Origin of the sequence: Stenotrophomonas sp. TD3 (assembly GCF_001939825.1) — a bacterium.
Lineage (GTDB): Bacteria > Pseudomonadota > Gammaproteobacteria > Xanthomonadales > Xanthomonadaceae > Stenotrophomonas.
In genome coordinates, this window is record NZ_MOYM01000001.1 from 3,181,020 (window position 1) to 3,293,231 (window position 112,212).

Here is a 112,212-nt window from a genome sequence, read left to right on the forward strand (position 1 = left end):
GCGTGCGTCGCGTGCTGACCCGTCATGGCGGCCGTATCTGGGCCGAGGCCGAACCGGACGTCGGCGCCACCTTCCACTTCTACCTGCCTCCTGCGATCGACGCGGACAAACAAGGGCCTTCTGCATGACCACTCTGCGCACCATTCTTCTCGCCGAAGACAGCCCGGCTGATGCCGAAATGGCGATCGACGCCCTGGAAGAGGCGCGTCTGGCCAATCCCATCGTGCACGTCGAAGACGGCGTGGAAGTGATGGACTACCTGCTGCGCCGCGGCGCCTTCGCCAATCGCGAGGAAGGCCTGCCGGCGGTGCTGCTGCTGGACATCAAGATGCCGCGCATGGATGGCCTGGAAGTGCTGCGGCAGATCCGCGAGCACGAAGAACTCAAGCGCCTGCCGGTGGTGATCCTGTCGTCCTCGCGCGAGGAAAGCGATCTGGCCCGCAGCTGGGACATGGGCGTGAACGCCTACGTGGTCAAGCCGGTGGACGTGGACCAGTTCTTCGGCGCGGTGCAGACCCTGGGCAAGTTCTGGGCGTTGATCAACCAGGCACCGGAACTCGAGTGAGCCCATGCCCCTGACCGGTCCCGCCCTGGGGGCGCTGCGCATCCTGCTGGTGGAAGACTCACCGGAAGATGCCGAGCTGATGTCCGAACAGATGCTCGACGCGGGCCTGGAAGCCCGCTTCGAGCGTGTCGAGAGCGAGGCGGAACTGCGCCAGGCACTGGCTGCGTTCCAGCCGGACATCGTGCTGTCCGACCTGAGCATGCCGGGGTTCTCCGGTGATGACGCGCTGCGCATCGTGCGCGAGACCTCGCCGGAAGTGCCCTTCATCTTCGTCTCCGGCACCATGGGTGAGGAGAACGCGGTGGCGGCGCTGCAGAAGGGCGCCAATGACTACATCATCAAGCATCTGCCGGCGCGCCTGCCGTCGGCGGTGGCGCGTGCGATCCGCGATGCACGCAGCGCGGTGGAGCGTGCACGGGTGGAAACCGAACTGATGCGCGCGCAGCGCCTGGAAAGCCTGTCGCTGCTTGCCGCCGGCCTCAGCCACGACCTGCGCAACATCCTGCAGCCGTTGCTGATCATGCCGGACCTGCTGAAGGCGCGCACCGACGATCCGCAGCTGCACCACCTGGCCGACGTCATCGCCGAGTGCGGCCGCCGTGGCCACGAGATGGCCGAATCGATGCTGTCGTTCGTGCGCGGTTCGCGCAAGCCGAGCGAGCGCATCGAGATCGATGGCCTGTTCGATGCGGTGGCACTGCTGTTGCGCAGCAACGTGCCCGATGCCGTGCGCCTGGAACTGCAGGTGCAGGACGAAGGCCTGGTGGTCGATGCCAACTACACCGAGTTGCAGCAGGTGATGTTGAACCTGGCGCTCAACGCGATCCAGGCGATGCCCAACGGCGGCCGACTGAGCCTGACCGCCAGCCATGCCGGCGAGCGCGATGGCGTGGACTGGATGCAGATCTGTGTGGCCGATGAAGGCATCGGCATGGATGCGGACACGCTGTCGCACCTGTTCAATCCGTTCTTCACCACCAAGGCCGATGGCACCGGCCTGGGCCTGATTTCCTGCAAGCGCATCGTCGAAGGTGCCGGCGGCAGCATCCATGTCAGCAGCCAGCCGGGGCAGGGCACCTGCTTCGAACTGCGACTGCCGATGCATGAGGCCATTGATGGCAGCGAGCCGGTCGAGCAGCTGGTGGCCCTGGGCAGTGGCCAGTCGATCCTGGTGGTCGATGGCGAGGCCACGCGCCTGTCGCTGCTTGGCAATGCGCTGTCCAGCCAGGGGTATCAGCTGCAGCTGGCCTCCGATGGCCCGGCGGCGCTGCGCTGGATGCAGCAGGAGGCGTTGCCGGCACTGGTGATCGCCGATGCCGGTTCCAAGCTGCTGCCGGCCAGCCAACTGCTGGGCGAAATGGCCACGCTGGGCTATCGCGGCCCGGCGCTGGTGCTGGAGGACGCAACGGTGGATGTATCGGCCGATGCATTCCCCGCTGGCGTGGAAGTGCACGTGCTGCGCAAGCCGCTGCAGATGCAGCAGGTGTTCCGCGCAGTGGCTGAAGCGCTGGGCTGATGCCGCGGTAGTGCCGGCCGCTGGCCGGCATCCGCGTGCGGTGGGATCACTGCGGTTGCCGGCCAGCGGCCGGCACTACCGTTCGGTGGTTTCCCACGGGAAGCGCGGCAGGGCGTCCACCGCCTGTTCCAGCCGCCGTGACCAGTTCTGGTGGATGTCCGCATACAGCGCTGAATCCGCGCCCAGCCGCAGCTGCTGGCCGATGCGCAGTTCACCGTCGCGCAGCAGCGCGAGGTCGATCGGCAGGCCCACCGACAGGTTGGAACGGATGGTGGAGTCCAACGAGACGATGGCGGTGCGCGCCGCATCTTCCAGGTGCGTGGCCGGGCTGAGGATGCGGTCGAGGATCGGCTTGCCGTACTTGGACTCACCGATCTGCAGGTACGGCGTCTCCGGCGAGGCGGCGATGGCGTTGCCGAGCGGGTAGATCATGTACAGCCCGGGGCGCTCGCCGGCGATCTGGCCGCCGAAGATCAGCGTGGCCTGGGTATTGACCCCGTCATGGCCATGTTCGCTGTGGTTGTTGTGTACCTGGCTGTCCACCAGCAGCTGGCCGACGTACTCGGCGGCTTCGAACAGGTGGGTCATGTCGCGCAGGTTGGGCGCGCGCCGTTCGTCGGCATCGCGCCCCAGGCGCGACACCAGCAGCTGGGTGGTGGCCAGGTTGCCAGCCGCCATCAGCACGTAGGCTGCCTGGCCGGGATACTCGAACACGTGCAGCTTGCGGTGCACGCGCACATCGTCCAGCGAGGCATTGGTCCGGGTGTCGGCAGCGAAGACCAGGCCCTCGTCCACCTCGATTCCAACGCAATAGGTCATGTCGGTGCCCTATCATGTGCGCCCCGGATTGTAGGCAGGCCGCCGTGACGACGGCATGTCCACGCCCCCATCGCTGCCACCTGAACCGCATGACGACCGTGCTCCTGAGCCTGGGCAGCAATGTCCAGCCCCGCCGCTACCTCCACGCCGCGGTGGCGGCCCTGCGTGAGCGCTTCGGCGCGCTGCAGGTATCGCCGGCCTACCGTACCGCCGCGGTCGGCTTCGATGGCCCGGCCTTCCTCAACAATGCGGTGGCGATCGAGACCGACCTGCCGCTGCAGGAGCTGGACGACTGGCTGCATGCGCTGGAAGACGCGCACGGCCGCGACCGCAGCGGGCCTCGCTTCTCCGACCGGACCCTGGACATCGACGTGGTGTTCTACGGCGACCTGGTGGTGGAAGGCCCCGGCCACCTGCGCATTCCGCGCCCGGAGCTGAAGCATGCCTTCGTGCTGAAGCCGCTGGCCGACATCGCGCCGGGCTTCATCGACCCGGTCAGCGGGCTGGACCTGGCCACGCTGTGGCGCGCGCATAAGCAGTTTGGCGAGGCGTTCGAGGTGGTGGACCTCGGATGACGGAGGTTGCCGGCCAGCGGCCGGCACTACCGGTAGTGCCGGCCGCTGGCCGGCAACATTTCAGCTCACCGTACGCCCGCCATCCACGCGCAGGGTGTGGCCGGTGACGAAGCTGGCCTCGGCCACCAGCCAGTACACCGCCTCGGCGATTTCCTCCACGGTACCGATCCGCGCCAGCGGCGTGCGCGCCAGCAGCGCCTCGCGGGCGAAATCGTCCTTGCCCTGTTCCGGCCACAGGATCGCCCCCGGCGCTACTGCATTGACCCGCACCTTGGGCGCCAGCTCCAGCGCCAGCGAGCGTGTGGCCATTTCCAGCGCGGCCTTGGCCATGGTGTAGGCGATGTGGTCGCGCATCGGGTCGGTGCCGTGCAGGTCGGTCAGGTTGACGATGCAGCCCTGCTGGCGGCGCAGGTAGGGCGCCGCCGCCTGTGACAGCAGTAGCGGCGCACGTGCATTGACCGCATACAGCTCGTCCATCGCCTCGGCGGTGACCTGGCCGAGCGGGGTGGGGAAGAAGTTGGAGGCGTTGTTGACCAGCGCGTCCAGGCGGCCGAAGTGGGTGACGGCCTGTTCCACCAGGTCGGCGAGGGCGTCGGCGTCACGCAGGTCGGCCTGCAGGGCCAGCACGCTGCCGGGGCGTACGTTGTCGAAATCGAACGCGGCCTGCTGCAGCTCGGCGCTGGAGGTGTTGGCATGCAGCACCACCGACCAGCCACAGGCGTGGAACTGGCGGGCGATGGCCGCACCGATCCGGCGCGCGCTGCCGGTGATCAGGACCACGGGGTGGGTATCGCTCATCGAGGGTCCTCCAAGGCTCGGCTATCCTGTGCACCATTGTCACCGCATTCGAAGACGCCATGCAGCCCACCTTCCCCCTGCCCGAAGCCGATGCCCTGGCCCACAGCGACCAGCTGGCGGCCGCCCTGCGCGCCGAAATCCTTGCGCAGGGCGGGGCCATGCCGTTCTCCCGCTTCATGGAGCTGTGCCTGTATACCCCCGGCTGGGGCTATTACAGCGCCGGCGCCAGCAAGTTCGGTGGAAGCGGTGACTTCACCACCGCGCCCGAGCTCGGCAGCCTGTTCGCCGGCAGCGTGGCCAATGCGCTGGCGCCGGTGTTCGCCCAGCTGGGTGCGCAGGCGCGCATGCTGGAACTGGGCGGCGGTACCGGCGCCTTCGCCGAGGCGGTGCTGCTGCGCCTGGCCGAGCTGGACGCGCTGCCGTCGCGCTACGCGATCCTGGAACCCAGCGCCGACCTGCGCGAGCGCCAGCAGCAGCGCCTGCAGCAGAACCTGCCGGCGGAGCTGGCCGCGCGCGTGGACTGGGTCGACCGCCCGTTCGAAGAGGACTGGGAAGGTGTGGTGTTCGCCAACGAGGTGATCGACGCGCTGCCGACCCCGCGCTTCCTGATCCGGGACGGCGAGGTCTACGAGGAAACCGTCGAGCTGGACGCCGAGGGCAACTTCATCCGCGGCGCGCAGCCGGCCGACATCCTGCTCAACGGCGCAGTGCGGCATATCGAGCGCTACCTGGAAAAGCCCTTCGCCGAGGGCTACCGCTCCGAGGTGCTGCCGCAGCTGCCGTACTGGCTGCAGGCGGTGGCTGGCGGCCTGCTGCGCGGCGCGATGCTGTTCGTCGATTACGGCTACAACCGCGGCGAGTTCTACCAGCACGACCGCGACGATGGCACCGTACGTGCGTTCTACCGCCACCATGTGCACAACGACGTGCATCGCTGGCCGGGCCTGCAGGACATCACCGCATCGGTGGATTTCACCGCGATGGCCGAGGCCGGCGCGAACGGTGGTTTTGAACTGGCCGGCTACTGCAGCCAGGCCAGTTTTCTGCTTGGCAACGGCCTGGACCAGGTGCTGCTGCTGGCCGAGGAACGCACCGACGAGGTCGGTCGCATCCAGCTGCGCGACCAGGTGAAGAAGCTGACCCTGCCGACCGAGATGGGCGAGCGCTTCCAGGCGATCGGCCTGCAGCGTGGCGTCGATTTCGAACCGGCCTTCGAGCTGGGTGACCTGAGCTGGCGCCTGTGAGCCACGCGTTGCCGGTGATCAAGCCGCTGCGTCGGCCGCGGTTGTGGACCGTACTGTGGGCGACGGCGGTGCTGCTGGTGATCGTGGTCTGCCTGATCCCCCCGCCACCGATTCCGCTGCCGGAAAACAGCGACAAGGGCGAGCACTTCCTCGCTTACTTCATCCTGGCGGGCAGCGCGGTGCAGCTGTTCCGCCGCGGACGTCCGCTGCTGTGGGTAGGCGTGGGCCTGGTGCTGATGGGTATCGGCATCGAGTTCGCGCAGGGCGCGCTGACCAGCAACCGCACCGCCGACCCGATGGATGCGCTCGCCAACACGATCGGGGTGCTGGCCGGCATGGCCACGGCACTGACCCCGCTGCGCGACCTGCTGCTGCGCTGGCGCGGGTAAGGTATGCCAACCAAGGTTGGCACCTACCGGTAGATCCACGCCGCGCGTGGATGGAATCAGTAGATCCACGCCATGCGTGGATGAACTGCCCGAGGTGCCGACCAAGGTCGGCACCCACCAGGACAGACCTGCCGTCATTTCCCCAGCGTGACCTCATCCAGCACCCACATCGCCGGGCGCGTATCGCCGGTGAAGTTGATGCACAGGTCACTGGTGCCCTGGGTGCCCTTCGGCAGCGTCGCACGCAGGGTCACGAAGCCATCGGCATCCGGCTTGGCCGGCAGCGGCACTTCGGCCAGCACCTTGCCGCTGCAGTCGCCGCGCCGCACCAGCATCTCGCCATGCGCGCGCTTGGCCTTCTCGAAACGGCGCTTGGGTTCGTCGTGGGCCAGCTGGAAGTAGTACGGGATGCGACCTGCACGCACTTCCACGCTGCCGATGCCGTCCAGCTGCGCCTGCGGCCAGCGCCAGCACGGCTGGAAGATGTCCACGTTGAACACTGCACGGGCGCCTTCGCGCGGGCCATCGTCTTCCAGGCGCAGCACCAGCCCCTTCTTGCCCACGCAGCTGAGCAGTTCATCGCTACGGCGGCTGAGCAGCGATTGTGCGCTGAAGTCCGCGACCGTCGGCTTCGCGGCCAGCATCTGGCCCTGGTAGAACGCGGCGGCCTGCACGGCGGCGGGCAGCTGCGCCGTCAGCGGCTGCTGGTACAGCGCGGACTGCGCGGTCACCGGCTGGCCATCGGTGCTGTAGCGCACTTCATAGCCCAGCGGATTGGCCAGCGACACGGTCACGGTGTTCTTCGCGCGATCATCGGTGTAGTCCACGCCCACTTCGAACGGGGTCTGCGCATAGGCCAGGCCCCAGGCACGGTAGCGCTGCAGCTGTGCCGGCAGGCGTGCGAGGAAATCGCGGAAGTCGCGATGTTCCGGCGTGCTCCAACCGGTCTCGGCCACGGCGGCCAGGCGCGGAAACAGGTTGTGCTGCAGGCGTGCATAGCTGCGCGTGTGTTCGGTGAACATGTTGGCCTGCAGGCCGAGGATGTGCCCGCGCTTGTCGGCGGCCAGTTCGGCCGGCACCGGCTCGAAGTTGTAGAGCTTGCCGAGATTGACCTGGGTCGGACGGCCCGGCGGTTCGTTCGGTGAGGCCGTCTGCAGGTAGTCCAGGTACAGGTAGCCGACCGGCGACATGATCACGTCATGCCCGGCACTGGCCGCAGCGAGGCCACCTTCGGTGCCCTGCCACGACATCACCGTGGCCTGCGGCGGCAGACCGCCTTCGAGGATCTCATCCCAGCCGATCAGGCGCCGGTCGTGTTCCTCCAGGAACGTCTCCAGGCGCTTGATGATGTGGCTCTGCATGGCCATCTCATCCTTGATGCCCAGTGCACGCATGCGCTGCTGCACCTGCCTGGAGGCTTCCCACTGGTCCTTCACCGCCTCGTCGCCACCCACGTGCACGTACTTGGCCGGGAACAGTTCGATCACTTCCTCCAGCACGTTCTCGAGGAAGGTGACGGTGCTGTCTTCCACGTTGAACAGGTTCGGGAACACGCCCCATTCGCTGATCGGCTTCAGCGGGGTGTTGATCGAACCCAGTTCCGGATACGCGGCGATCGCTGCGGTCGCGTGCCCCGGCACATCGATTTCCGGAATCACCTGGATATGCAGCTTCGCGGCATAGGCGATCACTTCGCGGATCTGCTCCTGCGTGTAGAAGCCGCAGTACGGATGTTCCTGGCCGCTGGCCGGATCTATGCCACCGTCGCCGGCCGGCAGGCGGCAGCTGCCCACCTCGGTCAGCTTCGGGTAGCGCTTGATCTCCATGCGCCAGCCTTGGTCATCGGTGAGGTGCCAGTGGAAGGTGTTGAGCTTGTGCGCAGCCATTGCGTCGAGCACGCGCTTGATCTCGTCCAGGCTCTGGAAATGCCGTGCCGAGTCGAGCATGAAACCGCGCCAGCTGAAGCGCGGCGCATCCTGGATCTGCACCGCTGGCAGTACCCCGTTGCTGCCGCCGGTGGCGAGCTGGGCGAGCGTGGTCGCGCCATAGAACAGGCCGGTTTCGTTGCCGGCCTGCACCAGCACGCCCTGCGCGGTGCTTTCCAGCGTGTAGCTTTCGCCGCTGTCGCGGAAGGTCGGGACGATCTCAAAACGGATGCCGCCGCTCCTGGATGCGGCCTTGCCCTTGGCCAGTGCCAGTCGCGGGCCACCGCTGCGGGCCAGCAGATCGGCGAACTGGGTGGCGACCCGCTGTGCGGCCTCGCCTTCGGCGCGCAGCACGGTATCGGCGCGCACGGTGATGCCGCTGCCCTGGCCGGGCTGCACCGTGGCCGGGGCGGGAATCAGCATCAGGCTGCCGGCACGCAGCTGCGGACCGGGTGCTTCGGCGGCGGGCGTGGGATCGGCGGCGAGCGCCGGCATCGCCGGCAGCAGGGCGAGCAGGCTGCCCAGCAGCACTGCGCTGCGCATCCGGGCGCGGGAAGGCTTGACCATCGGAACGACTCCTTGGAACGGTGCGATGAACGCTATACATGAAAAACGCCGGGCCCGGAATGACCCAGGCCCGGCGTGCGTGCACGACTCGGCGATGTTGCCGCCGCTGGATCAGTACTTGAAGCGGAAGTTGAGGTAGTACTGGCGACCGTTCTCATAGAACGCGCTCGGGATCGAGGCGCTCTGGTAGTACTTCAGGGTCGGGTTGTTGAGGTTCAGTGCATCGAAGCTCACGCTCATCCAGTCGGTGGCCTTGTAGCTCAGCGACAGCGACAGGGTGCCGAAATCATCCTGGTAGTACGGGCTCGCGCCCTTCAGGCCGATCAGGAACGAGGAACGGTAGGTGTAGCTGACGCGCGCACCGAAGGTGTCGTTCTCGAAGTAGGCGCCCACGTTGTAGGTGTTCTTCGAGGTACCCAGCAGGTTGTTGCTGCCGTCTTCCCAGGTGTGCGAGGTGCTGCCGTCGGCGTAGGTGTAGTTGGCGTTCAGGCCGAAGTTCTCGCCCAGCGGCTGTTCGTAGGCGAACTCCATGCCGTAGACCTTGCCGTCGGCATTGACCGGCACGGCGACCTGGTAGGCCTCCAGCTGGTTGCTCAGCTCGCTGTACAGCATCTGGGTCTGGGTACCGAAGGCCACGTAGTCCTTCAGGTTCATCGAGTACGCGCCCAGCGACACCAGGCCACGCGGCATGAAGTACCACTCCAGGTTGGCATCGAAGTTGGTCGACAGCACCGGCTTCAGCTTCGGGTTGCCGCCACCGCCGACCTTGGTTAGGTCCGAACCCCAGGACGAGGCGCCCAGTGCCGAGAAGTCCGGCAGGGTCTGGGTCTGCGACGCGGCGAAGCGGAACACCAGGTCATCGGCCAGATCGAACTTCAGGTTCGCGCTGGGCAGGATGCGGTCGTGCTTGTTCTCGAACGACAGCGCCTTCCACTTGCCGAACAGGCTGCTGACATCGGCGTTGGCGATATCGCTCACCGCCTGGTAGGTGTCGATGTCCTGCTTGATGTTGACGTAGCGCAGGCCGACGTTGCCGCTCCAACGGTCGCCGCTGAAGTTGGCCTGCACATAACCGGCGAAGTTCTTCTCGGCGACCTTCCACTCGGCGCCGTAGTTGTGGCGACCGGTGGGGCCGTCATTGCCGGCCAGCCAGGTGGAGTTGTTGAGCACCGCGTCCTTCAGCGCACCCGGGGTGTAGTACCAGATGTTGCGCGGGAAGTTGCCGCCGATGCCGCCGGCGAAGCCACCCGGGAAGCTGCCGGTCGGGGCGCCCTTCAGTGCGTCCCAGATCGCGCCCGGCGTTGCGCCTTCCGGCGACAGCGCCTCGCGCTTGTGGTCGGCATAGCGCACACCGAAGTCGAGCGAGTTCAGCGCGCCGCCATTGTTGAAGTACTGGTTGAAGTCGGCGGTGAACCACTTTTCCTTGTCTTCGGCGGTGACTTCCTGGTTGCCCCAGGTGCCGAAGCTGGTCACGCCGTTCGGGCTGATGTCGCCGCCGACGTCCCAGTCCACCGGCGAACCGTTGCCGTGGGTGGTCCAGTTGGCGCCGCCGCCGTCAGCCACGGTCACTTCCGCGATGAACTGGCGCGGGGTGGTGCCGGTGCCCTTGGTGCTGCCGGCCTGGAACTTGGCGTTGAGGCTGTCGTTGATCTGCCAGTCGGCATCGAGGGTGATGTAGTTGCTCTTGGCGGTGGCCTCGCGGTAGATCATGTCGTACACCGCGTACGGGGTGCCGGCGACGCCTGCGAAGTTGGCGTTGGTCAGCACGCCATCCTTGACCACATAGCCCGGCAGCGGGGCCTGGCCCGGACGGGTGATCACGCCGGCGTCGTTCTTGTCGTCGCCCATGATCTTGCTACCCCACAACATGAAGTTGCGGTTGTAGTTGTTGGCTTCCATCTTCGAGCTGAAGCCTTCCAGGCCCAGGGTCAGATTGTCGGCCGGCTTGAACTGCAGCGAGATCAGGCCACCCTTGCGCTCGCGGGTCTGTTCGAACAGGGTCGAGCCGAGCAGGGCAGGCGCATAGACGCCGGCCAGGTCCGGGTTGGACTGGGCAACGGTGCCGTTCGGATCGCTCTTGAAGAAGCCCGACGGAATTTCCTGCGCTTCACGACGCAGCTCGCGCTTCTGGCTGAAGCCCTGCACCATCACGCCGAAGGTGCCGTCGTCGTTCTTGTAGTTGAACAGGCCCGACAGCTGCGGATCGTTCGACTTGGCCTGATCCGAGCGCACGGCGCCGATCGACGCTTCAGCGGTGATCTGCTTGGAGAATTCCAGCGGCTTGCGGGTGAGGATGTTGACGGTACCGGTGGTGCCGCCGTCCTGCAGCTTGGCCTGCGAGGACTTGTTCACTTCCACCGAGCGCACCAGCTCCGACGGCAGCAGGGTGTAGCTGACGCTGCGGCCGACGTTGCTGCCCTGGCTGAGCACGAACCAGTCGGCCGAGCCGACGCTGTGGCCGTTGATCAGGGTCTGGGTCAGGCTCGGGCTGGTGCCGCGCAGGCTGACACGGTCGGCTTCGTCGAAGCCGCCTTCATCGGCGCTGGACGAGCTGATGTTGACGCCCGGCAGGCGCTGCAGGGTGTCGGCGACGTTGTGCGCCGGCAGCTTGCCCACGTCCTCGGCGGTGACCACTTCCACGCGCGCATTGGCTTCGCGCTTGGTGTCCAGCGACTTTTCCATCGAGCCACGGATGCCGGTAACCGTCACGGTGTCCAGGTCGGTGGCGGTCGGGGCGGCCTGCTGCGCGTGCGCACTGAAGGCGATGCAGCTGACGATGGCGGCCGAAAGCAGGGTCTTGCGGGTGTTCATGATGTCTCTCCTCATCACTCGATTGGATGCCGGCGGCGGTGTTCGATTACGGTTGCGAAGACATGCGCGGGGCGGCGGCGAAGTCCCGTGCGTTGGCGTGCCACGTACAGCGTGCTGCGATTGCGTTGAAGCCTGTTGCGGTGTCAGGCGGCCGACTGCTGCAGGTACCAGCTGGCAGCGCCGACCACGCCCAGCTGGCCGTGCTCGACGACCTTCACCGGGATGCGTGCCAGCGCTTCGCCCATCGGCCCCTTCTGCAGGTAGCGTTCGACGAAGGTGCTGGCGTGCAGGTATTCGCGGATCTGCGGCAGGATGCCGCCGGCCAGGTAGACGCCACCGTGGGCGCCATAGAACAGCGCCATGTCGCCGATGGTGCTGCCGAGCAGGCCGCAGAACACATCCAGCGCCTGGCGCGCGTGCGCATCGGTATCGGCCATGGCAGCGGCGGTGACCGCATCGGGGCTGGCCAGCGTCGGTGCCTGGCCCTGCAGCGCACACACCGCGCGGTACAGGTTCATCAGGCCCGGGCCGGAGATCGCATGCTCGATCGACACGTGGGCGCGGTCGCGCTGCATGTGGCGGACGATGGCCATTTCCAGTTCGGTGCTGGCCGCCAGGGTCGGCTGGCCGGCTTCGGTCGGCAGGACCACCGGACCATGCGCGGTGGGAATCCACAGCGCGGCGCCGAGACCGGTGCCAGGGCCGACCACCAGGGTCGGGCCACGCGCGGCGGTGTCCGGCCCGCACAGGTGCAGCACGCCGCTGGCGTCCACCTGGGCGGCGGCATAGGCCACCGCTTCGAAGTCGTTGACGATGTAGACCCGCTGCAGGCCGACGTCCGCTTCCACCTGGCGTGCCGACAGCGGCCACGGCAGGTTGGCGGTGATCACCGTGCCGTCCTCGCGGGCGTAGCCGGCGCTGGCAACCACGCAATGCGTGGGCCGCGGGCCTTCGCCAAGGAAGTCGGACAGGATCGCGCTGAGGCCGGCATGGTCGGCATTGCGGTACTTGCGGTACTCCAGCACCTGCACCGGGTGGGCGGCATCACCGCTGGCCTGGACCCGGGCCACGCGCACATGGGTGCCACCGACGTCGGCGGCCAGGAACGAGGGCGCGACTCGGGACAGGACATGGGCCGGGGCGGGGTGGCTGGCGGTCACGCGGGCTCCTGCTGCAGGTGAGGCCGGCCCCGGGATCGGGGGCGGCGATTGGGGCGGAGTCTGTAACCGTGCTGACAACGATGTCAACGAGTTCGTGACACTTTCGTTGCTGCGCCGCAACGAATGCGGCAGGCGGTAAACGTTTACATGACGTGAGTGCTGGATTCACACGGGAACCGTTGCAGCACGGGGCTCAAGGCCCATGGCGCATTCAGCGCGGTGCATGGCAATCGGCTTGCGCAGTGCAGCATGAGGTTCGCAAGGGCGTGCATGGAAGTTGACAAACCGCCGTTGTCCATCGAAAGAATGTGACAACGTTGTTCCCAGCCACTCTCCGACGCCGCGTTCTGCGGCCGTCGCCGCAGGAGCCCTCCTGATGTCCGCCGTCCCCGCTGCAAGCGCGCGCCCGAACGTGGCCACCTCCATCGCCATCGTTGGCGTGTTGTTCTTCCTGATCGGCTTCTTCACCTGGCTCAACGGCCCGCTGATCACCTTCGTCAAGTTGGCCTTCGAACTCAGCGAGGTCGGCGCCTTCCTGGTGCTGATGGTGTTCTACCTGTCCTACTTCTTCCTGGCCCTGCCGGCGTCGTGGATCCTGCGCCGCACCGGCATGAAGAAGGGCCTCAGCCTGAGCCTGCTGGTGATGGCCGGTGGTGCTGCGTTGTTCGGTGAGTTCGCCACCCAGCGCTGGTACCCGGGCGCGCTTGGCGGCCTGTTCGTGATCGGCAGTGGCCTGGCCCTGCTGCAGACCGCGATCAACCCCTACATCTCCATCCTCGGCCCGATCGAGACGGCGGCGCGCCGCATCGCGCTGATGGGCATCTGCAACAAGATCGCCGGCATGCTCGCCCCGGTGCTGATCGGTACCGTGGTGCTGCATGGCATCGGTGATCTGTCGGCCACGGTGGCCGCCGCCGATGAGGCCACCAAGGCACAGCTGCTCAACGATTTCGCCGCCAAGATCCATGCGCCGTACCTGGCGATGGCCGGCCTGCTGGTGCTGCTGGCGGTGGCCGTGCTGTTCTCGCCGCTGCCGGAAATCAAGTCGTCCGAAGCCAACGCTACGCCGGTGGCGGCCGGTGCAGCCGAACGCCGCAGCATCTTCCAGTTCCCGCACCTGTGGCTGGGCGTGTTGTGCCTGTTCGTCTACGTGGGCGTGGAGGTGATGGCCGGTGATGCGATCGGTACCTACGGCCATGGTTTCGACCTGCCGCTGGACCAGACCAAGATGTTCACCTCGCTCACGCTGGGCGCGATGCTGGTCGGCTATGTGGTCGGCCTGCTGCTGATTCCCAAGGTGGTCTCGCAGTCGCGCTACCTGACCATTTCAGCGGTGCTGGGCGTGGTGTTCTGCCTCGGCGCCTGGGCCACCCACGGCTACGTATCGGTGGCCTTCGTGGCCCTGCTGGGCTTCGCCAACGCCATGATGTGGCCGGCGATCTTCCCGCTGGCCATCCGCGGCCTGGGCCGCTTCACCGAGACTGGCTCGGCCCTGCTGGTGATGGGCATCGCCGGCGGCGCGATCATTCCGCAGCTGTTCGCCGTGCTCAAGCAGCACATCGACTTCCAGCTGGTGTTCGTGCTGCTGATGGTGCCGTGCTACCTGTACATCCTGTTCTACTCGGTGATCGGCCATCGCGCCGGCCTGCCGCAGGACAAGGCCTGATCGGCGATGATGGACGGCAGCCAACCCCAGGGAAAACCCATGCGCAGAGCGACCATCAAGGACGTTGCGGAGAAGGCCAAGGTCTCGCTGAAGACGGTCTCGCGGGTGATCAACAACGAGCCCTCGGTCATGCAGGCCACCCGTGCGCGGGTGCTGCGTGCCATCGCCGAGCTCGACTACGAACCCGATCCGTCGGCGCGCAACCTGCGCAGCGGCACCACCTTCGTGATCGGGCTGGTCTACGACAACCCGAATCCGTACCACATCATCGGCGTGCAGAACGGCGTGCTGGCCGCCTGCCGCGAGACCGGCTTCGGCCTGCAGATCCATCCCTGTGATTCCAGCTCGCCGCTGCTGGCCGATGAACTGGCCGACTGGGTGCAGCGTTCGCGCTTGGCCGGGCTGGTGCTGACGGCGCCGATGTCCGAGCGCCGCGACCTGATCCAGGCGTTGACCGCGCGTGGCATCAAGCTGGTGCGCATCATCGCCGCCACCGAAGACCCGGCTGACGGTGCCTGCGTGTTCGTCGACGACCGCGAGGCCGCTTACGAGATCACCGAGCACCTGATCCAGCTGGGCCACCAGCGCATCGGCTTCCTCTGGGGCGGCATTTCGCACCGATCCTCCGGCGAGCGCTATGCCGGTTACGAAGCCGCGCTGAAGGACTACGGCATGACCGTGGACAAGCACCTGGTGGTGCAGGGCGACTACACCTTCGACGATGGCTTCCGCGGTGCACGCCGCCTGCTGGCGCTGCGCGAACCGCCCACCGCCATCTTCGGTTCCAACGACGAAATAGCCGCCGGTGTGCTGGCCGCCGCGAAGTCAGCCGGCATGAACGTGCCGTACGACCTGTCCATCGCCGGTTTCGAGGACAGCCCGTTCTCGCGCCAGTCGTGGCCGCCGCTGACCACCGCCAAGCAGGCCACCGAAGACATCGCCCGCCATGCCGCGCGCCTGCTGATCGCGCAGCTGCGCAGCGACGCCTATGACGACGCGCCCGCGCCGCTGCACAACCAGGGCTTCGTGCCGCAGCTGGTGGTGCGCGGTTCGACCGCGCCGATGCGCCCGGCCGGCGCACGCCCCCTTCCTTCCGATCCTGCCTGAGCCTGCCATGTCGCTGTCAGACCCCACGTCCACCCTGATGTTCGCCGAGGCCGCTGAAGCGGCCGACGTGGTCGCGCGCCAGTTCTCGCGCAACCACGCCACCATGGAAACCCTGGCCGCCAGCCTGCGCGCCGCGCCGCCGCCGTTCGTGGTCACCTGCGCACGCGGCAGCTCCGATCATGCCGCCACCTATGGCAAATACCTGCTGGAAACCCAGCTGGGCCTGGTGGTCGCATCGGCTTCGCCGTCGGTGGGTTCGGTCTATGCCGCGCCGCTTCAGTTGCGCGGTGCGCTGTTCATCGTCATTTCGCAGTCGGGCAAGAGCCCGGACCTGCTGCGCAACGCGGAAGCTGCCAAGGCCGCCGGTGCGCGCGTGATCGCGCTGGTCAACGTCGAGGATTCGCCGCTGGCGCAGCTGGCCGACACGGTCATTCCGCTGCATGCCGGTGCCGAAAAGAGCGTGGCGGCCACCAAGAGCTACCTGGCCTCGCTGGCCGCACTGCTGCAGCTGGCCGCGTACTGGAAGCAGGACAGCAGCCTGCGTGCGGCGCTGGACCTGCTGCCGGACGCGATGCGCGAGGCCTGGCAGTGTGACTGGAGCGTGGTGACCGAAGGCCTGGTCGATGCCACCAACCTGTTCGTGCTCGGCCGTGGCCTTGGCCTGGGCGCGGCGCAGGAAGCGGCGCTGAAGTTCAAGGAAACCTGCAGCCTGCACGCCGAAGCCTACAGCTCGGCCGAGGTCAAGCATGGCCCGATGGCGCTGGTCGGCCGTGGTTTCCCGGTGCTGGCCTTCGCCCAGCCGGACGAAACTGGTGCCGGAACCCGTGCGGTGGTCGATGAGTTCACCGCACGCGGCGCGCAGGTGTGGATGGCCGGTGCCGGTGGCAACCTGCCGGTGGCCGCCGCGCCGCACCCGCTGTGCGCACCACTGCTGACCGTGCAGAGCTTCTATCGCGCGATCAACGCGTTGGCGCTGCGTCGTGGCTTCAACCCGGATCTGCCGCCGCATCTGAACAAGGTTACGGAGACGGTGTGATGGCAACGGTGCTGCGCAACGCCCGCATTCTTGCCGGCGATGAGTTCCGCGACGATCTGGCGGTCGTGATCGAGGACGGTCGCATCAGTGCGCTGCTGCCTGACGCTGCGCCGCAGCTCGGCCAGGCCGCCGAGCAGGTGGACCTGGGCGGTGGCTGGCTGTTGCCCGGTTTCATCGATGTGCAGGTCAACGGTGGTGGCGGTGCGCTGTTCAACAACACGCCGGACGTGGCGGCACTGCGCACCATCGCGCAGGCGCACCGTCGTTTCGGTACCACCGCGATGCTGCCGACGCTGATCAGCGATGACGTGGGCGTGATGCGCGAGGCCATCGGTGCGCTGCGCGAGGCCATCGCGCAGGGGGTGCCGGGCGTGATCGGCATCCATCTGGAAGGCCCGTACATCGCGCCGGCGCGCAAGGGCACGCACGATGCCAGTAAGTTCCGCGTGCCGGACGAAGAAGAGATCGCGCTGGCCGCATCGCTCGACAACGGCGTGACCCTGCTGACGCTGGCACCGGAACGCGTGCCGCTGGAGACCATCCGTGCGCTGGTCGAGCGAGGTGTGATCGTCGCTGCTGGGCACACTGCAGGCACCTACGAAGAGATCCGCGCTGGCCTGGATGCTGGCGTGCGTGGCTTCACCCATCTGTACAACGCGATGTCGCCGCTGCAGGGTCGTGAGCCCGGCGCGGTGGGCGCTGCGCTGGAAGACCGCGACAGCTGGATCGGCATCATCGTCGATGGCGTGCATGTGCATCCGGCCAGCCTGCGCGTCGCGCTGGCGGCCAAGCCGCGCGGCCGCCTGCTGCTGGTGACCGATGCGATGCCGCCGGTCGGGGCCGACGATCCCAGCTACGTGCTGTACGGCGAAACCATCACCGCCATCGACGGCGTGGTGCGCAATGCCGCCGGTTCGCTGGCCGGCTCGGCGCTGGACATGGCCACCGCCGTGCGCAACACCGTGCAGCTGCTCGGCCAACCGCTGGCCGAAGCCGCACGCATGGCCTCGACCTATCCAGCGCAGTTCCTCAACGTCGACGACCGCCTCGGCCACATCGCCGAGGGCTACCAGGCCGACCTGGTCCTGTTGGATGACACCCTGCAGGTGCGGGGCACCTGGATTGCCGGACAGTACGAGGCCGCCTGATGGCCGATCCCTTGAAGGGAAGCACGCCGCCACCTCGGCTGGGCTCGATCGATGCCCTGCGCGGCATCACCGTGGCGGCGATGTTGCTGGTCAACAACCCGGGTGACTGGAGTGCGGTGTTTGCACCGCTGCGCCATTCGGAATGGCATGGCTGCACGCCGACCGATCTGGTGTTCCCGTTCTTCCTGTTCCTGGTCGGCGTGTCGATGGCCTTCAGCGTGGCACCGCGCGCGCGGGATGCGGCGGCGCGACCGGCATTGGCGCGCGGCGTGCTGGAACGCGCGTTGCGCATCCTGGTGGCCGGTGCGCTGCTGCACCTGCTGATCTGGTGGGCGCTGCATACCCATCATTTCCGCATATGGGGCGTGCTGCAGCGGATTGCCGTATGTGCGGCGCTGGTGGGGGTGTTGGCCGTGTATGCGCGGCCGCGCATGCAGGCCGGCGTGCTGGTCGCGCTGTTGGTGGGCTACACCGTGCTGTTGCTGGGCATCGGCGACCTGGCGCCGTGGACCAACCCGGCCAGCCGCCTGGACACCACGCTGTTCGCCCCCTGGATCTACCAGTGGCAGGCCGATACCGGGCTGGGCCATGACCCGGAAGGGCTGCTGAGCACGCTGGGTGCGCTGGCCAGTACCGTGCTCGGCCTGTTGGCCGGAGGCCTGCTGCGCAGCGGGCGTGCCGCGGCGCTGGCGGGGCTGGGCGCGGTGACTGCCGCGCTGGGCCTGCTGCTGGCCGTGGTGCTGCCGTTGAACAAGCAGCTGTGGACGCCCAGCTACGTGCTGTGGACCGGCGGCCTGGCCGCGCTGGCGCTGTGGCTGGGCCACGTGCTGATCGACCAGAAGGGCTGGCCGGCGCTGGGCCGTCGCTTCGGGGTCAACGCGATCACTGCGTATCTGGGGGCATCGGTGATGTCGGTGGTGTTGATGGCCAGCGGTGCCTGGGGCTGGATCTGGCAGCAGCTGGCCACCGCGATGCCGCAGGCGCTTGAGCTTGCGTCGATGCTGCAGGCGCTGGCGTTCGTCGCGCTGTGGTGGGGCGTGGCGTGGTGGTTGGACCGGCGGAAGATCTATCTGAAGATCTGATGGCACGGGGTCGGATCCCTTTCCGCAGGAAGGGGGGCTGACCCCTCCGGCAACCCGCATCCACGCATGGCGTGGATCTACCCGATGTATCGGTGGCTCAATCCACGCATGGCGTGGATCTACCAGGTGGGGCAGTAGATCCACGCCATGCGTGGATGCTCTCCGCGCGACGTGTGACCGCTGTAAAGATGAACGATTTCAGGCTCGTAGAGACGAGGTGAGGCTCGACCCGGTTCGCATCTGAACTGTGATGGCTGACACTCAATTTCATCTGTCGAAACCGTTCACCATGACGCAGACTGCGCTCGCAGTACCGCATATCCGCAGTTCCTGATCCCCTGTCCAGGAGTGCTGTATGTCCCGTGCCGTCCCGCGCGCAGTGCGTCCGCGCCGCCTCACCGTTTCCGTATTGCAGGTCCTGGCTGTTCCGTCCGTCATGCTGTTGACCGCCAGCGCCGCCTGGGCCGGCTGTGACAGCACCGCCCCCGTCGCTGGCCAGACGGTCACCTGCGATGCCAATGCGCCGAACCCGCAGACCGTTCCCATCACTGCCAATGGCGCGGCCAGCATCACCATCAATGTCGCCAACACGGCACAGCTGCAACAGAGCGGTGGCAGCAGCGCGATTTCGCTTGTCGGCGCCGGTGGGCACCTGTTGTCCAACCTGGGCACGATCAGTTCGGTGGGCGGTGTGGCGGTCCAGCTCGGTGGCAGCAGCCGTGTCGAGAATTCGGGCAGCATCAGCACCGGCAACAACACCGCCCTGCAGTTCGTCGGCGCGGGCGACAGCGTGCTGGTCAACCGCGGAACGATCAGCGGGCGCACCGGCGTACAGTTCGGTGCCGGCAATGATCGCCTGGAGATGCAGGCCGGCAGTATCACAGGCGGTGTGCTGCAGGGCGATGGCAACGACGTGCTGCTGCTGGGTAACGGCACCATCGACAGCGTCGACCAGGGCAGCGGCGATGACCAGATGACCGTCACCGGCGGCACCGTCACCGGCGTGGTGGCGCAGGGCAGTGGCCGCGATGATTTCGTCATGAGCGGCGGCACGATCGGCGCGCTGCAGCAGGGCGACAACATCGATACGTTCCGCATGAGCGGGGGCCGCATCATCGGCGCGTTCGAGGATGGTGACCAGGCCTGGATGACCGCTGGCCGCATCGGCCGCGTCAACATGAAGCTGGACAAGAATCTGTGGGACCAGTCCGGCGGCACCGTGGACGGCAACGTGGTGACCGGCTTCGACACCGACACCATCATCATTTCGGGCACGGCCTATATCGGCGGCAATATCAGCGTCAGCGGCGGCAACGACAGCGTGACCATCACCGACGGCACCGTGCGCGGGCAGGTGCTGCTCAGTACCGGCAATGACACCTTCAACTGGAACGGCGGTGGCATCGTCTACGGCGCGATCGACATGGGCCCGGACAACGACGTGGCCAACCTCAGCAACCTCAACCAGGGCAACCTCGGTGCGGTGCCGCTGTTCGACGGTGGCAGTGGCATCGACCAGCTCAACCTGAGCAACGTCAAGACCGCAGGCGTGGGCCGTTTCCAGAACTGGGAGACGATCAGCCTGGCCAACAGCACCGAGCTGACCTTCGATGGTGATCTGGTGCTGGGTGACAGCGGAACCGGCACCGGTACGTTCACCGTGGATGACACCAGCACCGTCTACGCGGGCAGTGGGGGGCATGCCATCCGCCCGTTCAACAGTGGTGCACTGGTGGAGATGGTCAATGCCGGGCGCATCGACCTGACCGGTGCCGGCGCCGGGGATGTATTCACCGTGCGCGGCAACTATCGCGGTGACGGTGGTGGCCTGTACCTGCGTACCGTGCTCGGCGCGGACAATTCCACCAGCGACCGCCTGGTGATTGATGGCGGTACTGCCACCGGCACCACCGGCATCGGTGTGCTCAATGCCGGCGGCAGCGGCGCGGCCACGCTGGCCGATGGCATCCTGGTGGTGCAGGCCTTGAATGGTGGCCGTACCGCGCCGGGCGCGTTCTCGCTGTTCGCACCGGTCGCGGCCGGTGCCTACGAGTACTTCCTGTTCAAGGGCGGTGTCAGTGCCGGTACCAGCGAAAACTGGTACCTGCGCTCGACGCTGGTGACCGGGCCGACGCCGGCACCCAATGGCGGCGGCAGTGCCACGCCACCGCCCCTGACGCCGCCGGTGGCGCCGCCACCGCCGATCACCCCGGCGCCGCCACCTCCGCCCGAAGGCGCTACCGATCCGGACCTGACCGCGGGCGAGACCGCGCCGCCACCGCCGCCACCGGAACCGGCGCCGGTGGCACCGCCCAGCGATCCGGCGGTGCCGGACGTGCCGGTGGCCGGTGGTGCATTGCCCGGTACCGGTGCGCCGCCGACGCCGGGTGCACGCCCGGCCGAAGGGGCGGTGGTACCGCTGTACCGCGTGGAGACCGCCGCCTACGCCGTGGTGCCGCCGCTGCTGCGCGAGACCTCGCTGGCCAGCCTCGGCACGTTCCATGAGCGGCAGGGCGAGCAGCGCCTGCTGTACAACCAGGGTGCGTTCCGCACCGCGTGGGGCCGGTTGGTGGGGCAGAGCAGCGAGATCCACTGGAAGGGGGATGCGCAGCCGGGCTTCGATGGCGATGTGATGGGCCTGCAGGCCGGTCTGGATGTGTGGGCCGCAGCGTCTGACAATCATCGCAACCAGATCGGCGTATTCGTCGGCCGCACCCGCGCGCAGGGCAAGACCACCGGCCTGGCGCTGGGCTGGGAGAATGTGCAGGTGGGCCAGAACCGCCTGGACGACAAGCACGTGGGCCTGTACTGGACGTTCACCGACAGCACGGGCGGCTATATCGACGCCGTGGCGATGCAGAGCCGCTACGACGGCCGTGTACGTTCCTCGCGCGGGCTTGGCTTCGGCATCAAGGGCGATGGCACCAGCGTATCGGTGGAAGCCGGCAAGCCGCTGCTGCACTTCGGGCAGTCCGCATGGTGGCTGGAACCGCAGGTGCAGGTGATCTGGCAACGCACCTCACTGGACGACCGCCGCGATGAGGTGTCGAGCGTGCGCTTCGACAACGACAACGCCTGGACCGGCCGCATCGGCCTTCGCCTGGCCGGCGACTACCAGCTGGCCGACAACGGTTGGCAACCGTATTTCAAGCTCAATTACTGGCATGGCCGTTCCGGCGAAGACCGCATCCGCTTCGACGACGACGTGATCGTCAATTCGCAGCGCTCGCGCGCGCTGGAAGCCGGTGTGGGTGTGGTCGGCCGCTTCAACCGCACGATCAGCGCCTATGCCGTGGCCGACTACACGCGCGAGCTGGGCGGCGATCGCAACGAGAAGCGCCGCATCATCGAGGGCAACATCGGCCTGCGCGCGGACTGGTAGCGCGCGGGTACGGATGACATGGCCCGCTCTGGTAGGTGCCGACCTTGGTCGGCACAGATTCCACCGACGCCATGATCTCCGTGCAGCCGAGCAAAGGCTCGGCTCTACAGCAGCGGTGCGCACGCATCCGGTTCCACCAACGCCCCGGCATGATCAGCCAACACCACCACTGCGTGCAGCAACCCTTCCTCCACCTGCGGCGGACACTGCACGGACGCGTCCTCCATCTCGCGCGCCGACTGTGCGGCCAGCAACACGCAGCCGCAGGCGGACAATGCGGCAAGGCAGCGCGTCGCCTCGGCCAGTTCCCGACCACGCGCCTCGCTGAGTTGCCGCTCGCGCCACGCCTGGCCGTCGGCCCCGTGGCTGTGTGCGATGCCGCGCAACCGGGCGAAGAACGCCGACGGCGGCGCCTGTTCGTTGGCTTCGGCGAGCGCATCTTCCAACGCTTCGGCGGCGGTAGTGGACAGCTGCAGGCCGGGCATTGCGGCACCGAGCAGTGCCTGCAGGCGTGGATAGGTGGGGTAGGGCGTGTTCATGGCGGCAACCTCACGAGGCAAGGCCACCTGCGAAGCGCAAGGTGGCGGGCGGTGCGGGTTGGCGTGCCGGTGAAGCTACCGAAAGGAAACGAAGCCGGCGGATCGGGAGGATCCCCACGCACCGCCCGCCGCAGAACGACAGACGGTGCAGTATTCGAGCCCGCGACATGGCCGCAAGCCCGCCTTTCGGTAGCTTCATTCAGGACGCCAATCCCGGTCAGCGCAGGAAGCGCCGACGGAGGTCACCTTCGCGCCTTGTACGCCGCGATGACATGGGCAAAGTTGCAATGTGGTGACCGCACGCAAGCCGCCTTGCTGCAGCCCGCGACCGGGCCGGATACGACAGTTCGCGCGTGGCGCAAGCGATCATGCCCCGGTTATGCTGCGGTCCTGATTCAACGACAAGGAAGCGTCGCATGCAGGTTCGCAAGGGAGTGCGTCGCATCGGCGCGCTGATGTTCGTGTTGCTGGCGACCGGCGCCATGGCCGATACCCCAAGCGCGGTCGAGGTACCCTCGCCGGAGGCCCAGGCCGAGATCCTCAACCTGCTTGAACGCCAGGCGCTGTATCGCGACCGGGTGGACTGGCCCGCCATCCGCATACGCCTGCAATCGGCGCAGGGTGACCCCGCGCAACGGCTGGCCGTTCTGCGCGAAGCCATTGCGCTGAGCACCGGCCACCATGGTGCGTGGACCACGACCCAGCGCCAGCGCGAATCCCTCGCGCGTGCGCAGCAGGCCGGCGCCGCCGCCGTGGACCGGGCCAGGGCCGCCGATGCGGTGGATGCGCGCATCGGCTGGGTGGTCATCGAGGGCTATGCCGCCACGCCGGGCGCGACGCCGCAGGAAAAATTCCGCCAGGACATCCAGCGTGCCGCGCGGTGGCAGCAGGTCATCCGCAGCAAGGACGACGGCGCGCGCTGCGGCTGGATCGTCGACCTGCGGGACAACGGTGGCGGCTCCATGTGGCCGATGCTGCTGGGCATGGCCCCGCTGCTGCGCACCTCGGTGGTGAACAACGAGGACGTCGGCGCGTTCGAAACCGCGCAAGGGCCGCAGCGCTGGACGTTGACGGCGACTGCGGTGCAGCTGGCGGGCAAGCCGCTGCTGGACTTCGGCCAGTCCGGCCATGTAGTGCGGCAGCCTGGCGCACCGGTGGCGGTGCTGTTCGGGCCCCGCACCGGCAGTTCGGGCGAGGCCTCGGTGCTGGCGTGGCGTGGCCGCCCGCAGGCGCGGAGTTTCGGCCAGCCGACCGCGGGTGTCTCCACCGGCAATGTCGTGCACACGCTTGCCGATGGCAGTCGCCTGCTGCTGACCACCAGCGTGATGCGGGACCGCAATGATCGTGGCGATGGCTTGAAGATCGAACCCGACCAGCGCGTCGAGGGTGACGCGGCCACTGTGGCCGCCGCCCAAGCCTGGCTGCTGGCCCAGCCCGCCTGCCAGGGCAACCGGACATGATCCTGATCGGCCAACAGGAACGGGTGCTGATCGTTGGCCCCACCGAAGCGCATCACTGTCTGCGCTGCCAGACGGAAACCGAGTTCGCGCCGCAGCTGCGCTACAAGATGGCGCGCATCGACCTGCTGTTCGGGTTCACCTACCAGCGCCGCTACGAACTGGCATGTACCCGGTGCGAACACGGCTGGGTGCTCGATACCGAGACCATGGACCAGCAGCTGGGCGGGGTACCGATCCCGTGGCGGCACCGCTTCGGCCTGCCGTTGATGCTGGTGGGGGTCGCCGCGCTGGCGGTGGCCGGATGGATGTGGCGGCACGGATACATCGGTTGAGGACCGGGCCTGTTAAAGTCTGCCCTGCAATCACGTACCGGAACCGACCATGGACCACGACACCCCGTTCGAACCCCTCAACGACCTCGAGGTGCGCCTGCTGCAGGCCCAGGACGGCACGCTGACCGCAGCGCAGTTCCTCGACGGCCTGCTGACCTCGACGGCGTTCGTGCTGCTGGACAAGGCCATCGGCGAAGATGGCGCCTGGGACGAAAGCATCTCGCCGCTGGTGCTGACCAGCGAGAGCGGCGAGCCGATGTTCGCGGTGTTCACCGCCCCCGAGCGCGCCGGCCTGTGGCACGAGCAGCTGCCGCAGTTTGCGCATGCCATGCCGATCGCGGTGCACGCGCTGCTGGCCGGTATCGGCGACGGCGTCGGCCTGGTGCTGAACCCGGGCCTGGACGTGGGCATGGAGATGATTCCCGATGCCGTGGCCCAGCTGAAGCAGCGTGCGGCGGCGATCACCCGCGGCATGGCGCACTGATCCAAGGATTGTCTGGTTGCCGGCCAGCGGCCGGCACTACCAGGTGCTTCAGCGGGCGGCGGCAATGGCTTTCACCCGCGCCTTGGCCAGCGCCTCGCCGATGGCCGGGCCCTTCAGATGGGTGGTATCCAGATCCCGCGCCTGCACTGACAGCGCCGCCTGGTGCAGTCGCTTGAGCGTTTCGCCCTGTGGGTAGTCGGCGTCCTCGAAGCCGAGCCGGCCGCGCTTGTCGGCCTCGCAGCACAGTGCGATGCGGGCCACGCGTTCCGGCCGGCGCAATGCATCGCAGCGGCCCAGTAGTTCCAGCACGGTGGCATCGCGCAGTTCGTCGATGCGGTGCACGTTCAAGTGCTCGCGGCACACCGCTTCGGCCAGCTGCTGGTGCTCGGTGGGAATCTTCAACCGCGCGCACAGTGCCTTCAGCGGCTTGATGCCGCGCTGCTCGTGCATGATGTGGCGCGGCCATTCCTCCGGCGGGGTCAGGCCCTTGCCGAGATCGTGGGTGAGGGCCGCGAAGCCGACCAGGTCATCGCCCGGCGCCAGTTTCGCGGCCATGTCGCTGACCATTTCCTGGTGGATGCCGGTGTCGACTTCCGGGTGGAATTCGGCACGCTGCGGCACGCCGTACAGCGCTTCCAGCTCGGGCAGGATCGGGCCCAGTGCCTGCGCATCGTGCAGCGTGCGCAGGAAGGCGGAGGGCCGTTCACTGACCAGCGCCTTGCGCAGCTCTTGCCAGACACGCTCAGGCACCAGCGCATCCAGCTCGCCACTGGCGGCGACCTCGCGCATCAGCGCCATGGTCTCTTCGGCGACGGTGAAGCCCAGTGGCGCGAAGCGCGCCATGAAGCGCGCCGCGCGCAGCACGCGCAGTGGATCTTCCACGAACGCAGGGCCGACGTGGCGCAGCACGCGCTGCTCAAGATCGCGAACGCCACCGTAAGGATCGACCAGCGTGCCGGTCTCCTCATCGCAGGCGATCGCGTTGATGGTGAAGTCGCGTCGCTGCAGGTCCTCTTCCAGCGTCACCGCCGGATCGGCATCGACCACGAAGCCGCGATAGCCACGGCCGGATTTGCGCTCGGTGCGCGCCAGCGCGTATTCCTCGCCGGTCTTCGGGTGCAGGAACACCGGGAAATCGCGGCCGACGGCGGTGTAGCCCTGCGCTTCCATCTGCGCGGGCGTGGCACCGACCACCACCCAGTCACGGTCGCCGGCAGGGCGCTGCAGCAGGCGGTCGCGTACGGCGCCGCCGACAAGATAGATCTTCATGGGGGGATGATCGCATGCCCGGCGCAGATGCACCGGTAGTGCCGGCCGCTGGCCGGCAACCGCAGTCACCCCGAAGCTGCCGGCCAGCGGCCAGCACTACCGATGCAGCGGCGTTACGGCAAACCGCGCCACTCCGGCACGAACAGGCCGGCGAGGAACCACAGGCCGTAGACGATCCACAGGCAGAGAAAGTAGAGCTTGATCTGCGCTTCGTCCCACAGGCTGCCCCAGCTGTCGACGAAGGCCAGCGACTTCCAGCCTTCCATCCAGGCCGCGCCACCCCAGCGCAGCACCCAGGTGGCGAACAGGCTCCAGGCGGCGAACATCCCGATCCAGGCCAGCAGGCTCATTGCGTTCCCTCCCCAGGGAATGGAGATCCGGTCGTGCCGGCCAGCGGCCGGCACGACCGTGGTGCGATCAATCGCCGCCCTGGTCAGCGTTGGCGGCGCAGCTGAAGCTCTTGCGCTTGTCCACCAGGCGGCCCATCAGGCGGTCGCTCAGCGGCAGCGCATCACCATTGAGGCGCCAGTCGTAGATCACGCTGAAGGCGAGCACGCGGGCGACGTACTCGCGGGTTTCCTTGTAGCTGATGGTCTCGATCCACAGGTCCGGATCAAAGCCCGGACGCTGGCCCTGCCAGCGTGCGGTCGGGGTCGGGCCGGCGTTGTAGGCCGCGATGGTCACGTACGGCAGGCCGTCGTACTTGTTCATCAGCTGGCGCAGGTAGGCGGTGCCGATGGCGATGTTGGTGTCCGGGTCGTACAGGCTGTCGGCGCCGCCGTAGCCGGTCAGGCCGATCGACTTGGCCACGCCGGCACCGGTGGCCGGCAACACCTGCATCAGGCCCATGGCGTTGGCAGGCGAGCGCGCGCGCGGGGTGAAGGTGCTCTCGGCGCGGATCTCCGCGGCTACCCAGGCCGGATCGATCGCGTTGCGCGCCGATTCGCGGCGGATGGTGGCGTCGTGGTGCAGCGGGAAGCGCAGGTCGTACAGGCGCTGTTCCTGCGGCTGCTTGCCGAGCGCGAACACGGCGCGGTCGAACCAGCCGTTGTCCTGCGCCACACGTACGGCGAGGCGGCGCTGGGTGTCATCGAAGCGCGACAGCGCGCTGTTCCATTCGGCCACGGCCCAGCCAGCGCGATCGATCTGGTACAGCGCCATCGCACGCTGGATGGCCGGATCGCGCGCGATCACGGCCTGTGCCTGCGCGCTGTCGTTCGGCTTCCAGGGGCACAGGGTATAGCCCTGCTGCAGCTTGTCGGCGGCCAGGAAACCGTGGAAGGTCGGTGCACGCGCGGCCTCGCGGAACAGCGGCTGCGCCTGCTGGGCCTGGCCGGTCTTCTCCAGCATGCGGCCTTCGAAGTAGCGCCAGCGGGGGTCGCTGCGCTGCTTGCTGCCCATCTTGCGGATCGCGGCCAGCGCCGCCGGCCAGTCACCGCGCGACATCGCTTCGCGTACGCGCCATTCGTGCAGGCGCTCGTCATACGCCGATTCGGGCACCGCGTTGAGGCGGCGCGCCGAATCGGGCAGGTAGGAGGCCACCGTCCACAGCGCGATCTGGTACAGCACCTGGCCCTGCTGGTCGGCACTCAGGCCGAGGGCCTGGGCGTACTGCGGCAGCTGCTGTTCGGTGGCGCCGGGGTCGGCCTTGGCCAGCTTGGCCAGGCCATCGGTGGCGATGCGTCGGCTGCGCTCGTTGCGCGGCCAGTTCAACGCGTTGGCGTTGGGCTTGTCGACAAAGGCAGCGTAATTGTTCGCGAGCGCCAGGTCGGTGGCGGGCAGGCCGCGTGCGGCGCTGCGCATCACTGCCGGCTGTTGCGCGTCGGCGGCGGCATCGATGCGTTCCCAGCGCAGGGCGTCGCTCAGCCCACCCTGGGCCTGCAGTACGGCGAAAACGGCATCACAGCCGTCCGGCAGCGACTTGCCGTTCTTGCGCCACAGATCCTGCGCTTCACTGATCCACTGCGGATCAACCTTGCCCGTCACCTGGCGCGCGGTCAGCTGCGCACAGCGCAGGCCGGCGTTGTCGGTGGGCACCCAGTTGGCGAGCAGGGTCGGCCAGTCCTGGCGGCGTGCGACCGAGGGCAGCCACACGCTGCGGAAGGTATTGGCCACCGCCTGGCCGTCATAGCGCTTGAGGAAAGCCTGGGCCTGCGCGGTATCGACGGTGTCGATGTTGCGGCGCAGGTTGGCGTACTCCAGCCAGCCATAAGCCGGATGGCGGCTGAGTGCAGCGGCCTGGCCGGGATCGAACTGGCCGCGCTCGGCGGCTGCGATCGCGGCCTTCAGCTGCGCGTTCTGGGCATCGAGGGACTGGGCATTGGCGCAGCCGATCAGCAGCGTGGTGGCCAAGGGCAGCAGGGACAGGGCGGTCGAAGAGCGTCGGGTCATAGCGGGCAGCATAGCGGGCAATGGCTGAATTCAGTTTCGCACTGCGTGCACGCCGGGCGTCGGCAACGACAGCTGAATGAACCCGCGCAGGCCACTGCCGCAGGTGATCGCAAGCGTCGTAACGTCGGCCTTGGGCGAACGGCCCGGCTGCAGGGAGCGGCACATGGCGTTCAGTAGCGCAGGAAGAAGCGGCCCGCTGGCGGACATCAATGTCACGCCACTGGTGGATGTGATGCTGGTGCTGTTGATCATCTTCATCGTGACCGCGCCGATCGTGGCCCGGCCGATTGCCGTGCAGTTGCCACAGGCCACCGATCGCACGATCGATCGCCCCGAACCGCCGCCACCGATCGAGCTGCGCCTGGATGCGTCGAACCAGCTGAGCTGGGATGGCCAGCCGATGGCCATCGGCGATCTGCAGGCGCGCCTGCAGGCGCAGGCCGGCGAGCATGCCGGCAACCTGCCGGAGCTGCGCATCGCCACCGATCCGTCGGCCGAGTACGAAGGCCTGGCGCGGATCCTGGCTGCGGCCGAGGCCACCGGCATGGAGCGCATCGCCTTCGTGCGGTGAGTTTCATGCGGTGAATCCCGCAACGGGCGGCCTGCCATCGGCGGGCCGCTCTTCCTGCGAGGGAACGTGGCATGCGATACGGGACACAGCGCGCGACCTCACTGATGGCCACCCTCAATCTGGCACCGCTGGTGGATGTGTTGCTGGTACTGCTGGCACTGGTGATCACCACGTTGCCGATGGCGCAGGCGACCGGCCTGCTGGCGTTCCAGCAGCGCACCTCGTGCCCACCCTGGCCGGCGTCCTCGCCCCAGCCGATCAATCTGCGCATCGACGCAGCGGGCGCGGTGTTCTGGAATGGCCAGCCGCTGGATGCCCCCGCATTGCAGCAGCACCTGGCGCAAGCGCAACAGATGCCGCAGCAGCATCGCCCCTGGGTGCACCTGGCGACCGCCGACGATACCGACTACGGAGACATGGCGAGCGTGCTGCTGGCCGTCAGCCAGCATGGGCTGCGTGTTGACGCGGCCGCCCACTAGCGCCGGCATCGACAAGTCCACTTGATGAGCCGTGGCGGATCTCGGCGCGCGCTGTCGCAGCCAGCACCCACGCGGAGGGCGGTGAACAGTACCGTCCGGTTCTAAATGGGCCTCATCTGTCGCAAATGGCCGTCAATCGCGTCAATTCCGCGTGAAAGAGTGTCGATCATCACGCCGTGATTTTTACCGCTTGTTTACAAAGGAGACGCTGCCGCCATGCAGGGGGGAGCGCGGCAGCCCATGTCCCGACATTCCTTTGGAGAGAGAGCGAATGAATCACCTGCACCACCGCCCGTTGGCGGTTGCCGTCACGCTGTGCGTGATGGCCCTGGCACCCCTGGGTGCCGCTGCACAATCCACCACCAACCTCGACGCGGTGGAAGTCACCGGTACCCGCATCAAGCGCGCTGAAGTCGAGGGCCAGGTCCCGATCCAGACGCTGACCCGCGGCGACATCGAACGCACCGGCCTGAACTCGATCAGCGAGGTGCTGCAGCAGCTCACCGGTTCCGGTTCGGCGCTCAATGCCAAGTTCAATTCGTCCGGCAACTTCGGCTTCCCGCCCGATGGCAGCGGCGTGGGTGCGGGTTCGGCGCAGGTCGACCTGCGCCACCTCGGTGCCAAGCGCGTGCTGGTGCTGGTCGATGGCATCCGCTGGGTCAATGAGTCGTCCGCATCGGGCGTGGGTGCGGCTACCGATCTCAACACCATTCCGCTGGCCATCGTCGAGCGTATCGAGGTGCTGGAAGACGGCGCATCGTCGCTGTACGGCTCCGACGCCATCGCCGGCGTGGTCAACATCATCACCCGCCGCGACTTCGATGGCGGCCAGGTGACCCTGAACTACGGCGAATACAGCAAGGGCGACGGCACGCAGAAGGGTGTGGACCTGGCGTGGGGCAAGAGTGGCGATCGCTACAGCCTGTTCCTCGGCGCCAGCTGGACCAAGCAGGACCCGGTGTTCGCCCGCGACCGCGAGCAGTCGCGCTTCCCGATTCCGGGCACCGGCCTGGCCTTCGGCAGCGGCGGCATTCCGCAGGGCCGCTTCGCCTTCGTCGACCCCAACACCGGTGCCGAGCAGGACATCGTGCCCAACACCGGCGTGAGCAGCCCGCGTTACGACGGCAGCGCCGGCTGCAACCGCACCGATGATTACCACTGCTTCACCAGTGCCGATCGCTTCAACTTCGCCGAATACAACATGGTGCTGACCCCGTCCGAACGTAAGGGCCTGTTCGGCCAGTTCCGCTTCGACATCACCGACAACGTGCAGTGGTACATCAAGGCGCTGGGCAACCGCCGCGAGTCGACCAACCAGGCCGGCCCCGAGCCGCTGTTCTTCGGCCCCGATGGTGCCACCGGCAACCCGCTGGCCGACAACATCGTGGTCTCGCGCCTGAACCCGTACAACCCGTTCGGCTTCGATCTGGTGTCCTCGGGCAACATGAGCCTGATCGGCCGCCGCCCGGTGGAAGGTGGCGCGCGCGTGTTCAAGCAGGAGGTCAACACGACCTACGTGGCCACCGGCCTGGTCGGCAACTTCCATGCCGCCGACCGCAGCTGGTACTGGGACGTCAACGGCATGTACAGCAAGAACAAGGCCAAACAGACCAACTACGGCAGCTACAACATCTACAACGTCAACATGGCGCTGGGCGATCCGGCGGTGTGCGCGGCAACGCCGGGCTGCGTGCCGCTGAACATCTTCGGCGGCGTCGGCTCGATCACCCCGGACATGCTGAAGTGGATCCAGCCGGTGGTGCGCGACCGCAGCCAGAACGAGCTGAGCCTGTTCACCGCCAACCTGTCCAGCGACCTGTTCACCCTGCCGGCCGGTCCGGTGTCGTTCGCCAGCGGCTACGAGTACCGCAAGTACAAGGGCTGGTACCAGCCTGATCCGCTGACGGTGATCGGTCACTACAACGGCGTGCCGTCGCAGCCGACGTCTGGTTCGTATGACGTCAACGAAGCGTACCTGGAGTTGAGCGTCCCGATCTTCGCCGACTCGCCGCTGGGCAAGAAGCTGGACCTGAGCCTGGCTGGCCGCTACTCGGACTACTCCACTTTCGGTGGCGAGTTCACGCCCAAGTACGGCCTGCGCTGGCAGGTGACCGACGACTTCGTGCTGCGCACCACCTATGCCGAAGGCTTCCGTGCGCCGTCGATCGGCGAACTGTACGGCTCGGCCGCGCGCGCCGACCTGCAGCTGTTCGACCCGTGCTCGGTGGGCCTGGGCGGTACGCCGCCGCGTGGCAGCGCCGCCAACTGTGCCGCGCTGGGCGTGCCGGCCGGCTTCCAGCAGGCCAATTCGCAGATCTCGGTGACCACCGGCGGCAACCGCGAGCTGGAACCTGAGCGCTCGCGCAGCTTCAGCGCCGGCTTCGTGTGGAGCCCGTGGTTCGGTAACAACGCATCGTGGTCGGAGCGCTTCGACGTGGAAGTGACCTTCTACCGCCACGCCATCGATGGTGCGATCCAGGCCATCAACGCGCAGACCCAGCTGGACCTGTGCGTGGACACGCTCGATCCGGTGTACTGCAATGGCATCACCCGCGCCAGCACCGGTGCGGTCAGCAGCTTCAACAACCGCCTGACCAACCTCGGCTCGATCAAGACCGACGGCTGGGACGTGGACCTGTTCTGGACGTTGCCGCAGACCTCCGTCGGCCAGTTCAAGCTGGCCTGGAAGAACACCTTCGTCGGCCGTTACGAAGCCACCGGCGCGGCCGGGCAGAAGCAGCCACAGAAGCCGGGCGTGGAAGTGGCCGACAGCTCCATTCCGGAGTGGACCAGCAACGCCAGCATCGCCTGGACGATGGACCGCTGGAGTGCGAACTGGACGGTGCGGCACATCTCCGAGCTGACCGAGAACTGCGGCGATGCCGTTGCGTTCCCGGTGTGCAGCAACCAGGCCGCCGGCACCAACACGCTCTCGGCCACCACCTTCCACGACATGCAGGTGGGCTACAAGATCGACTGGATGAAGGGGCTGCAGCTGACTGCTGGCCTGAACAATGTGTTCGACAAGGATCCGCCGATCTGCCTGTCGTGCTCGTTGAACGGCTACGACGCGTCGACCTACGACATCCCGCGTGGCCGTTACTGGTACCTGCGCGCGGACCTGCGGTTCTGATGTGAGAGCGGCGCCGGGCTCAGCCCGGCGCTGCCTTGTTGGTGTAGAGCCGAGCCCACGCTCGGCTGATTCTCTGAGCCGAGCATGGGCTCGGCTCTACAGGTGCGGGGCGATCATGCCCCGCGCCTGATCAGAACGACCAGGTGAACGTCAGTGAGCCGTTGCGGCCATCACCGAACGCGCCGTAGCCGTTGATCTGCGACAGGTACTTCTTGTCCAGCAGGTTGTTGAGGTTGGCCTGCACGCTGAACTCCGGCGAGATGCGGTAGCGCACGAAGGCGCTGACCAGTGCGTAGCCGCTCTGCTCGATGCGGCCGTAGGCCGGTACCGGGTAGTAGATGCGGTTCTGCCAGTTGGCACCGCCACCGACGGTCAGTTCCTGCAGCGACTGCGGGGTGTAGCTGGTGAACAGCTTCAGTGCGGTCTGTGGCAGGTTGGTGTTGATGTCGGCGCCGTTGATGTCCTTGGCCACATAGCGCGAAGCACCGAAAGTCGCGTTCCAGCCGGGTGCCAGTTCGCCGTTCAGCTCGAACTCGAAGCCACGGCTGACCGTGCCACGCGCGGCGCGATAAGCGAACTCGTTCTGGCTGCCCTGCACGGGTTCACCCGTGGCCTGGCCGACGTTGTCCTGTTCGATGCGGAACACGGCCAGCGAGGCGTTCAGGCGATTGTCGAACCATGCGCCCTTGACGCCCACTTCGTAGCTCTTGCCATCGACCGGATCGAGGTAGCTGCCGTTGCGGTCCTTCAGCGTCTGCGGCTGGAAGATCTCGGTGTAGCTGGCATAGGTGGAGTACGTGCCGTTGATGTCGAACACCAGGCCGGCGTAGGGCGTGGTGACCTTGTGCGCACGGTCGGCGCCTTCGCCCTCGCTCTTCCAGTCGGTGTAGCGGGCGCCGATGATCAGCTTCAGCGGGTCGGCCAGTGACAGGCGTGCGGCCGCGTAGCCGGCCTTCTGGGTGATGGTGCCCTCGCTGGCCAGTGCCAGCGGGTTCCAGTTCGGTTCGCTGATGTTGCCCGTCCAGTTCAGATAGCTGGCGAACGGGTCCCAGGTCTGGCCCGCGCCACCGACCTGGTAGTCGCCGTAGTTGGCGTACTCGCGCTTGTTGTAGCTCAGGCCGGCCATGAACTGGTGCTCGCGGCCGAACAGCTGGAACGGACCATCAACGTAGCCGTCGACGCCGGTGACCTTGCGCTCGGTGTTGTAGAAGCCCGCGGACGGCGAGATGCCCGTGCCGGTGGCCTTGTCGAAGTTCGATGCGCCCGTGGTCCAGTCGTTGTAGGCCGGGTAGAACAGCTTGTCGTCGGCCTTGGTCTCATCGTGCGTGGCACCCACCTTGAACTTCCAGCCGTTGCTGAAGGCGTGCTGCAGGGTGGCGAAGGCACGCTTGCTGGTGGTATCCCAGTAGGTCCAGTTCGGGCTGGCGTTGAACGATTCGTCGTAGCCCGTGCGCGAGCCATCGGAGTACAGCATCGGGAAGCCGCCCCAGGTCGCGCCATTGGCGCGCTTCTGCTGGTAGTCGTAGCCCACGCTCAGCTGGGTATCCGGGGTCAGGTCGGCGTCGATGACGGCGTAGCCCAGCGTCTTGCGCTGGTTGTAGCGGTCCATCTGGCCGTCGGTGTCCAGGTAGCTGCCGATCACGCGGCCGCGCACCGTGCCACTGGCGTTCAGTGCGCTGCCCACGTCCACCGTGGTGCGGGTGCGGCCCCAGCTGCCCACGTTCACCGATACGCTGCCGGCCAGCTCTGCGCTGTCGGCGTGCTTGCGCACCAGGTTGACCGACGCCGACGGGTTGCCGGCGCCGCTGAGCAGGCCGGTGGCACCGCGCACCACTTCCACGCGGTCATACAGCGCCAGGTCCAGGCCGGAATCGCCGTAGCTCCAGTTCTGCACCATCTGCGTCGGCAGGCCGTCGAACTGGTAGGCATCGATGTAGAACCCGCGCGCGTAGAACTCGGTGCGCTCGCTGTCGGACTGGGTGCTGGTCACGCCGGTGGTGTTGGCCAGCACGTCGATGATGTCGTCCAGGTTCTGATCTTCGATGCGCTGGTGGCTGATGATGCTGATCGACTGCGGGATCTCGCGCGGCGCCAGGTCGAAGCGGGTACCGGCCGAGGTGCGGCGCACCGAATAGCCTTCGGCGCGTTCGCCCTTGACCACCACCTTGTCGAGCGTGGTCGGGTCGGCGGCGGTGTCGGCGAAGGCGGCCGGGGCCAGGGCGCAGAGTGCAACGAGCACGGCAACGGACAGCCGCTGCGGCTGCGGGGTACGGATGGCGGAACGGGTCATGGGGGTCCTGGACGAGCACGCGCGCTCGGCCGGCATCCAGAAGGCGAGGCGCTACGGGTGGGAAACGGGCGGGCAGGCCGTCCTGGCACCACCGGAAACGAAAGAAATGGTAATACGAACTATTCCTATTTACAAATCCTGAACGATTGGGCCCGCTGCCCCGGGGTATCGAGCTGGATTGACGCTACAAACCGGGTTCAGTGCAGCAGCGGCAGTGGATCGCGCGCGCCGTCGGCGCCGTAGATGCCCCAGTGCAGGTGCGGCGGCGTGCCCTTGGCGTTGCCGCTGTCGCCGACGTTGCCAAGCAGGTCGCCGGCCTGGACCACCTGGCCGCGTGACAGGCCCTCGGCCCAGTCCTCCAGATGCGCGTAGTAGTAGCGTTCGCGCCCGGGCCCGATCACCCACACCTGGCGGCCACCGAGGCCGCGGTCGCTGACATCCACGACGACGCCGGCCGTGGCACTGCGCACCGGGGTACCGCGCTTGGCGAAGATGTCGATGCCGGCGTGGGAACGGTCACGGCCACGCGGCGCGCCGAAGGTATCGGCGATCTGGCGGGGGCGCACGCCGTCCACCGGCACCGGCAGCTGCGTGGCGGCCGGCATCCGCGAGAGTGTCCACAGCAGCTTCGGTGCAGCGGCCCATGGGCTGTTCCACAGCATCAACGCGGCGACGATGGCGATGGCCAGCCATAGGCCACGCAGCAGCCAGCGGCGCAGGCGACGGGCGGGGGAGGGCGATGTGTTCATGGTCTCCGACTGTAGCGTCGAGCCCTGCTCGACGGCTGTTGCTTTGCGGTCAAAAAGCAGTCGAGCATGGCTCGACGCTACAGAACCGGCAGCAGCGGCACTTCGAAACTGCGTTTCAACGTACCCAGCGCGACCGACGTTCTGAAGCGTTCGATGTTGTCATCGCCACCGAACAACCGCTCTGTGATCGCCTCGTATTCCTCCATCGACGCCGCCGAAAGCAGCAGCAGGAAATCGCCGTCGCCGGTGATCGAGTAGCACTGCTGCACGGCAGGATCGTCCTGTACGCGGCGCTTGAACGGCGCCACGCGCTCGCGCTGCTCGCTGACCACGCGCACCTCGACGATGATGGTCAGCGGCCGGCCGATCTTTGCGGCATCGATCACTGCCACATTGGCCGCGATCACGCCGCTGTCCTGCAGGCGCTTGATGCGGCGCTGCACGGCCGGGGTGGACAGGTGCACGGCCTCGGCGATTTCGCGCTGCGGCAGGGTGTTGTCCCGCTGCAGCAGGTCGAGGATGGCGCGGTCGAAACTGTCGAGCACGGGGGCGGTGGCCATGGCGAGCAGAAATTGCACGAACGGGCCGTCAATTGAGCCAAGTGCTCGGCGCCGGCGCAATAGACTTTGCGCATGCAGACCTCACGACTCGCGCCGATGTTGCCGGCGCTGGCGGTGCTTGGCTCGGTCACCTCGCTGGCCATCGGCACCTCCTACGCAAAACACCTGTTCCCGCTGATCGGCGCCCAGGGCACCAGCGCGCTGCGCGTGGGCTTCTCGGCGCTGTTGCTGCTGCTGTTCTGGCGGCCGTGGCGCTGGAAGACCAGCCGCGTGGATGCGATCACCATCCTGCGCTACGGGCTCACCCTGGGCCTGATGAACCTGCTGTTCTACATGGCCCTGCGCACGATTCCCTTCGGCATCGCGGTGGCCATCGAGTTCACCGGGCCGCTGACGGTGGCGATGCTGTCGTCACGACGACCGATCGACTTCGTCTGGGTGGGCTGTGCGGTGGTGGGGCTGTTGCTGCTGCTGCCGCTGGGCGGCGGCCCCGCGTTGGACCCGGCTGGCGTGCTGTATGCGATGGGCGCAGCGGCGTGCTGGGGCCTGTACATCGTGTTCGGCAAGCGTGCCGGCCACCTGCACGCCGGTCATTCGGTGTCGCTGGGGTTGCTGGCGGCCTCGCTGGTGGTGGTGCCGGTGGGCGTGGTGCATGCCGGTGCCGCGCTGCTCGATCCGAAGATCCTGGCGGCCGGCCTGATGGTGGCGCTGGTGTCCAGTGCGATCCCGATGTCGCTGGAGATGATGGCGCTCAAGCGCCTGCCCAAGGAGACCTTCGGCATCCTGATCAGCATGGAGCCGGCGGTGGCCGCGCTGTGGGCGATGCTGTTGCTGCACGAACACCTGCACGGGCTGCAGTGGCTGGCGATCGGCTGCACGGTGCTGGCCTCGGTGGGCAGCACGATGACCGCGCGACGGTTGAAGGTGCCGGTGGTGCAGGCCGGGTAGCGGCGGAGAGCGTGCGGACCAACGGTCCGCACCTACCAGGGCGGCGGTTCAGCGCAGGGCGTTGGCCGGGACATCGATCGCCATCGCCAGCGCGAGGTGATCGGAGAACGCGGCCGGTACGGCTTCCACGGTGCGGGTTTGCAGGCCACTGCTGACCAGGATGTGGTCGATGGCGCGGTCGGGGCGCCAGCTGGGGAAGGTCGGCACGATGCAGCCGGGGGGCTGCAGCCGGGTCTTCTGGTACAGCACCTGCATTTCCGGGCGTTCGGCCAGGCAGTTGAAGTCGCCCATCAGCACCGCGTTTGGGTGGTCGGACAGCAGTTCGGCGATGAAGCCGAGCTGCGACATCCGTGAGCCTGCGCCCAGCGACAGATGGGCCACCGCCACCGCGAGGCCATCGGCACCGTCGCCGAACTTGGCCAGCAGCACGCCACGCCCGCCGATGCGACCGGGTAGGGCGTGGTCCTGCACTTCCACCGGTTCCAGCTTGCTCAGCAGGCCATTGGCGCTGGAGGCGACCCCGCCCATGCGCCGGTTTGGCTGGTGGCTCCAGTAGTTGAAGCCGGCGCGCTGGGCCAGGTAGTGGGTCTGGTTGGTGAAGCCCGAGCGCAGGCTGCCCGGGTCGGCCTCCTGCAGGCCGACGATGTCATGTTCGCGCGCCAGGGTGGCGATCGCGTCCAGGCTGCTGCGCTTGCGACCCGCCGGCAGCGCATGTGACCAGCTGCGGGTCACATAGTCGCTGTAGCGGCGGGTACTTGAGCCGGCCTGGATGTTGGCCGTCAGCAAGCGCAGGGTCCGTGTACGGGGGGAATTCACGGCCGGGAAACGCTTCTCTTGGATCAGTGAGCCTGGGCCGCACCGCGTTCGCGGGCGATCAGGTGGTCGGCGATGCGCAGCATGTCCGGGAAGCTCTTGCCCTTCACCAGGTACTTGCCGTTGACGATGATCGACGGGGTGCCGCTGATCTGGCTGCGCTGGGCGAACTGCTTGGCCGAGTTGGTCTTGGCATTCACTGCGAAGCTGCCCATGGTGGCGGCGAACTGCTTCGGATCCACGCCGTAGGCGGTGTAGAACTTGGCGATGTCTTCCACCGAGTCACGGCCGCGCTCGCCCTTCAGGGTCTTCTGCGAGTGGATGGCGGCGTACAGCGCTTCGTGGGTCTTTTCCTGCACGCCCAGGGTCTGCGCGGCGTAGAAGGCACGGGCGTAGTCATCCCAGGTGCCGCCGAACATGGCCGGCACGTAGACGAAGTTCACGTCGCTCGGCAGGCCTGCCTTCCACGGGCCGACCAGCGGCTGGAACGCGGCGCAGGCCGGGCAGACGTAGCCGAAGATCTCGGTCACTTCGATCTTGCCGGCAGCGGGCTGGAACGGCTGGCCGTTCGGGATCACCTGGTAATCGGCGCCTTCCACCGGGGCCGGGCCGGTCAGCGCGGCGGTGGTCGGGGCCGGCGCGGCGGCGGGGGCGGCTTCGGCCGGGGCCTTCTCGCCTTCGGCGGCAGCCGGCGCGGCGCCTTCGCTGCCCGCAGCCGGTGCGGCGACCGGTTCAGTGGTGGCGGCCGGGGTGGCTGCCGGTTCGGCCGGGGCCGCGGTGGTGTTGGTGCTGCCGTCGTCGGCCTTGCAGGCGGCCAGGATCGGCAGCAGCGCTGCGAGGGCGAGGGCGTAACGGATCTTCATGGAAACGTCTCCAGCATCTGGAATGGTGGGGCCGGCGGCAGGCGCCGGCCAGAGGGAAATGATGACACGCGGCGGCGACAGTGCCGTGTCGGTGGTGGGGCTGGGTTCAGCGGCCGCGGGCAGCGCGGGCCTGGGCGATCAGCGCCGAGGCGATGCGCAGCTGGTCGTCGAAGCTGTTGCCGCGCACCAGGTACTGGCCGTTGATGATGATGGCCGGGGTGCCCGGAATCTTGGTGCGCTGGGCGAACGCGCGCGCGGCCTCGACCTTCTTCTGCACGGCATCGCCGCGCAGGGCCTGGATGTAGCGGTCCGGGGTCACGCCGTAGGCCTTGTAGAAGGTGGCGAGCTCATCGGCCGAGACGTTCTGCATCGGCAGCGAGCCCTGTTCGTGCAGGGCCTTGAACACGGCGGCATGGCTGCGCTTGGCCACGCCGACTTCGTCGGCGGCGTAGTAGGCCAGTGCCCAGGCATCCCAGGCGCCGCCGAAGGCCGCCGGCACCGGGGTGAAGCGCACGTCGGCCGGCAGCTTGGCCGCCCAGGCTTCCAGCTGCGGTTCGAAATGGGCGCAGTGCGGGCAGGTGTAGCCGAAGACCTCGACCACCTCGATCTTGCCGGCCAGCGGCTGGAACGGGCCCGGCTGGGCGATGCGCTCGTAGTCTTTGCCCTCGACCAGCGGGGCATTGGCGGGGGTGGCGGCGCAGGCTACCAGCGGCAGCAGTACCAGCACGGACAACAGCAGGCGGGAAATCAACCTCATCGACACGCATCTCCGTTGAAAAAAGCAACGCCGGCGCAGCCGCCGGCGTGAAGGAAACATACCGCAGCCGCGGGCCGAGGTGGCGGCCCGGGCCGACCAGTGGTGGTCAGGGGGCGGCAGCCGGTTGCGTCGGCGTGGCTGCAGTGGCCACATCGTCGGCCTTGTTGTGCAGGCCCTGCAGGTAGCTCGACAGCGCCTGCACCTCCTGCTCGCTGAGCTTCTGCGCGACCGTGGCCATGATCTGGAAGTGCGCCTTGTCGGTCTCGCTGGTCTGGCCGGCCTGGTACTCCTGCAGGCGGCGCGCGACATAGCTGGCGTGCTGCCCACCGAGGTGCGGATAGGCCGGGCCGGGATTGCCGGCACCGCTGGGGCCGTGGCAGGCCATGCAGGCCGGCAGGCCGCGCTTGGCGTCGCCGCCACGGTACAGCTGCTGGCCGATCTCGTAGAACTTCATGCCCTTGTAGGGGCCCTCGGTCACCGCCGTGTCATCGGCGATACCAGCGGTGGCTTTCTGCGTGGCGAAGAACGCGCCGATGTCGCGCATGTCCTGCGGGGTGAGGTTCTGCACGAACGGCACCATCGCCACCGCCGCGCCGGAACTGCGCTGGCCGTTGGCGATCAGGGCCATCTGCTGGGCCACGTAGCGTTCGCTCTGGCCGGCGATGGACGGGTACATCTCCACCGTGGAATTGCCGTCGGCACCATGGCAGGCCGCGCAGGCCGTCGCCTTGGTCTGGCCTGCCTTGGCATCGCCCCAGTGGGTCTTGCTGAAATCCACCTCCAGCGAGGCGGTACGGATCGGCCCGTTGTCGGGTAGCGGGGTCAACGTGGTCTGCGCGAACGCAGCAGCGGCAACGACTACAGCAGTGGCAAGGGCGGATACGGCAAGAACGCGAGCGTGGCGCATGCTAAAGCTCCGTATGGACCGGGCCGGGCGGTGGCCGCCGGCATCGCCCGGATTATCAACGCCGTTTCCGCGCACGGTCAACGCAGCAGTGCAGCAAAATGGCCGCAGCGGCCGCCGGCACGGGCGCGCGGCGCCGCAACATGCGATCCTAGGCACATGTCATTGCTCATCGAACGCGCCCGTTACCACCTTTCGGCCCACAACGTGCGGCAGCTGCCGCCCGATGAAGGGGCCGAAGTGGCCTTTGCCGGCCGCTCCAACGCCGGCAAGTCCAGTGCGCTCAACGCGCTGACCCGCCAGAACGCCCTGGCCCGTGTCTCCAAGACGCCCGGCCGCACCCAGCAGCTGGTGTTCTTCCAGGTCACCCCGGAAGCGCATCTGGTCGACCTGCCCGGTTACGGCTACGCCAAGGTGCCGCTGGACCTGCAGGCGCACTGGCAGGCCTTCATCGACAGGTATTTCCGCACCCGCGAGGCCCTGAAGGGCCTGGTGGTGGTGATGGACATCCGCCATCCGCTGAAGGACTACGACCGGCAGATGCTGTCCTATGCCGTGCAGCGTGGCCTGCCGGCGCACGCGCTGCTGACCAAGGCCGACAAGCTCAGCCGCAGCCAGCAGATGCAGTCCCTGCAGAAGGTGCGCAAGGAACTGCAATCGGCCTACGGTGACAGCGTCAGCGTGCAGGTGTTCTCCGGCGAAGACCGTACCGGCGTGGACGAAGCCCGCGGCGTGATCGGCGGCTGGCTGGGGTTGGAATAAGGCCTTTCCGGTCGCCCGGCTGGCAGCCGGGCGCTACCCGATCGGATGGGTGCCGACCTTGGTCGGCACACCCTCACAACGGCGAATACTCCGCCGGCACCCACGCATAGGCCTGGCCCTCGCCACGCACATGGCCCAGACCGGGGAACGGCAGGTGCGCACCGGCCACCCACCAGCCGTTGGCGGTGGCCTGCTGCAGCAGGCCGCGACGGCTGGCGATGGCCGCCTTGCGGTCCGAATCGGCCTCGAACGCGGCTTCCGGGTGCGCGAACTGCACCGCATGGAAGTGCAGCACATCACCCCATACCAGCAGTGACTGGCCCTGGCTGTCGAACCGGTAGGAGACATGGCCGGGGGTATGGCCATGGGTGTCCATCGCCACCGCGCCACCGGGCAGCGCATCGCCGGGGCTGAAAGTGCGCAGGTGGCCGCTGGCCTGGTACGGCGCGACCGCGTTGCGCGCCAGCGGGAAGGCGAAGCGCACGCCCTTCGGCGCCGTGGCCTCGCTGGCCGGGTTGAGCCAGTAATCGGCATCGGCCTTGGACAGCCACACGGTGGCATTCGGGTAGGCCGGCTTGCCCTGCGCGTCGAGCACCCCGCACAGGTGGTCCGGATGGGCGTGGGTCAACAGCACCTCGTCCACCTCGGCCGGGTCCACGCCGGAGGCACGCAGGTTGCCCAGCACCTGGCCCAGGCCGGGGCCGAAGCACTGTGCGGTGCCGGTATCGACCAGGGTCAGGTGGTTGCCCTGGCGCACCAGGAAGGCGTTGATCGCGGTCTGCAGGCCCTTCTTGTCTTCGGGCACGTAGCGGCCCTCCAGCAGGCGGCTGACCAGTGTCGGTGGCACGTCGACCACTTCCTGCCGGCCCAGCGCGACCACGCCATCGAACAGGGCGGTGACCTGCAGCGCACCGACGCGCTGGTGGTAGACGCCGGGGACCTGCTGGGTGGGGGCGGGCGAGGTGGCTTCGGCCAGTGCAGCCAGCGGCAGGGATGACAGGGCCAGCAGCAGGGCGCCGCGCAGCGGCAGGGGACGCAGGGTCATGGCGGTTCTCGGTGGATGACGGGCGATTCCGTTGTGCCCAGCGTGCCGTGGCCGGCGTGTGCACGGCGCTCAAACCACTGCGCGGAATGCTCAGGGAAGGGGGTCTTGTCTGCAGGGCTGCAAGCCCTGCCGAACCCCCTCAAATGTCTGTGGGAGCCAGTCCATACTGCTCGGCGAAGCGCTTGCTGAAACTGGCCGCAGACCGGTAGCCCGCGCGTGCGGCGACGGTCTTCAACGGCAGGTCGGTGGTGTAGAGCAGCTGCATGCCATGCGCCAGCCGGGCCTCGGTGAGCAGCTGGCGCAGGCTGGTGTCCTCGGCCGCCAGGCGACGGCGCAGGGTCGCACCGCTCAGCGCGAACTGTTCTTCCACATCACGCGATTGCCAGTCGCGGGCTGGTTCGGCGGCGATGCGGTCGCGGATCTGTTCGCCCAGGCTTGGCGCCTGCGGCAGCAGCAGGTTGCCGTGGCCCTGCCGGCACAGGGTCAGCACGAGCGAGGCCAGGGCCAGCCGCGCGTCGCTGTAACGACCGTCCTGCAGCGATTGGCGCCACTGGCGCAGCACTGCGCCATGGTCGATCAACGGCAGTCGCGCCATCGCCTGGCCAGGGGCGGGAAGTTCCTCGCTCCACAGCGTGCGTGCGGCCGCCAGCACTTCGGCACACAGCGGCACGATGGCGCTGAGGTAGCGGCCACTGCGCGGATCGGGGCTGTTGACCACATCGATGCGGCAGCGCTGGGTCAGCAGCAGGATGTCGCCGGGGAAGAATTCCAGCGACTGGTGTGCGGTGCGCACCTGCTTGCGGCCTTCCAGCAGGATCGCGAACTGCGGTTGCGGAATCTCCACCGAACTGGCGCCATGTTCCCGGCGAGCGGTGATGCACGCATAGCCCTCGGCGCGTGCGCAGCCGGCCAGGCTGGCCATCTCGGCCAGCAGTGCGGTGGCCGGGGACAGCATGCCGGTCACGAGACGTGGGCACCGAGCAGGCGACCGACGCCTGCGGCCGCGGCCATCGCCAACGCGCCCCAGAACATCACCCGGATTGCGCCGCGAACAGGCGGTGCGCCGCCGGCCTGGGCCGCCATCGCGCCGGTCAGGCACAGGCCGAGCAGGGTACTGGCGGTGGTCATCACTGCGACCTTGTCGACCGGCGCGAGCAGGGCGGTCAGCACCGGCAGCGCCGCGCCACAGGTGAACGCACCGGCCGAGGCCAGCGCTGCCTGCAACGGGCGCGCGCGCAGGGTATCGGTGATGCCGAGTTCGTCGCGGGCATGGGCGCCCAGCGCGTCGTGGGCGGTGAGCTGTTCGGCCACCTGTCGTGCCAGGGCAGGCTCCAGGCCGCGGTGGCGGTAGATTGCGGCCAGCTCTTCCAGCTCGCTGTGCGGGTCTTCGTGCAGTTCGCGCTTTTCCATCGCCAGGTCGGCGTCTTCGGTGTCGGCCTGGGTCTGCACCGAGACATACTCGCCGGCGGCCATCGACATCGCGCCGGCCACGGTGCCAGCCACGCCGGTGGCCAGGATGGTCGCCGCGGAGGCGCCGCTGGCGGCCACGCCGACCACCAGGCCGGCCACTGAGACGATGCCATCGTTTGCCCCCAGCACGGCGGCACGCAGCCAGCCGACGCGCTCGGAGCGATGCAGTTCGGGGTGTCGTGAATGACGGCTCATGGCTCTGAGTGTACGAGGGTCAAGTGGGCGTCGGTAGGATGCTGAAACCTGCCACCGTCGCATGACGCAACGGGTCGCCACGCTATAGTGCGCCCTTGCGATGGAAGGCCCCGGGCCCCACATCCCCCGCCACTGTCCAGCGAGCCTTCCCCTTGTCGAGCCCCAGCCACGTCGCCGATACCCCCATTACCGACCGCTCGCAGCTGGTGGAGGTGATCGCCTCCGGCGAGAAGCCCCGCGCGCAGTGGCGCATCGGTACCGAGCACGAGAAGTTCGGGTTCCGCCTGGATGACCTGCGACCGCCGACCTTCGAAGGCGAGCGCGGTATCGAGGCGCTGCTCAATGGCCTGGGCCGCTTTGGCTGGGAGCCGGTGCAGGAGAACGGCAACACCATCGCCCTGCTGCGCGATGGCGCCTCGGTGACACTGGAACCGGCCGGTCAGCTGGAACTGTCCGGCGCGGCGCTGGAGACCATCCACCAGACCTGCGTGGAGACCGGCACCCATCTGAACGAAGTGGCGCAGGTGGCCGGCGAACTGCAGCTGGGCTTCCTCGGCATGGGTTTCCAGCCGAAGTGGAAGCGCGATGAAATGCCGTGGATGCCGAAGGGCCGCTACAAGATCATGCGCGCGTACATGCCCAAGGTCGGCTCGCTGGGCCTGGACATGATGACCCGCACCTGCACGGTGCAGGTGAACCTGGATTACGCCACCGAAGCGGACATGGTGAAGAAGTTCCGCGTGTCGCTGGCGCTGCAGCCGATCGCCACCGCGCTGTTCGCCGATTCGCCGTTTACCGAAGGCAAGCCGAACGGCTACCTGAGCTACCGCTCGCACATCTGGACCGACACCGACGCCGACCGCACCGGCATGCTCGACTTCGTGTTCGAGGATGGCTTCGGTTACGAGCGCTATGTCGACTACCTGCTCGACGTGCCGATGTATTTCTCCTACCGCGATGGCATCTACCACGACGCCAGCGGGCAGAGCTTCCGCGATTTCATGCAGGCCAGGCTGCCGGTGCTGCCCGGTGCGCTGCCCACGCTGCGCGACTGGTCGGACCACATGACCACCGCGTTCCCGGAAGTGCGCCTGAAGAAGTACCTGGAGATGCGTGGCGCCGACGGTGGCCCGTGGAGCCGCCTGTGTGCGCTGCCGGCATTCTGGGTGGGCCTGCTGTACGACGACACCGCACTGGATGCCGCCTGGGACCTGGTGCGGGACTTCACCCTGGCCGAGCGTCATGCACTGCGCGATGGCGTGCCGAAGCATGCGATGAACCTGCCGTTCCGTAATGGCAGCGTGCGCGACCTGGCCCGCGAAGCGGTGAAGATTTCCGTCGAAGGCCTCAAGCGCCGCGCGGCGCGCAACGCCGACGGCCAGGACGAGAGCAAGTTCCTGGACGTGCTGCAGGAGATCGTCGAGTCCGGCCTGACCCCGGCCGAGCGCAAGCTGGCGCTGTTCCATGGCCGCTGGCACGGCGATGTGGATCCGGTGTTCCGCGAGTTCGCGTACTGACCGCGATGCGGGGTTGCCCGCCAGCGACCGGCACTACCAGAAGAAAAACCCCGGCATTGCCGGGGTTTTTCGTTTCCACATCTACCTTGGATCAGGCGGCGTTCTTCATCGTCGCCATGTCGATCACGAAGCGGTAGCGCACATCGTTCTTCGCCATGCGTTCCCAGGCTTCGTTGACGTTCTTGATGTCGATCATCTCGACGTCGCTGACGATGCCGTGCTCGGCACAGAAGTCCATCATTTCCTGGGTTTCGGCCATGCCGCCGATCGCCGAGCCGGTCAGGTGCTTGCGGCCGAAGATCACGCTGCCGCCGGTCAGCGGCGGGTCCAGTTCGGTCAGCACGCCGACCAGGCACATGGTGGCCTCGCGCTTGAGCAGGCCCATGTACGGGTTGGTGTCATGGCCGACCGGAATGGTGTTGAGCAGGAAGTCGAAGCTGCCGGCGTGCGCCTTCATCTGCGCGGCATCGCGCGAGACCAGCACTTCATCGGCGCCCAGGCGCTTGGCGTCGGCACCCTTTTCCGGCGTGGTGGTGATCATCACCACCTGCGCGCCGAGTGCCTTGGCGAACTTCACGCCCATGTGGCCGAGGCCACCGAGGCCGATCACGCCGACCTTCTGGCCCGGGCCGACCTTCCAGTGGCGCAGCGGCGACCAGGTGGTGATGCCGGCGCACAGCAGCGGCGCGGCCGCCTTCAGGTCGAGCGTGTCGGACACCTTCACCACGAAGCGCTGCTCGACCACCACGTGGTCGGAATAGCCGCCGTAGGTCGGCGCACCGCTTTCGCGTTCACGGCCGTTGTAGGTCCAGGTCGCGCCTTCGGCGCAGTACTGCTCCAGATCGTGCTCGCAGGCGTCGCAGTGGCGGCACGAGTCGACCATGCAGCCCACGCCGGCGTGGTCGCCGACCTTGAAGCGGGTGACGTTGCTGCCGACCTCGGTCACGCGGCCGATGATCTCGTGGCCCGGCACCATCGGGTAGATCGAGCCACCCCAGTCGTCGCGGGCCTGGTGCAGGTCGGAGTGGCAGATGCCGCTGTAGAGGATCTCGATACGCACATCGTCCGGGCCGACCGCGCGGCGTTCGAACTCGTACGGGATCAGTGGGTCGGTATGTGAATGGGCGGCGTAACCACGGGCGAGGGACATGGGGAATCCTTGGCAGGGTTTGTCGAAAGGCGTTTTACAATACGCCCCGTACCCAGCGGCAAGAAGCCCGGATATCGGCATGATTCATCAAGTGAAACTGCACAATCATGGCCACTGACAACCTCTCCCACCTGGCCGCGTTCGCGGCGGTCGCCCGCCACCGCAGCTTCCGCCGCGCCGGCGCCGAGCTGGCGCTGTCGACCTCGGCGGTGAGCTATGCGATCCGCGCCCTGGAAGAACGCCTGGGCGTAGGCCTGTTCCATCGAACCACCCGCAGCGTGGCACTGACCGAGGCCGGGCAGCGCCTGCTCGAGCGCCTGCAACCGGCACTGGGGCAGGTGCATGACGCGCTGGAAGAGATGAACCAGTTCCGCGCCGCCCCGGCCGGCCTGCTGCGCATCAACGCCACCCGTGCGGCGGTGGCGACCCAGCTGGGGCCGCGGCTGGCGCGCTTCCTGCACGCCCATCCCGACGTGCGGGTGGAGCTGACCGAGAACGATGGCCTGGTCGACATCGTCGCCGAGGGCTATGACGCCGGCGTGCGCCTGCATGAGTTCATCCCCGAGGACATGGTGGCGGTGCCGATGGGGCCACCGCTGCGCGGGCTGATCGTCGGCTCGCCGGACTACCTGCGCAGGCGCTCGGCGCCGCAGCACCCGCGCGACCTGGCCGCGCATGAGTGCATCCGCTTCCGCTTCGCCAGCGGCCATCTGTACAAGTGGCAGTTCGAACGCGAGGGGCAGGCGCTGGAGATCGACGTGCCGGGGCGGTTGACCCTGGGCGAGCAGGGCACCGTGGTCAGTGCCGTGCTCGATGGCATCGGCCTGGCCTATGTGCTGGAAGACACCGCGCGGCCGTACATCGATTCAGGGCAGATGGTGGCGGTGCTGGAAGACTGGAGCGAACCGTTCGCCGGCTTTGCGCTGTACTACCCGAAGCAGCGGCAGATGCCGGGTGCGCTGCGCGCGTTCGTGGATATGCTGCGGGAGTGAATCGCGGCAGGTGATGCAATGCCGACCGACGGTCGGCACCCACCGCAGCAGGCCATTGCCGACCGACGAATCGGGATCGGCCGGTAGATCCACGCCATGCGTGGATGGCACCACGCTACGGCCCCTGCAGCACCGGCGCCAACAACACCAGGCAATCACGCAGGTGCACCTCCACCGGCGCATCCTCGGCCACCACGCCGATCACACGTTCGCGCAGTGGCTCGGCAACGGCCATCGCCAGGATCAGCCGCGCCATGCACGCGGCATCTCCCTCGCGCAGCAGCCCACGCTGCTGCTGACGCGCCAGCCAGTCGGCCAGCAATGCACGGCCGCGTTCGATGCCGTTGTCCAGATAGGCCTGCAGCAGCGCGTCCTTGCCGGGAAAGTCGGTGGCGAGCAGGCGGAACACCTGCACCGCCTGCGCCGACAGCGCCTGTGCGCACACCGCCTGCAGGATCGCCTGCAGCAGCGGCAGCACTTCGTCGGCGTGGCGGGCATCACGCTGCAGCTGTGGCGCGAAGCCGTCGGTCCACTCGCGCACCGCCAATCCGACCAGTTCCTCGCGGTTGCTGGCATGGCGGTACACGGTCTTCTTCGCCACCCCGGCGTGCGCCGCCACCGCTTCGATGGTGGTGGCCTCGTAACCCTGTGCCAGCAACAGCGCCAGCGTGGCCTGCAGCACCGCGTGGCGGACTTCCGCCTCCGGTCGCGCAGGGCGGCCGCGGCGGCGGGTCGGCGTTGTGGGCTCGGGCAGGGCGGTGCTGTTCATTGCGCCCATCTTACCGCATCCGGTCAATTGCGAAACGATAATCGTTTCCGTATTGTCAGGTCTCCCAACCCCGCAGGAAACCCCCGATGGATACCGCTGTGAACGCCCGCGCCTGGCTGGACCACCACGATCTGCTGGACCCGGCGCCGATGCACCTGGAGACCGGCATCCAGCGCCGCGAAGACGGCACCCTGCTGGTGGCGGTGCGCACCGATCTGCACGGCTGCAAGGGCCGCATGCTGGACTGGTGGTTCACCTTCTTCGAGACCACCCAGCACATCCGCTGGTGGCACCCGGTCGACCATGTCGAGCATCGCGGCTGGGACGCGGCCTGGCAGCGCGGGCGCAGCTACCACGGCGCCAGCACCCATGCGGTGGAATCGCTGGCCGACATTCCGCCGGTGGCGGCGCGGCTGAAGTTCCATGACCCGCGCACGCTGCTGGTGCCAGAGCGCCTGCAGGCGGCACAGGATGCAGGCGATGTATCGGCGGTGATCGCCGCGCGCATCGGCTTCGGCGAACACGTGCGTCTGGATGCACAGGGCGATCCCTGCGATGGGCAGATGCTGCACGTGGCGCGCGATACGCCGTTCGGCTGCGTGCTGCGCAGCCGCTTCGTACTCGGCCTGGACAGCGCCGATCCGCAGCGCGATGCCAGCGATGCCGTCGGCCTGGGCCTGCTCAGGCACTGCTACACGGAGTTCAGTTTCCTCTCGCGCCTGCTGCCGTCGCTGTACTACGGCGAGCGTGCCAACGGCGAAGCGGTGCCGTTGCCGTGGTGAACGGCGCGCCGGTCATTCAACCAGCGCGTCGTAGCCTTCGCCACTGAACTGGATCAGGCAGAAGCCATGCCCGAACGGATCGGCCAGCACGGCGATGCGTCCCCAGCGACGCTCGCGCACAGGCTGTTCGAGCGTCGCCCCGGCCGCAATCGCACGTGCCAGTGCGGCCTCGATGTCATCCACCACCCAGTCCAGGTGCAGCGGCGTCCAGTGACGCTCGTAGTCGCGTACGTCGCCATCCTCGGTGGCGGCGCTGCCGGCCTCGTTCTGCAGCAGGTAGAGCGGGGTTGGCCCACCGAGCAGCTCCACGGCGCCCGGGCCGAGGCGGCGGCCGATGCGCAGGCCGAAGGCTGTGGTGTAGAAGGCTTCGGCTGCGGCGAGATCGGGGACGTCGAGGTTGACGATGAATGATGCGGTGGGCGTATCCATGGGCAGATCCGGTGGATGCGGGTGGGCAGTGTACGCCCGCATCCACGCAGGGCGTGGGTCTACTGCGCGCGCGGGTAGTCGAGGTAGCCCGCTTCGCCGCCACCGTAGTAGCTGCTGCGGTCCGGAGTGGCCAGCGCGATGTCGCGCTGCAGGCGCTCGACCAGATCCGGGTTGGCGATGAACGGCTGGCCGAACGCGGCCAGGTCGATGGTGCCGGCCTCGACCAGCTGCAGGGCGCGTTCGCGGGTCATGCCACCGGCCAGGATCACGGTGCCACCGTAGGCCTGCTTGAACTGCTGCAGGAACGTTTCGCCCAGCACCGACTGCCCCGCCTGCAGGTTGTCGTTGAGATGCACATAGGCCAGCCCGCGCTTGCCCAGTTCCTCGGCCAGGTACAGATAGGTAGCCTCGTTGTCGGGGTAGTACGGCATGTCGAAGGTGAGGTTGTTCGGCGCCAGGCGCACGCCGATGCGGTGCGCGCCGATGCGCTCGGCCATCGCATCGACCGTCTCCAGGATCAACCGCGCACGGTTTGGCAGCGAGCCGCCGTAGCGGTCCTCGCGCTGGTTGATGAGCGGGTTGAGGAACTGCTCGAACAGGTAGCCGTTGGCGGCATGCAGTTCGATGCCATCGAAACCGGCGGCGATGGCGTTGTCGGCGCCGCGCGCGAAGTCGGCAATGATGCCGGGGATCTCTTCGGTGGCCAGCGCACGTGCCGGGGTGGGATCGGCATGGCCGCGGCTGCCGTCTTCCAGATAGACGAACGAGGTGTTCTTCGGTGCGCTGGCGACCGGCCGGGTACCGGCGCTGACCGGTTGCCCACCCCCGGGCTGCAGCGAGGAATGCGACATGCGGCCGACGTGCCAGAGCTGGGCGAAGATCGCGCCCTGCGCGGCATGCACCGCCTCGGTGACCAGCTTCCACCCGGCCACCTGCTCGGCCGACCAGATGCCCGGCACGTCGATGTAGCCCTGGCCCTGCGGCGAGACCGGCGTGCCTTCGCTGATGATCAGGCCGGCGCTGGCGCGCTGCCGGTAGTACTGCGCGGTGAGCTCATTGGCGACCGAGCCGGGGTTGCGGGCACGGGTCATCGGGGCCATCGCGATGCGGTTGCGCAGGGCGATGCCTGTCAGGTCGAACGGACGGAACAGGGCGGCGGTCATGTTGGTCGTCTCGGTGCGGGGAAGAGCGCCAGCGGCGCGATGCACACAGGATGGAGTTGACATGCGGGCGCATAAAGCGCTTCGATCTCCCTTGGTGCGGGACTATTTGTCCCCAATGTGGGATGAGCTGATGCTGCCGCTGGAATCGTTGAATGGCCTGGTGACCTTCGTCACCACGGCCCGCTCGGGCAGCTTCACCGAGGCTGCCGACGCGCTGGGCATCTCGCGCTCGGCGGTGGGCAAGGCCATCGCCCGGCTGGAAGCGCGGCTGGGCGTGCGCCTGTTCCACCGCACCACGCGGCGCATCGCGCTGACCACCGATGGCGAGGCGTACTACGCGTCGTGTGCGGCGGCACTGGAAGAAATCTCCGCGGCCGAGGCCTGCCTGGGGTCGGCTGGCCTGCCCAGCGGGCGGCTGCGCATCGACATGCCGTCCTCGTTCGGGCGGCTGGTGGTGCTGCCGGTGCTGTTGCGCCTGTGCCGGCAGTACCCGGACCTGCAGCTGACGATGACCTTCACCGATCACTTCGTCGATCCGGTCGAACAGGGCATCGACCTGCTGATCCGCTTCGGCGGATTGCACCAGGCCGAGCATCTGGTCGCGCGCCGGCTGGGTCGCCAGCGCCTGGTCACCTGCGCATCGCCGGAGTACCTGCAGGCGCACGGCGTGCCGGCTACCGTCGAGGAACTGGCGCAGCATCGCAGCATCGTTGGTTTCCGCCACGGGCAACCGGTGGCGTGGCGGGTCGGCAGCGACGATGCCGAGGCCACCTTCATTCCGAACGCGGCCTACCAGCTCAACGACGGCGATGCGGTCATCGAAGGCGCCATCGCTGGCCTTGGCATCTGCCAGATGCCCATTTCACTGGTACGCCGCCACCTGCAATCCGGCGCGCTGCGATCGGTACTGGACGCGCACATGCAGCGGCACATCGACATCCACGCGCTATGGCCGCCAACCCGCCACCTGCGGCCGAAGGTGCGCTATGTTGTGGATGAACTGACGCGGTTGGCGGGCGAGGGATTGTTCGATTGAGCCGGCCGGGATTGAGTCCGTGGCTGCGGCTTGTATACTATCCCCCAGTATAGTTCCGAGGTGGCCTCGCCATGCCGCACTCCCCCGAAGAGAAGAAGAAGGTCCTGGCCCGCGTGCGCCGCATCCGCGGCCAGTGCGATGCGCTGGACCGCGCGCTGGAAGCCGGTGCCGACTGCGGGCCGGTGCTGCAGCAGATCGCCGCCATCCGTGGCGCGGTCAATGGCCTGATGTCCGAGGTGATGGAGGCCCATCTGCGCGAGGAATTCGGCCAGCCCGCAGCCTCCGACGAACAACGCGCCGAGCGCGTGCGCGACATGAGCGCGTTGATCCGTTCGTACCTGAAATAAACGACGGCGCAACAGTGCGCCGCCCATCCTGTTACTGCCTGTCTCTGGAGAAGCCATCATGAAGTCCCGTGCCGCCGTCGCCTTTGGTCCCGGCCAGCCGCTGCAGATCGTCGAGATCGACGTCGCCCCGCCGAAGAAGGGCGAGGTGCTGGTGAAGATCACCCACACCGGTGTCTGCCACACCGATGCGTTCACCCTGTCCGGCGATGATCCGGAAGGCCTGTTCCCGGTGGTGCTGGGCCATGAAGGCGCCGGCATCGTGGTGGAAGTGGGCGAGGGCGTGACCAGCGTCAAGCCGGGCGACCACGTGATCCCGCTGTATACCGCCGAGTGCGGCGAGTGCCTGTTCTGCAAGAGTGGCAAGACCAACCTGTGCGTGTCGGTGCGCGCTACCCAGGGCAAGGGCGTGATGCCCGACGGCACCAGCCGCTTCAGCTACAACGGCGAGCCGCTGTACCACTACATGGGCTGCTCGACCTTCAGTGAGTACACCGTGGTGGCCGAGGTGTCGCTGGCGAAGATCAATCCGGAAGCCAACCCGGAGCACGTCTGCCTGCTCGGTTGCGGCGTCACCACCGGCATCGGCGCGGTGCACAACACCGCCAAGGTGCAGGAAGGCGACAGCGTGGCGGTGTTCGGCCTCGGTGGCATCGGCCTGGCGGTGATCCAGGGTGCGCGCCAGGCCAAGGCCGGCCGCATCATCGCGGTGGACACCAATCCGACCAAGTTCGAACTGGCGCGCGAATTCGGCGCCACCGACTGCATCAACCCGAAGGACTTCGACAAGCCGATCCAGCAGGTCATCGTTGAAATGACCACCTGGGGCGTGGACCACAGCTTCGAGTGCATCGGCAACGTCAACGTGATGCGTGCGGCGCTGGAATGCGCGCATCGTGGCTGGGGTCAGAGCGTGGTGATCGGCGTGGCCGGTTCGGGCCAGGAGATCTCCACCCGTCCGTTCCAGCTGGTGACCGGCCGCAAGTGGATGGGCACCGCCTTCGGTGGCGTGAAGGGCCGCAGCCAGCTGCCGGGCATGGTCGAGGACGCGATGAAGGGCGATATCGAACTGGCCCCGTTCGTCACCCACACCATGGACCTGGACAAGATCAACGAAGCCTTCGACCTGATGCATGAAGGCAAGTCGATCCGTTCGGTGGTCCATTACTGATCCACGCCGGGCGGCAGGCTGCCGTGCCTGCCGCCCCCCGGGAGGAACTCATGGAACGCATTGAACACCGCGCCTGTTTCGGCGGCTGGCAGGATGTCTACCGCCATCGTTCGACCACGCTGGGCTGCGACATGCAGTTCGCCGTGTACCTGCCGCCACAGGCGGAAACGCAGGCGCTGCCGGTGCTGTACTGGCTGAGCGGGCTGACCTGCACCGAGCAGAATTTCATCACCAAGGCCGGCGCGCAGCGCTATGCGGCCGAGCACGGCGTGATCATCGTCGCGCCTGATACCAGCCCGCGTGGCGATGACGTGGCCGATGCCGAGGGCTACGACCTGGGCAAGGGGGCGGGGTTCTACCTCAACGCCACCCGTGCACCGTGGGCGAAGCACTACCGCATGCACGACTATGTGGCGCAGGAACTGCCCGCGCTGATCGAGGCGAATTTCCCCGCCACCGATGCGCGTGCCATCAGTGGCCATTCCATGGGCGGCCACGGTGCGCTGGTGATCGCGCTGCGCAACCCGGGGCGTTACCTCAGTGTGTCGGCGTTCTCGCCGATCGTCGCGCCCAGCCACGTGCCGTGGGGGCAGAAGGCGTTCACGGCTTATCTGGGCGACAACCCGGCCGACTGGGCGCAGTGGGACACGTGTGCATTGCTGGCGGCGGCCAGTGAGCGTCTGCCGTTGCTGGTCGACCAGGGCGAGGCGGACGAGTTCCTGCAGACCCAGCTGCAGCCGAAGCGCCTGCAGGAGGCCTGTGATGCCGCCGGCCATCCGCTGACCCTGCGCCTGCAGCCGGGCTACGACCACAGCTACTACTTCATCAGCAGCTTCATCGGCGAGCACATCGCGCACCACGCCCGCGCCCTGCGCAGCTGACCGCTTTCCGGTAGTGCCGGCCGCTGGCCGGCAACCTGCAGCCCTGTGATTCCCTGGGATTGCCGGCCAGCGGCCGGCACTACCATGGCGGTGCACGCGGAGTGTCGTCTTGCGGCCGTGGATCACGCCGCCGTGGCGCGGGCGGGGCTATGGTGCGCGCGTACGGCCTTGTGGATCGGGGGATGCATGCCGGTAGTGCTGGCGCTGCTGTATGTGCTGTGCCATGGCCTGGTGCTGACCCTGTGGCCGGGCCCCGCCGGGGCGGGATCCTTTGTGTTCCTGACCGGCGCACCGTTGCTGGCGGCTGCGGCCTGCCTGTGGCGTGCGCGCCGCGACCGTGCCGCGCTCGGCTGGCGCGCCACCGCCCTGGCGCTGCTGCTGTGGGCCGGTGGCATGGCCGTCAACATGATCGATGCGCTGGGGGCCGGCCGCGCCGATGTCACCCCGCAGGCGAGCCTGTTCCTCTACGTGCTGTATGGCGTGCCGCTGGTGTTCATCCTCGCCCGGGCGCGGCGCGAGCGGCTCAGCATCAGCCTGATCGATGCGGCGATGGCGGCGTTGCTGGGCGTGCTGTTCTTCGTGCATGCGCAGTCGTTCGCCGACCGCGTGGACATCGACGACCACGCGTTGTCCAACATGCAGCGCATGTTCGATATCCAGAATCTGTGCATCGCCGGGTTCGCGGTGGTGCGCTGGCTGGTCGGTGACGTGCCGGAGCGACGCACCTTCTTCCGCGCGCTGGCGATCTACGCCGTGGCTTACCTGATGGTGGCGTACTACATCAACCACTACACCTCGGGGGATGCGTTCGGCGCCTACAACGATCTGCTGATCGATCTGCCGTTCCTGCTGCTGGCGTTGCTGGCGCTGAGCCAGGCGCCCGCGCCGGTGTTCGTGCCGCATCCGCGGATGGCGCGCACGGTGCAGGCGGCGGGTCCGATGATCCTGCCGTTGCTGCTGCTGGTGGTCGGCACCCTGGTGGTCGACCACGCGCGGCCTCTGGCGGTCACCGGTTTCGTGGTGGCAACGCTGGGCTTTGGCCTGCGCAGCATCCTGCTGCAGGTGGACCTGATGGAACGGCAGGCCTCACTGGACCAGCTGGCGCGGCAGGATGGCCTGACCGGGGTGGCCAATCGCCGCGAGTTCGATGCGCTGCTGTTGGCCGAATGGAACCGTGCACGGCGCAGCGGCACCGAGCTGGGCCTGCTGCTGCTGGATATCGATCACTTCAAGGTCTTCAACGACCGCCACGGCCATCCTGCCGGCGACCGCTGCCTGCAGGCCGTGGCTGCGGTGCTGAAGACGAGCGCCGGTCGCGCCGGCGACAGCGTCGCGCGTTATGGCGGCGAGGAATTTGCGGTGATCGTGCCCGGAAGTGCGCTGTCGGGCGTTCTGGCGCTGGCCGAGCGCCTGCGCGAGGCGGTGGAAGCGCTGCCGTTGCCGGAAGGATCAGTCAGTATCAGCATCGGCGTCGGCTACCTGCATCCGCCGGCGTTGGCCAGCGCCGATCAGTTGCTGGCGGACGCCGATGCCGGCCTGTATGCCGCCAAGCGTGCCGGCCGCAACCAGGTGATCCTGCATGCGCACGTGCTGGACGACGAAGGCAGCGCGCACGGCAGGATGGACTGCTGAGCGCGCCAGGTGCCCGGGCCTGTGTGTGATTGCGCATGGGTGGCGCGACCGGGTCATCGCTGCCGCACCCAGCCGCTGGGATCGAGCAGCCTCAGCCCGACCGGGGACAATGAGCGTTGCCGCAACGGCAGATGTGCTGCCTGCACGGCCATCGCACAGCGCGCCAACTGCTGGCGCAACGGTGCCAGCGTGTCGTCTTCGCGGGGCCGTGCATGCCGCCATTGCGCGATGCGCAGCAGGCAGACCAGCAGGTCCAGTTCGCTGGCGGCAATGAACGGCGAGCCAGCCGGCAGCAGATCGATGGGGGCGGCGGGCGTGGCCAGCAGCGGCACCAGGCCGATGAAGGCGTCGCAGCCCTCCGGGTCGAGCCCGAGCGCGCTCAGCTGGGCGACGCCGTCAGGTTGCAGATCGGGGTCGTGCAGCTGGCGGAGCGCGCCCAGCAGCGCCTGCTCGCCGCGTCCGAACTGGCGGCCGAAGGCGCGATAGCTGACGCGGGTGGGAAACAACGGGGATCGTGAGGCCATGGGGGCTAGGGTTGCGGGTCGCGGGTTTCCACCAGCACGGGGCAGGGCGCGTGGTCGATGGTCCATTGCCCGATCGAGGGTTCGAACAGGCGTTCCAGCCGGGACAGGTGACGATGACCGATGACGATGAGGTCGCACTCCAGGCGCCGCGCCTGCTCGCTGATCACTTCGCCGGGGTCGCCGGAGGGAATCTGTGCGATGGCATCGACGCCGCGCTCGCGCAGCTCGGCCAGGGCTTCAGCCAGCACCGCCTCGGCCTGCGAGCGCTGCCGCGCGGCTTCCGGATACTCGCGGCGGTCGGCTTCGCTGGCATCGGCGGCCAGCGCGAATTCGGGGTCGAGCACGCACAGCAGGTGCAGGCGGCTGCGCGGGCCGGCGATGGCCGCGGCCAGGTCCAGCACGCGTGCGTGCTGGGGGCCGCCGTCCAGGGCGACCAGCAGGGTGTTGAACATGGATGTCTCCTTGGCAGGCCGGGGATGGTCGCCGATGTCTCCGCGCGCACCCATGCCGTGCGGTGCAGGCAATAAGTGCACCGAATGCAATCGACTTTTACTTGGAGTGTCATAGAGTCATTCCATCCATTGGAGACTGCCATGCCCCTGCCCGACCTCAACCTGCTGCTGGCCCTGGATGTCCTGCTGGACGAGGGCAGCGTTGCCGGAGCGGCTCGGCGCATGAATCTGAGCGCGCCGGCCATGAGCCGCACGCTGGGGCGGATCCGCGACGCGTTGGGCGACCCGGTGCTGGTACGCGCCGGTCGCGGTCTGGCGCCGACGCCGCGCGCGCTGGAACTGCGCGAGCAGGTACGCGATGTGATCGAGCAGGCCCACCGGGTGTTCAACGATGGACGTGAGGTGGACATCCAGACTCTGGAACATACCTTCAGCATCCGCGCCAACGACGTGTTCATCGGCAGCTACGGCGGCCGCCTGCGGGAAGTGTTCCGCCAGCAGGCGCCAGGCTGCACGTTGCGGTTCATGCCAGAAGGCGATACCGACGACGACGCGATGGTGCAGGGCCGGATTGATCTGTATATCAGCACTGCCGGCAAGCATACGCAGGAAACCAAGGTGCAGAACCTGTTCACCACGGCACTGCTGGGCGCTGCGCGAAAGGATCATCCGCTGTTCGACGGCGATATCACCGCCGAACGGTTTGCCGCCTGTGACCACATCGCCGTCTCGCGGCGCGGCATCGCGCATGGGCCGATCGACGACGAACTGGCACAGCTGGGCCTGCAGCGGCGGGTGGCGATGGTCATCCCCACCTTCCATGGCGCGATCTTTGCTGCAGCCGCCTCGGACCTGGTGCTGCCGCAGATGCCCAGCGTGATGCTCGATCGCATCGCCTACATGGGGCTGCCACTGCGCATGTTCCCGTTGCCGGTGCCAGTACGCACGGTGGCGCTGGTGCAGGCCTGGCACCCGCGCATGGACAACGACCCGGCGCACCGCTGGCTGCGCCGTGCGATCAAGAGCATGTGCGACGCCGACGCTGTGTAAACGTGTGCCGACCAACGGTCGGCACCCACCCAAACCCGTGCGTCCCGCGCACGCCTGGCGTTGCCTCCACGCCATTTTTTGCAGTAGTAGGCCGACCTAGACTGCGCTCCCCACATTCACGGAGCGCACGCCATGTCGCTTCACCTGCCGTGCGCTGCACGGATCGGCCCGCATCGATGAGCGCGATCACCCTGCCGCAAGCCCCGGTCCCGGCCGCGCCGCTTGCCCCTACCTTCGATCGCCGCATCGTGGTCGGCTTGTGCGGCGTGCTGCTGGTGGTGTTGATGTCGGGTTTCAACGAAAACGTCACCAAGGTCGCGCTGGCCGACATCCGCGGCGCGATGGGATTCAGTGCCGATGACGGCAACTGGATCACCGGCATCTACAGCGCCATGTCGGTCAGCGCGATGGCCTTCGCTCCCTGGTGCGCGGCCACCTTTTCGCTGCGCCGCTTCGGCCTGGTGATGATCGCCGCCTTCATGCTGCTGGGCGTGCTGTGCCCGCTGGCGCCGAACCTGCCGACTTTCCTGCTGCTGCGTGCGCTGCAGGGCCTGTGCGGCGGCGCGCTGCCTCCGCTGCTGATGAGCGTAGCGCTGCGCTTCCTGCCGCCGGGCATCAAGCTGTACGGCCTGGCCGGCTACGCGCTGACGGCGACGTTCGGCCCGAGCATGGGCACGCCGCTGGCCGCGCTGTGGGTCGAGTACGCGGGCTGGCAGTTCGCGTTCTGGCAGATCGTGCCGTTCTGCGTGGCCGGCATGGTTATGGTCGGCTGGGGCCTGCCGCAGGACCCGATGCGCCTGGAGCGCTTTGCCCAGTTCAACGGCGTGGGCCTGGCCCTGGGGCTGCCGGCGCTGGTGATGCTGGTGCTGGGCCTGACCCAGGGCGCACGCCTGAACTGGTTCGAGTCGCCGCTGATCACGGTGTTGCTGGGCGGCGGCAGCGGCCTGCTGGTGTTGTTCTTCATCAATGAGTGGTTCCACCCGCTGCCGTTCTTCAAGCTGCAACTGCTGGCCCATCGCAATCTCAGCTATTCGCTGGTCACCTGTGTGGGCGTGTTGTTCGTACTGCTGGCGGTCATCGCCATCCCCTCCGGCTTCCTGGCCGGCGTACAGGGCTACCGCCCGCTGCAGACCGCGCCGATGCTGTTGTGGGTGGCGCTGCCGCAGGCCATTGCGTTGCCGCTGGTGGCTGCGCTGATGAACCAGCGTGCGGTGGATTGCCGCTGGGTGCAGGGGGCCGGGCTGTTGCTTCTGGCGGCGGCGTGCTTCATGGGGGCACATCTGGATGTGCAGTGGAACCGCGACACCTTCCTGTGGGTGCAACTGCTGCAGGTCGTGGCGCAGCCGATGGCGGTATTGCCGTTGCTGCTGTTGGCGACCACCGGCCTGGCGCCTCAGGACGGTCCTTATGCCTCGGCCTGGTTCAACACCGTGAAAGGCTTTTCGGCGGTGTTTGCTGGTGGCGTGCTTGATGCGGTCGGACAGTCACGGCGCCACCTCCATTCCACCGCGCTGGTCGACCACCTGGGCAACCAGCCGTGGTTGTCCGCCAGCGCCGATCTGCCCGCGCGCCTGCACGCCCAGGTACAGGCGCTCACCTCGGCGGATCTGTACTGGCTGGTCGCGCTGGTGTCCCTGGGCTGCCTGCCGCTGCTGCCGTGGGCCACCCGTGTCCATCCGCCACGTGCCGTGGCCTGACCCTCACCCGTAAGGACTCCCCCATGAGCCTCAACAAGACAACCCTCAACACCGGCCTTGTGCTGGGCGTGCTGGCCCTGGCGATCGGCAGCTGGCTGCTGCTGCGCGACGGGCGCTACCAGCGCACCGACAACGCCTACGTCAATGCGGATTTCACCGTGGTCGCACCGAAGGTGGCAGGCTTCGTCAGTGCCGTGGAAGTAGAAGACAACCAATCGGTGGAGGCCGGCGACGTGCTCGCCCGCATCGACGACCGCGACTATCAGGTCGCCCTGCAGGCGGCGCGTGCCGACCTCGCCAATGCCCGTGCACAGCTGGCCAACGCACAGGCTGCACTGGCCCAGCAGGGCTCGCTGATCGAGCAGGCCAGGGCCAGTGTCGATGTCAGCCGGTCCGAACTGACCCTGGCCAGCGCCGACCAGCAGCGCTACCGCGAACTGGCCCGTGACGGCGCCGGTACCGTGCAGAACGCACAGCAGGCGCAGTCAAAGCAGGCCGTGGCCAGTGCCCATCTGCAGCAGGGCCAGGCCGCGCTGTCGACCGCACGCCAGCGCACCGACATCCTCAGTGCGGGCGTGCAGGCCGCGCAGGCAGCGGTGCAGCGTGCAGAAGCGGCGCAGGCACGCGCCGAACTGGATCTGTCGCACACCGTGCTGCGCGCGCCGATCGATGGCATGGTCGGTCGCCGCGCAGTGCGCGTGGGTGCCTACCTGACCCCGGGGACGCCGGTGGCTGCGGTGGTACCGCTGAAGCGCGCCTTCGTGGTCGCCAATTTCCAGGAAACGCAGATGACGCGCATGCAGTCCGGCCAGCAGGTCGAACTGAAGGTGGACGTGTTCCCGGGCACGCCGCTGCGCGGGCACATCGACAGCATCGCGCCGGCCACCGGCGTCACCTTTGCAGCCGTAGCGCCGGAAAACGCGACCGGCAACTTCACCAAGGTGGTGCAGCGTATTCCGGTGAAGATCGTGCTGGAGCCGGGCCAGCCGCTGCTGGATCAGCTGCGTGCCGGCATGTCGGTGGAAGCCAGCGTTGATCTGCGCAGCCGCGCGCGCGCGCAGAGCGTGCAGCACGGACCGGGCCACAAGAGCGGGGAGGGTGCATGAGCGCAGTCACCGTGTTCCGCACCTTCGTTGCGGCCAGCCTGTGCACGGCCCTGGCGGCCTGCACGATGGGTCCGGACTTCGTACGCCCGCAGGCGGAACTGCCCGGCCATTGGCAGGGTGAGGCTGTCGCCGGCAACGCCATCGACCAGGACGCCGCCTGGTGGGCCGGCTTCGATGATCCGCTGCTGGGGCAGCTGGCCAACCAGGTGCTGGCGGCCAACCTGGACCTGCAGCTGGCGGCCAACCGTGTGCAGCAGAGCCGCGCCGCACGCGGCATCACCGCCGCCGATCGCCTGCCCAGCGTCAACGCGAGCGCCAGTGGCGTGCGTGCACGCAACAGCGAGGTGGGCCTGAATGATCCGTCCGGCAACGGCGGCCGTGACGACTACGGGCTGTTCCAGGCCGGTATCGGCCTGAGCTGGGAGCTGGACCTGTGGGGCCGCGTGCGGCGCCAGGTGGAAGCGGCCGACGCGCGCGTGGAGATGGCCGAGGAGGATGCACATGCCGTGCGCACCGCGCTGCTGGCGGAAACCGCGCGTGACTACCTGCAGCTGCGTGCGACGCGGCAACTGCTGGCGATCACCGAGGACAACCTCAGCATCGCCCACGACATCAAGCGGCTTACGGAAGCTCGCCAGCGCCAGGGCGTGGCCAGCACGCTGCAGGTCTCCAGTGCGGCCGCGCAGGTGGCATCGTTGCAGGCGCGCATCGCGCCGCTGCGGCATCGCGAATCGCAGCTGCGCAACGCGCTGGCGTTCCTGCTGGCACGGCCACCGCAAGCGCTGGACGCGCAGTTGCAGGATGCACGCCGTGACTGGCCGGCGTTGCCGGCCGTAGCGGTGGGGCTGCCCAGTGAGCTGGCCGAGCGCCGCCCGGACATCCGTCGTGCCGAAGCGGCACTGCATGCGGCAACGGCGGGCATCGGTGTGGCCAAGGCCAGTTTCCTGCCGCGCATCACCTTGAATGGCGACGCGGGCTTCCAGGCGAAGCAGCTCGATGATCTGGACGGTTGGAACGCGCACCGTTTCAGCATCGGGCCGTCTATCAGCCTGCCGATCTTCCAGGGCGGGCGGCTGAAGGCCAACCTGGCGCTGAGCAGGCTGCAGCAGCAACAGTCGTCGCTGCAGTTCCGCCGTACCGTGCTGCAGGCCTGGCATGAGGTGGACGACGCCATCGATGGCTACAGTGCCGAGCAGCAGCGCACGGTGCAGCTGCACGTGGCGGTGGACGAGAGCGAGACCGCACTGGGCGCGGCGCGCCGGCAGTACCAGGCCGGTGTGGTCGACATGCTGGACGTGCTGGCCACCCAGCGCATCGCGCTGGACAACCAGGCCGCGCTGGCCAACAGCCAGGCCATGGCCGCGATCGCGCGTGTGGAGCTGTACCGCGCGCTGGGCGGCGGCTGGTAGGGAATCGTTGGGGTAGTGCCGGCCGCTGGCCGGCACCGTCATGGCTGCTGCAGTTGCCGGCCAGCGGCCGGCACTACCAGAGCGGGGCCTCAACGCACGTCGCGCAGTTCCCAGTGGTGGCCGGCCAGCAGGCGCAGGCGCTGCTTGAACACGTCACTGTCGATGCGGGTGGTGGCGACCAGGTTGATGCGCAGGTCCTTCTGCTCGCCGGTCACGGTGGCCTCCGGGTCGGTCACGCCCCATTGCGGTTCCACCGCATCGGGGTCGGGCTGCTTGGCCTTCCAGCGCTCGAACAGCGTGCCGCTGCGCAGGGCGTCCTGCAGCTCTTCGGCGAAACCGGCGGCGCCCTGCGAATGGAAGGACAGGTCAGGGTCGTTGCCGCGGGCCTTGGACGGGTCGGGTAGGCTGATGTGGTACTGCGCAGGCATGGAGTTCTCCTTGAAGTGCGGCAAGGCTGGCACAACCGCGGTGGAATCGATGTGCAGATTCCGGCCGTGGCCAGCGCTCATTCGAACCGATGCGGCCCATCGGCAAAGCCCACGGTGACCGCGCCCTTGCCGACGTTGACCATGCCGGTCAGGCTCATCACCGATTCGTACACGGTCACGCCATGGCCGGCGCAGACTTCCTTCATCTGTGCATAGCCGGGCAGGGTGCGCAGCTCGTCCAGTTCGCCGCCGTAGCTGACGCATACCGTGGGTGTCATCAGCCCCGCACGCACGCGCTGGCCGACCACCGCGAACAGCTTCTGCACGGCACTGTCGAAGCCCTTGATCTTGGCCACCGGCCCGGTCTCGCCACGGTAGCCGTGCAGCACCGGCTTGATGTCCAGCGCGCTGCCCAGCGCCGCGCTGAGCAGGCCGACACTGCGGTCGCCCTTGTGCCGTGCACGTGCGCGCATGTAGTACAGGTCGCGGGTGATCATGTAGCCGTGCACGTTGCCGGCCAGTTCTTCCAGGCGCTCGCGGATCTGCTGCACGCTGGCGCCGCTGTCACGCAGGCGAACCGCCTCCACTGCGGTCACGGCCTGCGCGGCGAACAGGTTCTGGGTATCGAGCACGCGCAGCGCGAACGGCGAGTTGTAGCCCGCTGCCTGCCGCACCGGCTTGTAATCGTTGAGGATGGCGAAGCTGGCCTGCAGCGCATTGTCGTGGATCGGGCTGCGGGTCTTGGTGATGGTCATGCAGAACACGTGGTCGTAATCGATCACCAGCTGCTGCAGGAACAGGTCGCGGATCTGGTTGACGCTGAAAGGGATGGTCTCCGCTTCAGCGCCATGTTCGGCCACATGCGCGTGCAGGAAGCTCAGGGTGGCCTGCTCATCGCGATGATCGGCCAGCACGGCTTCGCCGATGCGTACGGTGATCGGCAGCAGCACGATGTTGTGCTCGGCAATGAAGTCCTGCGGCAGATCGCAGGCCGAGTCGACGACGATTCCGATGCGCATCCGCGGCTCCCCCTCCAGGGCGGTTGTAGGTTCGGAAACGTGAAATCTATCTCAAATCCTGGCGTGGCGCGCGAGGGAAACGCGCCACGCCCTGTTCAGCGACTGCGCTGCACCGCTACCGGCAGGCTGGCCAGGCGCTGCCATTCGGGTTGCTGCAGCAGGCCTGGATCGGCCAGCACCGCCGCCATCAGCGGGTGGGCGTCGTTGCCCCAGAACAGTTCGTCATCGATGGCCAGGGTCGGCACGCCGAACACGCCGGCAGCAATGGCGGCCTCGGTGTTGCGCCGCAGCTGCTCCTTGACCGCCGGGTCGGCGATGGCGCTGGCGACATCCTCGATCCCCAGTCGCGCAGCCGGTTCGCGCAGGGCCTCGGCGCTGTCGGCGGCATTGCCGTCGCGCCAGATCCAGTCGAACAGCATGTCCACCGCCTGCACGCTGCCACCGGCGGCCAGGCACAGGCGCAGGGCGGACAGCGGATTGAACGGGTGGCCCGGCGGGAACCGCAGCGGTGTGCCCTCGGCCTGCGCAGTCCACTGCAGCTGGCGGTAGATGAAGCGGCGCTTGGCCGGAATCTCGGCCGGCCCGAGGTTGCCCAGATGGTGCAGCACGGCACCGAAGGCAATCGGCACGGTCTGGATCTGGGCAAACTGTGGCAACCGCTTCAGCTTCTGCCAGTGCAGGTAGGAATAGGGCGAGACGAAGTCGAAGTACCAGCGCAGCGTGGCCATTGGCGGTTCCTTGCAAGAGGTCAGGGCTGCGCGTTGCGCAGCAGGTAGCGGTCCCGCAGTTCAGTCTGGCGCGAGCGCATCGGCATCGCCCGGCCGCCCAGCCAGACCTGCTCGGCATAGTGCGCCACGTCCAGCGGGTCGCCTTCCCACAGCACCAGGTCGGCACGCTTGCCCGGCTCGATGCTGCCGATCTGGTCGGCCACGCCGAACGCCTGCGCCGGTACCCGGGTCAGGCCGGCCAGACCGTCGGCCCAGGGCAGGCCATTGGCCACGGCATTGCCCGCCAGCTGGCGCATCTTGCGTGCGTTGTGCGAGGCGTCGCCACGCTGCACGAACGAGACCGCCACGCCGGAACGTTGCAGGCGTGCCGCATTTTCCAACGTGGCACCGATCTGGTCGAAGCTGGCCGGCAGGTTGGACAGCACATCGACGAACACCGGCACCTGCGCGGCGGCCAGCTCCGGCGCCAGCTGCCAGGCTTCGCTGCCACCGGCGATGGCGATCTTCACCTTTTCGCGGGTGGCCCAGCGCAACAGCTGGCGGATGTCCGCCGCGCGGTCCACCTCCACCACGATGCGGCCCTGGCCTGCCAGGTAGCGGCCCAGCGTGCGGCGCCCGGCCGGCGTCAGCAGTGCATGTGGTGAGTCTGCGGCGACCTGGCCGCGCGCCTCGTCCACCATCTGCTGCAGCAGCATCCATTGCGCCGCACGCGAATGCCCGGTCAGCTCCACTGCGGCCGACCCCAGGCGCAGGAACAGCGCGCGCGGCCCGAGTGGATCGGCGCTGCCGTCCAGCCGCATCACACCGCCCTGGCCTGCAACGAAGCCGCCACCGGTGGCCGCCCCCAGGGCGGTGAAGCCGATGCCGTCCAGGCGTGCCACCGGGATCAGCACCGAGGCCGGGTTGTAGGCCAGGGTGACATCGAATTCGGGGCGCAACGGTTGTTCGCCGATCTTCAACGTGCTGTCGACCGTACTCGCTTCGCCGGAGACCTCTTCGATGCCGATCTCGGTGATGCCGCCGAACAGCGCCGGTGTCAGCGGGCGGCCATCGGCCTCGACCACGCTGGCACCGGCCGGTGCGGACAGCCCGCTGCCGACTGCGCGGATGATGCCGCCCTGCACCAGCACATCGGTGTGCTGCAGGCTGCCGCGCGTGCCGGCGGTATGCACGGTGGCGTTGCGGACCAGCAGGTCCTGCGCCTGCGCGGATGCGGAGATGCAGGCCAGCACCACGGCCGCAGCGCCGAGCCATGCCCGGCGACGCTTGTTCAACGCGCCCATCAGTGCACCTCCTGGCCGAGCTGGAAATCGGAACGCGGCGTCGCTGCCGGCGCACTGCGGTCGTACAGGCGGCGGCCGTCGATGAAGACCTGTTCGGCCAGCGCGTAGGAACTGAAGGGGTTGCCGTTCCAGACCACCACGTCGGCCATCTTGCCGGCCTCCAGGGTGCCGGTCTGGCCCTCGATGCCCAGCGCTTTGGCGGCGTTGGCGGTCATCCAGGTGATGGCGTGTTCGGGGCTGATCTCCGGCATGTGCGCGCGGCGCGCGGCGGCGATCACCTTGGCCGCTTCCTGGTTCAGGCGCTGGATGCCTTCGGGGGAATCGGAATGGACGATGGCGCAGCTGTTCTTCGGCCGGTCGACCAGTGCGATGTTCTCCGGAATGCCGTCGAAGGCTTCCATCTTGAAGCCCCACCAGTCGGCCCACAGCGCGCCGCAGACGCCATCGGCGGCCAGCCGGTCGGCCAGCTTGTAGGCCTCCACGCCGTGGTGGAAGGCGGCCACCTTGAAGCCGAATTCCTTGGCCAGGTCGAGCATGGTGGCCATCTCGTCGGCGCGGTAGCAGTGGATGTGCACGCGGATGTCGCCTTCGATCGCGCCGGCCAGCGTGTCCAGCTTGAGATCGCGCTTGCCACCGGCATCACCGGCGCTGTCGCCCTTGTCGCTGCCGAACCAGCCCGTGCGCTTGGCCGGCTTGGGTTTGTTCTTGGCGATGTAGTCGGCGGCATCGATGAAGGCGGCGCGGTAGCCGGCGACGTTGCCCATCCGCGTGGCCGGGGCGACGCCCTTGCCTTCGCCGTAGACCCGTTTCGGGTTCTCGCCGCAGGCCATCTTCAGCCCCCACGGAGCACCCGGGAATTTCATCGCCTGGTAGGTGATGGCCGGTACGTTCTTCAGGGTCACGCCACGGCCACCGACCAGGTTGGCCGAGCCGGGCAGCACCTGCATGCTGGTCACGCCACCGGCCAATGCGGTGGCGAAGCCCGGGTCCTGCGGCCACACCGAGTGCTCGGCCCAGACGTTGGCGGTGACCGGTGCGGTCATCTCGTTGCCGTCACTGTGCGCGCCGACGCCCGGGCTGGGGTACACGCCCAGGTGCGAATGCACGTCGATCAGGCCCGGGGTGACCCACTTGCCCTGCGCATCGATGCGGGTGACGCCGGCATCGGCCAGCAGCCGGGGCCCGACGGCAACGATACGGCCATCGCGCAGCAGCACGTCGGCGTTGTCCAGGCGCTGGCCGGTGCCGGTCAGCACGGTGGCGTTCTGGATCAGCACCGGCGCATCGGGATGCGCCTGGTAGGTGCTGGGGTAGGGATCGGCCACGAAGCGCGAGGCGCCCACCACCGGTGCCGTGCTCAATGAAAGCAGCGCCAGTGCCACCCCGGCGCGCAACAACGTCGATGCCATGCAGTTCCCCTTGCGACGTGATCCAACCGCCGACGCTAGCCGGGCGCTGGCGGGCTGCCAAGTGACCTTCTTCACAGGCCGGTCGCCGACGGCTCGACGGCACCGCCCGGCTGGCCGAAAATAGCCGATCCCCCGCCGTACCGGTCCCCCACCATGAAGAGCAAGCAGGAAATCGTCGACAACTGGCTGCCGCGTTACACCGGCGTGCCCTTGGACCAGTTCGGCCAGCACATCCTGCTGACCAACTTCGGGGGCTACCTGCATACCTTTTCCGAGCTGACCGGTGCCCCCGTCATCGGCCTGGACCGGCCGATGGCCAGTGCCACCATCGATGGCATCACCATGATCAACTTCGGCATGGGCAGCCCCAATGCCGCGATCATCATGGACCTGCTGTCGGCGGTGATGCCCAAGGCGGTGCTGTTCCTGGGCAAGTGCGGTGGCCTCAAGCGCAAGAACCAGCTGGGTGACCTGGTGCTGCCGATCGCGGCGATCCGCGGCGAGGGCACCTCGGGCGACTACCTGCCGCCGGAAGTGCCGGCCCTGCCGGCATTCGCGCTGCAGCGTGCGGTCTCGACCATGATCCGCGACCTTGGCCACGACTACTGGACCGGTACCGTCTACACCACCAACCGCCGGGTCTGGGAGCACGACGAGGCCTTCAAGGAGCGGCTGCGGGCGATGCGCTGCATGGCCATCGACATGGAAACCGCCACCGTGTTCGCGGCCGGCTTCGCCAACCACATCCCCAGCGGCGCGCTGCTGCTGGTATCGGACCAGCCGATGATCCCCGACGGGGTCAAGACCGAGGTGTCCGATGCCAAGGTCAGCTCCCAGTTCGTGGAAAACCATATCCAGATCGGTATCGAGGCGCTTAAGCTTATCCGGCGCAACGGCAAGTCGGTCCGCCACCTGCGCTTCGACGAATGATGATGATGGCCTGGCGCGGCGCGCCGGCCCTGGGGAGTAGGTGATGGATGTTGCCGCGCAAGTGGTGGATTTCTGGAAGGAGGCGGGCCCTGCGAAGTGGTTCGCCCGCGACGATGCGTTCGATGCGCAGTTCCGCCAGTTGTTCCTGGATGAGCATTTCGCGGCTGCTTCGCGTGCGCGTGAACACTGGCTGGGCAGTGCCGAGGGCGCACTGGCGCTGATGCTGCTGCTGGACCAGTTCCCGCGCAACTGCTTCCGCGGTAGCGCCCATTCCTATGCCACCGATGGCCTGGCCCGGCACTACGCCATGCGCGCCATCGAGGAAGGCCTGGACCTGCAGCTGGTGCCGAAGCTGCGCGCCTTCATCTACCTGCCGTTCGAGCACTCCGAGGACCCGCTGGACCAGGACCGTTCGGTGGCGATGTTCGATGTGCTGGGCGACAAGGAATACCTTCAGTACGCCGAGCTGCACCGCGACATCATCCGCCGCTTCGGTCGCTTCCCGCACCGCAACGCCGTGCTGGGGCGTATTCCCTCGCCGGAGGAACTGGACTACCTGGCCGAAGGCGGTTTCGCCGGCTAAGAAAAAGGGGACGGAGGGGATTAAGTCGTTTGTGGCAAAACGACTTAATCCCCTCCGTCCCCTTTTTCAGTGCCGATCAGTACTTCGGCACGCCGTTGTCGACGTCTTCCGACCAGGCGTTGATGCCGCCGGTGACGTTGAACACCTTGGTGAAGCCCAGGGCGCGGAACTGCTCGGCGGCCTGCGCGCTGCGGCCACCGTGGTGGCACATGAAGGCCAGCGCGGTGTCCTTGGGCAGGGCTTCCAGCGCGGCGCGGCCGGTGCCGTCGAAGGTCTTGAACGGCACGCCCACGGCGGCGATTTCACGCTCGTCGGCCGGGCGCACGTCCACCAGGGTGATGTTGCCGGCACGCACCAGGTCGTCGGCATCGCGCACGCTGATTTCCTGCACCGGCTTGGGCGCATTCGGGTTGTCGATGGCCAGGCCCTTGCCACGGATGTCGTCCACCCAGTCGATGGTGATGCCGTTGGCGCGACGGGCGCTGGCCAGGTCGAACTGCACGCGCAGGCCGTTGGACTCGGCGGCGATGGCGCCTTCGTCGTGCGGGGCCAGCTGGAAGTTCGGCTGGAAACCGGCGTCGATGGACAGCTGCAGGGCAGCGCCCGGGGCATCGGCCAGCGCGCCCTTGAGCATTTCCACGGCCGCCGGGGTGACGGTGATGCTCGGCGGGGTACGGTCCGGCGCGGCCAGGCCCAGCACGCTGCTCAGCTCGCCGCTGGCCGCCATCTGCAGCACGATGTCGCTGCCGCCGACCAGTTCGCCGTCGATGTACAGCTGCGGGATGGTCGGCCAGTCGCCATAGGCCTTGATGCCTTCACGGATTTCCTGGTCGGCCAGCACGTTGACGTGGGCGAACTCGACGCCGAGGTCCTGCAGGGCGCCCACGGCCTTGGCCGAGAAACCACACTGCGGCATCGACGGCTGGCCCTTCATGAACAGCACGACGCGGTTGGCGTTGAGGATGGATTCGATGCGCGAACGCAGGGCGGGATCGAGGGACATGGACGTCGGGGTTCCGGGAATTCGAATCATCAATTCTAACCCTCATGGCATCATGGGGGATGAGCAACGCAGGAACATTGCATCGCATCCCGACCCGGCCCTGGCGCTGGCTGCCCTGGCTGGTGGCGTCGCAGCTGGCCGTGATCCTGGCCTGGGCCCTGGCCGGCTGGCACTGGGGGCTGCCGTTGATGGTGGCCAGCCACGCACTGTTCATGGTGCCGGTGTTCCTGCCCAACAGCCGTTTCTACGCGCCGGTGCTGAGCCGGATGCCGGATGCCGGCAGCAGCGTCTGGTTGACCATCGATGACGGTCCTGGCCCGGAAACCCGTGCGGTGCTCGACCTGCTGAACCGCCACCAGGCCCGCGCCACCTTCTTCCTGGTAGGCGAGCGCGCGTTGGCGCAGCCGGACCTGGTGCAGGAGATCCTGCGCCGCGGCCACGACCTGGGCAACCACAGCCACAGCCATCCGCAGGCGCGCTTCTGGCGGCTGGGCCCGGCGGCGATGCGCGCCGAGATCGAGGGCTGCCAGCATGCCCTGCAGGCGGTAAGCGGCCGCCCGGTGCGCTGGTACCGTTCGGTGGTGGGCATGACCAATCCGTTCGTGGCACCGGTGCTGCAGCGGCTGGGCCTGGTCCGGGTCGGCTGGAGCGCGCGCGGCTTCGACGGTATCGGCTGCACGGCGCAGGGCGTGCTCGACCGCCTGCTGCCGGACCTGCGCCCGGGCGCCATCGTGCTGCTGCATGAGGGGGCCGCCCACGGCCACAACCTGGCGATCATCGAGCGCGTGCTGCAGGCGCTGGACGAGCGCGGCCTGAAGGCGCAGCTGCCGGCCCTGTAACCCAGGGTTCTGGGCGCTTGGGGCAGCCGAGCATGGGCTCGACGCTACAAGGTCTGGCGATCATCCTGTAGCGCCCGAGCCGATGCTCGGGCGGCGGTGCGCAGCACCGGAAGACGTCGGAGGGCAGCCGGGCGTGATCTCGGCGCTACAACGAAGGGCGTTCGGCCACCAGCAACCAGCTGTTGAACGGGGTGCGCCCGTGCAGCGGCCGGGGCGCCGTCACCTGCAATCCGGCCTCGATCAATGTCGCCTGCAGCACCTTCGGGTCGGGGTAATGGCGAGGCCGCGTGCCCATCCAGCCGACCAGCCAGGCCAGCCGGTCGGCCACCCGCGTGGTGCGGTCGCGGCCATCGCCGGTGGCCAGTGGCGTGCGCAGCAGCAGGCGGCCGCCGGAAGCGACCCGTGCACTGGCTGCGCGCAGCAGTGCCTGCTGTGGGCCCGCATCCAGGTACTGCAGTACATCCAGCAGCAGCACGTGCCCGGCCTGCGCCGGCAGCGGTGCCTGCACGTCCAGGCAGTCGAAGCGCACATCGTGCAGGCCGGTGGCGGCACGCTGGGCGCGGGTGATCTTGCCGGCGTCCACGTCCACGCCGAGGTAGCGCTGGGTACTGCCGCGCTGGCGCAGCACATGGGCGAACAGGCCCAGCCCGCAGCCCAGGTCCAGCAGTGGATGCCCGTCGTCAGGCAGATGCTGCAGCACGCCGTCATACAGCGGGTCGCTGCCGAGCTTGCCGCGGGTGTAGTAGTAGTCGCGGCGGCTGCCCCAGGCCTGTGCCGGGCGGAACGCCTCGGCGATCGCGCGGGCCTGCGGGGCGGTCAGCGGTGTGCAGGGCAGGGGCGGGCCGTTCCGTGGCGTGCCATCCATCGCGTCAGTCCGTTCCACCGAGCAGGTGCGCGGCGACCGGCAGCGCGCGTGCGCTCCATAGGGCGTACATCCGCGCCGACGGGTGCAGGCCGTCCTCGGCGATCATCGCCGGGTCGTCCCCCTGTTCACGGCTGATGTCGGTGATGTCGACGAAGGCCGCACCCTGCTGGGTGCTGATCACCTCGGCGGCCGCATTGAATTCGTCGGTTTCGATCTCGATGGTGGTCAGGTCCCGGCCACTGCCCGTGCCAAACGGGGTCGCGCCCCAGTCGGGGAAGGACAGCACCAGCACCCGCCCGGGGCGGCCACCGGCAAAGCCGATCGCCCGCTGCAGCAGGGCCTGGAACTGGACGCGGTACTCGTCCAGCGGACGGCCGCGGTACTGGTTGTTGACGCCGATCAGCAGGCTGACGAAATCGAACGGACCCTGCGGTGCGGCCGCATCGATGCCAGCGTCCAGCTCGTCGGTGGTCCAGCCGGTGGTGGCGATGGTCTGCGGGTCGGCCAGCGCCACGTCCTGCGCACGCAGGGCGGCGGCGAGCTGGTGCGGCCAGCGGCCTTCGACCGCAACGGCTTCACCGATGGTGTACGAGTCGCCCAGCGCCAGGTAGGACAGCGCCACGGCTCAGGCCACCGAACGGCGTGGCTTCAACGGTACGACCTTGGTCGCGTCCTCGGCGCGGCGGGCCAGCACGCGGTCGATGCGGGCGAACACATCGCGCATCACCGAGGCTTCCGGCAGCAGGGTCACGCGGAAATGATGGCGGTAGGGCACGTTGAAGCTGGAACCCGGTACCACCAGCACGCCTTCGTTGTTCATCAGGTCCAGCGCGAAGTTGTGGTCGTCAAAGCCCTTGGCGGCAGCACCGACCACCGCCGGGAACGCATACAGCGCGCCGGCCGGCGCGACCAGCGACAGGTGCTCACTGGCTTCGCAGGCCTCGATTACCGCACGGCGGGTCTCATACAGGCGGCCACCCGGGGTGCACAGTTCGGAGATGGTGTCCGGGCCGTTCACCGCGGCCTCGATGGCGTACTGGCCCGGCACGTTGGCGCACAGGCGCAGCGCGCCGAGCAGGTCCAGCGCGGCGCGGAAGTCGCCCAGGCGCGCATCGTCGCCGCTGAGGTGGGCCCAGCCCACGCGCCAGCCGCAGGCACGGTGCACCTTGCTCAGGCCGCTGAAGGTCAGGCACGGGTGGTCGCCGGCCAGCGGCGCGACCGGCTGGAACACCGCATCGTCGTACAGGATCTGGTCGTAGATCTCATCGACCAGCAACAGCAGGTTGTGGCGGCGTGCGATCTCGACCACGCGCTCCAGCAGTTCGCGCGGGTAGCTGGCGCCGCTGGGGTTGTTCGGGTTGATCAGCACGATGGCGCGGGTGCGCGAGGACACCAGCGTCTCGATCTCGCTCGGGTCCGGCTGGAAGCCGTTCTCGGCGGCGCAGCGGTAGTACACCGGGCGGCCATCATTGAGGATGGTCGAGGCCGACCACAGCGGGTAGTCCGGCGAGGGCACCAGGACTTCGTCGCCCGGGTTGAGCAGTGCGCGCAGCGACAGGTCGATCAGCTCGCTGACGCCGTTGCCGACGAACACACGGTCGGGGTGCGCATCCGGTGCGCCACGGCGGGCGTAGTACGCCGCGATGGCTTCGCGTGCGACCGGCAGGCCCTGCTGGTGGGTGTACGGGTCGGTGCGGCCCATGTCGTCGGCGATCGCGCGCTGCAGGTGCTCGGGCGCGCGGAAACCGAAGTTGCCCGGATTGCCGATGTTGAGCTTGATCAGCTTGCGGCCCTGCGCCTCCAGCTCCCGGGCTCGCCGCGCCAGTTCTCCGCGGATTTCGTAGCGCACTTCGGAAAGGCGCTCGCGGATGGCCAGGGGCTTGGGCGAGATGGTGGACATGGGGGCTGGGCCGTCAAAAGGCATGGGGATTCCATCCTACCGGAATTGCTGCAGTGCATGGCAAGGGCTCCGGGCCTGTCATTGCTGGGCTGGCAGGGGGCCGTCACAGGTAGAATGGCGGCGATGACCCAGACCCCCGATTTCATCGCCCTGCAGACCATCGGCTGGCCCTGGCCGGGCCCGGCGCAGCAGGCCGACTGGCAGGCCGTGATGGCCGCGCACCCGCAGGCCCGCCCGGCGCGGGTGATCGAACAGCACCGTACCCACTACGTGGTGGCCGATGGCCCGGATGCGGCGATCAAGGCCGAGTCGCTGCCGGAATGGCAGCGCCCGCGCTTCCCCAGCCACGAGCGGCCGGCGGTGGGTGACTGGGTGCTGCTGGACGGCATCCGCATCGTCGCGCTGCTGCCACGCCGCACCGCGATCAAGCGTGGCGCCGCCGGTGAGCACTACCACCAGCAGGTGATCGCGGCCAACATCGATACGGTGTTCATCGTCTGCGGCCTGGATGCCGACTTCAATCCGAGGCGCATCGAACGCTACCTGCTGCTGGTCGGCGGTGGTGGTGCCGAACCGGTGGTGGTGCTGACCAAGGCCGACCAGACCGAGTACAGCGAGGATGCGCTGGCGGTGCTGGAAGAGCTGGAGATGCAGGGCATCGCGCTGCATGCGATCAACGGCCTGGATGCCGACAGCGTGGCGGTGCTGCAACCGTGGCTGGGCCCCGGTCGCACGGTGGTGCTGGTTGGCTCCTCCGGTGCCGGCAAGTCCACATTGACCAACACCCTGCTCGGCGAGCAGCGGATGAAGACCAACGCGGTGCGTGCCAATGATTCGCGCGGCCGCCACACCACCACCCATCGCGCGCTGATGCCGCTGCCGACCGGCGCCTGCCTGATCGACACCCCCGGCATGCGCGAGCTGAAGCCGACCGGCGAAGAAACGCTGTCCGAAGGTGGCTTCGCCGATATCGAGGCGCTGGCCGCACAGTGCCGCTTCAACGACTGCAAGCACCAGCAGGAACCGGGCTGTGCCGTGCGTGCAGCGATCGAGGCGGGCGAAATCGAAGAAAGCCGGCTGCTGAACTACTTCAAGCTGAAGGAAGAAGTGGCCGCTGCTGCCGCCAAGCTGGCGGTCCGCCAGGCCGAGACCGCGCAGGAGCGCGGCGGCAAGAAGGGCAAGGGCCAGCAGTTCCGCCCGGCAGGCAAGCCGCGCCGGCGCTGACCCCGCGATACCGGAAACCTGTTCCTGGTGAGTGCCAAACTTGGTTGGCACGAATGTGTCCGAAGCCGCCTGCGGCGGATGCCAACCAAGGTTGGCAACTGCCCGATGCTCCGCCCGTCCCAAAGCAAGGGCAGAGCGCTATAGTCCGCGCATGGAACCGACCGCGACGCTGGACCGTGAGGTGGCCCACCATGCAGCGCTTGATGCGCGCCTGGTCGAGGCCGTGGGAGGCATCCGCCTGCTGGGCCTGACCAGCTGGCCGGCAACGCTACAGGCACCGTTCCTGGACAGCGTGGCGCGCGGCCAGCCGGTACTGCCAAAGGTGGATTACCCCCGGCTCGACTTCAGCGAAGAGCGCCGCGCGCTGGCCGCGATCGCTGCCGCCTGTGACGACAGCCATCCACTCGGCCACTACGTGCAGCAGTCGGCGCAGAGCTGGGACCTGGCCGCGCAGCTGCTGGAAGGGCTGGGCACCGCCGCCGTCGATACCTGTTCGGTGCAGCTGTTCGGCGCCCCCGAGCAGCCGCTGCCGGGCAATGGCCCGAGCACGCGCGAAGCCGCACGGCACTTCATCCAGATTGCTGCCGAGCTGGACCACGAGCTGTTGGCGCCGGAAGAGCAGGTGCCGGTCTCGGCCATCGCGCTGCAGCTGCAGTTGCAGAACGATCTGGACGCTTTCTTTGAATCACGCATCATCCAGGTACAGCTGGATCCGGAGCTGGTGTCCAAGGCCGCCGCCGGCCCGACCCGCATCCGCCTGCGCACCAGTGCGCGCTTCAGCGCCTACGACCGCGCGCAGCTGTTCCACCATGAAGCGCTGGTGCATTCGCTGACCGCGTTGAACGGGCGCGAACAGCCTGTGCTGCCCAGCCTGGCGCTGTCGTCGCCGCGGGTGACGGCAACCCAGGAAGGGTTGGCCACCTTCGCCGAGCAGATCACCGGCAGCATCGACATCGAACGCCTGAAGCGCATCAGCCTGCGTACCGAAGCGATTGCCATGGCCCGCGAAGGCGCCGATTTCATCGAAGTGTTCCGCTACTTTTGCGATGCCGGGCAGAACGCGGAAGAGAGTTTCGCTTCGGCGCAGCGCGTGTTCCGCGGCGTGCCGCCGAGTGGCGGTCTGGCGTTCACCAAGGACACGGTGTACCTGCGTGGCCTGGTATCGGTGCATACCTTCTTCCGCCACATGCTGGCCGAGGACCGCCTGCAGGTCTGCCGCTGGTTGTTCGCGGGAAAGATGAGCCTGACCGATGCGATCGCGTTCGCACCGTTGTTCGAGGCGGGGGTGCTGAAGCCACCGCGCTGGCTGCCGCACTGGGTGAGCCGGGCGAACGGCCTGGCCGGCATGCTGGCGTTCTCGCTGTTCGCCAACCGGATACGGATGGACCAGCTGGCGCCGGAATGAAATGCGTTGGCGGCTTGTGGCGTCTCGATTGATATCGGGGAGAGCGGGGGGCTTGCGCTGGCCAGGACACGCCGCAAGTACGTCCCTGTAGGCTCGGCCACGGCATCCATGCCGTGGACGGTCCTGGCCAGCGCAAGCCCCCCGCTCCAGACAATTTCCCGCGAGACGGCCAGCAATCCACCAGAGGGATTGCGCTTGAAGAGCTTGAAAAGCAAAGAGCCGGGCAGTGCCCGGCTCTTTGCTTTTGCTCTTCTTTGCCCTCCGCACCGTGGCGCGGGAAACCGTCGAGCAGGGTCGGATGGGCCGGCGCAGGACCGTTGGCGCCATGGATGGCGCCATCGAGCCCCAATGGATGGGTTCACGGCGTGTCCTGCGCCGGCCCATCCGGCCCTGCCCCGCGACGATAATCAAGACGCCGCGGGGCAACGCTTTCGACTTAGAACTCCGCCGCCACCGTCATGAACAACTGCCGCGGTGCACTCGCATGGATCGCATAGCGCGTGCCCTTCGGGTCGGTCGGTGCGAACGAGCTCAGCTGGCCGGCGTAGCGCTTGTTGGTCAGGTTGGTCGCGTTCAACGACACCCGCACGTTGCGCAGGCCCAGGCCCGGGCCGAAGTCGTAGCCCGCACCGGCGTCGAAGGTGGTCACGCCCGGCACCGACTGGTCGTTGGTGTAGGTGTAGTAGCGCTTGCCGGTGTACTTCGCACGCAGGCTGGCGAAGAAGCCGTCGCGGTTCCAGCTGATTTCGCTGGAGGCCATGCGCTGCGGCGTATCCACCGTGATCTTGCCGGCCACCGGAACGATCGCGCCGCCCGAGGTGTAGTCATCCTCGTAGGTGGTCTTGTTCCAGGACAGCGCGTTGTACCACTGCAGGCCGTCGATCGGCTTGAAGATGAAGGTCAGTTCCGCACCGTAGCTCTTCACCGAACCGACGTTGATGAAGCGCGTCACGCACTCCGGGCGCGTGCCGACTTCGATGCTCGAGCACGGGTTCAGCGACAGCAGGCGGTTGTCGAACTTCACGTTGTAGGCCGCGATCGAGGCCTGGTACTTCTCGCCGAAGGTACGGAAGCCGGCTTCCAGGCTCTTGGACTTCTCCGGTTCCAGCCCGGCGCTGGCCGCGAACGATTCCGGCGACACCTGCAGCGGGCCGCCGCTGCCACCGCCGACGAAGGCGGCGATGTTCTCGGCGTAGGAGGCGAACAACTCGTTGTTGGCGTTGAGCTTGAAGCCCACGCCCACCTGCGGCAGCACCGATTCCTTGGCGGTCAGCGTGCCCGAGGCGATGCTGGTTTCCACGCCCGGCTTGGCAGTGGCGCGCATGCGGGTGTTGGGGCTCTTGATGCCCACGTCCACGGTCAGGCGCTGGTCCAGGAAGCGCATGCGGTCCTGCACGTAGAACTGGCGCGTGCGGATGTCGAAGTCCTGGTTGAACAGCAGGCGATCCGGGTTCTTCAGGTACAGGTCGTCCAGGAACGGGCCGCTGATGTAGTAGAAGTTGCGCGAGACGTTGTGGTCGTTCTGCTCGTACCACAGGCCGGCTTCCAGTTCGTGGATGCCCACCGTCCACGACAGCGCGGCGGTCAGGCCATCGCGGTTGATCGTGTAGTTGGTGCTGCGGATCGAGATCGGCAGCATCTTGTCGGTGCCCGGGTAGGACGGCTGGCCCGGTGCCCACCAGTGGCCCTGGCCACGGTTGTCGTGATGGTAGGCCAGCAGCTTCAGGCGGCCCTGCTCGCCCAGGCGCAGGTCGGCATCCACCGAGTACAGGTTGTCGTCACGCAGCGCGCGGCTCTGGTAGTACGCATCGTCGATGCTGTTGACGCCGCCGCTGAACGCGCAGCGCGCCTTGTTGTAGGTGCCCGGCGCGCAGTACGCGGCAGCGACGGCGCGATTCCAGTCCGGTGCGTAGATGTTCCAGTCATAGCCCAGGCCGCGGGCCAGCATGTCCTTGGACAGGTAGGCGTAGTTGGCCTGGCTGGCGCGCGAGGTGGCCACGAACGCACCGAAGCGGTGGTCGCCGACATTCCACACCGCCTTGGCGTTGAACTGGCGGGTGGTCTGGTTCTGGTACGGCGCGGCCCACATGTCCTGGTCCTGGTGCACGCCGGACACATAGGCCGAGAAGCCGTTGATGTCGCCGGTATCCACGCGCAGGTAGCCACGGCGCTGGTTGTTGTCGCCGACGGTGACGCTGGCGCGACCACCGAATTCGGTGGACGGGTCCATCGAGAAGTACTGGATGGTGCCGCCGAGGTTGCTGGTCGAGGCCACGCCCAGCGAACCGATGCCCTGCGACAGCTCGGCACCGGCCAGGTTCTCGGCGATGATCGCGCGGGCGATGCTCAGGCCGTTGTAGTTGCCGTAGCTGTTGTCGCCCAGCGGGATGCCGTCCAGCGTGTAGCCGAGGCGGCTCTTGTCGAAGCCACGCAGGCTGATGGTCTGCGATTCCTCGTTGGCGCCGAAGGCATCGTTGGACTGCACCGACACGCCCGGCAGGCGGTCGAGGATCTTCTGGCCGCTGGTGCCCGGCGGCAGCACCTGCTTGTCGACGGCGGTGATGCGCTGCACCTGGCGGGTCTCGCCCTGGCCGATCACGGAGACGGTATCCAGCGTCTGCGCGCTCAGCGCGGCCTCGGTGCTGGCGCCGGTATCGGCGGCGGTGGCGGCATGGGCGCTGGCGGCGGCGGAGAGCGCGATCGCCACGGCAATCGTCAGGTGTCGGGTCTGCATGGTGGTCCGTTGCATTGGGGGTGGTCACCGGCACGCGTGCGCGGTGCATGGCCACTATGCGAACGGAACATGAAACCTTCTTTACGAAAAACCAACGAACGGTGCAGGGCACCCGCGCATGTCCCGCCGCCGAATGAAAAAGGGGCCGGATCCCCCTCGCGAGCGAAGGTTCACCGGCCCCGCGCACTCCGTGGGGGAGGCGCTCCACGCGTCGCGTGGAGGAGGGCTCAACCCATGTACAGGCCACCGTTGACCGGATAGTCGGCACCGGTCACATACGAGGCCTCATCCGACGCCAGCCAGGCGCACAGGCCGGCCACTTCCTCGGGACGGCCCAAGCGACGCACCGGCACCGAAGCGGCCAGTCGATCCAGTACATCCGGCGGGAAGCTGCTGATCGCCTGGCTGGCGATGTAGCCCGGCGACAGCGTGTTGACGGTCACCCCGCGCGAGGCCACTTCGGCGGCCAGCGCACGGCTGAAGCCATGCATCGCGGCCTTGGCGGTGGCGTAGTTCACCTGGCCGATCTGGCCCTTGTGGGCGCTGACCGAGCCGATGTTGATGATGCGGCCCCAGCCCCGCGTGGCCATGCCGTCGACCACCTGCTTGGTCAGGTTGAACAGCGCATTGAGGTTGGAGGCGATCACCGCGTTCCAGTCTTCCACCGTCATCTGCCGGAACAGCAGGTCGCGGCTGCCGCCGGAGTTGTTGACCAGCACGTCCACCTCGCCGACTTCAGCGCGGACCTTGGCGAATGCGGCGCTGGTCGAGGCCCAGTCGGTCGCGTTGCCTTCGGAGGCGATGAAGTCGAAGCCCTGTTCGCGCTGCTCGCGCAGCCAGTTGGCCTTGCGCGGCGAATTCGGCGCGCAACCGGCGACCACGGTGTGGCCGCTGCGGGCCAGGCTCTGGCAGATGGCAGTACCGACACTGCCCATGCCGCTGGTGACGTAAGCGATTCGAAGCGTCATTGCAGAAGGCTCCTAGGTAAGGGTCAGGCCGCGAGCGGGTACAGGCCGAACAGCAGGCTGCCGACCATCAGCAGCATCGAGATGGCGATGGCCCACTTCAGGGTGAACTTCTGGTGGTCGGCGAATTCGACCTTGGCCAGGCCCACCAGCAGGTAGGTGGACGGCACCAGCGGGCTGAGCAGGTGCACCGGCTGGCCGGCCAGCGAGGCGCGCGCCATTTCCACCGGGGTGATGCCGTAGTTGCCGGCGGCCTCGGAAAGGATCGGCAGCACGCCGAAGTAGAACGCGTCGTTGGACATGAAGAAGGTGAACGGCATCGACGCCACTGCGGTGATCACCGCCAGGTACGGGCCCCACGATTCCGGAATCACCGCCAGGAAGCTGTGCGACATCGCTTCGACCATGCCGGTGTTGTTGAGGATGCCGGTGAAGATGCCCGCGGCGAAGATCAGCGACACCACCGACAGCACGTTGCCGGCGTGGTTGACCACGCGGCGGCGCTGCTCGGCCAGGTTCGGGTAGTTGATCACCAGGGCGATGGCGAAGCCGACCATGAACAGCACCGGCATCGGCAGCACGCCGATGATCAGCGCGGTCATCAGCGCCACGGTCAGGGCCAGGTTGACCCACAGCAGCTTCGGACGCTTGATGTCCTCGGCGTCTTCCACGGTCGGCAGCGGGTTGCTGTCGTCGGACACGCTGTTGTCCATCCAGCTGCCGCCCTTGGGCAGGGTCACCACGCCGAGGCGACGGCGTTCCTTCAGGCCCAGGTACCAGGCCAGCAGCAGCACGCCGGCACAGGCGATCACCATCGACGGGATCAGCGGCACGAACACATCGGCCGGGTCCACGTGCAGCGCAGTGGCCGCGCGTGCGGTCGGGCCGCCCCACGGGGTCAGGTTCATCACGCCGCCGGCGAGGATGGTCACGCAGGTCATGTTCAGCGCGTTCATGCCCAGCCGCTGGTACAGCGGCAGCATCGCCGAGACGGTGATCATGTAGGTGGTCGAGCCATCACCGTCGAGCGAGATCAGCATCGCCAGCACCGCGGTGCCGAGCACGATCTTCATCGGATCGCCCTTGACGAAGCGCAGGATGATCCGCACCAGCGGATCGAACAGGCCGGCGTCGATCATCACGCCGAAGTAGAGGATGGCGAACATCAGCATCACGCCGGTCGGCGCGATCTTCTTGATGCCCTCCAGCATCATCTCGTCGATGCCGGCGCCGAAGCCACCGATCAGCGCGAACAGGATGGGGATGGTGATCAGGGCGACGAGCGGCGACAGGCGTTTGCTCATGATCAAGTACATGAACGTAATGACCATGCCAAAGCCGAGGATGCTCAGCATCATCTGCGGACTCCTTGCGAAAACAGGACGTGGGGGAGTGGAAGGGGCCCGGGCGGAATGCCCGGGATGCCGGGCTTAGAAGTCGTACTGCAGGCGGCCGGTGACCGCGCGCGTGCGGTCCACCGTGACCCCGGCCAGGCGGTCGCGGTTGCGGCTTTCGATCACGTTGAGCATGAAGCGCAGGTTGTCGCGCAGGTACCAGTTGCCACCCAGCGTCCACGCTTCGGTGCTGCCGCGGCGCAGGTCGGGGGCACCGTCGAGGTGCTGTGCGCCCCACATCTGGTCGTAGCGCAGCGCCACTTCGAAGGCACCGGCCTTGTGGCGGATGTCCTTGATCCGCGCGAAGCGGCCGGTCTTGCGGTCGTAGGCGCGGCTTTCGCCGGTGACGAACCAGCTGAGCATGCCGTAGGCCGCCATCACGTCGCCACGCTGGGCACCGTCATCGAAGGTGGCGCCACTGAATTCGCCCTGCCACGACAGCGGGCCGCGCACCTGCGCATATTCCAGCGACCACTTGTTGACGTCGGTATCGCGGCCGGCAGAGAAGTTGACCAGGGTCAGGCGGCTTTCATCGGACAGATGGCCGGCCGGGCGCGGGCGGATGCTCAGGCCCGGGGTGCCGTTGGCGCCGGGATTGTCATAGGCCTCGCGGGCCAGCGACAGGCCCAGGTGCAGCACGTCGCCATCGCTGGGCGAGGGCGCCCAGGTGACGCGGCCACCGGCGGCGCGGCCCTTCACTTGCCAGGCGTCGATGCTTTCCAGGCTGTAGATGCTGGCCGCCCAGGTGAAGTCCCCCGGGTTGGCCTGCCACGACGCACCCAGGCGGTACAGCGGCGCCAGCGTGGTGCCGGCGTTGCCGCGCTCCAGGAAGCTGCCGTAGTTGGAGCTGGTGCGGTCATCCAGCGAGAAGTACTGCTTGAACTGGCCGACGGTCAGCTTGCCGGCCTTGCCGAAGCTGCGTGCCAGGTACACGTCCTTGGCCTCGACGCGGTCGCCGGAGAAGTCGGCTTCCAGCTTGTAGTCGACCACGAAGAACTTGCCGGACACATCGACCCAGGCACGGCGGATCTCGGTGTCGTCCTTGTTCGGCGTGCCGCGGTTGTCGTTGTCGAAGGTGGCGAAGTCCAGGTGCAGGCGGCCACCGAGGGTGGCGGTGACCGGACGGTCGTCTTCGGCGGCGAAGGCCGGCGCCGACAGGGCAGCCAGAGCCATCATGGCGGCAGGACGCCGCCAGGCAAACGTGAATTCCACAAACCCTCCCAGGTGCGCGCCAGGCGCGCGGCAATCGTGGGCACCGGACGGTGCGCGGCCGCAGTCTGGGTCGGGCAAGCTGTCATCGTCCTGTCAATGGTTTGTGCGGTGCAGCGTAAAACCGGCCGCTGCGCTCACGGGGCCACGCCCGGCAAGGTCAGCGGCGGCATGCGGTAGCATTCGTTTCCCCTCCCACCCGTGTGCCCATGCGCCTGCTGCTGGTCGAAGACAACCCGGATCTGGCCGATGCGATCATCCGCCGCATGCGCCGCAGCGGGCACGCCGTGGACTGGCAGGCCGATGGCCTGGCCGCCGCCAGCGTGCTGCGCTACCAGAGCTTCGACCTGGTGGTGCTGGATATCGGCTTGCCCAAGCTCGATGGCCTGCGCGTGCTGGCCGGCATGCGCGAGCGCGGCGACAGCACGCCGGTGCTGATGCTGACCGCGCGTGATGGCATCGAAGATCGGGTGCAGGCGCTGGACGTCGGCGCCGACGACTACCTGGGCAAGCCGTTCGATTTCCGCGAGTTCGAAGCGCGCTGCCGCGTGCTGCTGCGGCGTGCGCGCGGCCAGGCCAGCGAAGTGGTGCAGATCGGCGGCTTCCAGTTCGACAATGCTGCGCACCGGGTCAGCCTCGACGGGGAGCCGATCGAACTGCCCAACCGCGAATACCGCCTGCTGGAGATCCTGGTCGGCCGCCTTGGCCAGGTGGTCGGCAAGGACGAGATCGGCAACGGCCTGTTCGGCTTCGATGACGAAGCGGGCCCGAATGCCATCGAGTTGTACGTTGGCCGCCTGAGAAAAAAGCTGGCCGGCGCACCGCTGCGTATCACTACGGTGCGTGGCGTGGGCTATCTGCTGGAAGCCAGCGACGCCAGTGCCGACGCCGATGGCTGACATGCGCGCTGCAACGGCCGCGCCGGGCTCGCTGCGGCGCACGCTGCTGCTCTACCTCGGCGTGCTGCTGGCGGTGTTCGCAGTGGCGCTGCTGTTCGCCGCGCGCGATTACGGCCAGCGCGCCGCCAATCGATCCTACGATCACCTGCTGGTGTCCTCGGCGCTGTCCATTGCCGATTCGGTGGCCCTGGTCGATGGCCAGTGGCAGGTCGATCTGCCGTATGCAGCGTTGGACCTGCTGGCGATGGCGCCGGAAGACCGCGTGTTCTACCGGGTGGCCGACAACCGCGGCAACCTGATCACCGGCTACGGCGATCTGCCGGCACTGCCGCGCCGGCCCGGCACGCAACCGCAGCTGTTCGACGCCCCCTACAGCGGCGAGACCGTGCGCTTCGTGGTGGTCGGCCGCAGTTTCGCCGCCGCGTCGGCGCAGGGCGAGGTACAGGTCCAGGTGGGCCAGACCCGGCGTGCACGGGAAGCCGTCGCGCAGGACATGGTCAATCGCGCGTTGTTGGCGATCGGTGTGTTGTCCGGCCTGCTGCTGGCGCTGGTGGCCTTCGGCGTGCATCGCGCATTCCGGCCGCTGGTGCGGGTGGAGCGCGAGCTGTCGCGACGGGAACCGTCCGACCTGAAGCCGCTGGATGCCCGCGTGCCGCGTGAGATGGACCAGATGGTGGCCGCGTTGAACCGCTTCATGGAGCGCCTGTCCAGCAGCAATGAGACACTGCGCGCGTTCATGGCCGAGGCCGCACACCAGATGCGTACGCCGTTGGCGGCATTGCGTGCACAGGCGCAGTTGGCGCTGGACGACGACGACCCGGAGGACATGCGACGCAGCCTGCAGGCGATCGAGCGCAACGCCACCCACATGAGCCGGCTGCTCAACCAGCTGCTCAGCGATGCCAGCGTGATCCATCGTTCGCACCTGCAGCGCTTTGCTGCCGTAGACCTGGCCGAGACCGTGCACCAGGCCCTGCATGAAGCGCTGCCGCAGGCCGGCCCTGCGCCGCGTGTGCAACTGGCGATGACCGCCGAACCTGTGCAGGTGCATGGTGACGCGCTGCTGCTGCGCGAGGCGATCAAGAACCTGGTCGACAACGCATTGAAGTACGGCGGCGAGGGACCGTTGCAGATCGCGCTGACCGTGGAGGGTGGGCAGGCCGTGCTGACCATCGCCGACCATGGCGCAGGCATCGCGGCCGCCGATGCCGAGCGCGTGTTCGAACGCTTCGCCCGTGGCGAAGGCGCGCCGTCCGGTGGTGCCGGGCTCGGCCTGGCCATCGTCAAGCGCGTGGTCGACAGCCATGGCGGCCGCATCGACCTCAGCAACCGCCCGCGGGGCGGGCTGATCGCCACCATCCGCCTGCCACGGAGCAGTTCATGATCCGCCTGTTCGCCACGGCCGTTGCCCTGCTGCTGGCCCTGCCGGTGCTGGCCGCACCGGGCGATGTGCGCCGCTTTCCTGCGCAGGGAGCCGCCACCGCGCAGCTGCGCATCCACGGCACCACCGACATCGAAGTGTTCGCGGTGGTCATCGCCGACTACCAGCGCCTGCACCCGGGCACTGAGGTGGTGTACGAGGACATCATCACCCAGGACCTGTACGCGCGGTACCTGCATGACCGCGTCGGGCCGGCATCGCCGGACCTGCTGATCTCCAGCGGCATGGACCTGCAGACCAAGCTGGTCAACGATGGCCACGCGCTGCCGCACCGTTCGGCGCAGACCGCTGCATTACCGGCCTGGGCACAGTGGCGCAACGAGGCGTTCGGCATCAGCTATGAGCCGGTGGTGATGGTCTACAACACCCGCGCGATGCCTTCGGCAAAGGTGCCGCACACGCGCCGCCAGTTGCTGGATCGGCTGCGCGCCGAGGGCGCACCGCTGCGCGGAAAGGTCGGCACCTATGACATCGAGCGCAGCAGTGTCGGCTACCTGCTGGCGACCCAGGATGCGCAGCGTGGCAGCATCGCCGGCGCGTTGCTGGGTGCGCTCGGCGACAACGACGTGGTCCGCGAGGAGCGCACCGGCGTACTGCTGGACAAGGTGGCCAGCGGCCAGCTGTCGCTGGTCTACAACGTGCTCGGCTCCTATGCGCAGGCACGCGTCGATGCCGGCGCGCCGCTGGCCATCGTCGAGCCCGAGGACTACACGTTGGTGGTGCTGCGCACCGCGGTGATCCCGCGTACCGGCCCGCATCCGGAGGAGGCCCGGCGCTTCCTCGATTACCTGCTGTCACCGCGCGGCCAGCAGGTGCTGTCGCGCGAGGCGCGGCTGATGCCGATCGTGACCGGCAACGCACGTGGCGACGGTGCGCCCGGCCGCAGCCGTCGTCCGATCCAGCTCGGCCCGGGCCTGCTGGTGTACCTGGATGCGCTCAAGCGCCGCCAGTTCCTCGATGCCTGGCGCAGCAGCGTCGAGCCGGCAGGGCGCTGACGCGGCGGCCTGCCCGTACAATGGCGGCATGAGCGAATACACCATCCTGATCGCCGACGACCACCCGCTGCTGCGTTCGGCGGTGGTGCAGTCATTGCGGCAGAGCCTGCCGCTGGCGCAGGTGCGCGAGGTCGCCAGCGCCGATGCCCTGGCCGAAGCCCTCGACGCGCACCCGGATGTGGACCTGGTGCTGCTCGACCTGACCATGCCCGGTGCACACGGTTTTTCCGCGCTGCTGCACGTGCGTGGCTCGCATCCGGACATCCCGGTGGTGATCCTCTCGTCCAACGACCACCCGCGGGTGATCCGCCGCGCCCAGCAGTTCGGCGCGGCCGGCTTCATCCCGAAGTCGGCCCCGGCCGAGACCATCGGCGAGGCCGTGCAGGCGGTGCTGGATGGTGGCCTGTGGTTCCCGGCGATGGCCGCCGAACGCTCGGAGGCCGACGCACTGCTGGCCAGCCGCCTGGCCCAGCTGACCCCGCAGCAGTTCCGCGTGCTGCTGTGCCTGGCCGATGGCCTGCTCAACAAGCAGATCGCCTACGAGCTGGGCCTGGCAGAGAACACGGTGAAGGTGCATGTTACGGCGATCCTGAAGAAGCTCGAATGCCATAGCCGCACGCAGGCGGCGGTGCTGGTGAAGGCGCTGGAACCGGAAGGCGACCCAGGCGGGATCTGACCGATGAGGGAGACTCCGGCGCCGTTCTACTCCCTCATCAACACGACCCTCGATGGGGATCCCGCCGTGGTTGTGGTCAACACGGCGCTGCGGACCTTCGACGGGCGAGATGCATTTCCCTGGCACCTGCGGATCGTTATCGCCTGCAGGGGGTTGGGGGAGAAGGGTATGCCCAACCCGGAAGAAGTGGCGGTGATCACCCGTCTGGGACAGTGCCTGGAAGCGGCCGTTGAAGTGGATGGCAATGCGGTTTTCCTCGCGCGCATCACTGCTCGTGGCGAGCGCGTGCTGTTGTACCGCGTGCATGATCCCGAGCAGGCGAATGATGGCTTGCAGCACCTGCTTGCCACGTCCGAGCCGGTGCGGGCGTGGGAGTTCCAGATGGAGTACGACCTGGGCTGGAATCTGGCCAGACCCGAATTGGACCTGCCGCTACGAGATTCAGAGGTCAACTAGCCGCAGAGGCGAACGTCCACTTCTGTAGATCCGAGCCATGCGCGGCGGCTATCACCCCCGATGCCGCAACAACATCTGCGTCATCAATGCCCGCAACGCGGGCGGTCGCACCGGCTTGAGCAGGAAGCCCCAGCCGTTCTCGGCGGCATGCGCCTTCAGTGCATCATCACGCTCGGCGGTCACCAGGATCACCGGCGGTCGCGCCTTCCACAGCGTGCACAGCGCTTCATACAGGTCCGGTCCGTGCCATTGCCCCATGCGCACGTCCAGCAGCAGCAACTGCGGTACGTTCAGTGCACTGGCGATTTCCAGTGCACCCTGCGGACCGTCGGCAAGTTCCACATGGCAGCCCCAGCGTTCCAGCAGCGCGCGGGTCGCCGCACAGACGTGGGGATCATCGTCGATGCTCCACACTCGGCATTGTCGCAGTGGGCTGTCATCGGAGGGTTCGCTCGCGATGACAGGCGCTGCGGCAGGTGCGATCACATCGTTGGCGCGCCCGAGTGCCACGCTCACAGCGAATACGCTGCCCTTGCCCAGTGTGGAGCGCAGGCTGATGCGGTGGCCGAGCAGGCGGCCGATGCGTTCGACGATGGCCAGGCCCAGGCCGGCGCCACGTTCCTGTTCCACACCATCGTTCAGGCGACGGAACTCTTCGAAGATCTCACCCTGCAGGCTTTCCGGAATGCCCGGGCCCTGGTCATGCACCTCAATGCGCAGCTGGTCGCCCGCACGCCGACAGCCGATCAGCACGCGTCCCTGTGGTGTTTAACGCAGCGCGTTGGACAGGAAATTCTGCAGGATACGGCGCAGCAGCGCTTCATCACTGACCACCACCGCGTGGGTGTCCACCCAATCAAGCTGCAGGCTGCGGCTCTGCGCGGCGATGCCGAACTCACGCGCCAGAGTCTCCAGTAGCGGCGAAATCGCGAAAGCGCGCACGCGTAGCTGCAACGATCCTGATTCCAACCGCGAGATATCCAGCAGGCTGTTGAGAATCGCATCCTGCGCGGCCAATGCAGCGTCGATGTGATCGCTGGTCTGCTGCTGCGCCGGGTCGCTCAGCTTGCCGCGCAGTACAGAGACGAACATGCGCGCCGCATTGAGCGGTTGCAGCAGGTCGTGCACCGCCGAGGCCACGAAGCGGGTCTTGTAGCGGTTGGCCTGTTCGGCCTCGCGGCGCGCTTCGTCCAGGTCGTGGGTGCGCTCGGCGATGCGGTGTTCCAGTGCATCGGCCAGCGAGCGCAGTTCACGCGCAGCGTTCTTGTAGCTGGTGATGTCGGCATAGCTGGTGACGAAGCCGCCATCGGGCAGGGGATTGCCGCGGATCTCCAGCACCGTGCCGTCGTCCTTCTCGCTCTCGCGCATGTGCGGGCGACCGCTGCGCAGGTGGTTCAGGCGGCGCTCGATGGCCTCGTCCACCGGGCCGGGACCGAGCAGGCCACGGCGTGCATTGAAGCGGAACAGGTCTTCGATCGGCCGGCCCACGCGCACCAGGTCCAGCGGGAAGCGGAACAGTTCCAGGTAGCGTGAATTCCACGCGACCAGGCGCAGTTCGCGGTCGATCACCACCACGCCCTGGGGCAGGTGTTCGAGGCTGCGGCTGAGGCCGCTGTCGGCATCGGTGGCGGCCTGCAGCAGGCCATCCTGCGCGGTGCGCAGTTCCTGCGCATGCTGCTTGAGCAGGGTTTCCAGTTCGCGGCGGCTGCGCAGGCGATGCTTGGCCAGGCGCCGGCGCTGCTGCACGAACAGCACCAGGAAGCCCAACGCCAGCCATGCGGCGCCACCGGTGAGTGCCGCGGCGCGGCCGGCAGCGGTGGCGGCACTGGCGTCGTGCAGCAGGTGCAGGTTCCAGCCTTCGGCGGGCAGCGGCAGGCTTTGCCACAGCATTGGCTGCGGAAGCGCAGGATCCAGCAGGCGCACCATGCGGCCGCCGTCGGCCAGCACGTCTTCGGTGCGTGCGCGCAGCGGCTTCAATGTGCGGTCGGCGTACTGGCGGGCGTCCAGCATCTCGCGGCGCTCATCGGTGCCCAGCGGGCGCAGCAGCCGGTAGCGCCAGCTGTCACGGTTGGCCAGGAACACCACGTCGTGGTCGTCGCTGGCCAGCACCACGTCGGGGCTGCTCAACCATTCCTGTTCCAGCGCCGACAGCTCCACCTTGATCACCACCACGCCCAGCCGCTTTCCGTCTTCTTCGATGGCCTGCGAAAGGTAATAGCCGGGCACGCCGGTGGTCATGCCGATGCCGTAGAAGCGGCCACGTCCCTGCGCCAGCGCCTGGCGGTAGTAGGGGCGGTAGCTGTAGTTCTCGCCGACATTGGTGGTCGGCTGGTCCCAGTTGCTGGCCGCCACCGCGACGCCGTCATGGCCGACCAGGGTCAGCGTCGAAGCACGGGTGACTTCATTGGCGCGTTGCAGCTTGAGGTTCAGCCGCTGCCGTTCGGTGGGCGAGGGCGGCACGCGCAGTGCGTGCAGAAGATCCGGGTCAAGCGCCAGCACCTGCGGCAAGGTGCCGAAGCGGTCGATGCGCTGCTGCAGGCCCTGGCCATACAGCTGCAGCTGGCGCTGCACCTGGCTGCTTTCCTCGCCAAGCGCGCGCCGCCAGGCGTAGTGGCCAGCGGCGACCGCGCACAGCACGGTGCCACCGACCATCACCAGGATCGTCAGCAACAGCATCCGGTGGCGGCTGAGCCAGTACATGGCGGCAGTCTACGCAGGGCCGGCGGGCGTGGCGTGCACGCCCGCCGGGGTCTGACGTGGAAGGGGTCAGAAGTGCATCTGCGCGCGCAGTTCGAAGATCTCCGGCGTGCTGTGCACACCACGACGGCTGGCGTCGACCTTCACGTAGTTGGCCTGGAACTTGAAGTGGCTGGTCAGGTACCAGTTCGCACCCAGGGTGAGGTCATGCTGGCGGCCACCGAGGATGTCGCCGTCATCGAGATCCAGGCGGCTGTAGCGGGCCACCAGTTCGACTGCGCCATAGTTGTGCGCCGGCTTGATGTTGGCCACCGCGCCGGCGTTGTACGGGCGCGATTCGCCGGTCAGTACCCAGCTGGCCATCGCGTACTGGCCACTGCCGGTGTAGTCGGGCTTGCCGTCATGACGGGTGACCGTGGCGCGCAGCGCTTCGGCCTGCAGCGAGAACGGGCCGCGGATCCAGATGCCTTCCAGGCCGGTGCGGCGGATCTGGTCAGCGGTGACCAGCGCACCGGAATCGACGTAGCGGATGTCGGTCAGGCCGGCTTCCGGGCGCGCGCGCAGGCGGGCGCTGGCCTCGTGGTGCACGTCGCGGCCATCGCTGTAGCCACGCGGATTCTCCTGCGAGTAGGCCAGGCCCAGGTGGATCACATCACCCGGTGCCTTCACCGGCGTCCACACCGCACGCACGGCCTGGGTGGTGCCGGGGTTGTCGCCCTGCAGGTCCTTGCCGCCATAGGCGCCGGCCTGCAGCAGGTACTGCGGGCGCTCCAGCACCCACTCCACGCCGGTGCGGCGGCCTTCGTAGAAGGCCTGCACCGGCAGCGAGGTTTCCAGGAAGCTGCCGGCACGCGAAGAGGTGTTCGCATCCAGGCCGACCGGGGTCTTCATGTAGCCGAAGCGGAAGCGGCCGACGTCACGGCCGAAGAAGGCCTTGCTCTCGAAGCGCACGAACACGTCCAGCCAGGTATCGGCCTGGAAGTCGTAGTAGACCATCGCATCGTAGACGCCCTTCTTCTTCAGCGTCGCGCCGAATTCCTTGCGGCGCACGGCATCGTCGTCCTCAAGGCCACTGGCCGAGGAGAAGTCGTTGTAGTCGTAGGCGATGTTGGCGGTGGCCGCCAGCTCGGTGCCATCACCGAAGGTGTACTTGGTCGGCCAGTTGTCGAAATCGGCGGCCGAGGCGAAGGCGGGAAGGGCGGCCAGCGACAGGGCCAGCAAGGTGGGATTCGGGCGCATGTTGGGTGCGGCTCTCTCAGATTGCGTGTGGACAGGACATCAACGGCCGCGAGGGCCGGAACTTTCGCAAAGACTCGCCCAGCCGTTCAGCCCGGGCCACCAGCCTCCCCAGGATCGGGCGGTGCGGCGCCAGTGTAGGCACCTGTGCCACCTGAACCGGGGGGCTAGTACCAATAGGTTATCTGCGCCGGCGTGCCTGGCGCGTACAAAGGCGTCCATTGGTCGCACCCCCTGTGCGTGCTGCACAGGGCCTGCGAGCAGTTTCCACGGTAGCGGTTCCCGTGCAGTCCCGGGGCCGTACGTGCCTGAAAACGCCCCTTCCGGAGTCCGCCATGCACATCCCGACCGCAGCACCGGTGCCTGCAAAGCCGTTGCCGATCTATCGCCAGCTGTACTTCCAGGTGATCGTGGCGATCGTCCTGGGCGCCATCCTCGGCCACTACGAGCCGCTGATCGGCGAGAAGATGAAGCCGCTCGGTGATGCCTTCATCAACCTGGTGAAGATGATCATCGCGCCGGTGATCTTCCTCACCATCGTCACCGGCATCGCCAGCATGACCCACCTGCGCACGGTGGGCCGGGTGTTCGCCAAGGCGATGGCGTACTTCCTGTTCTTCTCCACGCTGGCGTTGATCGTCGGCATGATCGTGGCGCACGTGGTGCAGCCCGGCGCGGGCATGAACATCAACCCGGCCGAGCTGGACCAGACCGCGGTGCACAGCTACGTCGAGAAGTCGCACGACCTGACCCTGGTCGGCTTCCTGATGGACATCATCCCGAAGACGCTGCTCAGCGCCTTCGTCGATGGCAACATCCTGCAGGTGCTGTTCGTGGCCGTGCTGTTCGGAATCGCGCTGGCGATGGTGGGCGAGAAGGGCAAGCCGGTGCTGAACTTCCTGGAGGCGCTGGTCGCCCCGGTGTTCAAGCTGGTGCACATCCTGATGAAGGCCGCCCCGATCGGTGCCTTCGGTGCGATCGCCTTCACCATCGGCAAGTACGGCGTCGGTTCGCTGATCAACCTGGCCTGGCTGGTGGGCTCGTTCTACCTCACTGCGTTCCTGTTCGTCGCGGTGATCCTGGGCCTGGTCTGCCGCCTGTGCGGCTTCTCGGTGTTCAAGCTGGCGCGCTACCTGAAGGCCGAACTGCTGCTGGTGCTCGGCACCTCCTCGTCGGAGTCGGCCCTGCCGTCGCTGATGGAGAAGATGGAACGCGCCGGCTGCAGCAAGTCGGTGGTGGGCCTGGTGGTCCCGACCGGCTACTCGTTCAACCTGGACGGCACCAACATCTACATGACCCTGGCGGCACTGTTCATCGCCCAGGCCACCAACACCGAACTGACCCTGGGCCACCAGATCGCCCTGCTGCTGGTCGCCATGCTCAGCTCCAAGGGCGCGGCCGGCGTCACCGGTGCCGGCTTCATCACCCTGGCCGCCACCCTGGCCGTGGTGCCGGAAGTGCCGGTGGCCGGCATGGCGTTGATCCTGGGCGTGGACCGCTTCATGAGCGAGTGCCGCTCGCTGACCAACTTCATCGGCAATGCCGTGGCCACCGTGGTGGTCTCGCGCTGGGAAGGCGCGCTGGACCGCAACCGCCTGAAGCTGGCGCTGGATGGCCGCGAAAGCGAACTGCCGCCGCCGGTCGATGCGCTGCCCGAGGCACTGCCGGCCAAGGGCTGATCCAGGTGTGTGGTACCGCGGGGCCGGTCACGACAGTGGTACGGCCCCGCGGCGTTTCAGGGCGTCCCATGGCTGTCATGGGCAGCGCCGAAGCTGGGTGTCGCGGTACCGTCGCATACGGCACGGAATTGTGCGGTCGCAGCATGCCTGCGACAGGATAGCGACAGGTCCAGACGCTCCAACGGGGGTATCATCCCCTGTCCCTTCTGCCCATTCATGTAACCCACATCGATGTCCAACGAAGATTTCAAACAGGCCGCCCTCGATTACCACCGGATGTCCCCGCCGGGAAAGATCAAGGTTTCCGCTACCAAGCCCATGCTGACCCAGCGCGACCTGTCGCTGGCGTATTCGCCGGGCGTGGCGTACGCCTGTGAAGCGATCAAGGCCGACCCGCAGCAGGCCAGCGAGCTGACCGCCCGCGGCAACCTGGTGGCGGTGATCTCCAACGGCACCGCGGTGCTGGGCCTGGGCAACATCGGCGCGCTGGCCGGCAAGCCGGTGATGGAAGGCAAGGGCGTGCTGTTCCAGAAGTTCGCCGGCATCGATGTGTTCGACATCGAAGTCGATGAGACCGACCCGGACAAGCTGGTCGACATCATCGCCTCGCTGGAGCCGACCTTCGGCGGCATCAACCTGGAAGACATCAAGGCGCCGGAATGCTTCGTGGTCGAGCGCAAGCTGCGCGAGCGCATGAAGATCCCGGTGTTCCATGACGACCAGCACGGCACGGCGATCATCGTCGGCGCGGCGGTGCTCAACGCCATGGCGATCACCGGCAAGAAGATCGAGGAAGTGAAGCTGGCGACCACGGGCATGGGCGCGGCCGGCATTTCCTGCGTGAACATGCTGGTGCAGCTGGGCCTGAAGCCGGAGAACATCCTGGCCTTCGACCGCGAGGGCGTGATCCACACCGGTCGTACCGACCTTGACCCGGAAAAGCAGCGCTATGCGCGCGATACCGACAAGCGCACCCTGGCCGAGATCGTCGACGGCGCGGACATCTTCCTGGGCCTGTCGGCACCGGGCATCCTGACCGCCGACATGGTCAAGACCATGGCGCCGGATCCGGTGATCTTCGCGCTGGCCAACCCGACCCCGGAAATCATGCCGGAACTGGCGCGCGCCGCGCGTCCGGACGCGATCATCGGCACCGGCCGTTCGGACTACCCGAACCAGGTCAACAACGTGCTGTGCTTCCCGTACCTGTTCCGTGGTGCGCTGGACGTGGGCGCCACCGCGATCAACGAGGAAATGAAGATCGCCTGCGTGCGTGCCATCGCTGCACTGGCCCGCCGCGCCGCCACCGACATGGGCTCGGCCTACGGCGGCGACACCCCGAGCTTCGGCCGTGAATACCTGATTCCGCGTCCGTTCGACCGGCGCCTGCTGGTGGAGCTGTCGGCCGCCGTGGCCCAGGCCGCGATGGACTCGGGCGTGGCCTCGCGCCCGATCGACGACATGGGCGCCTACCGCGACAAGCTGGCCCAGTTCGTCTACCGCACCAGCCTGATGATGAAGCCGGTCTACGACCGCGCGCGCAGCGACAAGCAGCGCGTGGTGTACGCCGAGGGCGAAGAGGAAGTGGTGCTGCAGGCGGTGCAGAACGTGGTCGATGACGGCCTGGCGCACCCGATCCTGATCGGCCGCCCGGAAGTGATCGAATCGCGCATCGAGCGCCTCGGCCTGCGCCTGAAGATCGGCGAGAACGTTGAAGTCACCAACATCAACGACGATCCGCGCTTCAACGAGTACTGGCAGTACTACCACGGCCTGACCGGCCGTCGTGGCGTGACCGTGGCCGCGGCGAAGAACCTGATGCGTTCGCGCCCGACCCTGATCGCCGCAGTGATGGTGGCGCGTGGCGAAGCCGATGCGATGCTGACCGGCATCGTCGGCCGCTTCCACAAGAAGCTGGGCTACGTGCGCAGCGTGCTGCCGCTGGAGCCGAAGGTCACCTCGACCTCGGCGATGACCGGCGTGATCAACCAGCAGGGCGTGTTCTTCTTCGTCGATACCCACGTGCAGGAAGACCCGACCGCCGAGCAGCTGTGCGAAGCGACCCTGCAGGCGGCCTACCGCATGAAGCTGTTCGGCATCGAGCCGAAGGTCGCGCTGCTGTCGCACTCCAACTTTGGCAGCCATGATTCGAAGGACGCGCTGAAGATGCGCCAGGTGCGCGAGCTGCTGCTCAAGCGCAACCCGCGTCTGAACGTGGATGGCGAAATGCAGGGCGACACCGCGTGGGATGAAGCGCTGCGCCAGAAGCTGCTGCCGGGCTCGACCCTGCAGGGCCGCGCCAACCTGTTCGTGCTGCCGAACCTGGAAGCGGCCAACATCGCCTACAACCTGGTGCGCGTGTTCACCGACGGCGTGGCGATCGGCCCGATCCTGATGGGTGTGAACAAGCCGGTGCACATCCTGACCACCAGCGCGACCTCGCGCCGGATCCTGAACATGACCGCGATTGCGGCGGTCGATGCGCAGATCCGCAAGCAGCTGGAAGCGGAAAAGAAGGCGTAAGCCTTCTTTCCGATTCCAGCTGCAGAAGCGCGCCCTCCGGGGCGCGTTTCTGTTTCCGCGCAGCGGAAACGGGTAGTGCCGGCCGCTGGCCGGCAACCCCGATGACGTCCAGGCGCACGACGGCAGCCGGCCAGCGGCCGGCTCTACCACCGGGCTGTGCCACACGCGCTACGCAACCCGGTCATTTCCCTGCAACGCCGTTGCGGCCCAATACGCCCACGCGGCCCGGCCGTGGGAAGGGACCGGACCGGCCTTCCCACCCTGGGCCCGACCACCTCCCCATCGGCGAAAGTGTCATGCGCAATCGAGTGACCCGGCGGTATTTCCAGCAGCTGTTCGCGCTCTACGCAGGTTTCGTGCAGTCGCGCTGAGGCCGCGATGCGGTAGCGCCGGGCAATGCCCGGCGAACGTGTAGTGCGTGGTGTCAGTGCCGCTTGCCGCGGCGTGCCGGGGCTGGCGGCGGTGCGTCGGAACGCGGCTTGGCGTACTGCGCCCACAGCGCTGGCAGTGCCTTGCCGGTGTGCTTCTGCCATAGCGCAGGTGCATAGCGGCCATCGCGCAGGGCTTTGTCCAGTGCCAGCACCAGGCCCGGGTGTTCGGTGTCGGCCCACTTCAGGAACGCGCCGGTGACACGGTAGCCGCTGTCGAAGTTCTGGCCCTTCTCGACCTTGCCCGGCAGTGCCCAGCCGGCCGCGGCATTGTCCATGCCGTAGCGGTCGCGTGCATAGTCGGCGATGCCTTCCACCAGCCAGCCCGGCACCCGCGCGTCGCCGTAGCCCGGATAGCCCTGCACGATGTGCATGGCCTCATGGGTGACCAGGTCGATGTCGTTCGGGTGCTGCGCCAGCCAACCCGGGTTGATGGTGATCGTCGCCGCCTGGTCCTTGTCACCGACAAAGGCGATGCCGGTGTAGGCCGGATCGATCACGATGCGCACCATCGACGGCGCGGCCGGGTGGAAGTCCGCACGTTCGCGCAGGTAGGCGAAGTAGAACGTATCGATCACCCGCTTGCGCTGCGGCGCGGCCAGGGCGCCACGGGCGTCCTGGTAGTTCAGCGTCACGCCGTCGCGGGTCAGCTGCGCATCAAAGGCCTGGGTCTGGCCGAAGCTGGAGAAGGAAAGGGCAACGAGGGCCAGAGGCAACAGACGGTAGCGCATGGGGCTCATTGTACGGCGCTGGGCGCCAATAGTTCGATCTCCGCCAGCGGCAGCCGGCCCGGTGCGGCCAGGCGCAGCCGGTACTCGCTGTAACGACCGGGTTTGGCGATGCGGAACGGACGGGTCTGGCGGGCGGATTCGAAGGCTTCGCCGCTGCGCTGGTCGAGCACGATCCAGCGGCCGCTGCCGTTGCGCGCTTCCAGCGCCCACTCACCGCCCTGGATGCGGCCGTCACCGCTGGTCAGCGTGTACATCGTCGGCGTGCCGTCGGCCAGACCGGTCAGCGCGATGGTTGCGCCGCCGCCCAGGCCGACGGTGGTGGCCGCATCGTCATCGAGCAGCGCCGGCAGGGCGCGGCCATCGGCCAGCGTTGCCTTCGCGCGGCTGCCAAGCAGGTCGTGCAGCAGCTGCGGACGCTGGCCACGCGCGGTCAGCGAGCGCGGCAGGTCATCCACGCCGCTGCCCCAGCGCGACGGCTGCGGCCCCATTACGAAGTCCAGCGTCGCACCCTTGGCAATCAGGGCGTGCGGCACCCAGGTCTTCGTCCAGGGCTGGCCGTTGATCTTCAGCGACTGCACGTAGACGTTCTCACGCGAGTTGTTGGTCGCGTTCACGGTCAGCACCGCGCCGCCCTGCAGTTCCACCCGTGCGTGCCGGAAGGCCGGCGAACCGATCACGTACTCCGGCGCGCCCATGCGCAGCGGGTACAGGCCCAGCGAGGCCAGCACGTACCACGCCGAGGTCTCGCCGTTGTCCTCGTCGCCTGGATAACCCTGGCCGATCTCGCTGCCGACATACAGCCGCGACAGGATCTCGCGCACATGCTGCTGGGTCTTCCACGGTTGCCCGGCGTACAGGTACATCCACGGGATGTGATGCGCCGGCTGGTTGCTGTGCGCGTACATGCCCATGCGCACGTCGCGCGCTTCGGTCATCTCGTGGATGGTGCCGCCGTAGGAGCCGGCCAGTGCCGGGTCCGCGGTTTCCGGCGTGGCGAAGAAGGCATCCAGCTTCGCCGCCAGCTTGTCGCGGCCACCGTACAGCGCGGCCAGGCCTTCGCCATCGTGGGCGGCGGTGAAGGCGAAGGTCCAGCCATTGGATTCGGTGTAGTCATGGCCCCACACGCGCGGGTCATAGTCCTTGGCGTCCACGCGCCAATGGCCATCGGCAGTGCGGCCCTGGAAGAAGCCGGCCGCCGGATCGAACATCGTTGCGTAGCTGGCGGCGCGGTAGCGGAAGTAGTCGGCCTCGGTGCTGTAGCGCTCGCGTGCGGCCGGCGTGGTCGCGCGCCTGGCCAGCGCATCGGCCATGTTGGCGATGCCGAAATCGTTGAGTGCGCCTTCCATCGTCCACGACATGCCCTCGTGCACGTCCGCGCTGGCGTAGCCACGGAAGGTCGAGCGGTCCATGCCCTTGCGGCCGACATGGCGATCGGGCGGGACCACGGTCGCGTTCTTCAGCGCGGCGGCATAGGCCTCGGCCGGATCGAAGCCGCCGATGCCCTTCAGCCATGCGTCGGCGAAGGCCACGTCCGAGCTGGTGCCGACCATCAGGTCGGCGTAGCCCGGCGACGACCAGCGCGCGATCCAGCCACCGGCGCGGTACTGTTCGATGAAGCCCTGCACCATCTGCCCGGCATCGTCGGGCGTGAACAGGGCATAGGCCGGCCAGGTGGTGCGGAAGGTGTCCCAGAAGCCGTTGTTGACGAACACCCTGCCATCGCGCACGCCGGTGAAGCTGCGGCTCGCACTGCCTTCGGTGTTGTCATCGCTGGCGCTGGCCTGGTTGGCGTAGCGCCAGTCCGGTGCGGCCGCGCTGCCCGCGTTCTCGTGGCCGGAATTGGGGTACAGGTACAGCCGGTACAGGCTGGAGTACAGCGTGGTCTTCTGGTCGTCGCTGGCATCGCCGATGTCGAAGCGGGCCAGGCGCGCGTCCCATGCATCCTGCGCGCGGCCGGCCACGCTCTCCAGCGTATCGGTGGCGGCGATCTCCAGTGCCAGGTTGTGCCGCGCCTGCTCCACCGAGATCAGCGAGGTGGCGATGCGCATCGTCACCCGCCGGTCGCTGCCGGCGTCGAACTTGATGTAGCCGGTCGGGCGCCCGGTGTCGAGGCGGCCGCTGCTGCGCCAGGGCTTGTCGAAGCTGGCGACCACGTACATGCGGCTGGCGCCGTTGGACAGGCCGCTGCGCGTATCGGTGTAGCCGGACAGCGTCTGCGTGGTGGCGTCCAAGGTAAGGCCGCCGCGCGCATCGACATTGTCGAACAGCAGGTTGGCATCGCCGCCTTCGGGGAAGTCGAAGCGGAACAGTGCGGCATGGTCGGTCGGCGCGATGGCGGCGGCGATGCCAGTGTCGAAGCGCACGTCGTAGCGGTAGGGGCGCGCGCTTTCATGGCTGCGGTCGAACGACAGCGCGCGCTTGCGGCGGTCGGCCTCCGGCACGCCACGGCTGGCCGAGGGCATCACCTGGAAGGTCTGGCGGTCGCCCATCCAGGGGCTGGGCTGGTGGCTCAGTGCAAGCGCCTGCAGTTGCGGGCGGTTCTGCGCATCGTTCTGCTCGTTCCAGCGGTACAGCCAGTTCAGTGCGCCGGCATCGGTCACCGGGGTCCAGAAGTTGAAGCCGTGCGGCACCGCCGTGGCCGGGAAATTGTTGCCGCGCGAGAAGGTGCCGTTGGCCTGGGTGCCGCGGGTGGTCAGCACCCAGTCGGAGACGCGCTGTGGCTGCTGCTTCGGCTGTGCGTCCAGGCGCACATCGTCGATCCAACCTGAGACCGGCGCGCCCTCGGCACTGGCCACCTCCAGCTCGATCGCCACCACGCGGCGACCCTTCAGCGCGGGTACGTCGCCCAGCCGCACCGCCTTGCGCGCCCACTGCTGCGGGTACAGCGTCTTCGACTCGCCCTGCGCGCGTGCGCCGATCGCCACGCCATGCTGGTCCCGCGCGGCACCGGCCGAAACGCGGCTGCCATCGTCCAGCAGCAGGTCCAGCGAGACATAGGTCGAAGCGACGGTGTCCTTGCCGACGATCTCCGGCAGCACCAGCCACGACAGGGTGGTATCGGCCTCGATGGGCAGGTCGGCCCTGAACAGTTCGCGCCGCGCGCTGCCGCCCTCGCTGCTGTAGTGCAGTGCATGCAGGCCGCTGTAGCCGGCGTTGCGCTTGGCGGTGTAGGGGGCGGCCGGTCCATTGCCGATCGTGACCTGAAGTGCACCCGCGGCCTGCGCCGGGGCAGGTTCGCCCGGTTCGAACGAGGTCTGCAGCCCCTGTGCCAGCACCGGCATCGCAGTGGTCGCACAGGCCAGGGCCAGGGCGAGTGGAAGCAGGGCGCGGCGCGGATCGGACAGGGTCATGCAAGGGTCTCCCGGAAGGGCTGGCGGCGGGCAGAACCCGCATCGGCGGACACCACGGACAGCATCGCTCCGCCCGCCAGGCTGGCAGTGGAAGAGGCGATGCCGGTCCGGTGGGGGCGGGCCATGCGATCGGGTCGGATTGGAGGGGTCGGGGTGCGACCTGGCCCGATCCTGCAACAGCCGCCGCGCGCTGACAAGTGCCATTTAGTTCGATCCAAATGCGGGAAATATCGCTGGAGGCGATTCCGGCGAGCGAACCTGCCGGAACCACCGCAGAATCCCGCTTGGCGCCGCCGCCCGGCGTGCGGCGGGGAGGTGCGCGGCATCGGCGGCGCGCGCAACGACCCGTTGCGGCGCAATGTCGGTGCGGCCCAGATGCTAGAATCACAGGCCTCGCAACCCGTTCTCCGACATCCGCCATGAGCCATACCGCCACCGCGCCCGCCAACGCCGAGAAGCGCTACACCGTGCACCGCAGCGATCTGCCGCTGAGCTGCCCGACCCCGGAAATGGCGCTGTGGAACTCGCATCCGCGCGTGTACCTGCCGATCGAAGACGAGCCCAACGGCGAAGCGCAGTGCCCGTACTGCGGTTCCGTGTTCGTGCTGGCCGACTAAACGGCGGCCCCTTCGATGCGCCGATTGACCGTGGTGCAGTTGCTGCCGGCGCTGCACTCCGGCGGTGTCGAGCGCTCGACCCTGGAAATCGCTGCGGCCCTGGTCGCCGCCGGCCATCGCGCGCTGGTGGTGTCCGCCGGTGGCCGCCTGGTGCAGCCGCTGCTGGACAGCGGTGCCGAGCACCTCACCCTGGACATCGGCCGCAAGTCGCTGCTGACCCTGCGCCACCTGCCGACCCTGCGCCGGTTGTTTGCCGAGGTTGGCGCGGACATCGTGCATGCCCGTTCGCGGCTGCCGGCCTGGCTGGGCCTGTACGCGATCCGCGCCATGCCCGCTGCACAGCGCCCGCATTGGGTGACCACCGTGCACGGGTTGAATTCGCCCAGCCGCTACAGCGCGGTGATGACCAGCGGCGAACGCGTGATCTGCGTGTCCAATACCGTGCGCGCCTACGTGCAACGCCACTACCCGACGGTGCCGGAAGAAAAACTGCAGGTCATTCCCCGCGGTGTCGATGTCGGCCAGTTCCCGCGCGTGGCGCGTGCCGACCGTCGCCCGCGGCTGGCCCTGGCGGCCGATTACCCGTGGCTGGCCCAGGTGGAAGGACCGTTGCTGCTGCTGCCAGGGCGCGGCACCCGCCTGAAGGGCCACGCCCACGCGCTGCAGCTGCTGGCCGACGTGCGTGCCGCCGGCGTGCCTGCGCAGCTGTGGATGCTGGGCACCGACGAACCCGGGCGCGAGGCCTATGTGGCTGACCTGCGCCGCCAGGCCGCGGCATTGGGCGTGGCCGGGGCCGTACAGATCAGCACGCCGACCGCACGCATCGCCCAGGCGTACGCCGCCAGCGATCTGGTGCTGCAGCTGTCGGACAAGCCGGAAGCCTTTGGCCGCACCGTGGTCGAGGCGCTGTCGGTCGGCCGCCCGGTGCTGGGCTGGGACCACGGTGGCGTCGGCGAACTGCTGCAGCAGCTGCAGCCCAGCGGCGCGGTGCCGCTCGGTGATGCGCGCGCGCTGGGTGAACGTGCGCTGGCCCTGCTGGCGCAGCCGCCGTCCTTGCCGACCCGCATCCCGTTTACCCTGCAGGCCATGCAGCGCGATACCCTCCGCCTCTATGCCGATCTCGCCGGCTGACCCCGCTGCCATCGTGCGCGACGACCGTGCCGGGCGCTGGGCGCCCTGGTGGGTGCTGGCGTACGTGGCGATGTGGCCGTTGCCGGGCATCGCCGAAACCGTGCTGGGCCTTGGCGCGCTCTATGCCGCCGCGCGCATGGTCATGCGCCGGCTGCAGCGCCGCCCGCACCTGTTGAGCACGGCAGCCTGGGCGCTGACCTCGATCCTGTTCCTTGGCTACTGGCTGCCGCAGGCGTTCTCGGCCATCGATGCGATCGATCCGTCGGCCTCGTGGACCAAGGCTGCGGCCGGACTGCGCTACCTGCCCTTCATGTGGCTGGTGGCGATCGCGGTAGCTACGCCGGAACGGCGGCGGCTGACCTTCGGTGGCCTGGCACTGATCACCGGCGCGTGGACGCTGGACGCACTGGTGCAGGCGCTGGCTGGCACCAGCCCATGGTTCTGGTCGCTGGAGCACCTGAAGCTGGCAGTGAGTGGCCACGCGCTTTGCCCGGCCGACGAAGCCGCGCTGGCCGACCGCCTCAGTGGCGCGCTCGGGCCGTGCAACCTGAAATTCGGCCAGGTGCTGGCCAGCCTGTCACCGTTCCTGCTGCTGCCGATGGCGCGACGGTTCGGCAGCGCCGGGTGGCTGCTGGCCGCTGCCGCACTGGGATGCGTATTGCTGTTGGCCGGTTCGCGCGCCTCGTGGATCACCTTTGCACTGGTGCTGGCCTACAGCGGCGTGCGCCAGTTTGGTTGGAAGCGGCTGCTCCTGCTTGCCCTGGTGGCGGCGATGGGCACGGCTGCACTGACAGCGGGCGTGCCGCAGCTGCGCGAGCGTGTTGCGCGCACGGCCCAGGCATGGAACGAAGACGGGCAGGGCGTTGACGAGGCACTGTCGGGGCGCGCGCGCATCTGGACCGCAGCCGTGTGCATGATCGAGGAACATCCGGTCAACGGTGTCGGTGCGCGTGGCTTCCGCGATGCGTATCCCGCCTGCGTGGCCGACGAGGGCCCCGCCGTGTGGGGCAATCAACCGGCATTGCACGCCCATCAGATCGTGCTGGAAATCCTGGCGGAGACCGGTGTGCTCGGCCTGCTGCTGTGGCTGGCGGCGGTTGCCCAAGCCTGGCGGGCATGGCGCTATGCACCGCCGGCCGCGCGTGACCGCGCCCGCCCGGCGATGCTGGCGCTGGCAGTCACGGTGTTCCCGCTCAACACGCACCTGGCGTTCTATTCCGCGTTCTGGGGTGGCCTGACCGTGTTGCTGGCGGCCCTGTTCGCCGGCAGCCTGCTGGCGCGGGACGCGGACGACACGCCGACGGTGGTGTGATCGTCTATCCACGCATGGCGTGGCTCTACTGCCCGTACTGAACGGAGCGTGCTTTGGTAGATCCACGCCATGCGTGGATGGAGCTTTCCCGACGCAACTACCGGTCAACCACCACTACCGGTGTTTCCCTGCGTATCGCACGCTGGAGGCATGGCCAGCCCCAGACTCCGCTACGGTCGATTTTCCCGATCCGGGAACGTGTATTCTCTGACCACGGCAACCCTCGGACGCGAACCGCTCTTCGCCGACGCCGCCAACGTGGCGATTCTGGTTGACTGTCTGCGCTTCGTTGAGCGCCGCGGTATCAGCCACAGCCTCGCCTGGGTGGTGATGCCCGACCATCTGCACTGGCTGATGGAGCTGCGCAGCGAAACCCTGGCCGAGTGCATGGCCCTGCTGAAGTCGCGCAGCAGTCGGCTGCTGAACCGGCGATTGGAGCGACAAGGGCCGCTGTGGCAGCACGGTTACCACGATCACGCCATACGCAGTGATGAATCCCTTCATGAGAAGGCGATGTACATCCTGGCCAATCCGGTCCGTGCGGGCCTGGCCAGCACGTTGGGTGAGTACCCGCATGCATGGTGCCGTTGGCCGTTGTAGGTGCCGGCACCCGGATGTAGAGCATCCACGCATGGCGTGGATCTACTTCAGGATGCTCCGCGTCGTCAAATCCACGGCATGCGTGGATGAAGCCGCACGGGTAGTGGATCCACGCCATGCGTGGATGAAGCCGCACGGGTAGTAGATCCACGCCATGCGTGGATGAAACCCTCCCGTCCCACCGCTACTTGTAGAAATCGCTCCGGCCGCCGGGCTGGCGCTTGAAACGGCGGTGGATCCACAGGTATTGGTCGGGGGCCTCGCGCACCATTTCCTCGATGGCCTGGTTGACCCGCGTGGTATCGGCTTCCACGTCTTCGCTGGGGAAATTCTCCAGCGGCGCACCAATCTTCAGGATGTACTTCCCGCCTTCGCGGCGGTGGAAGTACGGAATCACCGCACAACCGGTCATCCGCGCCAGCTGGTGGGTCGCGGTGATGGTCGAGGCGGTGTGGCCGAAGAACGGCACGAACACGGTGTCCTTGCCACGCATGTCCTGGTCCGGCGCGTACCAGAGGAAACCGCCCTTCTTCAGATGGCGCACGGTCGCGCGGATGTCCTCGTTGGCGAACATCGCCTTGGCATAGCGCAGGCGGCCGAACTTCACCGCCCACTCGTACACCGGGTTCTTGTGCTTGCGGTACATGCCGGACAGGTCGACGTAGTCGCACAGCAGGCGTCCACACATTTCCAGGGTCATGAAGTGGCCGGAGACCAGCAGCACGCCGCGGCCTTCGGCCTGCATCTGCCGCAGGTGTTCCAGGCCTTCGATCCGCACCTGCGGGCGGATGCGGTCGATGCTGCCCCACCAGGCACGGATGCACTCGAACACGCCGACGCCCAGCGCATCGAAACTGTCGCGCACCAGACGCTGGCGCCAGGCTTCGTCCTTCTCGGGGAAGCACAGCTGCAGGTTGACCTCGGCGGCGCGGCGGCGGCTGCCGAGCAGGCGCCAGGTGATCCAGCCGACGCCCCGGCCCAGCGCGCGCTGCAGCATCCACGGCAGACGGGCGATGGCGAAGGCGCCGAACATGGCGGCGAACATCGGCCAGTTGCGCGGATCGCGCAGCGATGGGCGGACGGCGGTGGAGGCATCTGACATGGGGCCATTCTACCAAGGCGGCCGCGTGTCTTTCCCCGGGGGCTCCCGTATCCTTGCCGCATGCGTAAAGACCCTGTCGAATGGATCCTGCGCGGCCTGTATTCGGTCGTGCTCTACATCCTGCTGCCGATCACCGTGTACCACCTGGTCTGGCGCGGTTTCCGGGTCCGTGAATACTTCCGGCGCTGGGATGAACGCTACGCCTCCTATCCGCAGCCGACCGGCCAGCCGCGGGTATGGCTGCACGCGGTCTCGGTAGGCGAGGTCAATGCCGCCGCGCCGCTGGTCAATGCCCTGCGCCAGCAGCGCCCGGACATCCGCTGGGTGATCACCACCATCACCCCGACCGGCTCGGAGCGCGTGCGTGCGTTGTGGGGCGACGCCCTGGACCACGTCTACCTGCCGTACGACGTGCCGGGCAGCGTCAACCGCTTCCTCGGCCATTTCCAGCCCAGCCTGGCGCTGATCCTGGAAACCGAGCTGTGGCCGAACATGCTGTTCGGCTGCCGTGACCGCGGCATTCCGGTGTACATCCTCAACGCCCGGTTGTCGGCGCGTTCGCTGCGCGGCTACCGGTTGCTGGCCGCACTGATCCGCCGCGCGCTGCGCACCGTCACGTGCGTGGCCGCGCAGTCGCAGGACGATGCCGAGCGCTTCGTGCAGCTGGGGGCGGAGCCCGGCCAGGTGCAGGCGCTGGGCAACCTGAAGTTCGACATCGCCACGCCGGATGTGCAGGGCTTCGTCGAACAGTTCCATGCGCGGGTACCGGCCGCTCGCCCGGTATGGATCGCCGCCAGTACCCATGATGGCGAAGAGCAGGCGGTGATCGACCTGCACCGGCGTCTGCGCCAGCAGCATCCGGACCTGCTGCTGCTGTGGGCACCGCGCCATCCCGAGCGCTTCCCGAAGGTGGAAGCGCTGGCGCGCGAACAGGGCTGGAGCGTGGCGACCCGCCGCGTGGACCAGTGGCCGCACGCGGCCACCGACGTGTTCGTCATCGATACCCTCGGCGAGCTGATGCCGTTCTACGCCTGCGCCCAGGTCGCCTTTGTCGGCGGCAGCCTGCAGGCCATCGGCGGCCACAACCTGCTGGAGCCGGCCGCGATGGGAACGGCGGCGGTGACCGGTCCGCACCTGCACAACTTCGCGGAAATTTCCCGGCGCATGCGCGAGGCCGGTGCGCTGCTGATCGGCGAGGACGCGCAGGCGGTGGGTGATCTGCTGCAGCACCTGCTCGACGATGCCCAGGCCCGCGAGGACATGGCACGCGCCGGTTGCACGCTGGTCAGCAACGGCCGCGGCGCGCTGCAGCGCACGCTTGCCCTGGTCGCGCCGCACCTGCCACCGCCGCGCGAGTGATCCCGGCAGCGCGGCGTCAGCGGCGCTGTCGAGCATTGTCGTGATCAACTTCATCAATTCTGCTTAGCAACGATTTTTCTGTCGTTGCTGGACCGACCCAGCCAATGGCAGCGTGCCTGCCATCACATCGTGGCGCACACGGCACCGATTCTGATTCCGCAGGGCGACGCAGGCTGCCAGCCTGCTGTCGACCGCGCTTGGGCGGATATCAAGGGAACTTGCGATGGACGGCGACAGGGGCAGGGACGGCACCGGTGGGGCCCGGCTGGGCATGGACCATCTGGCGGTGGTGGCGCTGACGCTGCTGGTGGGCGGCAGCGTGATCGCGCTGGTGGGCCAGCACACGGCGGCACAGGCCGGCCCGGCCATCGTGCTGAGCCTGCTGCTGGCCGCACTGGGGGCCGGCCTGGTGCTGTGCTGCCTGCAGGATCTGGTGCTGCGGCTGCCGGCGGCCGAGGGCCTGCATGGGCTGCTGGCCACCAGCTGGGGGCCGCGGGTGGCTGGCGTACTGGGCGTGGCCCTGCTGCTGGAGCTGGTGGCGACCACGGCGGGCGTGGCGCAGTCCATGGCCCACCATGTACACGCGGTGCTGGCCGCGGAAGGCCTCCAGGCCAGCGACTGGCTGCCGGAACAGGTGACGGCGGCGGTGGGTCTGCTGGTGCTGGGCGCGCTGGCGTTGCTGCCGCCACGGCGTGTGGCGCTGGTGGCCTGCGCCCTGTTGACGGTGAAGGTCGGTGTGGGGGTGTTGCTGCTGGCGCTGGCGGCACGTCACGTGCACTACGCGCACTGGATTCCCTGGCTGCCACCGGCGACCGCGCCGTATCGCTTCGGGCTGGGCGGGGTGCTGGCGGCTGCAGTGCCGCTGCTGGGGGTATTTGCCAGCGTTGGCTTGGCACTGGGCTTTCCTGCGCTGCGCCGCCAGGGCGCGATGTGGCAGCCGGCCGTGCTGGCGCTGGTCTCGTTGCTGGCGATGTTGCTGCTGATCGTGCTGGCGGCACTGCAGGCCGGGCTGGTCGAGTTTTCCGCGCTGGCCAGCACCCGGCCCCTGTCGGTGGCGCTGCAGATGCATCCGCAGCTGCAGTGGATGCTGCCGTTGTTGCCCCTGGCGGGGGCCGCGGGCCTGGCTGCCCTGCAGCTGGTGCTGCTGATGCTGGCCGTGCGGCTGGCAACGTCGCTGTGGCCAGGGGTGGGAGATGCGATGGGGCGCTCCCGTGGCCTGATCGCGGCGGCGGTCGGGCTGCCGGCGGTGATGCTGGTGCTGTGGCTGCCGTTGGGCACTCTGCCGGCGCTGCCGGGTCCGGCAACCCTGCTGGTGATGGCGGCGCTGTGCCTGGCGGTGCTGCGGCGGCGGAATGACACGGGGCAGGGCGCAACCGGTCGCGAGCTGATGATGCCGATGTTGGCTCCATTGGCAGCAGCACTGTGCGTCCTTGCGGCGTTGGAACGCCTGCGGGGATGGCCGGGCTGACGTTTCGCGGGGCCACGCAACAGATAGGTGCGTGTGGATGCACCGGCTACAAAAAAGCCACCCTTGCGGGTGGCTTCTTCGTTGCCGGCAGGGCGACGGATCAGTGCGTGGTCGTCGCCGGGTTGCCCGCGTCCTGGGTCAGCAGGCGGTTGACGTCCTGCAGCTCGGCCACGTCCAGCGCACCCAGCGACTTGCTCAGCAGCAGGCGGTTCTGCAGGAAGGTGTAGCGGGCCTGGGCGTAGTCCAGCTGCGCCGAGAACAGGATGCGCTGGTTCTGGATCACGTCCAGCACGGTACGGGTACCGACTTCCAGGCCGACCTGCGAGGCGTCGTACGCGCTCTGCGCCGAGACCACCGCCAGGCGGCGTGCTTCCACTTCGCTGATGCCCTGAACCAGCGTCTGGTAGGCATTGCGGGTGTTGCGGTCCAGGGCGCGCTTCTGCTGCTCGTAGCCGTCCTGGGCGATGTCACGCTGGGCCAGCGCCTGGCGCACGCCGGACTGGGTGGCACCACCGGAGAAGATCGGCACGCTCAGGGTCAGGCCGATGCTGTTGGTGCGGGCGTCCGGCGACAGCGAACCGGAACCGGTGCTGTCACCCCAGGTCGCGCTCTTGCCCCAGCTGCCGCCCAGCGACAGGGTCGGGTAATGGCCACCGCGGGCAGCCTGCACGCCGGCTTCGGCGGCGCTGACCTTCAGTTCCTGCGCCTTCAGCGCCGGATTCTGGTTGGTGGCCTGGTGCACCAGCTCATCGATATTGCCGCGGTTGGCCGGCACTTCCGGACGGAAGTCGGCCGGCAGGCCACGCAGGTTGACCACCGGCTGGCCGGTCAGTTCGGTCAGGGCCTGGTAGTTATCGGCCAGGGTGTTCTGCGCAACGATGGTGTTGGCACGCGCCTGGTCATACTGGGCGCGTGCTTCGTGCACGTCGGTGATCGGCGCCAGGCCCACTTCCAGGCGCTTGTCGGCGAAGTCGAACTGCTTCTTCGCGGCCGCTTCATTGGTCTGTGCGGCGTTCAGCGATTCGATCGCCACCAGCACGTTGAAGTAGGCCGCCGAGGTGCGCACGATCAGGCTGTCGTTGGCCGAATCGAGGGTGAAGTCCGCCGCCTTGCTCAGCTCACGCTGCGAGCGCAGGTTGTTGATCTGGGTCCAGTTGAACAGCGTCTGGCTGCCGTCGATCGTGTAGGTGCGGCGCTTGCTGGTGAACGAGCCGGAGTTGGCGTCGGCATTGGGCTCGCTGCGCGTGCGGTTCAGCTGGGCCTGGCCGTTGATCTGCGGCAGCAGGGCAGCGCGGGCCTGCACGGCGCCTTCCTTGTCGTACAGCCGGGTCGATTCGGCGGCGGACAGCTGCGGATCGCCATTGCGCGCCATTTCGTAGACCTGCAGCAGGTCGGCGGCATGGGCGGACAACGGCAGCAGGGCAGTGGCCAGCGCAACAGCGAGGGATCGGCGGATCATTGCGGCTTCCTTGGACTCAGAGGTGGAACTGGGGGGCCGGGGCGGCACCACGCAGGTAATCGATATCGGTCTCGAACAGGGACTCGCTGCTGCCGTCGGCCTTGACCAGCAGGGCCTCCATCGCCGGCGAACGGCCATGGATCACGAACAGGCGACCACCCGGACGCAGCCACGAAGCGAACTGTGACGGCACCACGTCGACCGCACCAGTGACACAGATCACGTCAAAGCGGCGTTCGGTCTGCCAGGCCAGGGCGTCGGCCACTTCCACGCGGACGTTGGTGCCCAAGCCGGAGGCGTCCAGGCGGGCGCGCGCGGCGGCGGCCAGTTCCGGGTCGATTTCCAGGCTCAGCACGTCGCGCGCCAGCGCGCCGATGCAGGCCGACAGGAAGCCGCTGCCGGTGCCGATTTCCAGCACTTCGTCACCCGGCTGCAGGTCCAGCGCCTGCAGGGTACGGCCCTCGATGACCGGCTTCATCATCTTCTGGCCATGGCCGATCGGCAGTTCGACATCGGCGTAGGCCAGTGCCCGGTGTGCATCGGCGACAAAGGCCTCGCGCGGCAGGCGGGCCAGGACGTCGAGCACCTTGATGTCCAGCACGTCCCAGGGACGGATCTGCTGTTCCACCATCAGTTCGCGGGCGTGGGCGTAATCAATCGTCATGAGGTTCAAATCCAGCGCAGTGGGCCGGCCATTTTACCGGTGCCGGAGGCCGGCGGCGCGCCCAGAGCATCAGCTGCCGGGGGGCCGGGGTCGCAGTGCCGGAAGTCATCGCGACCTCCGGTTCGTTCAGTTTTGGTTATTCAGCCGTCCCGGCCCCTCGCGGCGCATAGGCGCGCAGGAAGAAGTCGATGCTGGCGGTCACATGGGTGAGAGGGTCGCACTCCACCGGTGACAGTGGCATGCCGCACATCATATGCATGTGCACTTCGCCCTTGACCAGGGTCAGGAACTGCTGGCCGGCCAGGTAATAGTCGGGGATCTCCAGCTCGCCGCGTTCGCCGCGGGCGCGCAGGAAGTCGGCCAGGGCCTCGCAGGTACGCTCCGGGCCAGCCTGCCAGAACAGTTCGCGCAGGCGCTCATCGGTCTCCGGCGCCATCATCATGCGCTGGATCGAGATCGCCGCATCGGAGGTGATCAGCTCGAAGAAGGCCAGGCCGATGCCGATCAGCTGGTCGCGCAGCGGACCATCCGCGTCGGCCACGAACAGCGCGTCGGGCAGCATTTCGATGCACTTTGACTGCACGGCCTCGGAGAACAGGGTCTCCTTGTCGCCGAAGTGGCTGTACACAGTCAGCTTCGAGACGCCGGCCTGAGCGGCGATGGTGTCCATGCTCACGCCGGTATAGCCCTGTTCGATGAACAGTGCCTTGGCTGCTTCAAGGATCGCCGCGCGCTTGCCGAGGTCCTTGGGGCGCCCGGGTCCGGCGGCCTTGGCAGCGGGCTTGGCCGACGGCTTGCGGGAAGTGTGAGAACTCATCACGACAATACTAGACCAAGCGGTTCGATATTTATACTATACCGGCCGGTTTATTAAATTGGGCCGGCAGTCGCGGCTCCTCCCTTAGTTGCAACCCTGCGTTTTCAGGACGTTGACCGATGAAGATCGTGCGCTGGATGGGCGGTATGGTGTGGATGGCTGCGCTGGCAGCCTGTTCGGGACAGGAACAGGCGCCCCAGGCGGCCGTGCCGGTGCTGGTGGTTCACCCCGGCGAGCAGGCCGGGCAGGCGCCGGCGGCGTTCCCGGGAACGGTGCGTGCGCGGCAGGAAAGTCCGCTGTCGTTCCGCGTCGGCGGCAACCTGGTCAAGCGCCACGTCGATGCCGGGCAACGGGTGAAGAAGGGCGACGTGCTGGCCGAGCTGGACGTGGCCGACTTCGCGCTGCAGGCGCGCGCCTCGCAGGCGCAGTTGGCGGCGGCCGAAGCCGATCTGGTGCGTGCCCGCGATGACCTCAAGCGCTACCAGGTGCTGGCCGACCAGCAACTGGTCAGCCGTTCGCAGCTGGACCAGCAATCCGCCGCTTTCAAGGCCGCGCAGGGGCAGGCCAACGCGGCCCGCGCCAACCTTGATGTGCTGCGCAACCAGGCCGACTACGCACAGCTGCGCGCGCCGTCCGACGGTGTGATCGCCAGCCGCGAGGCCGAAGCCGGGCAGGTGGTGTCGGCCGGCCAGACCATTTTCAACCTGGCCGCCGATGGCGGGCGCGAAGTGCTGATCGACCTGCCCGAGGCCACCATCCGCGACTATGCGGTGGGCCAGCCGGTCGAGGTGGAGCTGTGGAACCGCCCCGGCCAGCGCCTGCCGGGCACGATCCGCGAGATCGCTGCCGCCGCCGATCCGCAGGCACGTACCTATGCAACCCGGGTCAGCCTGCCCGCCGACGCGCTGGCCGACGTCGAACTGGGCCAGAGCGCGCGCGTCTACAGCAGCGCCGGCCGCCACGGCACCCTGCAGCTGCCGCTCGGCGCGCTGCAGCGCGGTGCCAACGGTGCCGCCAGCGTATGGGTGGTCGATCCGGCCAACAGCACGCTGAAGGCAGCAGCAGTCACCACCGGTGCCTACGGCAGCAAGACGGTGTCGGTGTTGTCCGGCGTGGGTGCCGCTGACTGGGTGGTCGCTGCCGGCGGACACCTGTTGCGCGCCGGCCAGCCGGTGATCGCCGTGGACCGCCAGAACCGCCCGGTGCTGAAGCCGGCCACGCCGGCCGCCGCCGCCAAGGCCAAGGAGTAAGCCGGTGCGCCGCTTCAATCTTTCCGAGTGGGCGTTGTCCAACCGCCCGCTGGTGCTGTTCGCGATGCTTGCCTTCGCGCTGATCGGCGCATGGTCGTACAAGCATCTGGGCCAGTCCGAGGATCCGCCATTCACCTTCAAGGCGATGGTGGTGCGCACGCTGTGGCCGGGCGCCACCGCCGAACAGGTCTCGCGGCAGGTGACCGAGCCGATCGAGAAGGCGCTGATGAACACCGGCGAGTACGAGTTCATCCGCTCGTATTCGCGCCCCGGCGAATCGCAGGTCATCTTCATGGCGCGCGACAGCCTGCGTTCCAGGCAGATCCCGGACCTGTGGTACCAGGTACGCAAGCGCGTGGGCGACATCCGTGCGACGCTGCCGCGCGAGATTGTCGGCCCGTTCTTCAACGATGAGTTCGGCGACACCTACGGCAACATCTATGCGTTGACCGGCAAGGGCTTCGACTACGCGGTGATGCGCGATTACGCCGATCGCATCCAGCTGGAACTGCAGCGCGTGCCCGACGTCGGCAAGATCGACCTGGTCGGCCTGCAGGACGAGAAGGTGTGGATCGAGCTGTCCAACACCCGGCTGGCGACGCTGGGTGTGTCGATGCAGCAGGTACAGCAGGCGCTGGCCGACCAGAATGCGATCACCGGCACCAGTTTCTTCGAGACCGCCACCGATCGCGTGCAGTTGCGCGTAACTGGCCAGTTCAACGATATCGAAGCGATCCGCCAGTTCCCGATCCGTGCTGGCGACCGCACCGTGCACCTCGGCGACATCGCCGAGGTCAAGCGTGGCTTCGCCGACCCGGCATCGCCGAAGATGCGCTTCATGGGCGAGGAGGCGATCGGCCTGGCGGTGGCGATGAAGGATGGCGGTGACATCCTCAAGCTGGGCGCCAACCTCGATGCCGAGTTCGAGCGCCTGCAGAAGACCCTGCCGGCCGGCATGCAGCTGCGCAAGGTGTCCGACCAGCCGCAGTCGGTGGAGGAGTCGGTCGGCGAGTTCGTGCAGGTGCTGACCGAAGCGGTGGTGATCGTGCTGCTGGTCAGCTTCTTCTCGCTGGGCCTGCGCACCGGCCTGGTGGTGGGCGTGACCATTCCGCTGGTGCTGGCGATGACCTTCTTCGTCATGCACTACTTCGACATCGGCCTGCACAAGATCTCGCTGGGCGCGCTGGTGCTGGCGCTGGGCCTGCTGGTGGACGATGCGATCATCGCGGTGGAGATGATGGCCACCAAGATGGAGCAGGGCTTCGATCGCCTGCGCGCGGCCAGTTTCGCCTGGGAATCGACCGCATTCCCGATGCTGACCGGTACATTGATCACGGCGGCCGGCTTCCTGCCGATCGCCACGGCGGCATCGAGCACCGGTGAATACACCCGTTCGCTGTTCCAGGTGGTGACCATCGCGCTGGTGGTGTCGTGGATCGCAGCGGTGCTGTTCATCCCGTACCTGGGCGACAAGATGCTGCCGGACCTGTTCAATC

General features: G+C 67.9%; 97 protein-coding genes and 1 pseudogene (2 of these 98 running past the window's edge). 52 read left to right on the forward strand and 46 right to left on the reverse strand.

The window, feature by feature from the left end:
* The 3 genes in view from BKE09_RS14840 to BKE09_RS14850 are tightly spaced (at most 4 nt apart) and all read left to right on the forward strand, a layout consistent with a single transcriptional unit that may run on beyond the window.
* Positions 1–128 carry the end of an ATP-binding protein gene (locus BKE09_RS14840; RefSeq protein ID WP_075676233.1) on the forward strand. The gene continues 1,690 nt to the left of window position 1, outside the view, so 128 of the gene's 1,818 nt are visible here — the last part of the coding sequence; the start codon falls outside the window, past its left edge; its stop codon occupies positions 126–128.
* Complete coding sequence (locus BKE09_RS14845) at positions 125–565, forward strand: response regulator (RefSeq protein ID WP_005411057.1); 441 nt, start codon at positions 125–127, stop codon at positions 563–565. The genes BKE09_RS14840 and BKE09_RS14845 overlap by 4 nt, the downstream gene beginning before the upstream one ends.
* Before the next feature lie 4 nt (positions 566–569).
* A complete protein-coding gene (locus tag BKE09_RS14850) occupies positions 570–2,081 on the forward strand; it encodes a hybrid sensor histidine kinase/response regulator (protein WP_075676234.1) in 1,512 nt (503 codons plus the stop codon).
* 75 nt (positions 2,082–2,156) lie between these two features.
* On the opposite strand, the gene BKE09_RS14855 is transcribed toward BKE09_RS14850, so the two are convergent.
* Positions 2,157–2,900: a 20S proteasome subunit A/B gene (locus BKE09_RS14855; RefSeq protein ID WP_075676235.1), complete on the reverse strand. Its 744-nt coding sequence runs from the start codon at positions 2,898–2,900 to the stop codon at positions 2,157–2,159.
* Between the two features lie 89 nt (positions 2,901–2,989).
* Between BKE09_RS14855 and folK the strand changes: the two genes are divergently transcribed.
* A complete protein-coding gene (gene folK / locus BKE09_RS14860; RefSeq protein WP_075676236.1) occupies positions 2,990–3,475 on the forward strand; it encodes a 2-amino-4-hydroxy-6-hydroxymethyldihydropteridine diphosphokinase in 486 nt (161 codons plus the stop codon).
* 60 nt (positions 3,476–3,535) lie between these two features.
* Here folK and BKE09_RS14865 read toward each other — a convergent pair whose 3' ends face one another.
* The gene (locus BKE09_RS14865) at positions 3,536–4,273 is read right to left on the reverse strand and encodes a pteridine reductase (RefSeq protein ID WP_024957037.1); all 738 of its coding nucleotides are present in this window, start codon (positions 4,271–4,273) and stop codon (positions 3,536–3,538) included.
* A gap of 59 nt (positions 4,274–4,332) precedes the next feature.
* Between BKE09_RS14865 and BKE09_RS14870 the strand changes: the two genes are divergently transcribed.
* Positions 4,333–5,517, forward strand: a complete 1,185-nt coding sequence (locus BKE09_RS14870) for an SAM-dependent methyltransferase (RefSeq protein WP_075676237.1) — start codon at positions 4,333–4,335, stop codon at positions 5,515–5,517.
* Positions 5,514–5,906: a VanZ family protein gene (locus BKE09_RS14875; protein WP_075676238.1), complete on the forward strand. Its 393-nt coding sequence runs from the start codon at positions 5,514–5,516 to the stop codon at positions 5,904–5,906. The genes BKE09_RS14870 and BKE09_RS14875 overlap by 4 nt, the downstream gene beginning before the upstream one ends.
* Before the next feature lie 134 nt (positions 5,907–6,040).
* Here the strand turns inward: BKE09_RS14875 and BKE09_RS14880 are convergent, their stop codons facing one another.
* The 3 genes from BKE09_RS14880 to BKE09_RS14890 form a co-directional block, all read right to left on the reverse strand.
* A complete protein-coding gene (locus BKE09_RS14880) occupies positions 6,041–8,398 on the reverse strand; it encodes a family 20 glycosylhydrolase (protein WP_075676239.1) in 2,358 nt (785 codons plus the stop codon).
* Positions 8,399–8,509: 111 nt separating this feature from the next.
* The gene (locus tag BKE09_RS14885; RefSeq protein WP_075676240.1) at positions 8,510–11,209 is read right to left on the reverse strand and encodes a TonB-dependent receptor; all 2,700 of its coding nucleotides are present in this window, start codon (positions 11,207–11,209) and stop codon (positions 8,510–8,512) included.
* 143 nt (positions 11,210–11,352) lie between these two features.
* Positions 11,353–12,369: a glucokinase family protein gene (locus tag BKE09_RS14890; protein WP_014038497.1), complete on the reverse strand. Its 1,017-nt coding sequence runs from the start codon at positions 12,367–12,369 to the stop codon at positions 11,353–11,355.
* A 376-nt stretch (positions 12,370–12,745) separates the two neighbouring features.
* Here BKE09_RS14890 and BKE09_RS14895 point away from each other — a divergent pair, with 376 nt between their 5' ends.
* The 6 genes from BKE09_RS14895 to BKE09_RS14920 all read left to right on the forward strand — a co-directional run bounded on the left by BKE09_RS14895 (position 12,746) and on the right by BKE09_RS14920 (position 21,790).
* Positions 12,746–14,035, forward strand: a complete 1,290-nt coding sequence (locus BKE09_RS14895) for a sugar MFS transporter (protein WP_075676241.1) — start codon at positions 12,746–12,748, stop codon at positions 14,033–14,035.
* 39 nt (positions 14,036–14,074) lie between these two features.
* Positions 14,075–15,142: a LacI family DNA-binding transcriptional regulator gene (locus BKE09_RS14900; RefSeq protein ID WP_006391719.1), complete on the forward strand. Its 1,068-nt coding sequence runs from the start codon at positions 14,075–14,077 to the stop codon at positions 15,140–15,142.
* Between the two features lie 7 nt (positions 15,143–15,149).
* On the forward strand, positions 15,150–16,178 hold the full coding sequence (locus BKE09_RS14905; protein ID WP_049442851.1) for an SIS domain-containing protein: 1,029 nt from the start codon (positions 15,150–15,152) through the stop codon (positions 16,176–16,178).
* Positions 16,178–17,326, forward strand: a complete 1,149-nt coding sequence (nagA, locus tag BKE09_RS14910; RefSeq protein ID WP_075676242.1) for an N-acetylglucosamine-6-phosphate deacetylase — start codon at positions 16,178–16,180, stop codon at positions 17,324–17,326. The genes BKE09_RS14905 and nagA overlap by 1 nt, the downstream gene beginning before the upstream one ends.
* Entirely contained in the window at positions 17,326–18,408 is a 1,083-nt protein-coding gene (locus tag BKE09_RS14915; RefSeq protein ID WP_075676243.1) for a heparan-alpha-glucosaminide N-acetyltransferase domain-containing protein, read from the forward strand. Before nagA ends, BKE09_RS14915 begins: the two co-directional genes overlap by 1 nt.
* A gap of 355 nt (positions 18,409–18,763) precedes the next feature.
* A complete protein-coding gene (locus BKE09_RS14920; RefSeq protein ID WP_075676244.1) occupies positions 18,764–21,790 on the forward strand; it encodes an autotransporter outer membrane beta-barrel domain-containing protein in 3,027 nt (1,008 codons plus the stop codon).
* A 104-nt stretch (positions 21,791–21,894) separates the two neighbouring features.
* Here the strand turns inward: BKE09_RS14920 and BKE09_RS14925 are convergent, their stop codons facing one another.
* Positions 21,895–22,329 carry a hypothetical protein gene (locus BKE09_RS14925; protein ID WP_075676245.1) on the reverse strand — a complete coding sequence of 145 codons (435 nt, stop codon included), beginning with the start codon at positions 22,327–22,329 and terminating at the stop codon, positions 21,895–21,897.
* A gap of 416 nt (positions 22,330–22,745) precedes the next feature.
* Between BKE09_RS14925 and BKE09_RS14930 the strand changes: the two genes are divergently transcribed.
* From BKE09_RS14930 to BKE09_RS14940, 3 genes are read left to right on the forward strand one after another with little or no spacing between them, the layout of a single operon-like run.
* A complete protein-coding gene (locus BKE09_RS14930) occupies positions 22,746–23,789 on the forward strand; it encodes a S41 family peptidase (RefSeq protein ID WP_075676246.1) in 1,044 nt (347 codons plus the stop codon).
* Positions 23,786–24,121, forward strand: coding sequence for a hypothetical protein (locus BKE09_RS14935; RefSeq protein WP_014648413.1), 336 nt, complete (start codon positions 23,786–23,788; stop codon positions 24,119–24,121). The genes BKE09_RS14930 and BKE09_RS14935 overlap by 4 nt, the downstream gene beginning before the upstream one ends.
* 49 nt (positions 24,122–24,170) lie before the next feature.
* Positions 24,171–24,605, forward strand: coding sequence for an SseB family protein (locus BKE09_RS14940; RefSeq protein ID WP_005419309.1), 435 nt, complete (start codon positions 24,171–24,173; stop codon positions 24,603–24,605).
* Positions 24,606–24,653: 48 nt separating this feature from the next.
* Here the strand turns inward: BKE09_RS14940 and BKE09_RS14945 are convergent, their stop codons facing one another.
* The 3 genes from BKE09_RS14945 to BKE09_RS14955 form a co-directional block, all read right to left on the reverse strand.
* A complete protein-coding gene (locus BKE09_RS14945; RefSeq protein ID WP_075676247.1) occupies positions 24,654–25,874 on the reverse strand; it encodes a multifunctional CCA addition/repair protein in 1,221 nt (406 codons plus the stop codon).
* A 113-nt stretch (positions 25,875–25,987) separates the two neighbouring features.
* Positions 25,988–26,224, reverse strand: coding sequence for a hypothetical protein (locus BKE09_RS14950; protein WP_008267778.1), 237 nt, complete (start codon positions 26,222–26,224; stop codon positions 25,988–25,990).
* Positions 26,225–26,291: 67 nt separating this feature from the next.
* Positions 26,292–28,277 (reverse strand): transglycosylase SLT domain-containing protein, encoded by a 1,986-nt coding sequence (locus tag BKE09_RS14955; RefSeq protein WP_075676248.1) that lies wholly within the window; start codon positions 28,275–28,277, stop codon positions 26,292–26,294.
* 151 nt (positions 28,278–28,428) lie between these two features.
* On the opposite strand from BKE09_RS14955, the gene BKE09_RS14960 reads away from it, so the two are divergent.
* The 3 genes from BKE09_RS14960 (at position 28,429) to BKE09_RS14970 (ending at position 32,448) form a co-directional block, all read left to right on the forward strand.
* Positions 28,429–28,836: a biopolymer transporter ExbD gene (locus BKE09_RS14960; protein ID WP_075676249.1), complete on the forward strand. Its 408-nt coding sequence runs from the start codon at positions 28,429–28,431 to the stop codon at positions 28,834–28,836.
* A 71-nt stretch (positions 28,837–28,907) separates the two neighbouring features.
* Entirely contained in the window at positions 28,908–29,315 is a 408-nt protein-coding gene (locus BKE09_RS14965) for a biopolymer transporter ExbD (RefSeq protein ID WP_075676250.1), read from the forward strand.
* Positions 29,316–29,586: 271 nt separating this feature from the next.
* Positions 29,587–32,448: a TonB-dependent receptor gene (locus tag BKE09_RS14970; RefSeq protein WP_075676251.1), complete on the forward strand. Its 2,862-nt coding sequence runs from the start codon at positions 29,587–29,589 to the stop codon at positions 32,446–32,448.
* A gap of 130 nt (positions 32,449–32,578) precedes the next feature.
* On the opposite strand, the gene fhuE is transcribed toward BKE09_RS14970, so the two are convergent.
* From fhuE to BKE09_RS14985, 3 genes are all read right to left on the reverse strand, one after another.
* Positions 32,579–34,738 (reverse strand): ferric-rhodotorulic acid/ferric-coprogen receptor FhuE, encoded by a 2,160-nt coding sequence (fhuE, locus tag BKE09_RS14975; RefSeq protein ID WP_075676252.1) that lies wholly within the window; start codon positions 34,736–34,738, stop codon positions 32,579–32,581.
* A gap of 197 nt (positions 34,739–34,935) precedes the next feature.
* Positions 34,936–35,487, reverse strand: coding sequence for a M23 family metallopeptidase (locus BKE09_RS14980; protein WP_075676253.1), 552 nt, complete (start codon positions 35,485–35,487; stop codon positions 34,936–34,938).
* A gap of 77 nt (positions 35,488–35,564) precedes the next feature.
* Positions 35,565–36,047, reverse strand: a complete 483-nt coding sequence (locus BKE09_RS14985; RefSeq protein ID WP_014038477.1) for an Lrp/AsnC family transcriptional regulator — start codon at positions 36,045–36,047, stop codon at positions 35,565–35,567.
* Positions 36,048–36,119: 72 nt separating this feature from the next.
* Between BKE09_RS14985 and BKE09_RS14990 the strand changes: the two genes are divergently transcribed.
* Positions 36,120–36,995: an EamA family transporter gene (locus tag BKE09_RS14990; RefSeq protein WP_075676254.1), complete on the forward strand. Its 876-nt coding sequence runs from the start codon at positions 36,120–36,122 to the stop codon at positions 36,993–36,995.
* A 48-nt stretch (positions 36,996–37,043) separates the two neighbouring features.
* Here BKE09_RS14990 and BKE09_RS14995 read toward each other — a convergent pair whose 3' ends face one another.
* From BKE09_RS14995 to BKE09_RS15010, 4 genes are all read right to left on the reverse strand, one after another.
* Positions 37,044–37,781 (reverse strand): endonuclease/exonuclease/phosphatase family protein, encoded by a 738-nt coding sequence (locus tag BKE09_RS14995; RefSeq protein WP_170871753.1) that lies wholly within the window; start codon positions 37,779–37,781, stop codon positions 37,044–37,046.
* A 53-nt stretch (positions 37,782–37,834) separates the two neighbouring features.
* Entirely contained in the window at positions 37,835–38,671 is an 837-nt protein-coding gene (locus BKE09_RS15000; RefSeq protein WP_075676256.1) for a thiol:disulfide interchange protein DsbA/DsbL, read from the reverse strand.
* A 106-nt stretch (positions 38,672–38,777) separates the two neighbouring features.
* A complete protein-coding gene (locus tag BKE09_RS15005) occupies positions 38,778–39,428 on the reverse strand; it encodes a thiol:disulfide interchange protein DsbA/DsbL (protein ID WP_014038474.1) in 651 nt (216 codons plus the stop codon).
* A gap of 106 nt (positions 39,429–39,534) precedes the next feature.
* Positions 39,535–40,335, reverse strand: a complete 801-nt coding sequence (locus BKE09_RS15010) for a c-type cytochrome (protein ID WP_075676257.1) — start codon at positions 40,333–40,335, stop codon at positions 39,535–39,537.
* A gap of 156 nt (positions 40,336–40,491) precedes the next feature.
* Between BKE09_RS15010 and yihA the strand changes: the two genes are divergently transcribed.
* Entirely contained in the window at positions 40,492–41,094 is a 603-nt protein-coding gene (gene yihA / locus BKE09_RS15015) for a ribosome biogenesis GTP-binding protein YihA/YsxC (RefSeq protein WP_014038472.1), read from the forward strand.
* Positions 41,095–41,167: 73 nt separating this feature from the next.
* Here yihA and BKE09_RS15020 read toward each other — a convergent pair whose 3' ends face one another.
* The 3 genes from BKE09_RS15020 to BKE09_RS15030 form a co-directional block, all read right to left on the reverse strand.
* Positions 41,168–42,139 (reverse strand): MBL fold metallo-hydrolase, encoded by a 972-nt coding sequence (locus tag BKE09_RS15020; protein ID WP_075676258.1) that lies wholly within the window; start codon positions 42,137–42,139, stop codon positions 41,168–41,170.
* A gap of 139 nt (positions 42,140–42,278) precedes the next feature.
* Complete coding sequence (locus BKE09_RS15025) at positions 42,279–43,103, reverse strand: helix-turn-helix transcriptional regulator (RefSeq protein WP_083663101.1); 825 nt, start codon at positions 43,101–43,103, stop codon at positions 42,279–42,281.
* The gene (locus BKE09_RS15030) at positions 43,100–43,804 is read right to left on the reverse strand and encodes a VIT family protein (RefSeq protein WP_075676259.1); all 705 of its coding nucleotides are present in this window, start codon (positions 43,802–43,804) and stop codon (positions 43,100–43,102) included. Before BKE09_RS15030 ends, BKE09_RS15025 begins: the two co-directional genes overlap by 4 nt.
* Before the next feature lie 152 nt (positions 43,805–43,956).
* On the opposite strand from BKE09_RS15030, the gene BKE09_RS15035 reads away from it, so the two are divergent.
* Positions 43,957–45,321 carry a glutamate--cysteine ligase gene (locus BKE09_RS15035; protein ID WP_075676260.1) on the forward strand — a complete coding sequence of 455 codons (1,365 nt, stop codon included), beginning with the start codon at positions 43,957–43,959 and terminating at the stop codon, positions 45,319–45,321.
* 91 nt (positions 45,322–45,412) lie between these two features.
* Here the strand turns inward: BKE09_RS15035 and BKE09_RS15040 are convergent, their stop codons facing one another.
* Positions 45,413–46,471: an NAD(P)-dependent alcohol dehydrogenase gene (locus BKE09_RS15040; RefSeq protein WP_014038467.1), complete on the reverse strand. Its 1,059-nt coding sequence runs from the start codon at positions 46,469–46,471 to the stop codon at positions 45,413–45,415.
* Between the two features lie 107 nt (positions 46,472–46,578).
* Between BKE09_RS15040 and BKE09_RS15045 the strand changes: the two genes are divergently transcribed.
* A complete protein-coding gene (locus BKE09_RS15045) occupies positions 46,579–47,463 on the forward strand; it encodes a LysR family transcriptional regulator (RefSeq protein WP_075676261.1) in 885 nt (294 codons plus the stop codon).
* A gap of 115 nt (positions 47,464–47,578) precedes the next feature.
* On the opposite strand, the gene BKE09_RS15050 is transcribed toward BKE09_RS15045, so the two are convergent.
* Positions 47,579–48,241: a TetR/AcrR family transcriptional regulator gene (locus BKE09_RS15050; RefSeq protein WP_075676262.1), complete on the reverse strand. Its 663-nt coding sequence runs from the start codon at positions 48,239–48,241 to the stop codon at positions 47,579–47,581.
* Between the two features lie 77 nt (positions 48,242–48,318).
* Between BKE09_RS15050 and BKE09_RS15055 the strand changes: the two genes are divergently transcribed.
* Positions 48,319–49,014, forward strand: a complete 696-nt coding sequence (locus BKE09_RS15055) for a hydrolase (protein WP_075676263.1) — start codon at positions 48,319–48,321, stop codon at positions 49,012–49,014.
* 12 nt (positions 49,015–49,026) lie between these two features.
* On the opposite strand, the gene BKE09_RS15060 is transcribed toward BKE09_RS15055, so the two are convergent.
* Together BKE09_RS15060 and BKE09_RS15065 are read right to left on the reverse strand one after the other, a co-directional pair.
* Positions 49,027–49,443, reverse strand: coding sequence for a VOC family protein (locus BKE09_RS15060; RefSeq protein ID WP_075676264.1), 417 nt, complete (start codon positions 49,441–49,443; stop codon positions 49,027–49,029).
* 59 nt (positions 49,444–49,502) lie between these two features.
* A complete protein-coding gene (locus tag BKE09_RS15065; protein ID WP_075676265.1) occupies positions 49,503–50,606 on the reverse strand; it encodes an alkene reductase in 1,104 nt (367 codons plus the stop codon).
* Between the two features lie 130 nt (positions 50,607–50,736).
* Between BKE09_RS15065 and BKE09_RS15070 the strand changes: the two genes are divergently transcribed.
* From BKE09_RS15070 to BKE09_RS15090, 5 genes are all read left to right on the forward strand, one after another.
* The gene (locus BKE09_RS15070; RefSeq protein WP_075676774.1) at positions 50,737–51,642 is read left to right on the forward strand and encodes a LysR family transcriptional regulator; all 906 of its coding nucleotides are present in this window, start codon (positions 50,737–50,739) and stop codon (positions 51,640–51,642) included.
* Between the two features lie 71 nt (positions 51,643–51,713).
* Positions 51,714–51,989, forward strand: coding sequence for a formaldehyde-responsive transcriptional repressor FrmR (gene frmR, locus BKE09_RS15075; protein ID WP_005411009.1), 276 nt, complete (start codon positions 51,714–51,716; stop codon positions 51,987–51,989).
* 58 nt (positions 51,990–52,047) lie between these two features.
* A complete protein-coding gene (locus tag BKE09_RS15080; RefSeq protein ID WP_075676266.1) occupies positions 52,048–53,157 on the forward strand; it encodes an S-(hydroxymethyl)glutathione dehydrogenase/class III alcohol dehydrogenase in 1,110 nt (369 codons plus the stop codon).
* Between the two features lie 50 nt (positions 53,158–53,207).
* Complete coding sequence (gene fghA, locus BKE09_RS15085) at positions 53,208–54,038, forward strand: S-formylglutathione hydrolase (RefSeq protein WP_075676267.1); 831 nt, start codon at positions 53,208–53,210, stop codon at positions 54,036–54,038.
* A 186-nt stretch (positions 54,039–54,224) separates the two neighbouring features.
* Positions 54,225–55,670 (forward strand): GGDEF domain-containing protein, encoded by a 1,446-nt coding sequence (locus tag BKE09_RS15090; protein WP_075676268.1) that lies wholly within the window; start codon positions 54,225–54,227, stop codon positions 55,668–55,670.
* Between the two features lie 53 nt (positions 55,671–55,723).
* Here BKE09_RS15090 and BKE09_RS15095 read toward each other — a convergent pair whose 3' ends face one another.
* Both BKE09_RS15095 and BKE09_RS15100 read right to left on the reverse strand, forming a co-directional pair.
* Positions 55,724–56,194 carry a hypothetical protein gene (locus BKE09_RS15095; RefSeq protein WP_075676269.1) on the reverse strand — a complete coding sequence of 157 codons (471 nt, stop codon included), beginning with the start codon at positions 56,192–56,194 and terminating at the stop codon, positions 55,724–55,726.
* 5 nt (positions 56,195–56,199) lie between these two features.
* A complete protein-coding gene (locus BKE09_RS15100) occupies positions 56,200–56,646 on the reverse strand; it encodes a universal stress protein (protein ID WP_075676270.1) in 447 nt (148 codons plus the stop codon).
* Positions 56,647–56,787: 141 nt separating this feature from the next.
* Between BKE09_RS15100 and BKE09_RS15105 the strand changes: the two genes are divergently transcribed.
* The 4 genes from BKE09_RS15105 (at position 56,788) to BKE09_RS15120 (ending at position 61,908) form a co-directional block, all read left to right on the forward strand.
* On the forward strand, positions 56,788–57,696 hold the full coding sequence (locus BKE09_RS15105; RefSeq protein ID WP_075676271.1) for a LysR family transcriptional regulator: 909 nt from the start codon (positions 56,788–56,790) through the stop codon (positions 57,694–57,696).
* Between the two features lie 176 nt (positions 57,697–57,872).
* A complete protein-coding gene (locus BKE09_RS15110) occupies positions 57,873–59,393 on the forward strand; it encodes an MFS transporter (protein WP_075676272.1) in 1,521 nt (506 codons plus the stop codon).
* A 23-nt stretch (positions 59,394–59,416) separates the two neighbouring features.
* A complete protein-coding gene (locus BKE09_RS15115) occupies positions 59,417–60,499 on the forward strand; it encodes an HlyD family secretion protein (protein WP_075676273.1) in 1,083 nt (360 codons plus the stop codon).
* On the forward strand, positions 60,496–61,908 hold the full coding sequence (locus tag BKE09_RS15120; protein ID WP_075676274.1) for an efflux transporter outer membrane subunit: 1,413 nt from the start codon (positions 60,496–60,498) through the stop codon (positions 61,906–61,908). Before BKE09_RS15115 ends, BKE09_RS15120 begins: the two co-directional genes overlap by 4 nt.
* An 89-nt stretch (positions 61,909–61,997) precedes the next feature.
* On the opposite strand, the gene BKE09_RS15125 is transcribed toward BKE09_RS15120, so the two are convergent.
* From BKE09_RS15125 to BKE09_RS15145, 5 genes are all read right to left on the reverse strand, one after another.
* The gene (locus BKE09_RS15125; RefSeq protein ID WP_071305891.1) at positions 61,998–62,336 is read right to left on the reverse strand and encodes a hypothetical protein; all 339 of its coding nucleotides are present in this window, start codon (positions 62,334–62,336) and stop codon (positions 61,998–62,000) included.
* 77 nt (positions 62,337–62,413) lie between these two features.
* The gene (locus tag BKE09_RS15130) at positions 62,414–63,355 is read right to left on the reverse strand and encodes a DegV family protein (protein WP_049442888.1); all 942 of its coding nucleotides are present in this window, start codon (positions 63,353–63,355) and stop codon (positions 62,414–62,416) included.
* Between the two features lie 95 nt (positions 63,356–63,450).
* Positions 63,451–64,083, reverse strand: coding sequence for a 2-hydroxychromene-2-carboxylate isomerase (locus BKE09_RS15135; RefSeq protein ID WP_075676275.1), 633 nt, complete (start codon positions 64,081–64,083; stop codon positions 63,451–63,453).
* A gap of 20 nt (positions 64,084–64,103) precedes the next feature.
* Positions 64,104–65,366 (reverse strand): amidohydrolase family protein, encoded by a 1,263-nt coding sequence (locus tag BKE09_RS15140; RefSeq protein ID WP_075676276.1) that lies wholly within the window; start codon positions 65,364–65,366, stop codon positions 64,104–64,106.
* Positions 65,366–66,775, reverse strand: coding sequence for an amidohydrolase (locus BKE09_RS15145; RefSeq protein WP_075676277.1), 1,410 nt, complete (start codon positions 66,773–66,775; stop codon positions 65,366–65,368). Before BKE09_RS15145 ends, BKE09_RS15140 begins: the two co-directional genes overlap by 1 nt.
* A gap of 153 nt (positions 66,776–66,928) precedes the next feature.
* Here BKE09_RS15145 and BKE09_RS15150 point away from each other — a divergent pair, with 153 nt between their 5' ends.
* Both BKE09_RS15150 and BKE09_RS15155 read left to right on the forward strand, forming a co-directional pair.
* The gene (locus tag BKE09_RS15150) at positions 66,929–67,705 is read left to right on the forward strand and encodes an AMP nucleosidase (protein WP_075676278.1); all 777 of its coding nucleotides are present in this window, start codon (positions 66,929–66,931) and stop codon (positions 67,703–67,705) included.
* A 43-nt stretch (positions 67,706–67,748) separates the two neighbouring features.
* Positions 67,749–68,288: a DUF924 family protein gene (locus tag BKE09_RS15155; protein WP_075676279.1), complete on the forward strand. Its 540-nt coding sequence runs from the start codon at positions 67,749–67,751 to the stop codon at positions 68,286–68,288.
* A gap of 76 nt (positions 68,289–68,364) precedes the next feature.
* On the opposite strand, the gene grxD is transcribed toward BKE09_RS15155, so the two are convergent.
* On the reverse strand, positions 68,365–69,291 hold the full coding sequence (grxD, locus tag BKE09_RS15160; RefSeq protein ID WP_042358958.1) for a Grx4 family monothiol glutaredoxin: 927 nt from the start codon (positions 69,289–69,291) through the stop codon (positions 68,365–68,367).
* 59 nt (positions 69,292–69,350) lie between these two features.
* On the opposite strand from grxD, the gene BKE09_RS15165 reads away from it, so the two are divergent.
* Entirely contained in the window at positions 69,351–70,130 is a 780-nt protein-coding gene (locus BKE09_RS15165; RefSeq protein ID WP_075676280.1) for a polysaccharide deacetylase family protein, read from the forward strand.
* A gap of 145 nt (positions 70,131–70,275) precedes the next feature.
* Here the strand turns inward: BKE09_RS15165 and BKE09_RS15170 are convergent, their stop codons facing one another.
* From BKE09_RS15170 to BKE09_RS15180, 3 genes are read right to left on the reverse strand one after another with little or no spacing between them, the layout of a single operon-like run.
* The gene (locus BKE09_RS15170; RefSeq protein ID WP_075676281.1) at positions 70,276–70,995 is read right to left on the reverse strand and encodes a class I SAM-dependent methyltransferase; all 720 of its coding nucleotides are present in this window, start codon (positions 70,993–70,995) and stop codon (positions 70,276–70,278) included.
* Between the two features lie 4 nt (positions 70,996–70,999).
* Positions 71,000–71,617, reverse strand: coding sequence for an SGNH/GDSL hydrolase family protein (locus BKE09_RS15175; RefSeq protein ID WP_075676282.1), 618 nt, complete (start codon positions 71,615–71,617; stop codon positions 71,000–71,002).
* A 3-nt stretch (positions 71,618–71,620) separates the two neighbouring features.
* Positions 71,621–72,895 (reverse strand): pyridoxal phosphate-dependent aminotransferase, encoded by a 1,275-nt coding sequence (locus BKE09_RS15180; RefSeq protein WP_032956570.1) that lies wholly within the window; start codon positions 72,893–72,895, stop codon positions 71,621–71,623.
* Between the two features lie 114 nt (positions 72,896–73,009).
* Here BKE09_RS15180 and rsgA point away from each other — a divergent pair, with 114 nt between their 5' ends.
* Positions 73,010–74,119: a ribosome small subunit-dependent GTPase A gene (rsgA, locus tag BKE09_RS15185; RefSeq protein WP_049442897.1), complete on the forward strand. Its 1,110-nt coding sequence runs from the start codon at positions 73,010–73,012 to the stop codon at positions 74,117–74,119.
* Between the two features lie 151 nt (positions 74,120–74,270).
* Entirely contained in the window at positions 74,271–75,524 is a 1,254-nt protein-coding gene (locus BKE09_RS15190; protein WP_075676283.1) for a flavohemoglobin expression-modulating QEGLA motif protein, read from the forward strand.
* A gap of 436 nt (positions 75,525–75,960) precedes the next feature.
* On the opposite strand, the gene BKE09_RS15195 is transcribed toward BKE09_RS15190, so the two are convergent.
* The 4 genes from BKE09_RS15195 to BKE09_RS15210 form a co-directional block, all read right to left on the reverse strand.
* The gene (locus BKE09_RS15195; RefSeq protein WP_075676284.1) at positions 75,961–78,258 is read right to left on the reverse strand and encodes a TonB-dependent receptor; all 2,298 of its coding nucleotides are present in this window, start codon (positions 78,256–78,258) and stop codon (positions 75,961–75,963) included.
* Between the two features lie 227 nt (positions 78,259–78,485).
* Complete coding sequence (gene phbB, locus BKE09_RS15200) at positions 78,486–79,226, reverse strand: acetoacetyl-CoA reductase (RefSeq protein WP_005419193.1); 741 nt, start codon at positions 79,224–79,226, stop codon at positions 78,486–78,488.
* 23 nt (positions 79,227–79,249) lie between these two features.
* Positions 79,250–80,578, reverse strand: a complete 1,329-nt coding sequence (locus tag BKE09_RS15205) for a CitMHS family transporter (protein ID WP_075676776.1) — start codon at positions 80,576–80,578, stop codon at positions 79,250–79,252.
* Positions 80,579–80,653: 75 nt separating this feature from the next.
* Positions 80,654–81,793: a porin gene (locus BKE09_RS15210; RefSeq protein WP_075676285.1), complete on the reverse strand. Its 1,140-nt coding sequence runs from the start codon at positions 81,791–81,793 to the stop codon at positions 80,654–80,656.
* 242 nt (positions 81,794–82,035) lie between these two features.
* Here BKE09_RS15210 and BKE09_RS15215 point away from each other — a divergent pair, with 242 nt between their 5' ends.
* Genes BKE09_RS15215 through BKE09_RS15235 form a run of 5 tightly spaced genes read left to right on the forward strand, consistent with a single transcriptional unit; the run spans position 82,036 to position 86,293 of the window.
* On the forward strand, positions 82,036–82,725 hold the full coding sequence (locus BKE09_RS15215; RefSeq protein ID WP_014038433.1) for a response regulator transcription factor: 690 nt from the start codon (positions 82,036–82,038) through the stop codon (positions 82,723–82,725).
* Entirely contained in the window at positions 82,718–84,109 is a 1,392-nt protein-coding gene (locus tag BKE09_RS15220) for a sensor histidine kinase (protein ID WP_075676286.1), read from the forward strand. Before BKE09_RS15215 ends, BKE09_RS15220 begins: the two co-directional genes overlap by 8 nt.
* Entirely contained in the window at positions 84,106–85,161 is a 1,056-nt protein-coding gene (locus BKE09_RS15225) for an ABC transporter substrate-binding protein (RefSeq protein WP_075676287.1), read from the forward strand. Before BKE09_RS15220 ends, BKE09_RS15225 begins: the two co-directional genes overlap by 4 nt.
* Before the next feature lie 28 nt (positions 85,162–85,189).
* Positions 85,190–85,837: a response regulator transcription factor gene (locus BKE09_RS15230; protein WP_075676778.1), complete on the forward strand. Its 648-nt coding sequence runs from the start codon at positions 85,190–85,192 to the stop codon at positions 85,835–85,837.
* 3 nt (positions 85,838–85,840) lie between these two features.
* Positions 85,841–86,293, forward strand: a complete 453-nt coding sequence (locus BKE09_RS15235) for a DUF695 domain-containing protein (protein WP_075676288.1) — start codon at positions 85,841–85,843, stop codon at positions 86,291–86,293.
* Positions 86,294–86,344: 51 nt separating this feature from the next.
* Here BKE09_RS15235 and BKE09_RS15240 read toward each other — a convergent pair.
* Both BKE09_RS15240 and BKE09_RS15245 read right to left on the reverse strand, forming a co-directional pair.
* Positions 86,345–88,993, reverse strand: a pseudogene (locus BKE09_RS15240) (PAS-domain containing protein).
* Positions 88,994–89,059: 66 nt separating this feature from the next.
* Positions 89,060–90,229: a porin gene (locus tag BKE09_RS15245; RefSeq protein ID WP_075676289.1), complete on the reverse strand. Its 1,170-nt coding sequence runs from the start codon at positions 90,227–90,229 to the stop codon at positions 89,060–89,062.
* A 332-nt stretch (positions 90,230–90,561) separates the two neighbouring features.
* Here BKE09_RS15245 and BKE09_RS15250 point away from each other — a divergent pair, with 332 nt between their 5' ends.
* Entirely contained in the window at positions 90,562–91,905 is a 1,344-nt protein-coding gene (locus BKE09_RS15250; protein WP_014038427.1) for a dicarboxylate/amino acid:cation symporter, read from the forward strand.
* Between the two features lie 231 nt (positions 91,906–92,136).
* On the forward strand, positions 92,137–94,428 hold the full coding sequence (locus BKE09_RS15255; RefSeq protein ID WP_014038426.1) for an NADP-dependent malic enzyme: 2,292 nt from the start codon (positions 92,137–92,139) through the stop codon (positions 94,426–94,428).
* Between the two features lie 424 nt (positions 94,429–94,852).
* Here BKE09_RS15255 and BKE09_RS15260 read toward each other — a convergent pair whose 3' ends face one another.
* Together BKE09_RS15260 and BKE09_RS15265 are read right to left on the reverse strand one after the other, a co-directional pair.
* Positions 94,853–95,596 carry a basic secretory protein-like protein gene (locus BKE09_RS15260; RefSeq protein WP_049442907.1) on the reverse strand — a complete coding sequence of 248 codons (744 nt, stop codon included), beginning with the start codon at positions 95,594–95,596 and terminating at the stop codon, positions 94,853–94,855.
* Positions 95,593–98,937: a GH92 family glycosyl hydrolase gene (locus tag BKE09_RS15265; RefSeq protein ID WP_075676290.1), complete on the reverse strand. Its 3,345-nt coding sequence runs from the start codon at positions 98,935–98,937 to the stop codon at positions 95,593–95,595. Before BKE09_RS15265 ends, BKE09_RS15260 begins: the two co-directional genes overlap by 4 nt.
* 419 nt (positions 98,938–99,356) lie before the next feature.
* On the opposite strand from BKE09_RS15265, the gene BKE09_RS15270 reads away from it, so the two are divergent.
* The 4 genes from BKE09_RS15270 (at position 99,357) to BKE09_RS15285 (ending at position 102,597) form a co-directional block, all read left to right on the forward strand.
* On the forward strand, positions 99,357–99,554 hold the full coding sequence (locus BKE09_RS15270) for a zinc-finger domain-containing protein (protein ID WP_005410967.1): 198 nt from the start codon (positions 99,357–99,359) through the stop codon (positions 99,552–99,554).
* A gap of 15 nt (positions 99,555–99,569) precedes the next feature.
* On the forward strand, positions 99,570–100,685 hold the full coding sequence (locus BKE09_RS15275; RefSeq protein WP_075676291.1) for a glycosyltransferase: 1,116 nt from the start codon (positions 99,570–99,572) through the stop codon (positions 100,683–100,685).
* On the forward strand, positions 100,666–101,997 hold the full coding sequence (locus BKE09_RS15280; RefSeq protein ID WP_075676292.1) for an O-antigen ligase family protein: 1,332 nt from the start codon (positions 100,666–100,668) through the stop codon (positions 101,995–101,997). The genes BKE09_RS15275 and BKE09_RS15280 overlap by 20 nt, the downstream gene beginning before the upstream one ends.
* A 150-nt stretch (positions 101,998–102,147) precedes the next feature.
* On the forward strand, positions 102,148–102,597 hold the full coding sequence (locus tag BKE09_RS15285) for a transposase (RefSeq protein WP_075676293.1): 450 nt from the start codon (positions 102,148–102,150) through the stop codon (positions 102,595–102,597).
* 184 nt (positions 102,598–102,781) lie between these two features.
* Here the strand turns inward: BKE09_RS15285 and BKE09_RS15290 are convergent, their stop codons facing one another.
* Positions 102,782–103,699, reverse strand: a complete 918-nt coding sequence (locus BKE09_RS15290; protein WP_049442912.1) for an LpxL/LpxP family Kdo(2)-lipid IV(A) lauroyl/palmitoleoyl acyltransferase — start codon at positions 103,697–103,699, stop codon at positions 102,782–102,784.
* A gap of 60 nt (positions 103,700–103,759) precedes the next feature.
* On the opposite strand from BKE09_RS15290, the gene waaA reads away from it, so the two are divergent.
* Positions 103,760–105,058 carry a lipid IV(A) 3-deoxy-D-manno-octulosonic acid transferase gene (gene waaA / locus BKE09_RS15295; protein ID WP_049442913.1) on the forward strand — a complete coding sequence of 433 codons (1,299 nt, stop codon included), beginning with the start codon at positions 103,760–103,762 and terminating at the stop codon, positions 105,056–105,058.
* 223 nt (positions 105,059–105,281) lie between these two features.
* Positions 105,282–106,526: an amino acid transporter gene (locus BKE09_RS15300; RefSeq protein WP_075676294.1), complete on the forward strand. Its 1,245-nt coding sequence runs from the start codon at positions 105,282–105,284 to the stop codon at positions 106,524–106,526.
* Positions 106,527–106,626: 100 nt separating this feature from the next.
* On the opposite strand, the gene BKE09_RS15305 is transcribed toward BKE09_RS15300, so the two are convergent.
* The 3 genes from BKE09_RS15305 to BKE09_RS15315 all read right to left on the reverse strand — a co-directional run bounded on the left by BKE09_RS15305 (position 106,627) and on the right by BKE09_RS15315 (position 109,466).
* Positions 106,627–107,985 carry a TolC family outer membrane protein gene (locus BKE09_RS15305; protein ID WP_075676295.1) on the reverse strand — a complete coding sequence of 453 codons (1,359 nt, stop codon included), beginning with the start codon at positions 107,983–107,985 and terminating at the stop codon, positions 106,627–106,629.
* Positions 107,986–108,001: 16 nt separating this feature from the next.
* Positions 108,002–108,649 (reverse strand): protein-L-isoaspartate O-methyltransferase, encoded by a 648-nt coding sequence (locus BKE09_RS15310; RefSeq protein ID WP_006390984.1) that lies wholly within the window; start codon positions 108,647–108,649, stop codon positions 108,002–108,004.
* A 136-nt stretch (positions 108,650–108,785) separates the two neighbouring features.
* Complete coding sequence (locus BKE09_RS15315; protein ID WP_014038415.1) at positions 108,786–109,466, reverse strand: TetR/AcrR family transcriptional regulator; 681 nt, start codon at positions 109,464–109,466, stop codon at positions 108,786–108,788.
* Positions 109,467–109,585: 119 nt separating this feature from the next.
* Between BKE09_RS15315 and BKE09_RS15320 the strand changes: the two genes are divergently transcribed.
* Together BKE09_RS15320 and BKE09_RS15325 are read left to right on the forward strand one after the other, a co-directional pair.
* Positions 109,586–110,716 (forward strand): efflux RND transporter periplasmic adaptor subunit, encoded by a 1,131-nt coding sequence (locus BKE09_RS15320; protein WP_075676296.1) that lies wholly within the window; start codon positions 109,586–109,588, stop codon positions 110,714–110,716.
* A 4-nt stretch (positions 110,717–110,720) separates the two neighbouring features.
* Positions 110,721–112,212 carry the 5' portion of an efflux RND transporter permease subunit gene (locus BKE09_RS15325; protein WP_075676297.1) on the forward strand. 1,670 nt of this gene lie beyond the right edge of the window, so only the first 1,492 of its 3,162 coding nucleotides appear in the window; it begins with the start codon at positions 110,721–110,723; its stop codon lies beyond the right edge, outside the window.

What these genes read in the sequence shown, in the direction of transcription:
- BKE09_RS14845 (WP_005411057.1), top strand. Translation starts at nt 125, where the DNA reads ATGACCACTCTGCGCACCATTCTTCTCGCCGAAGACAGCCCGGCTGAT.
- BKE09_RS14850 (WP_075676234.1), top strand. Translation starts at nt 570, where the DNA reads ATGCCCCTGACCGGTCCCGCCCTGGGGGCGCTGCGCATCCTGCTGGTG.
- BKE09_RS14855 (WP_075676235.1), bottom strand. Translation starts at nt 2,900, where the DNA reads ATGACCTATTGCGTTGGAATCGAGGTGGACGAGGGCCTGGTCTTCGCT.
- folK (WP_075676236.1), top strand. Translation starts at nt 2,990, where the DNA reads ATGACGACCGTGCTCCTGAGCCTGGGCAGCAATGTCCAGCCCCGCCGC.
- BKE09_RS14865 (WP_024957037.1), bottom strand. Translation starts at nt 4,273, where the DNA reads ATGAGCGATACCCACCCCGTGGTCCTGATCACCGGCAGCGCGCGCCGG.
- BKE09_RS14870 (WP_075676237.1), top strand. Translation starts at nt 4,333, where the DNA reads ATGCAGCCCACCTTCCCCCTGCCCGAAGCCGATGCCCTGGCCCACAGC.
- BKE09_RS14880 (WP_075676239.1), bottom strand. Translation starts at nt 8,398, where the DNA reads ATGGTCAAGCCTTCCCGCGCCCGGATGCGCAGCGCAGTGCTGCTGGGC.
- BKE09_RS14885 (WP_075676240.1), bottom strand. Translation starts at nt 11,209, where the DNA reads ATGAACACCCGCAAGACCCTGCTTTCGGCCGCCATCGTCAGCTGCATC.
- BKE09_RS14895 (WP_075676241.1), top strand. Translation starts at nt 12,746, where the DNA reads ATGTCCGCCGTCCCCGCTGCAAGCGCGCGCCCGAACGTGGCCACCTCC.
- BKE09_RS14900 (WP_006391719.1), top strand. Translation starts at nt 14,075, where the DNA reads ATGCGCAGAGCGACCATCAAGGACGTTGCGGAGAAGGCCAAGGTCTCG.
- BKE09_RS14905 (WP_049442851.1), top strand. Translation starts at nt 15,150, where the DNA reads ATGTCGCTGTCAGACCCCACGTCCACCCTGATGTTCGCCGAGGCCGCT.
- nagA (WP_075676242.1), top strand. Translation starts at nt 16,178, where the DNA reads ATGGCAACGGTGCTGCGCAACGCCCGCATTCTTGCCGGCGATGAGTTC.
- BKE09_RS14915 (WP_075676243.1), top strand. Translation starts at nt 17,326, where the DNA reads ATGGCCGATCCCTTGAAGGGAAGCACGCCGCCACCTCGGCTGGGCTCG.
- BKE09_RS14920 (WP_075676244.1), top strand. Translation starts at nt 18,764, where the DNA reads ATGTCCCGTGCCGTCCCGCGCGCAGTGCGTCCGCGCCGCCTCACCGTT.
- BKE09_RS14925 (WP_075676245.1), bottom strand. Translation starts at nt 22,329, where the DNA reads ATGAACACGCCCTACCCCACCTATCCACGCCTGCAGGCACTGCTCGGT.
- BKE09_RS14930 (WP_075676246.1), top strand. Translation starts at nt 22,746, where the DNA reads ATGCAGGTTCGCAAGGGAGTGCGTCGCATCGGCGCGCTGATGTTCGTG.
- BKE09_RS14935 (WP_014648413.1), top strand. Translation starts at nt 23,786, where the DNA reads ATGATCCTGATCGGCCAACAGGAACGGGTGCTGATCGTTGGCCCCACC.
- BKE09_RS14940 (WP_005419309.1), top strand. Translation starts at nt 24,171, where the DNA reads ATGGACCACGACACCCCGTTCGAACCCCTCAACGACCTCGAGGTGCGC.
- BKE09_RS14945 (WP_075676247.1), bottom strand. Translation starts at nt 25,874, where the DNA reads ATGAAGATCTATCTTGTCGGCGGCGCCGTACGCGACCGCCTGCTGCAG.
- BKE09_RS14950 (WP_008267778.1), bottom strand. Translation starts at nt 26,224, where the DNA reads ATGAGCCTGCTGGCCTGGATCGGGATGTTCGCCGCCTGGAGCCTGTTC.
- BKE09_RS14955 (WP_075676248.1), bottom strand. Translation starts at nt 28,277, where the DNA reads ATGCTGCCCGCTATGACCCGACGCTCTTCGACCGCCCTGTCCCTGCTG.
- BKE09_RS14960 (WP_075676249.1), top strand. Translation starts at nt 28,429, where the DNA reads ATGGCGTTCAGTAGCGCAGGAAGAAGCGGCCCGCTGGCGGACATCAAT.
- BKE09_RS14965 (WP_075676250.1), top strand. Translation starts at nt 28,908, where the DNA reads ATGCGATACGGGACACAGCGCGCGACCTCACTGATGGCCACCCTCAAT.
- BKE09_RS14970 (WP_075676251.1), top strand. Translation starts at nt 29,587, where the DNA reads ATGAATCACCTGCACCACCGCCCGTTGGCGGTTGCCGTCACGCTGTGC.
- fhuE (WP_075676252.1), bottom strand. Translation starts at nt 34,738, where the DNA reads ATGACCCGTTCCGCCATCCGTACCCCGCAGCCGCAGCGGCTGTCCGTT.
- BKE09_RS14980 (WP_075676253.1), bottom strand. Translation starts at nt 35,487, where the DNA reads ATGAACACATCGCCCTCCCCCGCCCGTCGCCTGCGCCGCTGGCTGCTG.
- BKE09_RS14985 (WP_014038477.1), bottom strand. Translation starts at nt 36,047, where the DNA reads ATGGCCACCGCCCCCGTGCTCGACAGTTTCGACCGCGCCATCCTCGAC.
- BKE09_RS14990 (WP_075676254.1), top strand. Translation starts at nt 36,120, where the DNA reads ATGCAGACCTCACGACTCGCGCCGATGTTGCCGGCGCTGGCGGTGCTT.
- BKE09_RS15000 (WP_075676256.1), bottom strand. Translation starts at nt 38,671, where the DNA reads ATGAAGATCCGTTACGCCCTCGCCCTCGCAGCGCTGCTGCCGATCCTG.
- BKE09_RS15005 (WP_014038474.1), bottom strand. Translation starts at nt 39,428, where the DNA reads ATGAGGTTGATTTCCCGCCTGCTGTTGTCCGTGCTGGTACTGCTGCCG.
- BKE09_RS15010 (WP_075676257.1), bottom strand. Translation starts at nt 40,335, where the DNA reads ATGCGCCACGCTCGCGTTCTTGCCGTATCCGCCCTTGCCACTGCTGTA.
- yihA (WP_014038472.1), top strand. Translation starts at nt 40,492, where the DNA reads ATGTCATTGCTCATCGAACGCGCCCGTTACCACCTTTCGGCCCACAAC.
- BKE09_RS15020 (WP_075676258.1), bottom strand. Translation starts at nt 42,139, where the DNA reads ATGACCCTGCGTCCCCTGCCGCTGCGCGGCGCCCTGCTGCTGGCCCTG.
- BKE09_RS15030 (WP_075676259.1), bottom strand. Translation starts at nt 43,804, where the DNA reads ATGAGCCGTCATTCACGACACCCCGAACTGCATCGCTCCGAGCGCGTC.
- BKE09_RS15040 (WP_014038467.1), bottom strand. Translation starts at nt 46,471, where the DNA reads ATGTCCCTCGCCCGTGGTTACGCCGCCCATTCACATACCGACCCACTG.
- BKE09_RS15045 (WP_075676261.1), top strand. Translation starts at nt 46,579, where the DNA reads ATGGCCACTGACAACCTCTCCCACCTGGCCGCGTTCGCGGCGGTCGCC.
- BKE09_RS15050 (WP_075676262.1), bottom strand. Translation starts at nt 48,241, where the DNA reads ATGGGCGCAATGAACAGCACCGCCCTGCCCGAGCCCACAACGCCGACC.
- BKE09_RS15055 (WP_075676263.1), top strand. Translation starts at nt 48,319, where the DNA reads ATGGATACCGCTGTGAACGCCCGCGCCTGGCTGGACCACCACGATCTG.
- BKE09_RS15060 (WP_075676264.1), bottom strand. Translation starts at nt 49,443, where the DNA reads ATGGATACGCCCACCGCATCATTCATCGTCAACCTCGACGTCCCCGAT.
- BKE09_RS15065 (WP_075676265.1), bottom strand. Translation starts at nt 50,606, where the DNA reads ATGACCGCCGCCCTGTTCCGTCCGTTCGACCTGACAGGCATCGCCCTG.
- BKE09_RS15070 (WP_075676774.1), top strand. Translation starts at nt 50,737, where the DNA reads ATGCTGCCGCTGGAATCGTTGAATGGCCTGGTGACCTTCGTCACCACG.
- frmR (WP_005411009.1), top strand. Translation starts at nt 51,714, where the DNA reads ATGCCGCACTCCCCCGAAGAGAAGAAGAAGGTCCTGGCCCGCGTGCGC.
- BKE09_RS15080 (WP_075676266.1), top strand. Translation starts at nt 52,048, where the DNA reads ATGAAGTCCCGTGCCGCCGTCGCCTTTGGTCCCGGCCAGCCGCTGCAG.
- fghA (WP_075676267.1), top strand. Translation starts at nt 53,208, where the DNA reads ATGGAACGCATTGAACACCGCGCCTGTTTCGGCGGCTGGCAGGATGTC.
- BKE09_RS15090 (WP_075676268.1), top strand. Translation starts at nt 54,225, where the DNA reads ATGCCGGTAGTGCTGGCGCTGCTGTATGTGCTGTGCCATGGCCTGGTG.
- BKE09_RS15095 (WP_075676269.1), bottom strand. Translation starts at nt 56,194, where the DNA reads ATGGCCTCACGATCCCCGTTGTTTCCCACCCGCGTCAGCTATCGCGCC.
- BKE09_RS15100 (WP_075676270.1), bottom strand. Translation starts at nt 56,646, where the DNA reads ATGTTCAACACCCTGCTGGTCGCCCTGGACGGCGGCCCCCAGCACGCA.
- BKE09_RS15105 (WP_075676271.1), top strand. Translation starts at nt 56,788, where the DNA reads ATGCCCCTGCCCGACCTCAACCTGCTGCTGGCCCTGGATGTCCTGCTG.
- BKE09_RS15110 (WP_075676272.1), top strand. Translation starts at nt 57,873, where the DNA reads ATGAGCGCGATCACCCTGCCGCAAGCCCCGGTCCCGGCCGCGCCGCTT.
- BKE09_RS15115 (WP_075676273.1), top strand. Translation starts at nt 59,417, where the DNA reads ATGAGCCTCAACAAGACAACCCTCAACACCGGCCTTGTGCTGGGCGTG.
- BKE09_RS15120 (WP_075676274.1), top strand. Translation starts at nt 60,496, where the DNA reads ATGAGCGCAGTCACCGTGTTCCGCACCTTCGTTGCGGCCAGCCTGTGC.
- BKE09_RS15125 (WP_071305891.1), bottom strand. Translation starts at nt 62,336, where the DNA reads ATGCCTGCGCAGTACCACATCAGCCTACCCGACCCGTCCAAGGCCCGC.
- BKE09_RS15130 (WP_049442888.1), bottom strand. Translation starts at nt 63,355, where the DNA reads ATGCGCATCGGAATCGTCGTCGACTCGGCCTGCGATCTGCCGCAGGAC.
- BKE09_RS15135 (WP_075676275.1), bottom strand. Translation starts at nt 64,083, where the DNA reads ATGGCCACGCTGCGCTGGTACTTCGACTTCGTCTCGCCCTATTCCTAC.
- BKE09_RS15140 (WP_075676276.1), bottom strand. Translation starts at nt 65,366, where the DNA reads ATGGGCGCGTTGAACAAGCGTCGCCGGGCATGGCTCGGCGCTGCGGCC.
- BKE09_RS15145 (WP_075676277.1), bottom strand. Translation starts at nt 66,775, where the DNA reads ATGGCATCGACGTTGTTGCGCGCCGGGGTGGCACTGGCGCTGCTTTCA.
- BKE09_RS15150 (WP_075676278.1), top strand. Translation starts at nt 66,929, where the DNA reads ATGAAGAGCAAGCAGGAAATCGTCGACAACTGGCTGCCGCGTTACACC.
- BKE09_RS15155 (WP_075676279.1), top strand. Translation starts at nt 67,749, where the DNA reads ATGGATGTTGCCGCGCAAGTGGTGGATTTCTGGAAGGAGGCGGGCCCT.
- grxD (WP_042358958.1), bottom strand. Translation starts at nt 69,291, where the DNA reads ATGTCCCTCGATCCCGCCCTGCGTTCGCGCATCGAATCCATCCTCAAC.
- BKE09_RS15165 (WP_075676280.1), top strand. Translation starts at nt 69,351, where the DNA reads ATGAGCAACGCAGGAACATTGCATCGCATCCCGACCCGGCCCTGGCGC.
- BKE09_RS15170 (WP_075676281.1), bottom strand. Translation starts at nt 70,995, where the DNA reads ATGGATGGCACGCCACGGAACGGCCCGCCCCTGCCCTGCACACCGCTG.
- BKE09_RS15180 (WP_032956570.1), bottom strand. Translation starts at nt 72,895, where the DNA reads ATGTCCACCATCTCGCCCAAGCCCCTGGCCATCCGCGAGCGCCTTTCC.
- rsgA (WP_049442897.1), top strand. Translation starts at nt 73,010, where the DNA reads ATGGCGGCGATGACCCAGACCCCCGATTTCATCGCCCTGCAGACCATC.
- BKE09_RS15190 (WP_075676283.1), top strand. Translation starts at nt 74,271, where the DNA reads ATGGAACCGACCGCGACGCTGGACCGTGAGGTGGCCCACCATGCAGCG.
- BKE09_RS15195 (WP_075676284.1), bottom strand. Translation starts at nt 78,258, where the DNA reads ATGCAGACCCGACACCTGACGATTGCCGTGGCGATCGCGCTCTCCGCC.
- phbB (WP_005419193.1), bottom strand. Translation starts at nt 79,226, where the DNA reads ATGACGCTTCGAATCGCTTACGTCACCAGCGGCATGGGCAGTGTCGGT.
- BKE09_RS15205 (WP_075676776.1), bottom strand. Translation starts at nt 80,578, where the DNA reads ATGCTGAGCATCCTCGGCTTTGGCATGGTCATTACGTTCATGTACTTG.
- BKE09_RS15210 (WP_075676285.1), bottom strand. Translation starts at nt 81,793, where the DNA reads ATGATGGCTCTGGCTGCCCTGTCGGCGCCGGCCTTCGCCGCCGAAGAC.
- BKE09_RS15215 (WP_014038433.1), top strand. Translation starts at nt 82,036, where the DNA reads ATGCGCCTGCTGCTGGTCGAAGACAACCCGGATCTGGCCGATGCGATC.
- BKE09_RS15220 (WP_075676286.1), top strand. Translation starts at nt 82,718, where the DNA reads ATGGCTGACATGCGCGCTGCAACGGCCGCGCCGGGCTCGCTGCGGCGC.
- BKE09_RS15225 (WP_075676287.1), top strand. Translation starts at nt 84,106, where the DNA reads ATGATCCGCCTGTTCGCCACGGCCGTTGCCCTGCTGCTGGCCCTGCCG.
- BKE09_RS15230 (WP_075676778.1), top strand. Translation starts at nt 85,190, where the DNA reads ATGAGCGAATACACCATCCTGATCGCCGACGACCACCCGCTGCTGCGT.
- BKE09_RS15235 (WP_075676288.1), top strand. Translation starts at nt 85,841, where the DNA reads ATGAGGGAGACTCCGGCGCCGTTCTACTCCCTCATCAACACGACCCTC.
- BKE09_RS15245 (WP_075676289.1), bottom strand. Translation starts at nt 90,229, where the DNA reads ATGCGCCCGAATCCCACCTTGCTGGCCCTGTCGCTGGCCGCCCTTCCC.
- BKE09_RS15250 (WP_014038427.1), top strand. Translation starts at nt 90,562, where the DNA reads ATGCACATCCCGACCGCAGCACCGGTGCCTGCAAAGCCGTTGCCGATC.
- BKE09_RS15255 (WP_014038426.1), top strand. Translation starts at nt 92,137, where the DNA reads ATGTCCAACGAAGATTTCAAACAGGCCGCCCTCGATTACCACCGGATG.
- BKE09_RS15260 (WP_049442907.1), bottom strand. Translation starts at nt 95,596, where the DNA reads ATGAGCCCCATGCGCTACCGTCTGTTGCCTCTGGCCCTCGTTGCCCTT.
- BKE09_RS15265 (WP_075676290.1), bottom strand. Translation starts at nt 98,937, where the DNA reads ATGACCCTGTCCGATCCGCGCCGCGCCCTGCTTCCACTCGCCCTGGCC.
- BKE09_RS15270 (WP_005410967.1), top strand. Translation starts at nt 99,357, where the DNA reads ATGAGCCATACCGCCACCGCGCCCGCCAACGCCGAGAAGCGCTACACC.
- BKE09_RS15275 (WP_075676291.1), top strand. Translation starts at nt 99,570, where the DNA reads ATGCGCCGATTGACCGTGGTGCAGTTGCTGCCGGCGCTGCACTCCGGC.
- BKE09_RS15280 (WP_075676292.1), top strand. Translation starts at nt 100,666, where the DNA reads ATGCCGATCTCGCCGGCTGACCCCGCTGCCATCGTGCGCGACGACCGT.
- BKE09_RS15285 (WP_075676293.1), top strand. Translation starts at nt 102,148, where the DNA reads ATGGCCAGCCCCAGACTCCGCTACGGTCGATTTTCCCGATCCGGGAAC.
- BKE09_RS15290 (WP_049442912.1), bottom strand. Translation starts at nt 103,699, where the DNA reads ATGTCAGATGCCTCCACCGCCGTCCGCCCATCGCTGCGCGATCCGCGC.
- waaA (WP_049442913.1), top strand. Translation starts at nt 103,760, where the DNA reads ATGCGTAAAGACCCTGTCGAATGGATCCTGCGCGGCCTGTATTCGGTC.
- BKE09_RS15300 (WP_075676294.1), top strand. Translation starts at nt 105,282, where the DNA reads ATGGACGGCGACAGGGGCAGGGACGGCACCGGTGGGGCCCGGCTGGGC.
- BKE09_RS15305 (WP_075676295.1), bottom strand. Translation starts at nt 107,985, where the DNA reads ATGATCCGCCGATCCCTCGCTGTTGCGCTGGCCACTGCCCTGCTGCCG.
- BKE09_RS15310 (WP_006390984.1), bottom strand. Translation starts at nt 108,649, where the DNA reads ATGACGATTGATTACGCCCACGCCCGCGAACTGATGGTGGAACAGCAG.
- BKE09_RS15315 (WP_014038415.1), bottom strand. Translation starts at nt 109,466, where the DNA reads ATGAGTTCTCACACTTCCCGCAAGCCGTCGGCCAAGCCCGCTGCCAAG.
- BKE09_RS15320 (WP_075676296.1), top strand. Translation starts at nt 109,586, where the DNA reads ATGAAGATCGTGCGCTGGATGGGCGGTATGGTGTGGATGGCTGCGCTG.